This window comes from Actinosynnema sp. NPDC020468, from assembly GCF_040642015.1.
Taxonomy (GTDB): Bacteria; Actinomycetota; Actinomycetes; order Mycobacteriales; family Pseudonocardiaceae; genus Actinosynnema.
Genome location: NZ_JBFAEO010000030.1, coordinates 1 through 101,942 on the forward strand (window position 1 = coordinate 1; position 101,942 = coordinate 101,942).

The 101,942-nt window shown below is 72.4% G+C and carries 94 protein-coding genes and 1 pseudogene; 43 read left to right on the plus strand and 52 right to left on the minus strand.

Translation table 11 applies throughout. The features are described 5' to 3' along the window. Nucleotides 1-522: 522 nt before the first annotated feature. Nucleotides 523-1,797, minus strand: a complete 1,275-nt coding sequence (gene tyrS / locus AB0G50_RS21625) for a tyrosine--tRNA ligase (protein ID WP_360111407.1) — start codon at nucleotides 1,795-1,797, stop codon at nucleotides 523-525. Between the two features lie 90 nt (nucleotides 1,798-1,887). On the opposite strand from tyrS, the gene AB0G50_RS21630 reads away from it, so the two are divergent. The 3 genes from AB0G50_RS21630 (at nucleotide 1,888) to AB0G50_RS21640 (ending at nucleotide 3,689) form a co-directional block, all read left to right on the plus strand. Beyond that, nucleotides 1,888-2,379, plus strand: coding sequence for a hypothetical protein (locus AB0G50_RS21630; RefSeq protein ID WP_360111410.1), 492 nt, complete (start codon nucleotides 1,888-1,890; stop codon nucleotides 2,377-2,379). A 128-nt stretch (nucleotides 2,380-2,507) separates the two neighbouring features. Further along, complete coding sequence (locus AB0G50_RS21635) at nucleotides 2,508-3,038, plus strand: EF-hand domain-containing protein (protein ID WP_360111413.1); 531 nt, start codon at nucleotides 2,508-2,510, stop codon at nucleotides 3,036-3,038. A 129-nt stretch (nucleotides 3,039-3,167) separates the two neighbouring features. Further along, entirely contained in the window at nucleotides 3,168-3,689 is a 522-nt protein-coding gene (locus AB0G50_RS21640) for an EF-hand domain-containing protein (protein ID WP_360111416.1), read from the plus strand. 52 nt (nucleotides 3,690-3,741) lie between these two features. Here AB0G50_RS21640 and AB0G50_RS21645 read toward each other — a convergent pair whose 3' ends face one another. Genes AB0G50_RS21645 through argC form a run of 9 tightly spaced genes read right to left on the minus strand, consistent with a single transcriptional unit; the run spans nucleotide 3,742 to nucleotide 12,572 of the window. Beyond that, the gene (locus tag AB0G50_RS21645; RefSeq protein WP_360111419.1) at nucleotides 3,742-4,362 is read right to left on the minus strand and encodes a DNA-3-methyladenine glycosylase; all 621 of its coding nucleotides are present in this window, start codon (nucleotides 4,360-4,362) and stop codon (nucleotides 3,742-3,744) included. Further along, nucleotides 4,346-5,737, minus strand: a complete 1,392-nt coding sequence (argH, locus tag AB0G50_RS21650) for an argininosuccinate lyase (RefSeq protein ID WP_360111422.1) — start codon at nucleotides 5,735-5,737, stop codon at nucleotides 4,346-4,348. Before argH ends, AB0G50_RS21645 begins: the two co-directional genes overlap by 17 nt. Next, a complete protein-coding gene (locus tag AB0G50_RS21655; RefSeq protein ID WP_360111425.1) occupies nucleotides 5,734-6,930 on the minus strand; it encodes an argininosuccinate synthase in 1,197 nt (398 codons plus the stop codon). Before AB0G50_RS21655 ends, argH begins: the two co-directional genes overlap by 4 nt. Further along, the gene (locus AB0G50_RS21660) at nucleotides 6,923-7,429 is read right to left on the minus strand and encodes an arginine repressor (protein WP_360111428.1); all 507 of its coding nucleotides are present in this window, start codon (nucleotides 7,427-7,429) and stop codon (nucleotides 6,923-6,925) included. The genes AB0G50_RS21655 and AB0G50_RS21660 overlap by 8 nt, the downstream gene beginning before the upstream one ends. Beyond that, the gene (argF, locus tag AB0G50_RS21665) at nucleotides 7,426-8,352 is read right to left on the minus strand and encodes an ornithine carbamoyltransferase (RefSeq protein WP_360111430.1); all 927 of its coding nucleotides are present in this window, start codon (nucleotides 8,350-8,352) and stop codon (nucleotides 7,426-7,428) included. The genes AB0G50_RS21660 and argF overlap by 4 nt, the downstream gene beginning before the upstream one ends. Nucleotides 8,353-8,354: 2 nt before the next feature. Further along, the gene (locus AB0G50_RS21670; protein ID WP_360111433.1) at nucleotides 8,355-9,518 is read right to left on the minus strand and encodes an acetylornithine transaminase; all 1,164 of its coding nucleotides are present in this window, start codon (nucleotides 9,516-9,518) and stop codon (nucleotides 8,355-8,357) included. Next, on the minus strand, nucleotides 9,515-10,390 hold the full coding sequence (gene argB, locus AB0G50_RS21675) for an acetylglutamate kinase (protein ID WP_360111436.1): 876 nt from the start codon (nucleotides 10,388-10,390) through the stop codon (nucleotides 9,515-9,517). The genes AB0G50_RS21670 and argB overlap by 4 nt, the downstream gene beginning before the upstream one ends. After that, nucleotides 10,387-11,559, minus strand: coding sequence for a bifunctional glutamate N-acetyltransferase/amino-acid acetyltransferase ArgJ (argJ, locus tag AB0G50_RS21680; RefSeq protein WP_360111439.1), 1,173 nt, complete (start codon nucleotides 11,557-11,559; stop codon nucleotides 10,387-10,389). Before argJ ends, argB begins: the two co-directional genes overlap by 4 nt. Further along, nucleotides 11,556-12,572: an N-acetyl-gamma-glutamyl-phosphate reductase gene (gene argC / locus AB0G50_RS21685; RefSeq protein WP_360111442.1), complete on the minus strand. Its 1,017-nt coding sequence runs from the start codon at nucleotides 12,570-12,572 to the stop codon at nucleotides 11,556-11,558. The genes argJ and argC overlap by 4 nt, the downstream gene beginning before the upstream one ends. A gap of 182 nt (nucleotides 12,573-12,754) precedes the next feature. Between argC and AB0G50_RS21690 the strand changes: the two genes are divergently transcribed. Genes AB0G50_RS21690 through AB0G50_RS21700 form a run of 3 tightly spaced genes read left to right on the plus strand, consistent with a single transcriptional unit; the run spans nucleotide 12,755 to nucleotide 15,631 of the window. Next, nucleotides 12,755-13,585 carry an LLM class flavin-dependent oxidoreductase gene (locus AB0G50_RS21690; RefSeq protein WP_360111445.1) on the plus strand — a complete coding sequence of 277 codons (831 nt, stop codon included), beginning with the start codon at nucleotides 12,755-12,757 and terminating at the stop codon, nucleotides 13,583-13,585. After that, on the plus strand, nucleotides 13,582-14,856 hold the full coding sequence (locus AB0G50_RS21695; RefSeq protein ID WP_360111448.1) for an LLM class flavin-dependent oxidoreductase: 1,275 nt from the start codon (nucleotides 13,582-13,584) through the stop codon (nucleotides 14,854-14,856). The genes AB0G50_RS21690 and AB0G50_RS21695 overlap by 4 nt, the downstream gene beginning before the upstream one ends. Nucleotides 14,857-14,866: 10 nt before the next feature. Next, nucleotides 14,867-15,631, plus strand: coding sequence for a HEAT repeat domain-containing protein (locus AB0G50_RS21700; protein WP_360111451.1), 765 nt, complete (start codon nucleotides 14,867-14,869; stop codon nucleotides 15,629-15,631). On the opposite strand, the gene sthA is transcribed toward AB0G50_RS21700, so the two are convergent. Then, nucleotides 15,628-17,040, minus strand: coding sequence for a Si-specific NAD(P)(+) transhydrogenase (gene sthA, locus AB0G50_RS21705; RefSeq protein ID WP_360111454.1), 1,413 nt, complete (start codon nucleotides 17,038-17,040; stop codon nucleotides 15,628-15,630). The genes AB0G50_RS21700 and sthA overlap by 4 nt on opposite strands. Before the next feature lie 41 nt (nucleotides 17,041-17,081). Here sthA and AB0G50_RS21710 point away from each other — a divergent pair, with 41 nt between their 5' ends. Then, nucleotides 17,082-17,753, plus strand: a complete 672-nt coding sequence (locus AB0G50_RS21710; protein ID WP_360111457.1) for a DNA alkylation repair protein — start codon at nucleotides 17,082-17,084, stop codon at nucleotides 17,751-17,753. Here AB0G50_RS21710 and AB0G50_RS21715 read toward each other — a convergent pair. The 3 genes from AB0G50_RS21715 to pheS form a co-directional block, all read right to left on the minus strand. Next, nucleotides 17,750-18,226, minus strand: a complete 477-nt coding sequence (locus AB0G50_RS21715) for a hypothetical protein (RefSeq protein ID WP_360111460.1) — start codon at nucleotides 18,224-18,226, stop codon at nucleotides 17,750-17,752. The two genes, AB0G50_RS21710 and AB0G50_RS21715, sit on opposite strands and share 4 nt — an antisense overlap. Before the next feature lie 329 nt (nucleotides 18,227-18,555). After that, the gene (gene pheT / locus AB0G50_RS21720) at nucleotides 18,556-21,033 is read right to left on the minus strand and encodes a phenylalanine--tRNA ligase subunit beta (protein WP_360111463.1); all 2,478 of its coding nucleotides are present in this window, start codon (nucleotides 21,031-21,033) and stop codon (nucleotides 18,556-18,558) included. Between the two features lie 3 nt (nucleotides 21,034-21,036). Then, nucleotides 21,037-22,104 (minus strand): phenylalanine--tRNA ligase subunit alpha, encoded by a 1,068-nt coding sequence (gene pheS, locus AB0G50_RS21725; protein WP_360111466.1) that lies wholly within the window; start codon nucleotides 22,102-22,104, stop codon nucleotides 21,037-21,039. Between the two features lie 372 nt (nucleotides 22,105-22,476). Here pheS and AB0G50_RS21730 point away from each other — a divergent pair, with 372 nt between their 5' ends. Next, entirely contained in the window at nucleotides 22,477-24,234 is a 1,758-nt protein-coding gene (locus AB0G50_RS21730; RefSeq protein WP_360111469.1) for an HSP90 family protein, read from the plus strand. Continuing rightward, nucleotides 24,231-27,017, plus strand: a complete 2,787-nt coding sequence (locus tag AB0G50_RS21735) for a hypothetical protein (RefSeq protein WP_360111472.1) — start codon at nucleotides 24,231-24,233, stop codon at nucleotides 27,015-27,017. Before AB0G50_RS21730 ends, AB0G50_RS21735 begins: the two co-directional genes overlap by 4 nt. Before the next feature lie 33 nt (nucleotides 27,018-27,050). Here the strand turns inward: AB0G50_RS21735 and AB0G50_RS21740 are convergent, their stop codons facing one another. From AB0G50_RS21740 to infC, 4 genes are all read right to left on the minus strand, one after another. After that, the gene (locus tag AB0G50_RS21740; protein ID WP_360111475.1) at nucleotides 27,051-27,815 is read right to left on the minus strand and encodes an RNA methyltransferase; all 765 of its coding nucleotides are present in this window, start codon (nucleotides 27,813-27,815) and stop codon (nucleotides 27,051-27,053) included. 83 nt (nucleotides 27,816-27,898) lie between these two features. Further along, nucleotides 27,899-28,288 (minus strand): 50S ribosomal protein L20, encoded by a 390-nt coding sequence (rplT, locus tag AB0G50_RS21745; RefSeq protein ID WP_360111478.1) that lies wholly within the window; start codon nucleotides 28,286-28,288, stop codon nucleotides 27,899-27,901. A 60-nt stretch (nucleotides 28,289-28,348) separates the two neighbouring features. Then, a complete protein-coding gene (gene rpmI, locus AB0G50_RS21750) occupies nucleotides 28,349-28,543 on the minus strand; it encodes a 50S ribosomal protein L35 (RefSeq protein WP_053722438.1) in 195 nt (64 codons plus the stop codon). 74 nt (nucleotides 28,544-28,617) lie between these two features. After that, a complete protein-coding gene (infC, locus tag AB0G50_RS21755; protein ID WP_360111481.1) occupies nucleotides 28,618-29,223 on the minus strand; it encodes a translation initiation factor IF-3 in 606 nt (201 codons plus the stop codon). 266 nt (nucleotides 29,224-29,489) lie between these two features. On the opposite strand from infC, the gene AB0G50_RS21760 reads away from it, so the two are divergent. Continuing rightward, a complete protein-coding gene (locus tag AB0G50_RS21760) occupies nucleotides 29,490-29,837 on the plus strand; it encodes a DUF1844 domain-containing protein (protein WP_360111484.1) in 348 nt (115 codons plus the stop codon). Between the two features lie 304 nt (nucleotides 29,838-30,141). On the opposite strand, the gene AB0G50_RS21765 is transcribed toward AB0G50_RS21760, so the two are convergent. Further along, complete coding sequence (locus AB0G50_RS21765; protein ID WP_360111487.1) at nucleotides 30,142-30,738, minus strand: hypothetical protein; 597 nt, start codon at nucleotides 30,736-30,738, stop codon at nucleotides 30,142-30,144. Nucleotides 30,739-30,848: 110 nt separating this feature from the next. On the opposite strand from AB0G50_RS21765, the gene AB0G50_RS21770 reads away from it, so the two are divergent. Further along, entirely contained in the window at nucleotides 30,849-33,113 is a 2,265-nt protein-coding gene (locus AB0G50_RS21770) for a helix-turn-helix domain-containing protein (RefSeq protein ID WP_360111490.1), read from the plus strand. A gap of 138 nt (nucleotides 33,114-33,251) precedes the next feature. On the opposite strand, the gene AB0G50_RS21775 is transcribed toward AB0G50_RS21770, so the two are convergent. The 3 genes from AB0G50_RS21775 to AB0G50_RS21785 form a co-directional block, all read right to left on the minus strand. Beyond that, complete coding sequence (locus AB0G50_RS21775) at nucleotides 33,252-33,635, minus strand: RidA family protein (RefSeq protein WP_360111493.1); 384 nt, start codon at nucleotides 33,633-33,635, stop codon at nucleotides 33,252-33,254. Between the two features lie 9 nt (nucleotides 33,636-33,644). Beyond that, entirely contained in the window at nucleotides 33,645-34,394 is a 750-nt protein-coding gene (locus AB0G50_RS21780) for an IclR family transcriptional regulator (protein WP_360111496.1), read from the minus strand. A gap of 112 nt (nucleotides 34,395-34,506) precedes the next feature. Further along, complete coding sequence (locus tag AB0G50_RS21785; protein ID WP_360111499.1) at nucleotides 34,507-35,469, minus strand: sugar kinase; 963 nt, start codon at nucleotides 35,467-35,469, stop codon at nucleotides 34,507-34,509. A 112-nt stretch (nucleotides 35,470-35,581) separates the two neighbouring features. Between AB0G50_RS21785 and AB0G50_RS21790 the strand changes: the two genes are divergently transcribed. The 4 genes from AB0G50_RS21790 to AB0G50_RS21805 all read left to right on the plus strand — a co-directional run bounded on the left by AB0G50_RS21790 (nucleotide 35,582) and on the right by AB0G50_RS21805 (nucleotide 40,534). After that, nucleotides 35,582-36,829: an amino acid deaminase gene (locus tag AB0G50_RS21790; protein ID WP_360111502.1), complete on the plus strand. Its 1,248-nt coding sequence runs from the start codon at nucleotides 35,582-35,584 to the stop codon at nucleotides 36,827-36,829. A 13-nt stretch (nucleotides 36,830-36,842) separates the two neighbouring features. Next, nucleotides 36,843-38,432, plus strand: coding sequence for a D-aminoacylase (locus tag AB0G50_RS21795; RefSeq protein ID WP_360111505.1), 1,590 nt, complete (start codon nucleotides 36,843-36,845; stop codon nucleotides 38,430-38,432). Then, nucleotides 38,429-39,823: a gluconate:H+ symporter gene (locus tag AB0G50_RS21800; RefSeq protein ID WP_360111508.1), complete on the plus strand. Its 1,395-nt coding sequence runs from the start codon at nucleotides 38,429-38,431 to the stop codon at nucleotides 39,821-39,823. The genes AB0G50_RS21795 and AB0G50_RS21800 overlap by 4 nt, the downstream gene beginning before the upstream one ends. A gap of 99 nt (nucleotides 39,824-39,922) precedes the next feature. Beyond that, a complete protein-coding gene (locus AB0G50_RS21805) occupies nucleotides 39,923-40,534 on the plus strand; it encodes a hypothetical protein (RefSeq protein ID WP_360111511.1) in 612 nt (203 codons plus the stop codon). A gap of 64 nt (nucleotides 40,535-40,598) precedes the next feature. Here the strand turns inward: AB0G50_RS21805 and AB0G50_RS21810 are convergent, their stop codons facing one another. The 3 genes from AB0G50_RS21810 to uvrA all read right to left on the minus strand — a co-directional run bounded on the left by AB0G50_RS21810 (nucleotide 40,599) and on the right by uvrA (nucleotide 45,395). Continuing rightward, the gene (locus tag AB0G50_RS21810; RefSeq protein ID WP_360111514.1) at nucleotides 40,599-41,477 is read right to left on the minus strand and encodes a hypothetical protein; all 879 of its coding nucleotides are present in this window, start codon (nucleotides 41,475-41,477) and stop codon (nucleotides 40,599-40,601) included. Nucleotides 41,478-41,604: 127 nt separating this feature from the next. Then, nucleotides 41,605-42,078 carry an SRPBCC family protein gene (locus tag AB0G50_RS21815; RefSeq protein ID WP_360111517.1) on the minus strand — a complete coding sequence of 158 codons (474 nt, stop codon included), beginning with the start codon at nucleotides 42,076-42,078 and terminating at the stop codon, nucleotides 41,605-41,607. A 440-nt stretch (nucleotides 42,079-42,518) separates the two neighbouring features. After that, a complete protein-coding gene (uvrA, locus tag AB0G50_RS21820; RefSeq protein ID WP_360111520.1) occupies nucleotides 42,519-45,395 on the minus strand; it encodes an excinuclease ABC subunit UvrA in 2,877 nt (958 codons plus the stop codon). Between the two features lie 233 nt (nucleotides 45,396-45,628). Between uvrA and AB0G50_RS21825 the strand changes: the two are divergent. Beyond that, a pseudogene (locus AB0G50_RS21825) lies at nucleotides 45,629-46,324 on the plus strand (maleylpyruvate isomerase family mycothiol-dependent enzyme); the annotation flags it as partial. Here the strand turns inward: AB0G50_RS21825 and AB0G50_RS21830 are convergent. Then, nucleotides 46,270-47,448 carry an acyltransferase gene (locus tag AB0G50_RS21830; RefSeq protein ID WP_360111523.1) on the minus strand — a complete coding sequence of 393 codons (1,179 nt, stop codon included), beginning with the start codon at nucleotides 47,446-47,448 and terminating at the stop codon, nucleotides 46,270-46,272. The pseudogene AB0G50_RS21825 and the gene AB0G50_RS21830 overlap by 55 nt on opposite strands. Nucleotides 47,449-47,573: 125 nt before the next feature. Between AB0G50_RS21830 and AB0G50_RS21835 the strand changes: the two genes are divergently transcribed. Beyond that, the gene (locus AB0G50_RS21835) at nucleotides 47,574-48,251 is read left to right on the plus strand and encodes an MBL fold metallo-hydrolase (protein ID WP_360111526.1); all 678 of its coding nucleotides are present in this window, start codon (nucleotides 47,574-47,576) and stop codon (nucleotides 48,249-48,251) included. A 204-nt stretch (nucleotides 48,252-48,455) separates the two neighbouring features. Here AB0G50_RS21835 and AB0G50_RS21840 read toward each other — a convergent pair whose 3' ends face one another. Further along, nucleotides 48,456-48,860, minus strand: a complete 405-nt coding sequence (locus AB0G50_RS21840; RefSeq protein ID WP_360111529.1) for a type II toxin-antitoxin system VapC family toxin — start codon at nucleotides 48,858-48,860, stop codon at nucleotides 48,456-48,458. Nucleotides 48,861-48,977: 117 nt separating this feature from the next. On the opposite strand from AB0G50_RS21840, the gene AB0G50_RS21845 reads away from it, so the two are divergent. After that, nucleotides 48,978-50,915, plus strand: a complete 1,938-nt coding sequence (locus AB0G50_RS21845) for an ATP-binding protein (RefSeq protein ID WP_360111531.1) — start codon at nucleotides 48,978-48,980, stop codon at nucleotides 50,913-50,915. Nucleotides 50,916-51,316: 401 nt separating this feature from the next. Here the strand turns inward: AB0G50_RS21845 and AB0G50_RS21850 are convergent, their stop codons facing one another. Next, on the minus strand, nucleotides 51,317-51,925 hold the full coding sequence (locus AB0G50_RS21850; RefSeq protein WP_360111533.1) for a hypothetical protein: 609 nt from the start codon (nucleotides 51,923-51,925) through the stop codon (nucleotides 51,317-51,319). Nucleotides 51,926-52,102: 177 nt separating this feature from the next. On the opposite strand from AB0G50_RS21850, the gene AB0G50_RS21855 reads away from it, so the two are divergent. Next, the gene (locus AB0G50_RS21855; RefSeq protein WP_360111535.1) at nucleotides 52,103-52,879 is read left to right on the plus strand and encodes a hypothetical protein; all 777 of its coding nucleotides are present in this window, start codon (nucleotides 52,103-52,105) and stop codon (nucleotides 52,877-52,879) included. Here AB0G50_RS21855 and AB0G50_RS21860 read toward each other — a convergent pair. From AB0G50_RS21860 to AB0G50_RS21875, 4 genes are all read right to left on the minus strand, one after another. Continuing rightward, a complete protein-coding gene (locus tag AB0G50_RS21860; protein ID WP_360111537.1) occupies nucleotides 52,876-54,984 on the minus strand; it encodes a hypothetical protein in 2,109 nt (702 codons plus the stop codon). The two genes, AB0G50_RS21855 and AB0G50_RS21860, sit on opposite strands and share 4 nt — an antisense overlap. Next, on the minus strand, nucleotides 54,981-55,787 hold the full coding sequence (locus AB0G50_RS21865; protein WP_360111539.1) for a hypothetical protein: 807 nt from the start codon (nucleotides 55,785-55,787) through the stop codon (nucleotides 54,981-54,983). Before AB0G50_RS21865 ends, AB0G50_RS21860 begins: the two co-directional genes overlap by 4 nt. Nucleotides 55,788-55,792: 5 nt before the next feature. Beyond that, nucleotides 55,793-56,629, minus strand: coding sequence for a vWA domain-containing protein (locus AB0G50_RS21870; RefSeq protein ID WP_360111541.1), 837 nt, complete (start codon nucleotides 56,627-56,629; stop codon nucleotides 55,793-55,795). A 377-nt stretch (nucleotides 56,630-57,006) separates the two neighbouring features. Continuing rightward, nucleotides 57,007-57,879, minus strand: coding sequence for an NAD-dependent epimerase/dehydratase family protein (locus AB0G50_RS21875; protein WP_360111543.1), 873 nt, complete (start codon nucleotides 57,877-57,879; stop codon nucleotides 57,007-57,009). Nucleotides 57,880-57,962: 83 nt separating this feature from the next. On the opposite strand from AB0G50_RS21875, the gene AB0G50_RS21880 reads away from it, so the two are divergent. Then, on the plus strand, nucleotides 57,963-58,871 hold the full coding sequence (locus AB0G50_RS21880) for an AraC family transcriptional regulator (protein WP_360111545.1): 909 nt from the start codon (nucleotides 57,963-57,965) through the stop codon (nucleotides 58,869-58,871). Continuing rightward, nucleotides 58,864-59,373 carry a ribonuclease HI gene (gene rnhA / locus AB0G50_RS21885; protein ID WP_360111547.1) on the plus strand — a complete coding sequence of 170 codons (510 nt, stop codon included), beginning with the start codon at nucleotides 58,864-58,866 and terminating at the stop codon, nucleotides 59,371-59,373. Before AB0G50_RS21880 ends, rnhA begins: the two co-directional genes overlap by 8 nt. 70 nt (nucleotides 59,374-59,443) lie before the next feature. Here the strand turns inward: rnhA and AB0G50_RS21890 are convergent, their stop codons facing one another. The 3 genes from AB0G50_RS21890 to AB0G50_RS21900 form a co-directional block, all read right to left on the minus strand. Continuing rightward, complete coding sequence (locus AB0G50_RS21890) at nucleotides 59,444-60,109, minus strand: hypothetical protein (protein ID WP_360111549.1); 666 nt, start codon at nucleotides 60,107-60,109, stop codon at nucleotides 59,444-59,446. Between the two features lie 36 nt (nucleotides 60,110-60,145). Beyond that, a complete protein-coding gene (locus AB0G50_RS21895; RefSeq protein WP_360111551.1) occupies nucleotides 60,146-60,592 on the minus strand; it encodes a hypothetical protein in 447 nt (148 codons plus the stop codon). A 192-nt stretch (nucleotides 60,593-60,784) separates the two neighbouring features. After that, nucleotides 60,785-61,912, minus strand: a complete 1,128-nt coding sequence (locus AB0G50_RS21900; protein ID WP_360111553.1) for a PLP-dependent aminotransferase family protein — start codon at nucleotides 61,910-61,912, stop codon at nucleotides 60,785-60,787. A 98-nt stretch (nucleotides 61,913-62,010) separates the two neighbouring features. Between AB0G50_RS21900 and AB0G50_RS21905 the strand changes: the two genes are divergently transcribed. From AB0G50_RS21905 to AB0G50_RS21915, 3 genes are read left to right on the plus strand one after another with little or no spacing between them, the layout of a single operon-like run. Further along, complete coding sequence (locus AB0G50_RS21905) at nucleotides 62,011-62,934, plus strand: RNA polymerase subunit sigma-70 (protein ID WP_360111555.1); 924 nt, start codon at nucleotides 62,011-62,013, stop codon at nucleotides 62,932-62,934. A 20-nt stretch (nucleotides 62,935-62,954) separates the two neighbouring features. Next, nucleotides 62,955-63,698: an alpha/beta hydrolase gene (locus tag AB0G50_RS21910; RefSeq protein WP_360111557.1), complete on the plus strand. Its 744-nt coding sequence runs from the start codon at nucleotides 62,955-62,957 to the stop codon at nucleotides 63,696-63,698. Nucleotides 63,699-63,749: 51 nt separating this feature from the next. Continuing rightward, the gene (locus tag AB0G50_RS21915; RefSeq protein WP_360111559.1) at nucleotides 63,750-64,610 is read left to right on the plus strand and encodes an SRPBCC family protein; all 861 of its coding nucleotides are present in this window, start codon (nucleotides 63,750-63,752) and stop codon (nucleotides 64,608-64,610) included. Here the strand turns inward: AB0G50_RS21915 and AB0G50_RS21920 are convergent. After that, a complete protein-coding gene (locus AB0G50_RS21920) occupies nucleotides 64,583-65,410 on the minus strand; it encodes an ADP-ribosylglycohydrolase family protein (protein ID WP_360111561.1) in 828 nt (275 codons plus the stop codon). The two genes, AB0G50_RS21915 and AB0G50_RS21920, sit on opposite strands and share 28 nt — an antisense overlap. Nucleotides 65,411-65,592: 182 nt before the next feature. On the opposite strand from AB0G50_RS21920, the gene AB0G50_RS21925 reads away from it, so the two are divergent. Then, nucleotides 65,593-66,258: a trypsin-like serine protease gene (locus AB0G50_RS21925; protein ID WP_360111627.1), complete on the plus strand. Its 666-nt coding sequence runs from the start codon at nucleotides 65,593-65,595 to the stop codon at nucleotides 66,256-66,258. A gap of 124 nt (nucleotides 66,259-66,382) precedes the next feature. On the opposite strand, the gene AB0G50_RS21930 is transcribed toward AB0G50_RS21925, so the two are convergent. Together AB0G50_RS21930 and AB0G50_RS21935 are read right to left on the minus strand one after the other, a co-directional pair. Continuing rightward, complete coding sequence (locus AB0G50_RS21930) at nucleotides 66,383-68,749, minus strand: choice-of-anchor A family protein (RefSeq protein ID WP_360111563.1); 2,367 nt, start codon at nucleotides 68,747-68,749, stop codon at nucleotides 66,383-66,385. Nucleotides 68,750-68,938: 189 nt separating this feature from the next. Continuing rightward, complete coding sequence (locus tag AB0G50_RS21935; protein WP_360111565.1) at nucleotides 68,939-69,970, minus strand: DNA polymerase IV; 1,032 nt, start codon at nucleotides 69,968-69,970, stop codon at nucleotides 68,939-68,941. A 31-nt stretch (nucleotides 69,971-70,001) separates the two neighbouring features. Between AB0G50_RS21935 and AB0G50_RS21940 the strand changes: the two genes are divergently transcribed. From AB0G50_RS21940 to AB0G50_RS21965, 6 genes are all read left to right on the plus strand, one after another. After that, nucleotides 70,002-70,409, plus strand: coding sequence for a helix-turn-helix transcriptional regulator (locus AB0G50_RS21940; protein ID WP_360111567.1), 408 nt, complete (start codon nucleotides 70,002-70,004; stop codon nucleotides 70,407-70,409). Nucleotides 70,410-70,432: 23 nt separating this feature from the next. Beyond that, nucleotides 70,433-70,843, plus strand: a complete 411-nt coding sequence (locus tag AB0G50_RS21945; protein ID WP_360111569.1) for a VOC family protein — start codon at nucleotides 70,433-70,435, stop codon at nucleotides 70,841-70,843. 30 nt (nucleotides 70,844-70,873) lie between these two features. Continuing rightward, a complete protein-coding gene (locus tag AB0G50_RS21950) occupies nucleotides 70,874-71,485 on the plus strand; it encodes a DUF309 domain-containing protein (protein ID WP_360111571.1) in 612 nt (203 codons plus the stop codon). Between the two features lie 73 nt (nucleotides 71,486-71,558). Next, nucleotides 71,559-71,732: a hypothetical protein gene (locus AB0G50_RS21955; protein WP_360111631.1), complete on the plus strand. Its 174-nt coding sequence runs from the start codon at nucleotides 71,559-71,561 to the stop codon at nucleotides 71,730-71,732. Nucleotides 71,733-71,837: 105 nt separating this feature from the next. Continuing rightward, complete coding sequence (locus tag AB0G50_RS21960; protein ID WP_360111573.1) at nucleotides 71,838-72,461, plus strand: Pr6Pr family membrane protein; 624 nt, start codon at nucleotides 71,838-71,840, stop codon at nucleotides 72,459-72,461. Nucleotides 72,462-72,492: 31 nt separating this feature from the next. After that, nucleotides 72,493-73,254, plus strand: coding sequence for an EI24 domain-containing protein (locus AB0G50_RS21965; RefSeq protein WP_360111575.1), 762 nt, complete (start codon nucleotides 72,493-72,495; stop codon nucleotides 73,252-73,254). 7 nt (nucleotides 73,255-73,261) lie between these two features. Here the strand turns inward: AB0G50_RS21965 and AB0G50_RS21970 are convergent, their stop codons facing one another. Continuing rightward, nucleotides 73,262-75,136, minus strand: a complete 1,875-nt coding sequence (locus AB0G50_RS21970; protein WP_360111577.1) for a beta-propeller domain-containing protein — start codon at nucleotides 75,134-75,136, stop codon at nucleotides 73,262-73,264. A gap of 77 nt (nucleotides 75,137-75,213) precedes the next feature. Further along, nucleotides 75,214-76,008, minus strand: a complete 795-nt coding sequence (locus tag AB0G50_RS21975) for a serine protease (RefSeq protein ID WP_360111579.1) — start codon at nucleotides 76,006-76,008, stop codon at nucleotides 75,214-75,216. Between the two features lie 174 nt (nucleotides 76,009-76,182). Here AB0G50_RS21975 and AB0G50_RS21980 point away from each other — a divergent pair, with 174 nt between their 5' ends. The 3 genes from AB0G50_RS21980 to AB0G50_RS21990 all read left to right on the plus strand — a co-directional run bounded on the left by AB0G50_RS21980 (nucleotide 76,183) and on the right by AB0G50_RS21990 (nucleotide 78,111). Then, nucleotides 76,183-76,557, plus strand: a complete 375-nt coding sequence (locus AB0G50_RS21980) for an FKBP-type peptidyl-prolyl cis-trans isomerase (protein WP_360111581.1) — start codon at nucleotides 76,183-76,185, stop codon at nucleotides 76,555-76,557. A 100-nt stretch (nucleotides 76,558-76,657) separates the two neighbouring features. After that, entirely contained in the window at nucleotides 76,658-77,194 is a 537-nt protein-coding gene (locus AB0G50_RS21985; protein WP_360111583.1) for a YbaB/EbfC family nucleoid-associated protein, read from the plus strand. 95 nt (nucleotides 77,195-77,289) lie between these two features. Then, entirely contained in the window at nucleotides 77,290-78,111 is an 822-nt protein-coding gene (locus tag AB0G50_RS21990) for a hypothetical protein (RefSeq protein WP_360111585.1), read from the plus strand. On the opposite strand, the gene AB0G50_RS21995 is transcribed toward AB0G50_RS21990, so the two are convergent. Further along, on the minus strand, nucleotides 78,098-79,222 hold the full coding sequence (locus AB0G50_RS21995) for a glycosyltransferase 87 family protein (RefSeq protein WP_360111587.1): 1,125 nt from the start codon (nucleotides 79,220-79,222) through the stop codon (nucleotides 78,098-78,100). The genes AB0G50_RS21990 and AB0G50_RS21995 overlap by 14 nt on opposite strands. Nucleotides 79,223-79,418: 196 nt before the next feature. On the opposite strand from AB0G50_RS21995, the gene AB0G50_RS22000 reads away from it, so the two are divergent. Next, on the plus strand, nucleotides 79,419-80,003 hold the full coding sequence (locus tag AB0G50_RS22000) for a DNA-binding protein (RefSeq protein ID WP_360111589.1): 585 nt from the start codon (nucleotides 79,419-79,421) through the stop codon (nucleotides 80,001-80,003). Nucleotides 80,004-80,006: 3 nt separating this feature from the next. Further along, on the plus strand, nucleotides 80,007-80,663 hold the full coding sequence (locus AB0G50_RS22005) for an RES family NAD+ phosphorylase (RefSeq protein ID WP_360111591.1): 657 nt from the start codon (nucleotides 80,007-80,009) through the stop codon (nucleotides 80,661-80,663). 7 nt (nucleotides 80,664-80,670) lie between these two features. Here the strand turns inward: AB0G50_RS22005 and AB0G50_RS22010 are convergent, their stop codons facing one another. From AB0G50_RS22010 to AB0G50_RS22025, 4 genes are all read right to left on the minus strand, one after another. Further along, nucleotides 80,671-81,231, minus strand: coding sequence for a GNAT family N-acetyltransferase (locus AB0G50_RS22010; RefSeq protein WP_360111593.1), 561 nt, complete (start codon nucleotides 81,229-81,231; stop codon nucleotides 80,671-80,673). A gap of 33 nt (nucleotides 81,232-81,264) precedes the next feature. Continuing rightward, nucleotides 81,265-81,456: a hypothetical protein gene (locus AB0G50_RS22015; RefSeq protein WP_360111595.1), complete on the minus strand. Its 192-nt coding sequence runs from the start codon at nucleotides 81,454-81,456 to the stop codon at nucleotides 81,265-81,267. A gap of 224 nt (nucleotides 81,457-81,680) precedes the next feature. Beyond that, entirely contained in the window at nucleotides 81,681-83,570 is a 1,890-nt protein-coding gene (locus AB0G50_RS22020; RefSeq protein ID WP_360111597.1) for a S9 family peptidase, read from the minus strand. 66 nt (nucleotides 83,571-83,636) lie between these two features. After that, complete coding sequence (locus AB0G50_RS22025) at nucleotides 83,637-84,632, minus strand: TerC family protein (protein WP_360111599.1); 996 nt, start codon at nucleotides 84,630-84,632, stop codon at nucleotides 83,637-83,639. Between the two features lie 297 nt (nucleotides 84,633-84,929). Between AB0G50_RS22025 and AB0G50_RS22030 the strand changes: the two genes are divergently transcribed. Both AB0G50_RS22030 and AB0G50_RS22035 read left to right on the plus strand, forming a co-directional pair. Continuing rightward, nucleotides 84,930-87,770 (plus strand): alpha/beta fold hydrolase, encoded by a 2,841-nt coding sequence (locus tag AB0G50_RS22030; RefSeq protein ID WP_360111601.1) that lies wholly within the window; start codon nucleotides 84,930-84,932, stop codon nucleotides 87,768-87,770. Then, the gene (locus tag AB0G50_RS22035; protein WP_360111603.1) at nucleotides 87,767-88,693 is read left to right on the plus strand and encodes an ABC transporter permease subunit; all 927 of its coding nucleotides are present in this window, start codon (nucleotides 87,767-87,769) and stop codon (nucleotides 88,691-88,693) included. Before AB0G50_RS22030 ends, AB0G50_RS22035 begins: the two co-directional genes overlap by 4 nt. 10 nt (nucleotides 88,694-88,703) lie before the next feature. On the opposite strand, the gene AB0G50_RS22040 is transcribed toward AB0G50_RS22035, so the two are convergent. The 4 genes from AB0G50_RS22040 to AB0G50_RS22055 all read right to left on the minus strand — a co-directional run bounded on the left by AB0G50_RS22040 (nucleotide 88,704) and on the right by AB0G50_RS22055 (nucleotide 94,450). Further along, nucleotides 88,704-89,048, minus strand: coding sequence for an MmcQ/YjbR family DNA-binding protein (locus tag AB0G50_RS22040; RefSeq protein ID WP_360111605.1), 345 nt, complete (start codon nucleotides 89,046-89,048; stop codon nucleotides 88,704-88,706). Between the two features lie 8 nt (nucleotides 89,049-89,056). Further along, nucleotides 89,057-90,028, minus strand: a complete 972-nt coding sequence (locus AB0G50_RS22045; RefSeq protein WP_360111607.1) for a hypothetical protein — start codon at nucleotides 90,026-90,028, stop codon at nucleotides 89,057-89,059. 228 nt (nucleotides 90,029-90,256) lie between these two features. Further along, nucleotides 90,257-92,413, minus strand: coding sequence for an excinuclease ABC subunit UvrB (uvrB, locus tag AB0G50_RS22050; RefSeq protein WP_360111609.1), 2,157 nt, complete (start codon nucleotides 92,411-92,413; stop codon nucleotides 90,257-90,259). Between the two features lie 606 nt (nucleotides 92,414-93,019). Further along, nucleotides 93,020-94,450, minus strand: coding sequence for a DUF5685 family protein (locus tag AB0G50_RS22055; protein ID WP_360111611.1), 1,431 nt, complete (start codon nucleotides 94,448-94,450; stop codon nucleotides 93,020-93,022). 111 nt (nucleotides 94,451-94,561) lie between these two features. Between AB0G50_RS22055 and AB0G50_RS22060 the strand changes: the two genes are divergently transcribed. After that, nucleotides 94,562-95,074: a DUF402 domain-containing protein gene (locus tag AB0G50_RS22060; protein ID WP_360111629.1), complete on the plus strand. Its 513-nt coding sequence runs from the start codon at nucleotides 94,562-94,564 to the stop codon at nucleotides 95,072-95,074. Nucleotides 95,075-95,210: 136 nt separating this feature from the next. Next, nucleotides 95,211-95,729 carry a hypothetical protein gene (locus AB0G50_RS22065; RefSeq protein ID WP_360111613.1) on the plus strand — a complete coding sequence of 173 codons (519 nt, stop codon included), beginning with the start codon at nucleotides 95,211-95,213 and terminating at the stop codon, nucleotides 95,727-95,729. A gap of 46 nt (nucleotides 95,730-95,775) precedes the next feature. Here the strand turns inward: AB0G50_RS22065 and coaE are convergent, their stop codons facing one another. The 3 genes from coaE to rpsA all read right to left on the minus strand — a co-directional run bounded on the left by coaE (nucleotide 95,776) and on the right by rpsA (nucleotide 99,266). Continuing rightward, nucleotides 95,776-96,948: a dephospho-CoA kinase gene (gene coaE, locus AB0G50_RS22070; RefSeq protein WP_360111615.1), complete on the minus strand. Its 1,173-nt coding sequence runs from the start codon at nucleotides 96,946-96,948 to the stop codon at nucleotides 95,776-95,778. 49 nt (nucleotides 96,949-96,997) lie between these two features. Next, complete coding sequence (locus AB0G50_RS22075) at nucleotides 96,998-97,609, minus strand: hypothetical protein (RefSeq protein ID WP_360111617.1); 612 nt, start codon at nucleotides 97,607-97,609, stop codon at nucleotides 96,998-97,000. Between the two features lie 163 nt (nucleotides 97,610-97,772). Continuing rightward, nucleotides 97,773-99,266, minus strand: coding sequence for a 30S ribosomal protein S1 (gene rpsA / locus AB0G50_RS22080; RefSeq protein WP_360111619.1), 1,494 nt, complete (start codon nucleotides 99,264-99,266; stop codon nucleotides 97,773-97,775). 193 nt (nucleotides 99,267-99,459) lie between these two features. On the opposite strand from rpsA, the gene AB0G50_RS22085 reads away from it, so the two are divergent. The 3 genes from AB0G50_RS22085 to AB0G50_RS22095 form a co-directional block, all read left to right on the plus strand. Then, on the plus strand, nucleotides 99,460-100,290 hold the full coding sequence (locus tag AB0G50_RS22085; RefSeq protein WP_360111621.1) for a class I SAM-dependent methyltransferase: 831 nt from the start codon (nucleotides 99,460-99,462) through the stop codon (nucleotides 100,288-100,290). 11 nt (nucleotides 100,291-100,301) lie between these two features. Continuing rightward, nucleotides 100,302-101,225, plus strand: coding sequence for a GNAT family N-acetyltransferase (locus AB0G50_RS22090; RefSeq protein WP_360111623.1), 924 nt, complete (start codon nucleotides 100,302-100,304; stop codon nucleotides 101,223-101,225). A 79-nt stretch (nucleotides 101,226-101,304) separates the two neighbouring features. Continuing rightward, nucleotides 101,305-101,942 (plus strand): hypothetical protein (locus tag AB0G50_RS22095; protein ID WP_360111625.1); only part of this gene is annotated, 638 nt, incomplete at its 3' end.

Sequence of the window (101,942 nt, forward strand, 5' to 3'; positions counted from 1 at the left end):
TCCAGTAACAATCTCAAAGGAAAACCTCTTGACGAGGTTCATACAATTTACTGGCTATTCGGCACGCTGTTGAGTTCTCAAAGAACACGCGCTCATCGTCACTCACCGTTTGCACGGCTCGATCGGAGGCTTGTGCATTCATGAAGCTTGTTTGGTGAAACTAGACGCCCTGGTCGTGAAGGCCTTCAAGGCCCCGACTGGGTCTTCCTGTTTCGCAGGTCACCCACTCTACCACACTGGGTGGGAGCTTGGTTCGTGACCCTTGTCGCGTTCCGGCCCGGTTTTCGCGGCCCGTTCTCGCTGACATGGAGAAAGTTACACGCACCCGAACCAGAGGTCAAATCGGGGGCACAGGAACCCGGCACGGGCTGAAACCGCAGGTCAGCCACCCCGTGCCGCTCTCACCGACACGCTATCCGACCCGCCCACGCCACAACAGTGTGACTGCGATCACACCAACGAATGACGAAGGCCGCCGACCCCACCGGGTCGACGGCCTCCTGCACAGGTCGAAAACGCTGGTCAGGGCGTCACGCGCACACCCGCGGTGGTCCGCTTGCCGCGCCGCGTCACGAGCCACCGGCCGTGCAGCAGGTCGGCCTCGGTCGGGACCCACTCCTCGTCGGCGACCTTCACGTTGTTCACGTAGGCGCCGCCCTCCTTGACCGCGCGCCGGGCCGCGCCGCGGCTGTCCGCGAGCCCCGAGGCCACCAGCAGGTCCACGATCGTCGGCGCTTCGGCCAGCCGCACCTCGCCGGTCGGCGCCTCGGCCATCGCGGCCTCCAGGGTCGACAGGTCGAGGTCGCGCAGCTCGCCCCGGCCGAACAGCGCCTGGCTGGCCGCGATCACCTGCCGCGTCTGGTGCTCGCCGTGCACCAGGTCGGTGAACTCCTGGGCCAGCCTCTTCTGCGCGGCGCGCAGGTGCGGCGCGGACTCGGTCTGCGCGGCCAGGTCCTCGATCTCCTCCCGGGAGAGGAAGGTGAACAGCCGCAGGTACCGCAGCACGTCGGCGTCGCCCACGTTCACGAAGTACTGGTACCAGGCGTAGGGCGAGGTCATCGCCGGGTCGAGCCAGACGTTGCCGCCGCCGGTGGACTTGCCGAACTTGCGGCCCTCCGCGTCGGTCACCAGGGGCGCGGTCAGCGCGTGCGCGGAGCCGCCGTCGACCTTCCGGATCAGGTCGACGCCGCCGACGATGTTGCCCCACTGGTCCGAGCCGCCGACCTGGAGCCGGGTGCCGAAGCGGCGGTGCAGCTGGAGGTAGTCGTGCGACTGGAGCAGGAGGTAGCTGAACTCCGTGTAGGACATGCCGTCGCCGTCGAGCCGGCGCTTCACCGTCTCGCGGGCGAGCATGACGTTGATCGAGAAGTGCTTGCCGACGTCCCGGAGGAAGTCGAGCACCGGCACGTTCCCGGTCCAGTCCAGGTTGTTCACCACGACCGCGCCGGTCGGCCCGTCGTCGAACTCCACGAACCGCTCCAGCTGGCCCCGGATGCGCGACGCCCAGTCGGCGACCGTGTCCAGGGAGTTCAGCGAGCGCTCGGCGGTGTCGCGCGGGTCGCCGATCATGCCCGTCGCGCCGCCCGCGAGGACGATCGGCCGGTGCCCGGCGCGTTGGAAGCGGCGCAGCATGAGCAGCGGGACGAGGTTGCCGGCGTGCAGGCTGGGCGCGGTCGGGTCGAAGCCCGCGTAGAGGGTGAGCGGGCCGGAGTCCAGGTCCTCCCGCAGGGCGTCGAGGTCGGTCGACTGCGCGATCAGGCCGCGCCAGGACAGTTCGTCCAGGATGTGCTCGCTCACGTCGCCGATTGTCCCCCACCCGGTCCACCGGGTTTGTCCCGGCACCGGTCGCGGGTAATCCGATCGGGGTCGAGTGAGAGGACAACGCTGATGAGCCATCCCCGTCGCGACCTGCGGCCCACCGAGGTCGTGCGCCCCGTGGAACCGCGGGAAGACGTTGTGGCCCAACCCGTTCGGCCCGTGCCGGTGCGGGAGGAGCTGGTCACCCGCGCGCCGGTGCGCGAGGAGGAGGTGGTCGAGCGCGGCGACTCGCGGGTGCGCGGCGTGCGGATCGCCTGCGTGGTGATCGACGTCGTCTGCTGGCTGTTCGCGGTGGTGCTGGCGATCCACATCTTCCTGGTGGTCGCGGGCGCCAACCCGGCGAACGCGTTCGCGCAGCTGATCGACGGCTGGTCGGCCGGTGTCTCGCTGGGGCTGCGCGACCTGTTCACCCCGGCGAACGAGGGCGCGCGGACGCTGCTGAACGACGGTGTCGCCGCGCTGCTGTGGCTGGCGATCGGCGCGCTGCTGACCACCGTGATCACCCGGGTCGCGCTGCCCTCGGGCGAGCGCCGCGTGTGGTACCGCAGGACGGTGCGCTAGTCGTGTCCGGTGGCCGGGCTCCGCGGAGCCCGGCCACTCTGCGTGATCGACCGGTTCACCCCTGTGGTCGGTCGGATGACTCGTCCGGCCAATTGCCCGCCGTGCCGGGACACGCCAGGTTTGCTCACGTGGCCAGCGAGTTGCAGCGGCGGAAGACCTCGGTCGTGTTCGAGGCGATGGACGTGAACGGGGACGGGTTCCTCGAGCGCGCCGACTTCGAGGCGCTGACCGAGCGGTGGCTGGTGCTGCGCGGCGGGCCCGACCACGAGAACGACCCGCGGCTGGGCGAGATCATGATGTCCTGGTGGGAGGCCCTGCGGGCGGCGTCGGACGAGGACCGGGACGACCGGGTGACCTTCGCCGAGGTGCTGTCCGTGGTGGACCGGCTCGGCACGATGCTGGACCTGGTGGTCGCGACGGCCGAGTCGATGTTCGAGGCGGTGGACGAGGACGGCGACGGCCGGGTCACCGCGGCCGAGTACCACCGGATGATCCGGGCGTGGACCGGGTCGGACGTGCCGACCGACGAGGTGTTCGCGCTGCTCGACCGGGACGGCAGCGGCGCGCTGTCCAAGTCGGAGTTCGCGCGGGCCTGGGTGGAGTTCTGGGCGGGCGACGACGAGGACGCGCCGGGCACGCACGTGTTCGGGAAGGTCTGACCGGGGGTCGGACGAGGACCGGATCGCCCCCGGGTCACGGTCGGTGATCAACAAGTTCACCCCTGTGCGGCGCGCTATGCCCCGTGTGGTCAATTGCACCGGGTGCGGCGGGCGGCCAGGTTTGCTCACGTGGCCAGCGACTTGCAGCGGAAGAAGATCGCGCTCGTGTTCGACGCGATGGACGTGAACGGTGACGGGTTCCTCGAGCGCAAGGACTTCGAGGCGCTCACCGACCGGTGGGTCGCGTTGCGCGGCACCGGGGACGCGAAGGAGTTGCGCGAGGTCCTGACCAGCTGGTGGTACGCGCTCCAGATGGTGTCCGACCAGGACGGCGACCGGCGCGTGACGCGGGACGAGGCGCAGTCCGTCCCGGACCGGCTCGGCGCCAAGGTCGGTCTGGTGATGGCCACCGCCCGGTCGATCTTCGACGCGGTGGACGAGGACGGCGACGGCCAGGTCACCGCGGCCGAGTACAACCGGATGATCCAGGCGTGGACCGGGCGGCGCGCGTTCACCGACGACGTGTTCCGGCTGCTGGACCTGGACGGCAACGGCACCCTGTCGAAGGCCGAGTTCTCCCGGCACTGGGTGGAGTTCTGGACCGGCGACAACCCGGACGCGCCGGGCACGCACGTGTTCGGCCGGATCTAGCGATCGGACCTCGGGCCCGGTCTCGCCGCGCGAGGCCGGGCCTTCGCGCGCGTCAACGCCGGCGGGTGCCCTGGCGGTAGGTGCTGACCGCCGGCGAGGGCAGCCAGAAGCGCCACGGCACGTCGACCGCGACGGCCACGCCCACCCGGGGTCCGGTGTGGATCTCCGGCGGCTCGTCGGCCGGCGGCCCGGCGAGCAGCCGGATCGCGGCGGTGGGGCTGGTCAGGTCGGTGCCGTTGTGCGACCGGTCGAGGCCGAGCACGGTGGTGAGCTTGGCCGGGCCCTTGGCCAGGTCGGCGTCGGAGCGCGCGGCCGGGCGGCGGACGTGGGCCAGGTCGAGGCCCTCGGTGACCTCGCCGGCGCGCAGCAGCACGGCTCCGGGCACGCCGTCGGTGAGCGACACGACGTTGGCGCAGAAGTGCATGCCGTAGACGAAGTACACGTAGAGGCGGCCGGCGGGGCCGAACATGACGTCGTTGCGCGGTGTCCGGCCGCGGTAGCAGTGCGACGCGGGGTCGTCGCCGCCGCGGTAGGCCTCGACCTCGACGATCCGGACCGCGACCACGCCCTCCGGGGTGGTGCTCTCCAAGCTCGCGCCGAGGAGGAGCCTGGCCGCGTCGACGGGGTCGACGGCCAGCTCCTCCTCGGTGAGCTGCCTAGGCGTTGCGGGCAACGGAGATCTTGTCCCGCAGCCTCTTGAGCTGCTCGGCCACCCGGTCGGGCGCCGTGCCGCCGTGCGCGTCGCGCGACGCGATGGAACCTTCCACGGTCAACACGCTACGCACTTCCGGCGTGAGCGACGGCGAGATCGCGGCGAACTCGTCGTCGGTCAGGTCGGCCAGGCCGACGCCGCGCGACTCGGCGGCGCGGACGCACTCCCCCGCCGCCTCGTGCGCGACCCGGAACGGCACGCCCTGGCGGACGAGCCACTCCGCGATGTCGGTCGCCAGGGTGAAGCCCGCGGGCGCCACGGCCGCCATCCGCTCGGTGTCGAACGTCAGCGTGCCGATCATCCCGGCGATCGCGGGCAGCAGGAGCTCCAGCTGCTCGACCGAGTCGAACAGCGGTTCCTTGTCCTCCTGGAGGTCCCGGTTGTAGGCCAGCGGCTGGGCCTTCAGGGTCGCGAGCAGACCCGTCAGGTTGCCGATGAGCCGGCCGGACTTGCCCCGGGTCAGCTCGGCCACGTCCGGGTTCTTCTTCTGCGGCATGATCGAGCTGCCGGTTGCCCAGGCGTCGTCCAGGACGGCGAAGTGGAACTCCGCCGTGGTCCAGATGATGATCTCCTCGGCGATCCGGGACAGGTCGACCCCGATCATGGCCAGCACGAACGCGATCTCGGCCGCGAAGTCGCGGGACGCGGTGCCGTCGATGGAGTTCTCCACCGGCGCGTCGAAGCCGAGGTCGGCCGCCACCGCCGCCGGGTCCAGACCCAGCGACGAGCCGGCCAGCGCGCCCGAGCCGTAGGGCGAGAACGCGGCCCGCTTGTCCCAGTCGTGGATCCGGTCGATGTCGCGCAGCAGCGCCTGGCCGTGCGCCAGGAGGTGGTGGGCGAGCAGGACCGGTTGCGCGGACTGGAGGTGCGTGCGCCCGGGCATGACCGCGGTCGGGTGCGCCGCGGCCTGGTCGGCCAGCGCGTCGACCACGTCGAGCACGCCGGAGGCGACCCGGCGCGCGGCGTCCCGCAGCCACATCCGGAACAGCGTGGCCACCTGGTCGTTGCGGGACCGGCCGGCGCGCAGCCTGCCGCCCAGCTCGGCGCCCGCGCGGTCGATCAGACCCCGCTCGAGCGCGGTGTGCACGTCCTCGTCGGCGAGGGTGGGGGTGAACGCCCCGGAGGCCACGTCGGCCTCCAGGACGTCCAGCGCCTCGTGCATGCGGGTCAGCTCGTCGGCCGACAGCAGGCCCGCGCGGTGCAGCACGCGGGCGTGCGCGCGGGAACCCGCGATGTCGTAGGGGGCCAGTCGCCAGTCGAAGTGCGTGGACGCCGAGAGCAGCGCCATGGCCTCCGCCGGTCCGCCGGCGAACCGCCCGCCCCAGAGGGAACTCACTTGTTCAGGTCCCTCTTCGCGGCGATCTTGCTCGGCAGGCCCCACAGCTGCACGAAGCCCTTGGCCAGGGTCTGGTCGAACGCGTCGCCCTCGTCGTAGGTGGCGAGGTTGAAGTCGTACAGCGACTCGTCGGAGCGCCGGCCGTTGACCACCGCGCGACCGCCGTGCAGGACGATCCGGATCTCGCCGGACACGTGCTTCTGGGTGTCCTCGATGAACGCGTCCAGGGCGTACTTGAGCGGCGAGAACCAGAGGCCGTCGTACACCAGCTCGCCCCAGCGCTGCTCGACCTGCCGCTTGAAGCGGGCCAGGTCGCGCTCCAGGGTGACGTTCTCCAGCTCCTGGTGCGCGGTGATCAGCGCGAGCGCGCCCGGCGCCTCGTAGATCTCGCGGCTCTTGATGCCCACGAGCCGGTCCTCGACCATGTCCAGCCGGCCGACGCCCTGCGCGCCCGCCCGCCGGTTCAGCTCCTGCACGGCCTGGAGCACGGTCACCGTCTCGCCGTCGATGGCGACCGGGACGCCCTTGTCGAAGGTGATGACCAGCTCGTCGGCGTCGCGCGGGACGGCCGGGTCCTCGGTGTAGGAGTAGATGTCCTCGATCGGGGCGTTCCAGATGTCCTCGAGGAAGCCCGTCTCGACGGCGCGGCCCCACACGTTCTGGTCGACCGAGTACGGCGAGCGCTTGCTGACGTCGATGGGCAGGTTGCGGTCCTCCGCCCACGCGATGGCCTTCTCGCGGGTCCACGCGAAGTCGCGGACCGGCGCGAGGACCTTGAGCTCCGGAGCGAGGGCGCCGATGCCGACCTCGAAGCGGACCTGGTCGTTGCCCTTGCCGGTGCAGCCGTGCGCCACGACGGACGCGCCGTGGTACTTGGCGGCCTCGGCGAGGTGCTTGACGATCACCGGCCGGGACAGCGCGGACACCAGCGGGTAGCGGTCCTGGTAGAGCGCGTTCGCCTTGAGCGCCGGGAGGCAGTACTCGTCGGCGAACTCGTCCCGCGCGTCGGCGACGACGGCTTCCACCGCGCCGCATTCGAGCGCCCGCTTGCGGATGGTGTCGAGGTCCTCGCCACCCTGGCCGAGGTCGACCGCGACCGCCACGACCTCCGCGCCGGTCTCCTCGGCGATCCAGCCGATGGCGACCGAGGTGTCCAGCCCGCCGGAGTACGCGAGAACAACCCGCTCACTCATGACCTTCTCCTTGTTGTGCTTGGTTCTGACCCGCGGCGAGCGCGCTGACGCGTGCCGCCAGATCCGCTCCGGAGAGCGGTTCCCTCGCCACGGCGAGGATGGTGTCGTCGCCGGCGATGGTGCCGACGATGTCGTTGAGCGCCGCCCGGTCCAGCGCGCTGGCCAGGAACGAGGCCGCGCCGGGTGGGGTGCGCAGGACCGCCAGGTTGCCCGAGTGGTCCACCGAGACGAGCAGTTCCGCGAGGACCCGGACGAGCCGGGAGGTGCCGCCCTCGATGCCGCGCACCGGGCTGCCGTCCTCGGGGATGACGTAGACCGGCGCGCCGCCGTCCGCACCGCGCAGCTTGACCGCGCCCAACTCGTCCAGGTCGCGGGACAGCGTGGCCTGGGTGACCTCGATGCCCTCGACCGCGAGCGTCTTGGCCAGTTCGGACTGGCTGCGGATCGCGCGCTGGGTGACGAGTTCGACGATGCGGGCCTGCCGCGCGGTGCGACTCACCTCGAGCGCTCCAGCAGCCAGACCAGCAGCGCCTTCTGGGCGTGCAGGCGGTTCTCCGCCTCGTCCCACACGGCGCTGTCCGGGCCGTCCAGGACCTCGTCGGTGATCTCCCAGCCGCGGTGCGCGGGCAGGCAGTGCAGGACGGTGGTCTTGACGCCGGTGGACTCGACGAGGTCGGCGTTGACCTGGTAGGGCCGGAACGGGCCGACCCGGTCGCGGCCGTCGTTCTCCTGGCCCATCGACGTCCACGTGTCGGTGACCAGCACGTCCGCGCCGTCCACCGCCTCCCGCGGGTCGACCACCACGGAGATCGTGCCGCCGGTGTCCGCGGCGCGCTTGCGGGCGTCGTCCAGGATCCACGGCGCCGGCGCGAAGTTCTCCGGCGCGGCGACGCGGACGTTCATGCCCGCCGTGACGCCGCCGAGCAGCAGCGAGTTGGACATGTTGTTCGCGCCGTCGCCGAGGTAGGTGACGGTGAGGCCGGCGAGCTTGCCGTGCACCCGGCGGATGGTCTGGAGGTCCGCCAGCACCTGGCACGGGTGGAACTCGTCGGTCAGCGCGTTGATCACCGGGATGCGGGCGGTGGAGGCCATGGCCTCGATCCGCTTCTGGGCGAACGTGCGCCACACGACCGCGTCGACGTAGCCGGACAGGATGCGCGCGGTGTCCTCGATCGTCTCCTCGCGGCCGAGCTGCATCGAGCGGCCGTCGATGATCACCGGGTTGCCGCCGAGCTGGGCGATGCCCACCTCGAACGACAGGCGCGTGCGGGTGGAGTTCTTCTCGAAGATGACCGCGACGGACTTCGGTCCGGCCAACGGCTTGGTGCCGAGTCGGTCGAACTTGTAGAGGTCGGCGAGGTCGAGGATCTCGGTCTGCTCGGCGGGTGTCAGGTCGTCGTCACGCAGGAAGTGGCGGACCATGGCTAGGGCTCCAAACAGGACGGCAGGTCGGCGATGAGCCGCTGGGCGTCGGCTTCCTCGAGGACCAGCGGCGGGGCGAGCCTGATGACGTCGGGCTGGATCGGGTTGATCAGGTAGCCGGCGCGCTGGGCGGCCGCGGCGACCCGGGCGGAGACCGGTTCGCGCAGGGTGACGCCGATCAGCAGGCCGGCGCCGCGGACACCGGACACGAGCGGGTGGTTCAGCGCCTCCACGCCGGCCGCGATCTCCTTGCCCACCGCGGCGACGTGCTCCAGCAGGCCGTCGGCGGCGATCGTGTCGAGCACCGCGAGCGCGGCGGCGCAGCACACCGCGTTGCCGCCGAACGTGGTGCCGTGGTGGCCGGGCTCGAAGAGGTCCTTGGCCGGGCCGATCGCGATGCACGCGCCCAGCGGCAGGCCGCCGCCGAGGCCCTTGGCCAGCGTGACCACGTCCGGCACCACGCCGACCTGCTGGAAGGCGAACCAGCTGCCGAGCCGGCCGATGCCGGTCTGCACCTCGTCCAGGATCAGCAGGGCACCGTGCTCGGCGGTGATCCGGCGCGCGGCCTGGAGGTAGCCCTCCGGCGCGACGACCACGCCCTGCTCGCCCTGCACCGGCTCCACGATGAACGCGGCGGTCTCGTCGTCGATCGCCGCCTCCAGCGCCGCGACGTCGCCGAACGGGACGTGCACGACGCCGGGCACCAGCGGCTCGAACGGCGCGCGCTTGCCGGGCTGACCGGTCAGCGCGAGCGAACCCATGGTGCGGCCGTGGAAACCGCCGTCGGTGGCGACGACCTTGGTGCGGCCGGTGCGCCTGCTCAGCTTGAACGCGGCCTCGTTGGCCTCGGCGCCGGAGTTGCACAGCAGCACGCGGCCGTCGCCGTCGACGCCCGCCAGGTCGAGCAGCCGCTCGGCCAGCTCCAGCGCGCGCTCGTTGATGTACAGGTTGGACGTGTGCGCGAGCTTGCCGATCTGGTCGGTCACCGCCGCGACGACGGCCGGGTGCGCGTGGCCGAGCGCGTTGACCGCGATGCCGGTCAGCAGGTCCAGGTAGCGGTTGCCCTCGGAGTCCCAGACGTGCGCGCCCTCGCCGCGGACCAGGGTCAGGGAGGGGGTGCCGTAGTTGTTCATCATCGCGGCCTGCCACCGCTGCTGGTCGCTCATGCCTCGTCCTTCAACACCATCGTTCCGACACCTTCGGACGTGAAAACCTCGAGCAGCACCGAGTGCGCGAGGCGGCCGTCGATCACGTGCGCCTCGGGGACACCGCCGCGCACGGCGCGCAGGCACGCCTCCATCTTCGGGACCATGCCCGCGTCCAGCTCCGGCAGCAGCTTCTCCAGCTGCGACTCGCGGACCTGGTGCAACAACGAACCCCGGTCGGGCCAGTCGGCGTAGAGGCCCTCGACGTCGGTGAGGACGACGAGCTTCTCCGCCTTCAGGGCCACCGCCACGGCGCCGGCCGCGGTGTCCGCGTTGACGTTGTGCACCACGCCGTCCGCGTCCGGCGCGACCGTGGACACCACCGGGATGCGACCGGCGCGCACGATGTCCAGCACCGCCTCCGGGCGCACGTTCACGATGTCGCCGACCAGGCCGATGTCGACCGGCTCGCCGTCGACCACGGCCGGGCGGCGGGTCGCGGTCAGCAGGTGGGCGTCCTCGCCGGACAGGCCCACCGCGTACGGGCCGTGCTCGTTGATCAGGCCGACGAGCTCCCGCTGGACCTGGCCGACGAGCACCATCCGGACCACGTCCATCGCCTCGGGCGTGGTGACCCGCAGCCCGCCGCGGAACTCGCTGTGGATGCCGAGCCGGTCGAGCATCGCGGCGATCTGCGGTCCGCCGCCGTGCACCACCACGGGGTGCAGGCCGGCGAGCTTGAGGAACACCATGTCCTGCGCGAAGGCGCGCTTCAGCTCGTCGTCGACCATGGCGTTGCCGCCGTACTTGACCACGATCGTGGCGCCCTTGAAGCGCTGCAACCAGGGCAGTGCCTCGATCAGGATGGCGGCCTTGTCACCCGGTGTGCTCATGAGGAGTACGCGCTGTTCTCTTCGACGTAGTCGTGCGAGAGGTCGGTGGTGAGCACCGTCGCCCCGCCGTCGCCCAGGTTCAAGTCGATCACGATGGCGACGTCCCGGCCGGACAGGTCCGCCTCGCTCCGGTCGGCCGCCTTGTGGCCCTTCTCGAACAGCGTGACGCCGTTGATCGTGATGCCGAGCAGGTCCTGGTCGACCGTCGCCTTCGAGCGGCCGACGGCCATCGCGATGCGGCCCCAGTTGGGGTCCGAGCCGAACAGCGCGGTCTTGACCAGGTTGTCCTCGGCGACGGTTTTGGCCACCACCACGGCCTCGTCCTCGCTGAGCGCGCCGTTGACCGTGATCGAGACCTCCTTGGTCACGCCCTCGGCGTCGCCCTGGAGCTGCTTGACGAGGTCCGCCGCGACCTGCGTGAGCACGGCGCGGAAGTCCTCGTCGGACGGGGTGACGCCGGAGGCGCCGGAGGCCAGCAGCAGCACGGTGTCGTTGGTGGACGTGCCGCCGTCGACGTCGAGCCGGTCGTAGGTGCGGGCGGTGACCGCGCGCAGTGCCGCGTCCAGCGCCGCGCCGTCGACCACCGCGTCGGTGGTGATGACGCTGAGCATCGTGGCCATGTTCGGCGAGAGCATCCCGGCGCCCTTGACGAAACCGCCGACCGACCAGCCGTCGGCGTGCACGGCGTGCGACTGCTTGGGCCGGGTGTCGGTGGTCATCACGGCGGTGGCGGCGTTCAGGCCGGCCTGGTCGCCGGTCGCCAGTTCCGCGACGGCCTTGTCCACGCCCGCCTTGAGGTTGTCCATCGGCAGCCGTTCGCCGATCAGCCCGGTGGAGCACACCGCGACCTCGATCGCGCCGACCGCCAGCACGTCGGCGACCTTCTCCGCGGTGGCGTGGGTGTCCTGGAAGCCCTCGGGACCGGTGCACGCGTTCGCGCCGCCCGAGTTCAGCACGACGGCGCGGAGCCTGCGCTCCTTGACGACCTGCTGCGACCACAGCACGGGCGCGGCCTTGACCTGGTTGGTGGTGAACACGCCCGCGGCGTCCTGGCGCGGGCCCTCGTTGACCACCAGCGCGAGGTCGAGCGCGCCGGACTCCTTGATGCCGGCGGCGACGCCCGCGGCCTGGAAGCCCTTGGGACCGGTGACGCCCTTGTTGCGGTTCACGGTGCTACTCCCACGGTGGACAGGCCGGTGGTCTCCGGCAGGCCGAGTGCCAGGTTCATGCACTGCACCGCGGCGCCCGCGGTGCCCTTCGCCAGGTTGTCGACCGCGGCGACCACCACGAGGCGGTTCAGGTCGCGGTCGACGGTGACCTGGAGCTGGACGGCGTTCGAGCCGAGCACCGCGCCCGTGGTCGGCCAGTGGCCTTCCGGCAGCAGGTGCACGAACGGCTCGTCGGCGTAGGCCTTCTCGTAGACCGCGCGGACGTCGGTGTCCGCGTCGCGCAGGGTGGCCGTGCAGGTGGCGAGGATGCCGCGGGGCAGCGGCGCGAGCACCGGCGTGAACGACACCCCGACCGGCGCGCCGGCCGCCTTGGACAGGTTCTGGGTGATCTCGGGGGTGTGCCGGTGCGCGCCGCCGACGCCGTAGGCGGACAGCGAGCCCATCACCTCGGAGCCGAGCAGGTTCGGCTTGAGCGAGCGGCCCGCGCCGGACGTGCCGGAGACCGCGACCACGGTGACCTCGGGCTCGATCAGGTCGACGGCGGGCGCGAGCGCGAGCGACGACACCGTCGGGTAGCAGCCGGGCACCGCGACCCGCTTCGTGCCGCGCAGCTCGTCGCGCTGCCCCGGCAGCTCGGGCAGGCCGTAGGGCCAGCTGCCCGCGTGCTCGCCGCCGTACCAGCGCTCCCACGCGGCCGCGTCGGTGAGCCGGTGGTCCGCGCCGCAGTCCACGACCAGCACGTCGTCGCCCAGCTGCGCGGCGATCTCGGCGGAGCGGCCGTGCGGGAGGGCGAGGAAGACGACGTCGTGGCCGCGGAGGGTGTCGGCGGTGGTTTCGGCCAGCACCCGGTCGGCCAGCGGCAGCAGGTGCGGCTGGTGCGCGAGCAGCTTCGTGCCGGCGTTGCCACCGGCCGTGAGCGCGCCGATCTCCACCTCGGGGTGCCCCAGCAGGAGCCTCAGCAACTCACCGCCGGCGTACCCGCTCGCCCCGGCCACCGCGATCCGCACCGTCATGCGCATAAGTATGCGTTCGGATGCAAGGTCACTCAACTCGGTTTGCCGAACTGCGGTCCGGGTCACCCGAAGGGGTTGTACTTCGGTGCACAAAACCCGTGGCCCGTCCAGGTCTCCCACATCGTGAGTGGACTTCGACCGTGGTCCTAGTGTCGAGGTCAGGACGGCATTGGGAGGACCGGATGGGGTTGCTCGTCGCGTTGGAGACCGATCGGGCCGGTGCCCGGTTCGGCGAGGTCGTGAAGGCCGCCGAGGAGGTGGGGGTCGCTTTCGTCACGTTCGCCGACTCGCCCCTGCCGCCCGCGGGCGGGTTCAGGTTGGAGGCGGTGGGGCGGGCCGCGTTCCTGGCCACCCGGACCTCGGGCGTCGGGTTGGCGCCCGGCGTGCCGACGGCCACCACCGAGCCGTTCCACCTCGCCGCGCAGATCGCGAGCCTCGACCACGCCACGCACGGTCGCGCCGGGTGGGTCGTGCAGCGGTCCACCGCGGCGGAGCTCGCGACCGTGGGCGGCGGCGACGGGGAAAGCCCGGCCGAGGTCGTGCGGGTGGTGCGGGCGCTGTGGGACTCGTGGGAGGACGACGCGGTGGTCAAGGACGTGGCGACCGGCCGCTACCTCGACCCCGACCGGGTGCACCACGTGGACTTCGTCGGGACCGCGTTCACCGTCAAGGGACCGCTGATCACGCCGCGGCCGCCGCAGGGTCAGCCGGTGGTGATCGCGCCCGCCGACCTCGGCGTGGACGCGGATGTGGTGCTGGTCGACGAGCCGGTCGACCGGGACGGGCCGTTGGTGTTCCTCGAACTGGCCGTGACGCCGGACCTGCCGGCGGTGCTGCGCGACCTCGACGGTCGGGTCGACGGCGTGCGGCTGCACCCGGCCGAGGACGACTTCGGGACGCTGTTCGCCGACGTGCTGCCCGCGCTCGACCTGCCGCCGCGCGGCGCCACGCTGCGCGCCACCCTCGGCCTGACCAGGCCCGCCAACCGCTTCGCCACCGGAGGAGTGCGATGAGCCCGCGGCTGCACCTGGGCGTGTTCTACACCGGCGTCGGCAACAACTACCTCTGGCAGGACCCGTCCGTCACCGACCACACCACCATCGAGGCCTTCGTGCGGATCGCCCGCACCCTCGAGCGCGGCCTGTTCGACGCGTTCTTCCTCGGCGAGGGCCTGCGCGTGCGGGAGAACCGCGGTCGGCCGTTCGCGCTGGACGTCGCCGGGCGGCCGGACGCGATCACCCAGCTGTCCGCGCTCGCGGGTGCCACCACGCACATCGGGCTGGTGGCGACCCAGAACACCACGTACAACTTCCCCGCCGACCTGGCGCGCCGGCTCGCCACCCTGGACTCGCTGTCCGGCGGTCGGGCCGGGTGGAACGTCGTGACCACCGACAACGCGTGGACCGGCGAGAACTTCCGGCACGGCGGGTGGCTCGCGCACGAGCGGCGCTACGAGCGGGCGACCCAGTTCGTGGAGGCGGCCAAGGCGATCTGGGCCGGCGGCGAGGTCGAGCGGCACACCGACCTGGTCGACCTGAGCACGGCCGCGACCGTGCCGCCGTCGCCCCAGGGCCGGCCCGTGGTGTTCCAGGCGGGCGACTCGGCGGGCGGGCGCGACCTGGCCGCGCGGCACGCGGACGTGGTGTTCTCCGCGAACGCCACCTACGACAAGGCCGTGGCGTACGCGGCGGACCTGCGCGAGCGGCTCGCGACCTACGGCCGGTCCCCCGACTCGCTGCGGATCCTGCCCGGCGCGTCGGTCGTCCTCGGCGACACCGACGCGGAGGCGATCGAGAAGGCCGAGCACCACCGGCGGATCCAGATCAACCCGCAGCGGGCGATCGCGTTCCTGGAGCAGTACTGGGGAACGGACCTGTCGGGCTACGACCCGGACGGGCCGCTGCCCGACGTCGAGCCGGTGGACGGCGAGCTCGACCCGTCGCGCGGCACGCTCTCCGTCGCCGACCGCACCGGCAAGCTCGACCGGATCCGGGAGTGGCGGGAACTGGCCCGGGACAAGAACCTCTCGATCCACCAGCTGGTGCTGGAGGTCCAGCCGCGGCACTCGTCGTTCATCGGCACGCCGTCGCGGATCGCCGACGAGTGGGCGCGGTTCGTCCGCGACCGCGCGGTGGACGGGTTCAACCTCTCACCGCAGCTGCTTCCGTCCACTGTGGACGAAGTGGTGGACCGGCTGGTGCCCGAGCTCCAGGAGCGCGGCGTGTACCGGACCTCCTACGAGGGCACCACGTTGCGCGAGCACCTGGAGCTGCCGCCGCTGTAGGGTCGGGCACGTGGCGCTGTTCACCCACCTGACGTCGGAGAAGCTCGCGCGGTCGGTGGTGCGCACCGGGATCCGGTCCACCGCCCGCGGCGTGTTCTGCCTGCCCGTGCTGCCGTCGTACACCCTCTCGCACCAGTGGGCGCGGGAGTTGCGGCGGCGCGGGCAGCGCACGATCGTCGCGGTGGACTTCCGGCTGCCCGACGACGAACCGGTCGAGGTCGGCCACTACGGCGCGCCCCGGGTCGCGCTCACCGCGGCGGGCGCGGTGGCGCTGATCCGCGACCACGAGGACCCGCGCGGGTACGAGGTAGTGCTGGCGCGCGGCGTGTCCCGGCGGGAGATCCACCGGGTGCGACCGGTGAGCCGGGTCGTCGGGTGGCGGTACCGACCGGACGCGCACGGCCGCACACCGTGCCCGTGCCCGGTGTGCTGCTTCGGCGACTACGGCTCGGCCAGGATCCGCGCCCGGCTCGGCGATCCGGACGACACGCGGGTCGAGACGAAACCCGAGCTGATGGCGATGCTCGCGGAGGCGGACTCGGTGTCGGACCTGACGATCGCGCTGTTCCAGCTGGGCACCCGCAGTCGCGGCAACCCCGAGGAGCTGGCCCACCTGCTCGACCACCCGTCCGCCGAGGTGCGCGAGCAGCTGGCGAAAACGCTTGCGGCGTACCGGGGTCCGCGGGCCGCGGCGATGCTGCGGGTGCTCGCCGAGGACCCGGAGGCCGCGGTGCGCGACACCGCGGCCGACCGGCTCGCCGCCCGGCGGACCTAGGCGCCGAAGCGGTCCAGGGCGCGGATCTTGTTCGTGACGTCCAGGGCGGCCACCTTGTACGCCTCGGACAGGGTCGGGTAGTTGAAGACCGTGTCCACCAGGTAGTCCACCGTGCCGCCGCACGCCATGACCGCCTGGCCGATGTGCACCAGGTCCGTCGCGCCGGTGCCGAACAGGTGCACGCCGAGCAGCTTGCGGTCCACAGTGGACACCAGCAGCTTCAGCATGCCGTAGGCGTCGCCGACGATCGCGCCGCGCGCCAGCTCCCGGTACCGCGCGAGCCCCACCTCGTAGGGCACCGCGGACGAGGTCAGCTCGGCCTCCGTGGCGCCGCAGTAGGAGATCTCCGGGATCGTGTAGATCCCGATGGGCTGCAACGCGGACAGCTCGCGCGCCTGCTCGCCGAACGCGTGGTACGCGGCGAGCCGGCCCTGGTCCATCGACGTCGCGGCGAGCGCCGGGAACCCGATCACGTCGCCGACCGCGTAGATGTGCTCCACCGGGGTGCGGTAGTGCTCGTCCACCGACAGCCGGCCGCGCCGGTCCGCCTCCAGGCCCGCGTTCGCGAGCTCCAGCGCCTCGGTCGCGCCCTGCCTGCCCGCCGAGTACATGACCGCGGCGGCCGGGATCCGCTTGCCGCTGGCCAACGTCGTCACGGTGCCCTTCTCGGACACGGCGACGTCGACCACCTTCTCCCCGAACCGGAACGTCACGGCCAGGTCCCGCAGGTGGAACTTGAGCGACTCCACGATCTCCGGGTCGCAGAAGTCGAGCATCCGGTCACGCTGCTCGACCACCGTGACCCGGCTGCCCAGCGCGGCGAACATGGAGGCGTACTCGATGCCGATCACGCCCGCGCCGACGACCACGAGCGAGGACGGGATCTCCTCCAGCGCGAGCACCTCGTCCGAGTCGAGCACCCGCTCCTCGTCGAAGTCGACCTGGTCGGGCCGGGCCGGTCGGGTGCCGACCGCGATCACGATCTTCTCGGCGGTCACCGTGTGGTGCTCGCCGCGGTGCGCGCCCTGCACGGCGATCGTGTGCGGGTCGACGAAACTCGCGGTGCCGGTGAGCAGCTCGACCTGGTTGCGGTGCAGCTGCGCCCGCACGACCTGGACCTCACGCCCGATCACGTGCTGGGTGCGCGCCAGCAGGTCGGTGATGGTGATGTCCTCCTTGACCTGGTAGCTCGCGCCGTAGAGGTCGCGCTGGCTCAGGCCGGTGAGGTACATGACCGCTTCGCGCAGCGTCTTGGACGGGATGGTGCCCGTGTTGACGCAGACACCGCCCACCATGTCCTGCTTGTCCACGACGGCGACCTTCTTGCCCAGCTTGGCGCCCGCGATCGCGGCCTTCTGCCCACCGGGACCCGACCCGATGACGACCAAGTCGTAGTCGTACTCGCTCATGGCCCGAAGCGTGTCACACGAAGGCGACCTACGGTGGTGCCGTGGATGGACTCGTGGTCACGATCCGGCGGGCGCTCGCCGACGCGGCGGACCCCGCCAAGGCGCCGGAGATGCAGCGGTACATGAAGTCGGAGATGCCGTTCCGGGGTGTGCCGAAACCCGAGCGGGCCGCGGTGTTGCGCGCCGTGTTCGCCGCGCACCCGCTCGCCACGCCCGCCGAGGTGGTCGACGTGGTGTCGACGCTGTGGCGCGACGCGGCGTACCGGGAGGAGCGCTACGCGGCGACCGCCCTGCTGGACCGGTACGCGCGGTGGCGGGAACCCGGGCTGGTGCCGCTGCTGGAGGAGCTGATCACGACCGGCGCGTGGTGGGACCACGTGGACGAGTTGGCGTCCCGGCACGTCGGCCCGCTGCTGCGCGGGTGGCCGGACGAACTCGTGCCGGTGGTGCGGGCGTGGTCGCGGCACGAGGACCGGTGGTTGCGGCGCACGTCGGTGATCTGCCAGCTGGGGTCCAAAGGCGACACCGACACCGACCTGCTGGCCGAGTGCGTCGAGGCCAACCAGGACGACCCGGACTTCTTCCTGCGCAAGGGGATCGGCTGGGCGCTGCGCCAACACGCCCGGGTCGACCCGGGCTGGGTGCTGGCGTTCGTCGACGCGCACCCGGGGCTCTCGCCGCTGTCCCGCCGCGAGGCGCTCAAGCACCTCTAGCCGCGGGTGGCCCGACCCGAGTAGGTCAGCGGGAAGACCAGGTCCTTGCACGCCGCCGGCACGTCCGCCGCGATCTGCACGACCATGTCCACCTCGACCGCGCCGTCCGGCGGGATCTCCACCGGCGCCGCCATCGGCGACACGGTGAGCACGCCGGACGGGCAGCCCTCGACCTGGTTGTGCGCCTCGTCCAGCGGGCGGCCGGGCACGGCCTGGAGGGTGATCACGATGATGCCGACGCTGTTCGGGTTCGACAGCCGGACCTTGCGGGCGCCCTCGCTGCCGGGGGTCAGCTCGACCGGCGCGCCGGAGATGTCGTTGATCTCGAACGGCTTCAGGTCGCCGACGCCGGACTCACCGTTGCTGATCGAGTAGGCCATGGCGGGCACTTCGGGTTCGGGCCACGTGAGGTGCATGGCCGCGACCACGGCGGCGCCGACGCCCAGGATCGTCATGGCGACGGCGACTTCCATCCGCGGTCCCAAGCTACGCATGAGGCAACCTCACTGAAGAACTGCTGCTCCAGGCGGTGGGTTCGCCGCTAGCTCCCCGTCGGACCGGCGACCAGACTCGCCCGGCGGTTCATCGCTTCGCCCCTCGGCCCCTCGGGCCGCGCAGCCAATCTTGAAGAAAGTTCAACCTGTGCGCAAGCACCAACCCGGCCCGGAAACACAGGTCCAAAGACCCCTTGACACCTCACTCTGCGTGCCCTGATCTGCGCTTCGACCACATATCGGCCGCGAAAGTTTCACCCTCAGGGGCTAACCCCGAGCCCGCACCAGTGCGGGCTCGGGACACAGCGTCAGCCCCTCAGAACCGCACCGAAGCGGTCGGCGGCGGCGGACACGGCCGCGTCACGCGCGACGGTGGCCTCCTCGACGGTGAGCGTGCGGTCCGGCGCGCGAAAGCGCAACGAGTACGCGAGCGACCGCTTGCCCTCGCCGACCTGCTCGCCGGTGAAGTCGTCGAACAGCCGGATGTCCTCCAGCAGCCCGCCGCCACCGGTCCGCAGCACCCGCGCCACCTGCTCGGCCGGCACGTCCGCGCCGACCACGACGGCCACGTCCAGCAGCACCGGCGGGTACGCCGACACCACGGGCGCCGGCCGGTCGTCGGTCAGCGGCAGCGCGTCCAGGTCGATCTCGAACGCCACCGCGCGCTTGGGCAGACCCAGCGCGTCGACCACCTTCGGGTGCAGCTCGCCCGCGTGGCCGACGGGCCAGTCGCCGACCCGCAGCTGCGCGCACCGGCCCGGGTGCCACGGCGCCAGCTCGGCCTTCACCGCGGTCAGCTCCACGCCGTAGGCCTGGCCGACCAGCCGCGCGGCGTGCACCGCGTCCGCCCAGTCCGCCGCGCGGCCCTTGCCCCACCAGCCGGCCCGCTCGCGCTGACCCACCAGCACGCCGGCCACGTGCTCCGGCTGCTGCGGCAGCGCCGCGAACAGCGACGCCACCTGGGCGTCGTCCGGGCGCACGCCCACGCCGACCTCGGGCACCGGCACCGGCTGCGCGCGCGGCAGCGTCACCTGGGCCACCGCGTAGACCGCGAAGTCCTTCGCGCCGCGGGCCAGGTTGCGCTGCACGGCCTCCAGCAGACCCGGCACGAGCGTGGTGGCCAGCGCGTGCTTGTCCGACTCCAGCGGGTTCAGCACGCTCACGAACTCGCGGCGCACGTCGTCCGCGGGCAGGCCCAGCGTGTCGAACACCTCCGGCGCGACGAACGGGAACGGCTTCACCTCCACGAAGCCGTTCTCGGCCAGCGCGCGGGACACCGTGCGCCGGCGGCGCTGCCGCTCGGTCAGGCCGCGACCGGCGGGCGCGGGCGGCAGCGTGGACGGGATCGTGTCGAACCCCTCCAGCCGCAGCACCTCCTCCACCAGGTCGGCGGGCTGGGTCAGGTCCGAACGCCACGTCGGCGGCACCGCGGTGACGAAGGTCGTGCCGTCGTCACCGGTGGTCACCTCGACCCGGCAGCCGATCTGGCCGAGCCTGCGCGCGGTCGCGCCACGCGCGTAGCGGACACCCGCCACCCGGTCCGGCAGGTCGATCGGCATCGACACCGGCTCGGGCAGCTCCGGCACGCCCACGTCCGTGCGGCCGGGCTTGATGCTGCCCTCGCCGAACATGTGCAGCAGCCGGGCCGCGCGCTCCAGCGCCACCGGGGCGAGCGCCGGGTCCACGGTGCGCTCGAACCGCTTCGCCGCCTCGCTGGGCAGCTTGTGCCTGCGCACCGCGCGGGCGATCGAGGGCGGGTCCCAGTTGGCCGCCTCCAACAGGATGTCCGTGCTGTCGTCGCGGACCTCGGTGGACGCGCCGCCCATCACGCCGGCCAGCGAGATCACGCCGCTGTCGTCGGAGATCACGATGTCGTCCGGGTCCAGCGGGCGGGCCGACCCGTCGAGCGTGGTCAGCTTCTCGCCGGTCCCGGCCCGGCGCACCACCAGCCGGCCCTTGACCGCGGACGCGTCGAAGGCGTGCAGCGGCTGACCCAGTTCCAGCATCACGTAGTTGGTGATGTCGACCGGCAGCGAGATCGAGCGGATGCCCGCGAGCATCAGCCGCCGGCGCATCCACCACGGGGTGGGCGCGGTCGGGTCGACACCGGTGACGCGCCGCGCCACGAACCGCGAGCAGGCGGTGCGGTCCTCGATGTGCACCGGCCAGACCTCGCCCTCGGCCTCCGGCACCTCGGCCAGGCCGGGGTCGCCGAACGGCACGTCGAACGCGCAGGCGATCTCCCGGGCCAGACCGCGCACCGAGAACGCGTACCCGCGGTCCGGCGTCGGCGCGACCTCGATCACCGTGTCGTCCAGGCCGAGCAGCTCGAGCGCGTTGTCACCGGGCCGCGCGGTGCCGCTGGGCAGCACCAGGATGCCGGTGTGGTCCTCGCCGAGGCCCAGCTCCTTGGCCGAGCAGATCATGCCCTCGCTGGTGCGGCCGTAGGTCTTGCGCGCGGCGATGGTGAAGTCGCCGGGCAGCACCGCGCCGGGCAGCGCCACCACGACCGTGTCGCCCTCGCGGAAGTTCCGCGCGCCGCACACGATGCCGTTGACCTGCTCGGGACCGACCTCCACCCGGCAGAACCGGATGGGCTTCTTGAACTCGGTCAGCTCCTCGATCTCGACCACGCGGCCCGCGACGAGCGGACCGGTGACGCCGGCGAGGGGCAGGACCTCCTCCACCTCGATGCCGATCCGCACGAAGGCCTCGGCGAGCTGGTCCGGCGTGGGGGTTTCGGGGAACTCGAGGTTCTCCACCAGCCAGGTAACCGGGATACGCACCGGTCAGGCCTCCGTTCCGAAGGGCAGGGTGAAGCGGACGTCGCCCTCGACCATGTCGCGCATGTCGGGAAGGCCGTTGCGGAACTGGAGCGTGCGCTCCAGGCCCATGCCGAACGCGAAGCCCGAGTAGACCTCGGGGTCCACACCGCAGTTGCGCAGCACGTTGGGGTTGACCATGCCGCAGCCGCCCCACTCGACCCAGCCCGCGCCGCCCTTGCGCTCCGGGAACCACACGTCCACCTCGGCCGACGGCTCGGTGAACGGGAAGAAGCTCGGCCGCAGCCGGGTCGTGGAGTCCTCGCCGAACATCGCGCGGGCGAACGCGTCGAGCGTGCCCTTGAGGTGCCCGAGCGTCAGGCCCTTGTCCACGGCCAGCCCCTCGACCTGGTGGAACACCGGGGTGTGGGTCGCGTCCAGCTCGTCGGTGCGGAACGTCCGGCCGGGGCACACCACGTAGACCGGCGGCTCGCGGTCGAGCAGCGTCCGCGCCTGCACCGGGCTGGTGTGCGTGCGCAGCACCAGGCCCGAGTCGGCGGGCGCCACGTAGAACGTGTCCTGCATGCTGCGCGCCGGGTGGTCCTTGCCGAAGTTCAGCGCGTCGAAGTTGAACCACTCCGTCTCCAGCTCGGGGCCCTCGGCGACCTCGTAGCCCATGGCCACGAACACGTCGGCGATGCGCTCGGCGAGGGTGCTGATGGGGTGGCGCGCGCCGCGCGGCACGCGGTCCCACGGCAGCGTGACGTCGACCGCCTCGTCGCGCAGCACCCGCTCGTCGCGCTCGGCCTGGAGCTCGGTGCGGCGCTCCTCGAACGCGAACTTGACCGCGTTCTGCGCCTCGTTCACCCGCTTGCCGGCCTCCGCCTTCGCGGCGGGCGGCAGCGCGCCGATCTCGCGGCGGGCCAGCGGCACCGGCGCGCGGTCGCCCAGGTGGCTCGGCTTGACGGCGGCCAGCTCGTCGAGGTCGACCGCTTTCGCGAACGCCTCCCGAGCCTGCTCCACCGCCGCCTCCAGCGCCTCCGGGGAGAGCGCCGCGACCTGCTTGGGGTCGTACGGGTCGTTGGCTCCGGACATGGTTGGTGGACAGCTCCCGTCGCGGACACGATGTGGAATACCGCCCCCGTGTGCACGCGGGACGGCGAACCGATCCTAGGTGATCCGCCCGAATCGTTGCCCACCGGCGGCCCGGCGCGCTCTAGGATCGGCGGTTCGGCGTCGGCCGGTGGATCACGCCGCGTGCCCGCCTCGTGCCCCGGTGTCGTCGGGCGGCGGCGAAAACCCCGGTCGGCGGCCCGTTCACGCGGAACTGTCGGTGGACCGTGGCATCGTGGTGTCGGGTGTGCGACACCCGGCGGGCCACTCCGCGCAAAACCGGATCGGCCGCCGGCGCGAAGACCCTAGAATCGACCGTCCTCCAGATCTGACCCCGAGGTGGCTTCCTCTCCCATGGCACACACCTTCGGTGTCGACCTGCGCGGGATCATCGACCTGCTCAGCCACCACCTCTACAGCAGTCCGCGGGTGTACGTGCGGGAGCTGTTGCAGAACGCGGTGGACGCGATCACCGCCCGTCGCGCGCTCCAGCCGGACGCGCCGGGCGAGGTGGTCGTGGAGCCGGTCGGGTCCGGCGGGGTCGGCGCCCTGCGCATCTCCGACACCGGGATCGGGCTCACCGAGCGCGAGGTGCACGACCTGCTGTCCACGCTCGGCCGCACGTCCAAGCGCGACGAGCTCGGCTTCGCCAGGCAGGGCTTCCTCGGCCAGTTCGGCGTCGGCCTGCTGTCCGCGTTCCTGGTCGCCTCGGAGATCAGGCTCACCAGCCGCAGCGCGAAGGGCGGTCCGGCGGTGCGCTGGACCGCGGACGCGGCGGGCAACTACGAGGTCGAGGTCGACGACTCGGCGCGGGCCGAGGTCGGCACCACGATCGAACTGGTGCCGCACCGGGACTCCGAGCACTGGCTCGAGACCGACGTGGTGCGCGCGCTGGTGGTCGAGTACGGCGAGCTGCTGCCGGTGTCCGTGCTGGTCGCGGGCGAGCGGGTGACGGCGGAGGAACTGCCGTGGACCGCCGGCGACGTGCTGGAGTACGGCGAGCGGGTGCTGGGCGTCGAGCCGTTCGACGCGATCCCCGTCGAGGTGCCCGCCGTCGGGCTGACCGGCGTGGCGTACGTGCTGCCGGCGGGTGTGCACCCCGGCGCGCGCCAGTCGCACCGGGTGTACCTCAAGCGGATGCTGGTCGGCGACGCCATCGAGGGCCTGCTGCCCGAGTGGGCGTACTTCGTGCGGTGCGTGGTCGACTCGTCGTCGCTGCGCCCCACCGCGTCCCGCGAGGCGCTCTACCAGGACGAGACGCTGCTCGCGGTGCGCGAGGAGCTCGGCCGCCAGGTGCGGGACTGGCTGGTGCGGCTGGACGCGACCGACCCGGGCCGCACCGCCGCGCTGCTGGACGCGCACCACCTCGGCATCAAGTCGCTGGCCAGGGTGGACGACGAGATGCTGCGGCTGGTCGAGCGGTGGCTGCCGTACGAGACCACCGAGGGCGGCCAGACGCTGCGCCAGTTCAAGCGCAAGCACGGCACCGTGCTGTTCCTGCCGGACGTGGACGAGTTCCGCCAGCTCGCGCCGGTCGCGCACGCCCAGGGCGTCGGCCTGGTCAACGCGGGTTACGCCTACGACCTGGAGATCATGGAGCGGCTGGTGGCGCTGGACGGGCCGTTCGCCGCGCGCCGGGTCGCGCCGACCGAGGTGCTGGCCGCGCTCGGCGACCCCGAGCCGGACGTGGAGCGCGCGCTGCGCGACCGGCTGGCGCTGGCCAAGGACGTGCTGGAGCGGCACGACTGCGAGGCGGTGCCGCGCGATTTCGACCCCGGTTCGCTGCCCGCGCTGCTGATGACCAACGTCGAGGGCGAGCGCAAGCGGGACGCGCAGCAGGCCTCCGAGCACGCGGACCCGCTGTGGGCCGAGCTGCTGGGCAGCCTCGTGGACACCTCCTCGGAGGCGTCCCAGCGGCTGGTGCTCAACTGCCGCAACCCGTTGGTGCGCAAGCTCGCCACGCTCACCGACACGGCGCTGGTCGAGCTGACCGTCGAGTCGCTGTACGTGCACGCGGTGCTCCAGTCGCGGCGACCGATGAGACCGAAGGACACGGCGGCGCTCAACTCGTCGTTCATGGAATTGCTCGACCGGGCGGTGGGTGGCCGATGAGCGAGCAGAAGCAGTTGGCGGAACAGCAGTTCGTGGACGCCTACCACCTGCCGGAGGGCATGCCGAGGCACGAGGCGCTGGAGCGGGCGGCCCGCGCGGCCGACGCGTGCGACCACCTGCCGCTGGCGGTGAGCTGCCGGATCGCGCTGCTGCGGTCGGCCTACGACCTGGCCCGCTACGACCTGATGCTGGCGCCGTTCGCCTGGTTGGGCGCGGCGGAGCGCAAGGACGCCTCCGCGTTCGACGAGTGGGAGACGCACAGCTTCGACTGGGCGCACAAGTGGATCGTGAACGGCCTGATGGCCGACCCGCGGTTCACCCTGGAGCAGGTCGCCTCGGTGGTGGACGCGCTGGAGGCGCGGTACCGGGCGCACGGCTTCTCGCTGCAACCGGTGCACGGCGCGCGCACCGATCTCGCCTACCACGTGGGCGACGAGCGCTCCTACCGCGAGCACTTCGCCCGCTACCTCGCGACCGACCGCGGCCCGATGAGCGACTGCGAGGCGTGCGTGGTCGAGGAGCAGGCCGGGCACCTGATCCGGCAGGGCAGGCACGCCGAGGCGGTCGCGCACGCGGAGCACCAGCTGGACCGGGACACCGGCTGCGCGACCCAGCCGCAGGGCATCCTCACGACGCTCGCGCCGGCGTTCGTCGTGCTGGGCGAGCCGGAGCGGGCCAGGGACGCGCACGTGGTGGCGTACCGGCTGGTCCGCGACGACCTGGTGAGCGGGTACCTGGACGACCACTTGGTGTTCTGCGCGACGTCGGGCAACGTGCGGCGCGGCGTCGAGCTGCTCCAGCGGCACCTGCACCGGGTGCACAACTCGACCAACCCCGCGCAGGCCATGCACTTCTCGGCAGGCGCGGCGCTGCTGCTGAGCCGGGTCGACTTCCCGGTGGAGTTCGCGGTGCCGCGCGACGGCACGACGACGACCCTGTCGGTGACGGCGCTGCGGGCGTTCCTGGAGGCGCAGGCGCTGGAGATCGCGGCCAGGTTCGACCACCGCAACTCCTCGACCGCGGTCGGCGACCGGATCCGCGCCACCCTCGCGTCGGAGGACACCGAGCCGGTGCCGCTGGCCGTGCCGACGCCGTCGCTGGTCGCGCCGGCCGAGGACGAGCCGGTGGTGGCGGACCCGGTGGAGCTGGCCGAGCGGCTGGTGGCGTCGTTCGACGACGGCGACTACTTCACCGGCGTGCGGCTGCTGCGGTCGCTGCCGGTCGAGCTGGAGGCCCTGCTGCCGGAGCGCTTGGCGGCGCTGGTCGGCGCGCGGCGGGTGCTGCTGGGCGACCGGCCGGTGACCGAGGAGGTGCTGGCCGAGGCGGACGCGGCGGTGGCGCGGCTGGTCGCGGCGGGCGAGCCGGACCAGGCGGTGCGGTTCCGGGCGCGGACGGCGCAGCTGCGCGAGGAGTTCCACGGGTACGACGCGTGCGTGGCCGAGATGCGGGTGTGTGTGGCGGAGGCGGACGCCTTCTGCGTGCCGCGGACGCGGGTGTCCACCCGGTTGATGCTGGCGGACGTGCTGGGCGCGGCGAACGACCTCGACGGGCAGGGCGCGCTGGTCGCGGAGGCGGCGGCGCTGGCCGAGGCCTCGGTGCCGGACATGGTGTCTCGCACCCGGTGCGACTCGGCCCAGCACCTGGCCGCGTCCGGCGAGCTGGACGCGGCGTACTCGGTGGTGGTGGAGGTGCTGGCGGGGTCGCCGAACCCGGCCGTGCGGTTCGACGCGCTGCGGTTGAAGGTCAAGATCGAGACGGTGCGCGGCGAGGAGGGCGCGGTCGACACGGCGGCGCTGTTCGTGTCGTCGTTCGCGACGCCGCGCGGCCCGTGGGTCGCCGAGACGCACCGGCAGCGCGCGAGCACGATCAGCCAGCTCGGCGTCGAGCAGGACCACCTGCCGGAGCTGCGCGACGCGGTGGCCGTGGCGCACGACCAGGGCACGCCGGACGACGTGGCCAAGGCCTGCTACACGCTGGCCGGCGGCTACCTGAAGTCGGGCCGCAACGTGGAGGCCGCGGAGGCGCTGGAGGAGGCGGTCCGCGCGGTCGAGTCCGACGAGGTCGACCCGGACGTGGTGGTGCCCGTGCGGTACCGGCTGGGTCAGGTGTGCGCGCGGCTGGGCGAGCTGGACGACGCGCACAAGCACCTGGAGATCGCGCTGGACCTGGTGACGGCGGACGAGCCGTGGCGGCGGGCCATGGTGCTCGACGTGCTGGGCGGCGTGCGCCGGCGGTTGGACCAGCCGGTGGCCGCGGCGGCCGCGTACCGCGAGGCGGCGCTGGCGTGGCACGAGGTGTCGGACCCGGCGGAGTCGGCCGGGTCGTGGGTGGAGGCGGCGTCCGCGCTGCCCGAGGAGGAGGGCGAGGCGTCCCTGGAGGCGCTCGTCGCGGCCGAGGAGCTGCTGCCGGGCGTCGAGGACACCGAGCACCGCACCCACCTGACGGCCCGGATCGCGGCGATCCGCGCGTTCGTGGCGATGCACGCCGGCGACCACGCGACGGCCGTGGAGCAGAACGCCCTGGCCGAGGAGCTGACCGCCCGCCTGGGCGACACCGACTGGCGCACCTTCCTGGTGGCCAGGGGTGCCCGCTTCCTGCTGACCTCGGGCGACGCCGCGGCCGCGGAGTCCGAAGCCCGCCGGGCGGCCACCCTGATCACCGACGACACCCCGCCGCAACTCCTGGGCGACACGGCGTCGGTGCTGGAGGAAGCCCTGCGCGCGCAGAACAAGCCGACGACCGACCCGCTCCTGCGCCTGCTGAACACCCGCCTGGAGTCCTAGCGCGGTCCCCGCCGGAGCCGATCCCCGCGAGGATCAGCTCCGGTGGGCCCGGGCGGAAGCGTAGAGACACACCGCGGCGGCGGTGGCGAGGTTCAAGCTCTCCGCCTCGCCGTAGATCGGCACCTTCACCGCAGCGTCCAACCCGGCGACGACGTCGTCGGGCAACCCGTGCGCCTCGCTGCCGAACACCCACGCCGTGGGCCGGTCCAACTCACCACGTCCCTCGGCCACGACCAGGTCGTCGGTCGCGTACCCGTCGGCCGCGACCAACCGCAACCCGACCTCCCGGCACGCCGAGAACACCGCGTCCGCGTCCCGCTCCCGCACCAGCGGCAGGTGGAACACGCTCCCGGTGGACGCCCGCACGCACTTGCCGTTGTGCGGGTCGACGGCGTCACCGGCGAACACCACGGCGTCCGCACCGGCCGCGTCGGCCACCCGCACCACCGTCCCGGCGTTGCCGGGATCCGCGACCCCGTACAACACCGCGACCAACCGAGCCCGCTCCAGCACACCTTCCAACGGCACGTCCACGAGATCGCACACCGCGACAACCCCTTGCGGCGTCACGGTCTCCGACAACGAGGCGGCAGCGGCGTCGGTCACCGGACTCACCCGCACCCCAGCGGCAGACGCCGCCTGCACCAGCTCGGGATTGCGGTCCACGGCAACAGCCGTCGCGTACAACTCATGAACCCGACCACGCCCCGCACCCGCCCAGGCCAACGCCTCACGCACGGCCTGCGCGCCCTCGGCCAGGAACCGACCGGCCTTGTCCCGCCCGGCACGCCTGGTCAACCGCCGAGCGGCAACGACCCGAGGAGTCCGTTCGGTGAACGGGACGTCCTCGGGTCGTCGTGGTGCGCTGTGCTGCTCGGTGCTCAGGCCTTGTCCCCGGCGGGAGCGTTCACGTCCGCCGGCAGACCGCCACGGGCCACCTCGACCAGGGCGGCGAACGCCACGGCGTCCGTCACGGCCAGGTCGGCGAGGATCTTGCGGTCGACCTCGACACCCGCGAGCCGGAGGCCCTGGATGAAGCGGTTGTAGGTCATCCCGTTGGCACGGACGCCCGCGTTGATGCGCTGGATCCACAGCTTCCGGAAGTCACCCTTGCGGGCACGACGGTCCCGGTAGGCGTAGTTCAGCGAGTGGAGCACCTGCTCCTTCGCCTTGCGGTACAGCCTCGAGCGCTGGCCGCGGTAGCCGCTGGCCAGCTCAAGGGTGGTACGGCGCTTCTTCTGGGCGTTCACAGCCCTTTTGACGCGTGCCACGGGTCCATCCTGTCGATCTCATGGGGCGGTGAGGCCCCGGGTGTTCAAGGGGGTGGGGTCTTAGAGGCCGAGCAGCTTCTTCAGCCGCGGCACGTCGTTCTTGGCGACCTCGGTGGTCCCCGAGAGGCGGCGGGTCAGCTTGCTGGACTTCTTCTCCAGCAGGTGGCGCTTGCCGGCCTTCTCGCGGACGAGCTTGCCGCTGCCGGTGACCTTGACGCGCTTGGAGGTCCCGCTGTGGCTCTTGTTCTTGGGCATTTCCGTCCTCGTCTCGTGCAGCCACCGCGGATGGGGCGGCCGTGCCTGCTCCCGGCCCCAGGGGGACCGGGAGGTCACTCCTCGACAGACTCCGCCGGGGCGTCCTCGCCCGATTCCTGCTTGATCGGTCGGGTCTTCGTGGTCTTGTGCGGCGCCAACACCATGATCATGTTGCGGCCGTCCTGCTTCGGGTTTGACTCGACGAACCCCAGCTCCGCGACGTCCTCGGCGAGCTTCTGGAGCAGCCGGTACCCCAGCTCGGGTCGTGACTGCTCACGACCGCGGAACATGATGGTCACCTTGACCTTGTTCCCGTGCGACAGGAAGCGGGCCACGTGGCCCTTCTTCGTCTGGTAGTCGTGCGGGTCGATCTTCGGGCGGAGCTTCTGCTCCTTGATGACCGTCAGCTGCTGGTTGCGGCGCGACTCACGGGCCTTCTGCGCGCTCTCGTACTTGAACTTGCCGTAGTCCATGAGCTTGCAGACCGGCGGCCGAGCCTGCGCGGCGACCTCGACGAGGTCGAGATCCGCTTCCTGGGCGAGTCGGAGCGCGTCCTCGATGCGAACGATCCCGACCTGCTCGCCGTTCGGCCCGACCAGTCGAACCTCGGGCACGCGGATGCGGTCGTTGATGCGCGGCTCGGTGCTCGCGGGAGCACCTCGGTTCGAGGGACTTGTCATTCACGTCCTTTGTGACTCGTTGTGCGCCAAAGACAAGAGGCCTCACACCTACCTGGTGTGAGGCCCGCTCTTCCGACCGATCGCACAACGAGGGGCGCACGTGCACCCGACGAGGGACCGGACCCGGCCACCTGAAGCGGCGGACGCGGGTGGGAGCGGGGCTCCACTTGCCGTCCCCACTGGTGCGGGGACTGGTCGCGCGGAGAATAGTAGCAGACGGCCTTGTCAACCCCCGAACCGGCGACCCGGAGCCGGGGCTTGCGAGAATGGGTCCCGTGACCGACCCCAGTGACAACGTGCGCGAACTGACCGATGTTCCCAGCGTGGAAGTGATCAGCAAGGCGGCGATCATGCTCCTGTCCGCCTCGGCGGAACGCCTGGGCCTGGCCGACCCGGACCCGGACACCAGCCCCCACCGAGACCTGGACGAGGCCCGCCGCCTGATCACCGCCCTGGCCGGCCTGGTAACCGCAAGCGCCGAATACCTGGGCCCCCACGCAGGCCCCCTACGCGAGGGCCTCCAGTCGGTACAACGAGCCTTCCGAGAAGCCTCGGCCTTCCCGGACGAGCCAGGCCAAGGCCCAGGCGAGAAGTACACCGGCCCGGTCTACTGACCGCTCCCCACCCCACGCACAACGGTCCGCGCCCCCACGCAACGGTCGCGCCGACCAAGCCGGCGGCCTCGTGTTCTCCCCGTATGGCCTGGGCGCAGCCCAACCGCATGTGTCAAGGGGGCACATTCAGCGCTACCGCCGCCCAAACTCGACAACGGCCCCCTTGACGCATGTGGTTGCCTCCGGCAGGCCATACGGGGAGAACACGACGCCCTAACCCCCGGAGGCGCTGCCCGTCCGGCGAGGACGCTCTCAATCCCTCAACAGCACCCACTCACGAGAGCACGCAACACCCACGAGCCCCTCACCCACGCAACCCCACAGCCGCCAACTGCCGCCCGGCCAACGCCTTGACCACCACCGGATCCCCCTCCCGCCACCCCACCACCGGATCCCCGGAAAACCCGCCCAAGGCCCGCAACGACAGGTTGTTCAACGCGTACAACGCCAACAGGTCGTACCGCCCAGCCGCCCGCAACCGGGCCGCCGCCCCGGCCCGCCGCGCATACCGCACCCGCAACGGCAACCAGGTGACCAGCAAAAACGCCACCGGCACCGCGATGAACGCCACCATCAACCACAACGCGGTCGTCTCCACCGCCGAAACCTGAGCCGCCCCGGCGGACACCAACGTCCCCCCGGCGTCACTCCCGTGCCCCAGCGCGTCGGCCAGACTCCCCCCGACCAGCGGCAGTTCCCGCGCCTTCCCGGCCGCGTCGGAGAACGTGTCCCGCAACGAGTTCCCCGCGGACACCAACCCGTCGCCCGGCGCCCGCAACGTCAACACCGCGTCGCGAACCCCCACCGCCAGCGACACCCAAAACCAGGTCCACCCGACCGCGACCAGGTCCGCCACCACCTGCCGCCCGAACCGCCCAGGCCGCTCCGCGTACCACTTCATGGTCAAAGAGGTACACCAAAGGGGGACCCCAGTCCCTCATCTCCACCCACACGCCGCCCCGTGGCGCACCCACCCATTCACCGCCACGGATTAACCTCATCCACGTGGGGATGACGTTCGGTGACTTACTCCGAGAACTCCGACTACACGCCGGTCTCACCCAGGAGGACCTGGCCGACGGTTCGGGCGTGAGCGTACGAGCCATCAGCGACATGGAACGGGGCCGAGCCCGAGGCCCGCAACGACGCACCGTGGAAGCCCTCGCCGGCGTCCTCTCCCTGGAGGACCAGGCACTGCGCGCCCTCCTGGACGCGGCCAAGCAGGGCCGGACCCGCCGCCAACCGGCCGTGGCCCAGTGCGCGCTCCCGCCCGACGTCGAGGACCTGACCGGGCGGGCGGACGAACTGGCCACCCTGGTCACGGCCGCCGACCACGACCGGGCGACCGAGGTCGTCGTGGTGCACGGCCCGCCGGGCGCGGGCAAGACGAGCCTCGCCGTGCGGGCGGGTTACGTGCTGACGCCCCGCTTCCCGGACGGCTGCTTCTTCTTCAACCTCCGGGGCATGGACGCCCGCCCGCTGCACCCCTCCGAGGTGATCCACCGGGTGCTGTCCGCGCTGGGCGTGGAGGACAAGCGGATGCCGGGCAGCGAGGCCGAGCGGTCCGACCTGTACCGCGACCTGCTGCGCACCCGCTCGACCCTGCTCCTGCTGGACAACGCCTCCGACGAGGCCCAGGTCCGCCCGCTGCTCGCGACCGGCGCGGGCTCCCTGGTCATCGTCACGTCCCGCCAGGTGCTCGGCGGTCTGGCGGCCAACACCAGGCTGGGCCTGGACGTGCTGGACCCGACCGAGTCGGTCGCACTGCTGGGCACCATCGCGGGCCGGCACCGGATCGCCGCCGAACCCGCCGCCGCGACCCGCGTGGCGACCCTGTGCGGCCGGCTGCCGCTGGCCCTGCGCATCGCGGGCAACCGCCTCGCCTCCCGTCCTAAATGGACACTGGAGCACTTCGCCAACCGCCTGGTGGACGAACGCCGTCGGCTGTCCGCCCTGACCTCGGGCGACCTCCAGGTCCGCACCGCGTTCGAGATGTCCTACCGCCAGCTCAGCGACAAGGCGGCCGTCCTGTTCCGCAGGCTTTCCCTGGTACCGGGCCGCGACTTCGCGCCGGACCTCGCCGCCGTGCTGGCCGACGTCGACCGCTTCGCCGCCGAGGACACCCTGGAGGAACTGGTCGACATGAGCCTCCTGGACACCGCCGAGGTGCCGGGCCGCTACGTGTTCCACGACCTGATCCGGGTGTTCGCGGGCGAACGCCTGGCCGACGAGGAGCCCGCCGCCGAGGACGTCCGCCGGCACATGGCGCGGTGGCTCCTGGCGACCGCGTCGCGGGCGGCAGGTCTTTACGGCCCGGACGCCCGCGACGGCGACCGGGCGGAGGCCGACGCCTGGCTGGCCGCGGAAACCCCGAACTGGCTGGGCGCGCTGCGCTGGGCGGCGACGGCGGGCCTGCACGACGAGGTCCTCGCGCTGGCCACGTCGATGCACTGGTACTCCGACCAACGGGGCCGCGGCGAGACGTGGACCGAGGTGTTCTCCGCCGGCGCGGCGGCCGCCCGCGCCCTGGGCAGCGTCCGGGACGTGGCCGTGCAGCTGAACTTCCTGACCTGGACCCTCGGCGTGCTGCTCCGCCGGTACGACGAGGCGCTGGCCCTGCACGACGAGGCGATGGCCGCGGCCGTCGCGGCGGGCGACCTGAGGGAACAGGCCTGGGCCACCCACTACCGGTCCGCCGCCGAACTGCGCTCGGGCCGGCTGGAGGAGTCCCGGGTCCACTCCGAGCGCGCCCAGGAGCTGTTCCGCGCGGCGGGCTACGTGCTGGGCGAGCAGATCGCGCTGTCCTGCCTGGCCCTGGTGCTGCACGAACTGCGCCGCTACGAGGAGTCCGTGGCGGCGAACGGCCGGCTGTTGGCGATCGTCGAGTCCGGCGAGCTCGACCTCGCCCCCGTGATGCGCCAGGACATGGTCGCGAGTCTCCTGATCCGCACCGCGGACAGCCTGTCGGAGCTCGGCCGCTGGCCGGACGTGCTGGAGAAGGCGGGCGGGGCGTTGACCGCGGCGGATTCGGCCAACGCCCCGAGCAGTCGGTGCGCCGCGCACTACCTCAAGGGCGTCGCGCTGCACCGCCTGGGCGACCCCGGTGCCGCCAGGACCGAACTCGAGCGGGCGTTGTCGGTGGCCGAGGAAACCGACCACCACCGGCTGGTCGACGTCCTGGACGCGCTGGCCCAGGTGTCGGACGAACTGGGCGACCCGGAGGCGGGTGGTCGGTTCCGCCGCCGGGTCACCGAGGCGCGATCATCCGATCGGTGACGCGTTCCGGCCCATCGCCGCTCGGTCCTTCCGGTCTGTGTGGGGGGTGCTTCCAGTCAACAGCCCGACACCCTCCGACACCACGCAGAACGACCGGCAGAAGTACGCCGGGTCACTCGAACGAGAGGACCGGACGCGTCAGTCCAGCACCGCGAGGGCGTCGATCTCGACCAGGAGACCCTCGGGCAGCCCCACGTAGACGGTCGTGCGCGCGGACAGCGGCGGCACGGTCAGGAACTCGCCGTAGGCCTCGTTCATCTCGGCGAAGTGCGCCGTGTCGGTCAGGTAGACGCGCAGCATCACGACGTCCTCCAGCGACGCGCCGCCCGCCTCCAGCACGGCGATGACGTTCTTGAACGCCTGCCGGGTCTGCTCGGCCACGGTCGTGCCGACGACGGCGCCGGTGGCCGCGTCGAACGCGACCTGGCCCGCCACCTGGAGGATGTTGCCCTTCCGCACGCCCTGGGAGAACGCGGCCGGGGGCGGCGGTGCGTCGGGGGTGCGGATCTCGGTCTTGGCCATGGTTTCCTCTCAGTCGCGCGGCGTCCAGCCGCACTCGACGGATGCCGCCCGCGCGGTCGCGAGCAGGTCGGGCAGGCGGGACAGGAGTCCCTCGAAGTCCAGCAGCACCTTGGGCACCGACATGGACACGGCGGCGATCACCTCGCCGCGGGCGCCCCGGATCGGCGCGGCGACGCAGTGGATGAAGTCCTCGTGCTCGGCGTTGTCCACCGCGTACCCGGCCGCGCGCACCCGTTCCAGCTCGGCCAGGTAGCCGGCCGGGGTGGTGATCGTGTTCGCGGTCAGCGGGGTGAACTCGATGGCGCCCACCACGTCCGCGAGCCGGGCCGGCGGCAGGTCCGCCAGCAGCACCTTGGCGACGGCCGTGCAGTGCAGCGGCGCGCGCCTGCCGATCCGGGAGTACATCCGCATCGGGTGCGTGCTGTCGTACTTGTCGATGTAGATCACCTCGCCGTCCTCGTAGGACGCCAGGTGGACGGTGTAGCCGAACTTCGCGTTCAGCTCGCGCAGCGCGGGCTCGGCGGACCGCCGCACGTCGCGCTCCTCCAGCGCGAGGTGCGCGAGGTCGAACAGCCGGGTGCCGAGCCGGTAGTGGTGCACACCGTCGCGCTGCACGAACCGGTGCGACTCGAGCGTCCGCAGCAGTCGCATCGTGGTCGACTTGTGCACCCCGATCACGCCGGACAGCTCGTCCAACGTCCTGGGCCCACCGGCGAGTTCGCCGACCAGGGTCAACGCCCGGTCGAGGCTCTGGCTCATCGCCGTCCCCTCCCGCGACCCCCGCCGACCGGACCGGCACCGGGTCGGGGCTCGTCGGACCTACCGGGGCGCACCCCACCCACCTGCCTCGGCACTCGATCGCGACTGTGGCTCATGGGTGTCTCCTCAGGTGCGCGCCGGCCCACCGCGCGTCGTCGGCGTCGAGCAACGGCGCCGTCACCTCCGCGGGCAGTGGTTCGCCGACATCCTCCCTGGTGAGCAGCGCGGCGGCGGCCTGGAGGTGCCCGGCGCGCAGCCGGCGGCGCGCGGGCTCGCCCGCGAGGTGCGCGGCGAGGTACCCGGCGGCGAACGCGTCGCCCGCCCCGACCGGCTCCACCACGTCGACCCGCAGCCCCGGCTGGTGGGTGACGACGCCGTCCTCCACCACGGACGCGCCGCTCGCGCCGTGCTTGACCACGAGCGTCGTCGGGTCGGGCAGCAGCCGGCGCAGTTCCAGCGGGTCACCGGTGCCCCACACGGCGGTGGCCTCGTCGGACCCGGCGAGCACCACGTCCGCCCGCGCCGCGAGCTTGAGCAGCACGGACGGGTCGCGGTCGCGCCACAGCGCGGGCCGCCAGTTGAGGTCGAACGACACCGGCACGGGCGAGGCCAGCACGGCGTCGAGCAGTTCCAGGCAGGAGTCGGAGAGCGCGGCGGTGATGCCGGAGACGTGCACCAGCGCCACGTCGTCGAGCCGGACCCGCTCCCAGTCGCCCGGCCCCAGGGCGGAGGCCGCGGAACCGCGCCGGTAGTAGCGGACCGCGCTGCCCGAGGCGTCGGCCTCCTTGACGTACAACCCGGTGGGCCGGTCGGGGTCGACCCGCACGTCCGACACGTCCACCCCGGCGCCGGCCACGAAGTCGAGGACCGCGCCGCCGAACGCGTCGTCGCCCACCGCGGACACCCACCGGCTGCGCACCCCCAGGCGCGCCAGGTACATCGCCACGTTGGACTCGGCGCCGCCGACGGCCCTGGTCCACGTGGTCGCCGCGCGCACGGGCCCGGGCTCGGCGGGCACCAGCACCGCCATCGTCTCGCCCAGGCACACCACGCCGCCCGTGAGGCTGAACCGCATCCGACGTCCTCCGGATTCGCTGCGTTGACGGGCGGCCGGCCGAATGTTACACACGGGGGCATCACATCGCGCAATAGTCGTTGCGAAATATGCAACGTGAGGAGCGAGACACGTGGGAATCGACCGCGCCGCCGTGGCCGCCATCCGCGAGGAGCGGATCGACTGGCGCTTCAAGGGCCTGCCCGCCGACACGTTCGGCGCGACCGTCGGCGACGTGGCGGGCCGCGGGCTCGACCTGTTCGCGCACGGTTTCGTCGGACCGCTGGTGGTGCTGGACGACGAGGCCCTGGCGCACAACCTGACCACCATGTCGCGGTGGTGCGCCGAACACGGCGTGCTGCTCGCGCCGCACGGCAAGACCACCATGGCCCCGCAGCTGTTCGCCCGCCAATTGGACCACGGCGCGTGGGGCATCACCGCGGCCAACGTGAGCCAGCTGCGGGTCTACCGGGCCTTCGGCGTGCGCCGGGTGCTGTTCGCCAACCAGCTGGTCGACCCGGCCGGGCTGCGCTGGCTGCGCGCGGAGCTGGCCGCGCACCCGGAGTTCGAGTTCAGCTGCTGGGTCGACTCGGTCGCCTCCGTCGAGCGGATGACCGAGGCGCTGGGCGAGGTCGTGCGCCCGGTCGAGGTGCTGGTGGAGCTGGGCGCGCCCGGCGGTCGGACCGGCGCGCGGGACCTCGACACCGCGCTGGCGGTGGCCGAGGCGGCGCGGCGCAGTCCGGCGCTGCGGCTGGCGGGCGTCGCCGGGTACGAGGGCGCACTGGCGCACGACGCGTCGGCCGCCGCGCGGTCGGCGGTGGACTCCTACCTCGCCGACCTGCGGAACCTGGTGGCACGACTGGACTTCGAGGTGCCCACGCCGGTGGTCACCGCGGGCGGCAGCGCGTACTTCGACCAGGTGGCCGCCGCGCTGACCGCGCCGTGGCCGTTCCCGGTGTTCCCGGTGCTGCGCAGCGGCGCCTACATCACCCACGACGACGGCTTCTACCGCGGCATCTCGCCGTTGGGCCGCACGCCGGGCGAACGGCCGTTCCGCTCCGCGCTGCGGGCGTGGGCCCAGGTCACCTCGCACCCGCAGCCGGACCTGGCGCTGCTCACGCTGGGCAAACGCGACGCGTCGTTCGACGAGGGCCTGCCCGAGCCGCAGGTGCTCCGGCACGACGGCGTCGAACGGCCGTTCACGGGCGCCGTCACCGCGCTCAACGACCAGCACGCGTTCCTGCGACCCGACGAGCCGGTCGAGGTCGGCGACTGGGTGGGCCTCGGCCTGTCCCACCCCTGCACGGTGTTCGACAAGTGGCCGCTGATCCCGGTGGTCCGCGGCACGACCGTGGTGGACCTGGTGCGCACGTACTTCTAGAGGGGGGACCGGCGTGGACATCGTCTTCAGGGGCGCGCTCGTGGTGGACGGCACGGGCGCGCCCGGCTACCGCGCGGACGTCGGCGTGCGCGCCGGCCGGATAGCGGCGATCGACGCGCGGCTGTCCGGGCGGCGAGAGGTCGACGCCGGCGGACTGGTCCTCGCGCCCGGGTTCGTGGACATGCACTCGCACTCGGACCTCCAGGTGCTCGCGAACCCCGAGCACCTGGCCAAGGTCTCGCAGGGCGTCACGACCGAGGTGCTGGGCCAGGACGGGTTGTCCTACGCGCCGGTGGACGACGCCGTGCTGGCCGCGTTGCGCGGGCAGCTCGCCGGATGGAACGACGACCCGGAGGGCTTCGACTGGGACTGGCGCTCGGTCGGCGAGTACCTGGACCGGCTGGACCGGGGCGTCGCGGTGAACGCGGCGTACCTGGTGCCGCAGGGCACGTTGCGGATGCTGTGCGTGGGCTGGGACGACCGGCCGGCCACCGACGCCGAGCTGGCCGCGATGAAGACCGTGCTGGCGGAGTCGTTGCGGCAGGGCGCGATGGGCCTGTCCTCGGGGCTCACCTACACGCCCGGCATGTACGCGTCCGAGCGCGAACTGGTCGAGCTGTGCCGGGTCACCGGCGAGTGGGGCGGCTACTACAGCCCGCACCACCGCAGCTACGGCGCGGGCGCGCTGGAGGCGTACGCCGAGATGGTGGCGGTGACCCGGGAGGCGGACTGCCCGCTGCACCTCGCGCACGCCACGATGAACTTCGAGGTCAACCGCGGCCGCGCGGGCGAGCTGCTGACCCTGCTGGACGACGCGATCGCGGCCGGCGCCGACATCACCCTGGACACCTACCCGTACCTGCCGGGCGCGACCTACCTGTCCGCGCTGCTGCCCAGCTGGTCCTCGGAGGGCGGTGCGGACGCGACCCTGCGCCGACTGTCCGATGTGGACACCCGGGAGCGGATCCGGCGCGAGGTCGAGGACACCGGGTCCGACGGGTGCCACGGCGTGCCGGTGGACTGGGCGGCGATCGAGATCAACGGGGTGCGCCGGTCCGAGCACGCGCACCTGGTCGGGCTCAGCGTCGCCGAGTCCGCGCGCCGGGCCGGTGTCGCGCCCGCCGAGCTGTTCTTCGACGTGTTGACCGCGGAACGACTGGGTACGTCGTGCCTCATGCACGTGGGCCACGAGGACAACGTCCGGGCGATCATGCGCCACCCGGCGCACACCGGCGGCAGCGACGGGCTGCTGGTCGGCGACCGGCCGCACCCGCGCGCGTGGGGCACGTTCCCCCGCTACCTGGCCCGCTACGTGCGCGAACTCGGCGTGCTGAGCCTCGAGGAGTGCGTCGCGCACCTGACCGGGCGCGCCGCGCGCCGGTTGCGGCTCACCGACCGGGGTCTGGTCCGCGAGGGGTACGCGGCGGACCTCGTGCTGTTCGACCCGGAGACCGTCGCCGACACCGCGACGTTCGACGAACCGCGCCAGGCCGCCGCCGGCATCCCGTACGTGGTGGTCAACGGCGTTCCTGTGATCGACGGCGGGACGCGCACCGACGCGCTTCCCGGCCGTTCCCTGCGCAACACCGGGAGCCACGCGTGATCGACTGGTTGCAGCACTCGACCGGCGGACTGCTGACGTTGTCCGCACTGAGCATCGCCCTGCTGCTCGTGCTCATCATCAGGGTGCGGGTCGAGCCCTTCATCGCCCTGCTGATCGTCGGACTGCTGGTGGCACTGGCCGCCGGCCTGCCCGTCGAGACGCTGGTGGGCTCGGCGCAGAAAGCCTCGGAATCCTTGGTGGAGAAGGGTTTCGGCGGCATCCTCGGGCACGTCGCGGCGATCATCGGGCTGGGCACGCTGCTCGGCTCGATCCTGGAGGCCTCCGGCGGCGCGGAGGTGCTGACCCGGACGCTGCTGCGGGCGTTCGGCGAGAAGCGCGCGCCGCTCGCGATGGGCCTGGCGGGGTTGATCTTCGGCGTGCCGGTGTTCTTCGACATCGGCATCTTCGTGCTGGCGCCGCTGGTGTACGTGGCGGCCAAGCGCGGCGGGCGGTCGATCGTCCTGTACGCGATGCCGTTGCTGGCCGGGCTCTCCGTCATGCACGCGTTCATGCCGCCGCACCCCGGGCCGGTCGCGGCGGCCGGGCTGCTGCACGTGAGCCTGGGGTGGATCATCATCATGGGGTTGGCGTGCGCGGTGCCCGCGTGGTTCATCGGCGGCGTGCTGTACTCGTCGTGGATCGGCAAGCGGATCACCGTGCCGGTGCCCGAGGAGATGCTGGCGGCGGCCGAGAAGGCCCGGGGCGACGAGTCGCGCGGCGAGCCGCCGCTGTCGTTGGTGCTGGGCATCATCGCGGTGCCGCTGGTGCTGATCCTGGCCGGCACGTTCGGGTCGATCCTGCTGCCCAGGGGTTCGGCGGTGCTCGGCGTGTTCACGTTCTTCGGCACGCCCGCCGTGGCGCTGACGATCGCGGTGCTGCTGGCGTTCTGGCTGCTCGGGTTCCGCCGCGGGATGACCCGGGACCAGGTGGGCGAGCTGTCCGCCGCGTCGCTGCGCCCGGTCGCGATGATCCTGCTGGTGGTCGGCGCGGGCGGGTTCTTCGGCGCGGTGCTCGCCGCGACCGGTGTCGGCAAGGTGCTCGCGACCTCGTTGGCGGACCTGGGACTCCCGGTCGTCGCGCTGTCCTACGTGATCAGCTGCGGCCTGCGGATCGCGCAGGGTTCGGCGACGGTGGCCATCGTGACGACGACCGGCATCGTCGCGCCGGTGGTCGCCGACCTCGGCTACTCGCAGCCGCAGCTGGCGCTGGTGGTCATGGCGATCGCGTCCGGCTCGATCATCGCCTCGCACGTCAACGACGGCGGGTTCTGGATCGTGTCGCGGTACTTCGGGCTGTCGGTCAAGGAGACGCTCCAGACGTGGACCGTGCTGGAGACGATCCTGTCGGTGGTCGGCTTCGGGATGGCCGCGCTGCTGAGCGTCTTCGTGTGACGAAACCGTGATGGCGCCCCGGGGCAACCGCTCCGGGGCGTCGGCGTCTTGGTGGTTGTGCTCCAGGGGGGAGCACGGGACCACGGGGGAACTTTTTCCATGCGCACTCGCAATCTGGCCGCCCTGCTCGCGTTCGGCGCGCTCGCTCTCGTCGCCTGCACCGCCCAGGACCAGGCGGCTCCCACCACGACCGCGTCACCGACCACGGTGTCGCTCGGCGTCGAACAGCCGCCGAAGACCACCACGGCCGCCACCGCCACCCCGGTCTCCGCCGCGCCGGCGACCGACAAGGCCGCGGTCACGACCACCACCACCGTCGCCGCGAAACCGAAGTCGGCCGTGGTGCTGGAGCCCACCGGGTACGGCGCGATCAGGCTCGGCATGACCGTCGACCAGGTGCCGGCGGGCGTGCTCGGCGCGAAGGTCGACGAGATCGGGCAGTGCGCGGCCTACCAGCTCACCGACGGCGGGCGGGTCGTGTTCGGGTACCCCGGCGAGGGCGCGTGGCGGATCATCGCGCCCTCCGCGGTGCGCACCGCCGAGGGCATCGGCGAGGGGTCGACCAGGGCCGAGGTGACCTCGACCTACGCCGACGCGCAGGAGTTCCGCGGCGGGTACACCGCGCACGGGCTGGCCCTGTGGTTCGAGGGTGCGGACGGCAACCGGGCCAGCGGCATCGGCGTGGAGAAGGTCAGCGAGTGCTCCAACTGACGCCGACACGTCGCCGCCCGCCGGAAGGGGGACCGGCGGGCGACGACGGTCGGGGAGGCCGGGTTCAGACCCCGGCCTTCTTCCCCTGCGGGTCCGCGACGAACCAGGTGCCGCCGACGCCCTGGCCCTTCGCGTCACCGCAGACCTTGTCGTCGGCGAAGGTGTAGAGCGGCCACCCGGCCGCCGTCACCTGGCGCTTGCCGTCCGGTCGCACGACGGTGCCGACGATCGCCTTGTCCACGCCCTGCGCCTCGAACTTCTCCGAGTCGACCAGCAGCGGCGGCCACTTCACCGCGCACTCGCCGACGCAGTTCGACACCGAGGGGTTCGTGGAGTCCTTGTCGAACCGGTACAGCGTCATGCCGTCCTTGTCGGTCAGCACGGTCCCGAGCGTGCCGACCGCCGACGTGGTGAGCACCAGGCCCGCGCTCACGCCGGCCTTCTTGCCGTCCGGCGCGGCCGCGAACCACGTGCCGCCGACGCCCTGACCCTTGGCCTCACCGGCGGTCTGGTCCTGCGCGAACCGGTAGAGCGGCCAGCCGGACACGGTCAGCTGCTTCGTGCCGTCCTTGCGGTCGACGGTGCCCACGAGCGCCTTGTCCACCCCGGTCACGACGACGTCCGCGGACTCGGCGAGGGCGGGCGGCCACTTCGCGGCGCAGTCACCGTCGCAAGTGGACGTCGACGGCTTGGAGGTGTCCTTGTCGAACCGGTAGAGCGTGAGGCCCCGCGCGTCGGTCAGCACCGTGCCGAGGTCGCCGACGGACTGCGCGACGAGCGCGGGCTTTTCCTCCGGCGCGGCCTGTTCCGGTTGCGCGACAAGGGGTTCCGCCGACTGCGCGGCGGCGGGCTGGACAGCGGGCCGAGCCTGACCGCAGGCACCGAGCAGGGCGACGCCGACGAGGGCCGCGGCACCGAGCAGAACCGCGCGTGAGCGGGCCATGGGTGAACCTCCCTGGGGGTGATCGCGCGCATCCGGTGCGGCAACCGAGTGCCACCAACACGGACGGCGTCGCGATCCGGTTCGACCCGCGGCGCGATGTAGGGGTTCCCGGGCCCCGACCGGTCCGTCAGCCGCGCCGGGCGGCCCGGAACCCCGCGAGGTAGGTGCGCAACCCGCGGTGCCCGCTGCGCATCATCAACTCGTGGTTGGCCTTCAGCAGCGGGCGGCCGACGAGGGCGAGCCGGCGCAGCAGCGGTTTGCCGACGGTGACCTCCTGCTCGTAGACGAGCCTGGTGCCCTCGCCCGCGGGCTCGATGCGCCAACTCGCCGTGCCGAAGAGGTCACCCGCCAACTCGGCCTTGAGGAAGCGGGGTTCGCGGGTGTGGTGCCGCGCCTCGAAAACCAGGTCGTAGGGCAGCACGGACCGACAGCACAACTCGGCCGCGTGCTCGCCGACCTGCCGGGCGCTGCGGACCTCGGGCCACCAGTGCGGGTAGCCGCCGAGGTCGGCCAGCACGTCGAACACGTCGCCGGGCGGACTCTCGACGGGCCACACACTGCGGAAGCGGTAGGAGTTCAGCGGCATACCACCGATGCTCACCCACACCACGCACCCACGCCAAGGCCCCGCCCGGCACGCGTTTCGGTACCGGGCCACGCCAAGCCGTCGACCGACACACCCCGCCGCCATCGCACGCCCTCTGCGGCCGGGTTCAGCACAGCCCTCGCGGCACGCCCTCGGATCCCGGCACGCGGCTGGGCGAAGCAGCGGCACCGCCTGCCCGGCCGTCCACCCCCGTCAGGGCGGGTCAGCCGACGGCCGGCTCCTCCGTGCCGATCGCGGCACGCGGCCGAGCACCGCGCGGCGGCACCACCGGCCCACCACTCCGCCGCGCCCGACCCGGGCGGGTCAGCCGACTGCCATCTCCGGCGCGCCCGACCACGACACGGCCGGCCGAACCCGCACCGCCGCACCCTCCGCGCAGAGCCCCGCCCCGCTCACCGCACCGCCGAGACCTCCGCGGCCGTACTGCGACGCGGTCAGCCGACTGCCGCCTCCTCCGTGCCGAGCACACCGCGCAGGAAGGCCCCGGTGTGGCTGGACTCGTGCTCCGCCACCGCCTCCGGCGTGCCTTCGGCCACCACCACGCCACCGCCCGAACCGCCCTCGGGCCCCAGGTCGACCACCCAGTCCGAGGTCTTGATCACGTCCAGGTTGTGCTCGATCACGATCACCGAGTTGCCCTTGTCGACCAGCCCGTTGATCACGCCCAGCAGCTTGCGGATGTCCTCGAAGTGCAGGCCCGTGGTCGGCTCGTCCAGGATGTACACCGTCTTGCCCGTCGACCGCTTCTGCAACTCCGACGCCAGCTTCACCCGCTGCGCCTCGCCGCCGGACAGGGTCGGCGCGGGCTGGCCGAGCCGCACGTAGCCCAACCCCACGTCCACCAGCGTCTTGAGGTGCCGGTGGATGGCGTTGATCGGCTCGAAGAAGGTCGCGGCCTCCTCGATCGGCATGTCCAGGACTTCGGAGATCGTCTTGCCCTTGTAGTGGACCTCGAGCGTCTCCCGGTTGTACCGCGCGCCCTTGCAGACCTCGCACGGCACGTAGACGTCCGGCAGGAAGTTCATCTCGATCTTGATCGTGCCGTCGCCCGCGCACGCCTCGCAGCGCCCGCCCTTGACGTTGAACGAGAAGCGGCCCGGCTGGTAGCCGCGCACCTTCGCCTCCGTCGTGGCCGCGAACAGCTTGCGGACGTGGTCGAAGACGCCCGTGTACGTCGCCGGGTTGGACCGCGGCGTGCGGCCGATCGGCGACTGGTCGACCTGCACGAGCTTGTCGACCTGCTCCAGGCCCTTGATCCGGGTGTGCCGCCCAGGCACCTGCCGCGCGCCGTTGAGCTTGTTCGCGAGCACCGTCGCCAGGATGTCGTTGACCAGCGTGGACTTGCCCGACCCGGACACGCCCGTCACCGACACCAGGCAGCCGAGCGGGAACGACACGTCGATGCCGCGCAGGTTGTGCTCGCGCGCGCCGACGACCGTCAGCTGCCGCTTCTTGTCGACCTTGCGCCGCGTCTCGGGCATCGGGATCGACCGGCGGCCGGACAGGTACTGCCCGGTGATCGACGTCTTCGACTTCAGCAGCGCCTGGTACGGCCCGCTGTGCACGACCTGACCGCCGTGCTCGCCCGCGCCGGGACCGATGTCGACCACCCAGTCCGACGTGCGGATGGTGTCCTCGTCGTGCTCCACCACGATCAGCGTGTTGCCCAGGTCGCGCAACCTGGTCAAGGTCTCGATCAACCGGTGGTTGTCGCGCTGGTGCAGCCCGATCGACGGCTCGTCCAGCACGTAGAGCACGCCGACCAGCCCGGACCCGATCTGGGTCGCCAGCCGGATGCGCTGCGCCTCGCCGCCGGACAGGGTGCCCGACGCGCGGTCGAGCGAGAGGTAGTTCAGGCCCACGTCGAGCAGGAAGTGCAGCCGCGCCTGGATCTCCTTGAGCACCGCGCCCGCGATCATCGACTCGCGCTTGCCCAGCTTGAGCCCGTCGAGGAACTCCGAGCACTCGGCGACGGACATGTTGCAGACCTCGGCGATGGACTTGTCGCCCTTGCGCGCGTGGTGCAGCGTCACGGCCAGGATCTCGGGTTTGAGGCGGGTGCCCTGGCACACCGGGCAGGGCACCTCCCGCATGTAGCCCTCGTACTTCTCGCGCATGAACTCGGACTCGGTCTGCTCCTGGCGGCGCTCCAGGAACGGGATCACGCCCTCGTAGTTCGCGTAGTACGACCGCTCGCGGCCGTACCGGTTCTTGTAGCGCACGTTGACCTGCTCGGGCACGCCGTGCAGGACCGCCTTCTGCACCTTCGCGGGCAGCCCGCGCCACGGCGTGTCCATCCGGAAGCCGATGGCCGAACCCAGCGACTCGAGCAACCGGGTGAAGTACTCGGAGGTCTGCCCGGACGCCCAGGGCGCGATCGCGCCGTCGGCCAGCGACAGCTCGTCGTCCGGCACGACCAGCTCCGGGTCGACCTCCTTGCGCACGCCGATGCCGGTGCACGTGGGGCACGCGCCGTAGGGCGAGTTGAACGAGAACGACCGCGGCTCCAGGTCCTCGATCGCCAGCGGGTGGCCGTTCGGGCAGGCCAGGTTCTCGGAGAAGCCGCGCACCCGCTTCGGGTCGGACTCCTCCAGGTCGACGAACTCCAGCTCGACCAGGCCGTCGGCCAGCCGCAGCGCCGTCTCCACCGAGTCCGTCAGCCGCTGCTTCGAGCTCGCCTTCACGCTCAACCGGTCGATGACGACCGCGACGTGGTGCTTCTCCTGCTTCTTGAGCTTGGGCACCTCGCCCAGCGCGTACACCACGCCGTCGACCTTGGCCCGGGAGTAGCCCTGGGACTGGAGGTTCTGGAACAGGTCGAGGTACTCGCCCTTGCGGCCGCGGATCACCGGCGCGAGCACCTGGAACTTGGTGCCCGACTCCATCGCCAACACCTGGTCCACGATCTGCTGCGGCGTCTGCTTGCTGATCGCCTCGCCGCACGTCGGGCAGTGCGCCTTGCCCGCGCGGGCGTAGAGCAGCCGCAGGTAGTCGTAGACCTCGGTGATCGTGCCGACCGTCGAGCGCGGGTTGCGGCTGGTCGACTTCTGGTCGATCGACACCGCGGGCGACAGGCCCTCGATGAAGTCCACGTCCGGTTTGTCCATCTGGCCGAGGAACTGCCGGGCGTACGCGGAGAGCGACTCCACGTACCGGCGCTGCCCCTCGGCGAAGATCGTGTCGAACGCCAGGCTCGACTTGCCCGACCCGGACAGGCCGGTGAACACGATGAGGCTGTCCCTCGGCAGGTCGAGGTCCACGCCCCGCAGGTTGTGCTCGCGCGCACCGCGAACGACAAGGCGGTCAGCCACAACGGTTCCCTTCGGTTTTCGACCATGCCCGAACAGACGTTCGAAAAGCGTACTGGACCACTGGTTCGGGTCTGCCGGGGAGGGCACGGACCATGCTAGGCGCGACCACCGACAAAACCGTTCGGGGCACTCTTCGCCCGATCGTGCGCCAACGGCCCTACCGGTCGGTTTCCGACGCCCCTACGCTGGGGTGATAGGCCGTTCGGCCGCAAGTCGTCTGGAATGAGGTGCCCATGAGCTTCGCCGATGCCGCCCAGGTCCGCGCCGCCGCAGCGAGCGTACCCGCGCCGCGGGAGCACCCGTCCGGGGTGCCGGAGGCCAACCTGGAGGAGGTGGCGCGGGCCACCCGCGCGCTGTACGAGGTGGTCGACGGGCTCGACCAGGCCGCGCTGGGCGGACCGAGCCTGCTGCCGGGCTGGAGCCGCGCGCACGTCGTCACCCACCTGGCCCGCAACGCCGACGCCCTGGTGAACCTGCTCACGTGGGCCAAGACCGGCGTCGAGCACCCCATGTACCCCAGCGCCGCGGACCGCGAGGCGGACATCGCCGAGGGCGCGGGCCGGCTCGCCCAGGTGCTGCGGGCCGACCTGGACGCGGCGTGCCAGCGGTTCGCCCAGGCAGCCGCCGAACTGCCCGCGACGGCGTGGGAGGCCGAGGTCGCCGGGCGCTCGGGCGCGCCGCTGCCGGCCAACCGGGTGCCGTTCCTGCGGTTGCGCGAGGTGTGGCTGCACCTGGTCGACCTGGACGCCGGCGTCGGGTTCGGCGACGTGCCGGCGCACCTGCTGGAGGTGTTCCTGGACGACGTGGCCGGCGCGATCGCCGGCCACGCCGACGCTCCCCCCGTCCAGGTGGAGGTGGCGCTGCCGGACGGCCGTCAGCGCGGTTGGGTGTTGGCGGCGGGTACCGAGACGTCACCCACCGTGAGCGGTTCGGCCGCCGACGTTCTCGGATGGCTGACGGGCCGCCAGAGCGGCGCGGAGCTGAAGGGCACCGCGCCGACGCTGCCGAAGTGGCTGTGAGCGCGTAGCCGCGCGGTGAGGACGAGGCCGGCCAGCGCGGGCCGGCCCGCCGTGAGCGCCCGGTACGCGGGCCGTTCCACGAACTTGGTCAGCAGCCAGCCGAGGGTGATCGCGACGCCGAAGAAGGCGGCCAGCTCCACCCAGGGACCCAGGTCGGCGACCTCCGCCATCACCACGTAGCCGATCTCCTGGTGCACCAGGTACACGCCGTAGGAGATGCCCGCGAGCCACTTGACCGGCCTGGCCAGGGCCCGGATCGGCGCGATGTCCCAGTCCGGACCGGCCGCGCAGGCGGCGACGGCGACGAGCATCACGCCCAGGGCGAGCGTGGACTTCACGTCGCCGGAGTGCACGGCCTGCGCCACGAGGGCGGCGGCGAGCAGCGCCACCAGGTGCGAGGTGCCGAGCTTGCCCCTCGACCACAGGAAGATGCCGACACCCGCCGCGAACAGCTGGCCGCGGTGCACGCCGAGACCGTCGTAGACGGTGCGCACGAGCCCGGGCTCGGCCGTCCAGATCCGCATCACCAGCGGGCCGACGACGAGCGTCCACAACATCACCGGCAGGCCGGCGCCGCGCACCCGGGACACCAGGAAGGCGCCCGCGACGAATCCCGTGACCTGGACCGGGAGGGTCCAGTAGGAGAAGTCGACCAGGCGCGCGTCGGGGAACCAGTTCTGCAACATGAAGGCGTTGACCACGAGGTCACGCGGCTCCAACTGGCTCCAGCCCTCCGGCGCCAGGTGTCTCAGCACCGCGTACGTGGTGGTCGCCGCGACCACGTAGGCCGGGAAGAGTCTGGCCAGGCGGTTGCGCAGGAAGCGGGCCGGCTCGCCCTTCGCCAGCGAGGCGCAGGCGAAGAAGGCGGAGATGACGACCAGGGTGCTGGCGCCCATCTCCAGTGAGACGGTGAAGGGTGGTCGGCCGAGTTCGCGGTGCACGGACGGTCCCGCGTGGGTCGCGTGCTGGACGAGCACGGCGCCCACCGCGAGCACGCGCAGGACGTCCCAGTTGATCCGGCGAGTCTTTGGCACGAGTTCCAGATACCCAGTTCGGCTCGGAATTAAGTCATGTCGGTGCGGCGGTCATGATCGTTACCAACGATATGGGATCAACCTGACCGCAGCCTGAAGGGCACCCGTCGGCTACCTTCGCGGCCGTGGACGTACTAGAGGACTACACCGGACACGTCGCCCCAGACGGTCCCGCCGCCAGGCGCACCCTGGACGCCCTGACCATCACCAAGGTGTCGGTCGGCCCCATGGACAACAACGCCTACCTGCTGGTCTGCCGCGCGACGAACGAGGCCCTGCTGATCGACGCCGCCGCCGACCCGCAACGCCTGTCCGACCTGATCGGCCACGCCCGCTCGCGCCCGAGGCTGAAGACGGTCGTGACCACCCACCAGCACGCCGACCACTGGGGCGCCCTGGGCGCGGTCGCGGGCGCGAACGGCTCGAACACCGTCGCCCACCGCGACGACGCGGGCCCCCTCCCGATCCCCCCGGACCAGTTCGTGGAGCACGGCGACACCGTCCACGTCGGCCAGGTACCGCTGGAGGTGATCCACCTGCGCGGCCACACGCCGGGCTCGATCGCGCTGCTCTACCGCGACCCGGCCGGCCCGGCCCACCTGTTCACCGGCGACTCGCTCTTCCCGGGCGGCGTGGGCCGCACCACGTCACCGGAGAACTTCACGTCGTTGATCGAGGACGTGTCGTCGCGGGTGTTCGACGTGCTGCCGGACGACACCTGGTTCTACCCGGGCCACGGCGACGACTCGACCCTGGGCGCACAGCGTCCGCACCTGGCGGAGTGGCGCTCACGCGGCTGGTGACCGCCAACGGGGCCGTCCCCTGGCCGACGGCCCCGCATCGCCGCGGGGAACTAATCGGGGGATGTACCGGGGCGTGGTCTGTCGGATGCCTTCCGGACGGTTCCACGAGTGTCGAGCACCTTCGGCACCAGACCCCTGGACCGTGGTGCGCGGCGCCTGGCCGGATCGTCCGCGACGGGTCGAGGCGGGTCGACGGGCCGATTCTCACACCTCGATGATCTCGACCATGCTGTCGAGCCCGGCGAAGTCCTTGGCGTTGCGCGTGTACAGCGGCAGGCCTCGCGCCGACGCGATGGCGGCGATCATCAGGGCCGGCCGGCGCGGTTTCGGGTCGCGGTTCACGTCCAGGGTCAGCGCCACGAGCGTGCCGAAGCGGGTGGCGGCCTCGCCGTCGAACGGCAGAGGCTCGAACTCCAGGATCGCCGCACCCAGCTTCTCGCTCCGCGCGGCCCGTGCCGCGGCGTCCTTGGCCATCGCCACCCCTTGGTGCAGTTCGGCGAAGGTGATCGCAGTCAACTCGGGCACCTCCGGCAGCAGCGCCGGATCGAGCCGGCCGAGGTCGATGTAGGCGCAGGTGTCCAACACGCCCGACCCGTGCCGCTCAGCCACGCTCCCTCTCCCCTGGGTCGCCGTATCGGCGCGACGGACCGCGAGGCGTTCCGCGCCCTCGGTGCCGAGCCACCCGGGTCCCGGAAGCAAGTCCTGGCCCGGCTCGTCGACCTGCACGTGCCGGCACCCGGTGCCACCAAGGGGTTCCAGGACAACCTGGACGACGGGCTCGCGCACTTCTTCGCCTCCGCCGTCACCCACTTCCTGGACTTCTTCGCTGGTTTCGCCACCTGGCCGGAGATCGGCAAGGACCGGGCGGTGCTCGCGGCGGGCGCGCGGGACAGGTACGTGCACCACTACCTCGGCCTCGCGTCGACGGTGCCGGAGTTCGGGATCTGGGCGTTCCTCGGCGAGCACTCGGCGACGCGCGACGCGATCCGGGAGTCCGACGCCGCGCTGCGCGGGGCGCTCGTGGTGCAGACCGAATCGCTGGAACGCCTCCACCGCCTCCTGGCGCTGGGCACACCCCTCATCCGAGGGCCGGTCAGGTCGTACCGGGAGAAACTGGAGACGATCGCCCGCGCCGCTCTCGACAAACCGCTGCTCCGGTCGAGCCGGGCGACGTCGACCAAGGCGCGGTTCCCCACCGTCGAACGCGGCTTCGTGGCGCCCGCGTACCGCCTCGCCGTGTACCAGGAGAAGTCGGAGCCGTCGTCGGAGACCTGGTGGCAGGAGACCACCGAGGTCGCCGAGGACATCGACACCTTCTTCGCGGCCCACCTGTCGACCACCGACAGCACAGTCCGCCCGCTGCTGGTGCTCGGCCATCCCGGCGCGGGCAAGTCGCTGCTGATGACCGTGCTCGCCGCACGGCTCCCGGGTGCCGGGTACGCGGTGGTCACCGTGCAACTGCGCAAGGTGCACGCCGAGGACGGGGTTCGCCGCCAGATCGAGGCGGCGCTGCACGACGAGTTGTCCGAACGCGTCGACTGGGGTCGCCTCGCCGACGAATGCGCGGACAGCATCCGCGTCGTGCTGCTGGACGGCTTTGACGAACTCGTGCAGGCCAGCGGCGTCACGCAGTCGGCCTACCTCCAGCAGGTGCGCGATTTCCAGGAACGCGAGGCCGACCTGGGCCGACCGGTGGCGGTCGTCATCACCTCGCGAACTCTCGTCGTGGATCGGGCACGCATCCCGGACGGCGTGCCGATCGTGAAGCTGGAGGAATTCGACAACGGCCGGGTCGGCAAGTGGATCGACGCCTGGAACACGGCGAACGCCTCCTCGCCCGAGTTCCGCACCTTCGAGTTCCTGCACGCCACGTTCAGCGAGTACCTGATCGCCGACCTGTCACTCGCACTGCTCCGAGACCTGGTGGCGGAGAAGCGATTCCGCGAGACGCGGGTGTTGGACGACGGCGCGGTCCTGCCGGACGACGCCCTCCTGTTCGCCCTGATCTCGCACCAGCCCTTCACCAAGCGAAACCCAGTACTCGACTTCGCGGCCGGCTTGTTCGCGGGCTACGACCGGGAAACTCAGGCTGGTCTGCTCGAAGTGCTGGGCGACCTGGTCAGGTCATTCCACGAGCGTGCCAAGAGCGACCACTTCCCGGCCTACTCACCGGCGGGCCTGACCTTGGTGTCCCGCGTCGCCACCTACTCGGCGAACCTCGTCTGCCTGCGCGTTGCCCTGGAGAACGGCTCGACCACTGTTGCGGAGTTGCTCGGGACCGAGGAAGGCGACCTGACCGCACGGCGCTCGACCGTTCGACTCCGGCGCGCCGGATTGGACGAGGAGGGGTGGCTCAGCCTTGTCGACGGGCTGACCCTCGTCCAAGGAGATACCTGGCACATCAGCCGGGAGGTTCCCGACGGCACGCCACGCATCAGAGAAGCCAGACTGCTCGGTGATCCGGTTCTCGAAGGCAGCCTCAGAGGAGGAAACGCTCTCGCAGGCACGGACGTGACCTCCGACGCGAACGAGCAGTCGTTGCTCGACAGGGTGGCCCAATGGATCACGTCACCTCTGGCGCGGCCGGATTACCCACATTCATCCAGTTTGACGTCGGCATCCTCAGAAACATACTCTCGGAGTTGGACGACGGAGTGCGATTGAACACCACCTGGCGACCTCATTTTCCCGAGACGCCTGGCGGCTGCCGCAAGACGTGGTGGAACGCGGCCTGCACCATCTACTTCCGAAGACGACAGAAGATGTCGAGGAAGCACCTCGCCTATTTGACTGCATCTCCACAGTATGCTCTCACCCCGAGCTCGCAGAGGCGGGCTTGATCCCCATCATTCTGTTGCCACCATGGTGTCAGTTCCGCAGGCCACCTCCCAGTGGAGGTGTTCGACTACCTGTCGGGCCGGAAGTGTTCGCGCGCACAATGAAGAGGTTCGATCCATCGTTGGTCGAGAATTTCATCACCGACTACCTGGCCGACCGTGGAATCGACCTCGTCCCCGCACCGGTCGAGGCACTTCGGCAACTGGTCGAGGAAACCCGGAACCCGGTCAGGTGACGGACTTCAGGCGGGTCACCGCGTCCAGGACGTCCAGGTAGCCCTCACTGGCACGCCACAGGTCGTCCGCGACCGGCTCCAGTTTGCCCGGCTTCCAACGCTTGTCCTCGTAGGCCAGCGTCCGCGAACGCAACGCGCGCAGGCTCACCGCGAGCTCGGCGTCCAGTCGCTCCCTCAACTCCTCCACCGGAGGCGTACCCAGGCGAACCCGATCGCCTCGGCCCTCCTCCAACGCCGACAGCACCTCCTCGTCCACCCCGACCTCCCGGTCCCACACCAGGGCGGGCCGGTCGACGTGGTGGTTCCAGACCGGCGCGTGCGCGGAACGCCACAGCGGGGTGATCGGGTTGCGGGTCAGGCGGGTCGCGTTGCCCCAGTGCTCCGCGCCCGCCGGTTCGCAGCGCCACGGCACCTCGTCCACCGGCAGGTCGACCTCCAGCGCCACGGTGACCCGCTCGACGTCGCGCACCGGCCCCAGCACCTCACCGACCGCCCACAACCGGACGACCGCCAGCCGGATGATCGGATTCGGTCGCTCGTGGAGGCCGGCGCACGTCGTCGCCAGGTCCCTCAGGTAGTGCACCGCACGCGTCCACTTCACCGGGCCATCCTCGTGCACGCGCCACCCGGCGGCCGACACCGGCCGTTCCAGGCGACGGCGCGCACGCTGGGCGGCAGGTTCAGCAGCTGCCCGGACCGCCGACGACGAGCAGCACGAACGCCAACGCCGCCCGAGCCCGCCTCTGGTAAGCCTCGGTCGACCCGCGACAATCGGCCGGTGGACGACGGCCGGGTGCACGACGCCGCGCGCCGGTACCTCGAAGAGCGGTACCGGGAGCTCCAGCGGGCCTACGCGAAGGTGCCCCGCCGGACCGGCAACGACTACTCCGCCGCGGCCAAGCGGATCTTTCCCCGCTACCGCCTGGTCGAGGCGGTGCTGGTGGAGGTCGAACGGCTCGATCTCGACCACCTGCCCGAACGCGCGGAGTTGCTGGACGAACTCCGGCTCGCCGCCGAGGCGACCCCGGAGCCGACACCGCCCGGCCCGGAAGCCGACGCGGTCGCCGCCGAGCGCGCGCTGTTCCTCGACGTGGTCGAACGGCTCGCCGTCGAGGACGGTCCCCCGAGCGGGCCGCGGTTGCCCTACCGCCGGGTGCTGACCGAAGCCGAGCAGCAGGACTGGCAGACCTGGCTGGCCCGACGCTGGGGCGTGACCGACCTCAGGTGGCACCCGATGATCGACGCGCCGCCGCCCGCCGACGTGCTGGTGGTGCGCGAAACCCTGGTCCGCCGCAAGGAGATCCTCGCCTTCCGCCGGGCGGTGCGCGACCTCGGCGTGCGCCGGGTGGTCGAACTGCGCGAGGGCGGACCCGGGTACCTGCTGGACGTCGACCTCGTCGACCCCGTCTACACCGGTGCCGAGGGGGTGTGGACCTCGGCCGGCGTGGACTGGGTCGGCTACGCCTCGCACGAGGACACGCTCGCGTTCGGCGGTGTGATCACGGCCGGGCTGCGGGCGTGGCGGACCTCCGGGTTGGCGCACCCCAGCTTCTAGAACGTCAGCAAGAAGCGCACGTAGTTGCCGAACGTGACGGCGCGGTAGGAGTCGGCCAGCGCACCCGCCTCCGCGGCCGAGCGGACGGCGCGGTCGGCCACCGCGCGGGCCTCGGAAAGCCTGCGGTTGTGGTCGGCCCGGTCCCGGGCCTGGGTCTCGTTCGCCGTCTTCGCCTCCGCTCCCAGCGCGGTCTGCTCCTTGCGCAGTCGACGCAGCAACGCCTCCCGCTGCGCCTCGCCCGCCGTCACGACCTCCCGGTGGTCCTCCCGGAGCGTCGACGCCCGCGCGTCGAACCGGCTCTTGATGTCGTGCAGCTCGGCCGAGGTCAGCGACGTCGGGCAGTCGGCCGTCGCCTCCGCCGCCAGCGCGGCGCGCCACCCGTCGAGCCGGCCCGCCTTCACCTCGCCGATGCCCGGCACCCGCACGCTGTACCCGTTGACCAGCACGAAGTTCGCGATGCGGCTCTGGTACTGGCCGCTGTTGTTGTAGTGCACGCCGGTGAAGTCGGCCGCGGTGGCGATGCCCGCGTCCCGCAGCTTGGTCACCAGCGTCGCCCCGATCCCGTCGATGCCCGCCGCCTCGATGGTGAACCGCGCGAGCTTGTGCCGCACGTGCTCGCGTTGCCGCTGCGCCAACGAGTCCTGCTCGGCCGCGGCCCGCTCGGTGATCAACGACCGCAGCTCGTTGTCGATCCGCACCAACGCCTGCTGCACGGTCCGCTGCAACGCGGTCAGCTCGTGGTCGTGCCGCTGCTGCGACTCCCGCCGCCTGCGGTCGGCCGCGGCCTTGGTCTCGTCGGCACGCCGGTCGAACTTCTCCGACGTCCGGTCCAGCTCCGCGACCGCCCGCTGCGCCGCCGTGCGACCGCCGTCGGCCCGACCCCGCTCGGCCCGCGCCCGGCGCGCCAACGCGGTTTCCGGTTGGCGCAGGTACGCCGCCGTCGACCAGGCCGCCCAACCGAACCCGGCCAGCAGCACCCCGACCGCGACCGCCGGCACGCCCACCGGCGTCAGGAACGCCAGCGGCGCCGCCACCAGCAGGACCGCGAGCAGCCCCCACGTCGCCACGCTGAGGAACGTCGCGCGCCGGGTGAACACCACCCGCGGCAACGGCGGCGGCGCGACCTCGACCGGCCGGACGCGCTGGGTCAGCCACGACGGCAGCCCGCTCACCGGCGCGGCGGCGGTGATCTCCACCGGCTCCAGCACCGGCGGCGACCCGCCGCGCGCCAGCACGTCGTGGAACCGCCCGGCCAACGCGCGCACCTGGACGTCCGGGTGACCGAGCAAAGTGGACAGTCGGAACGACGTGTCCGGCTCCACGAAGTCCGACTCGGCGAGCAGCAGGTGCTCGGCGTCCTCCTCGCGGAGTTGGCCCCACAGCGCGGGATCCACCGCCAGCGCCACCAGCGACAGGTAGATCACCCACGCCGAGAACCGGTCGACCGTCGGCCCGAAGTCGGTCGCGGACCGGCCGGGCGGCTGGTAGTTGCGGTGCCCGAGCTCGGCCGCGGGCATCCCGGCGAGCGCCGGCACGTACATGCCGTCGTAGTCGACCAGCCGCATGGTGCCGTCCGGCGCGACCAGCAGGTTGCCGTGCTGGAGGTCGCCGTGCCCGATGTCGGCGGCGGCGAGGTCGGCGACCAGGTCGGCGAACGCGCGCGCGGCCCGGGCGAGGACCGCGGGCCGGCCCAGGTTCCGGTCGATCCACCGGGTGAGCCCGACCGCCTCGACCCACTCCATCCGCAGGATCGGGAACCAGTCGCCCTGCACCAGCACGCCGCGCTCGACGTACTCGAAACCCACCGCCCAGTCGTGCGCCAACCCGCCGAGGTGCTCGCCGATCGCCTTGTACCGCGCGGACTGCGCCTGCACCTCGCGGGTGAAGCACTTGATCGCGTACCGCCTGCCGTCCGCGCCGGTCAACGAGAACACGCTGGCGAAGTTGCCGGAGATGGCCCGGGGCCGGCCGAGCGCGTCCACCCGCACGGCCGCGCCCGCCAGGTCCGTGCCGCGGAAGCACAACTCCGTGTTCTGCAACGCCTCCACGTACGTCGCGCCGGTCGGGAACGATCTGACGGGTCGCGGGTCCACGGCCGCGCTCACCCCAGGTCCACGTGCACGACGGTCACGTCGTCGTTGGCCATCGACCCCGCCGAGCGCCGGTCGTCCAACCACGCCTCGAACTCGTCCACCGCGCCCGACCTGGTGAAGTCGCACAGCGCGTTCCACGGCTGCCCGCCGCGCTCGGTCTCGGCCAGGAACCACGCCGCGAGCGCGTCCGTGCACAGGAAGAACTGGTCGCCCTCCTCGGCGCGGCCGGACATCGTGCGCACGTGCCTGGCCACCAACGCGCGGTCCTGGTTGTAGCCGTTGACCAGACCGGGCGAGGACGTGAACTCCCGGTGCGACTCCAGCGGGAACGCGTGCAGCAACCGGCCTCCCCTGGTCTGGAACAGGCACGTGTCGCCGAGCGCCGCGGCACGCCACGCGATCGCGTCGGCCACCGGCTCGAACCGCGCGGCCAGCAGCGTCGCGTACGGGCCGCGGTCGAGCTTCGGCTGCTCGTACCACATGATCGGCCGACCGGTGGCCCGCCGGTTCGCCACGTACTCCCGCACCCAGCCGCGCCACGCCTTGCCCGCGTCGACCAGCACGTCGGCGAACACCCGCCGGTCCCGCAGCGCCCGGCCGTCGTCGCGCAGCGCGCCGACCACCGACTCGGCGAGCAGGCTCGCCCACTCGCCCGCCAGCAGGCTCTCCGACGCGCCGTCCGAGAGCGCGACGGACACCGGGTCGGTCAGCCACACGTCCGACCCGGCGTCCGGGAAGACGCTGCTCGCGTCCTCGCACTCGGCCAGGGTGCTGCCCCGCTTGGGCACGCGCAGCGCCGACACGTACACGCCCACGCCGGTCAGCGCAGGTCTGTGGCGCGGGTGCCGATGTCGAGGAACTGCACGACGGACGCGATGTCCGCGTTGTAGACGAACCCGCGCGTCGCGTCGCCCACCTTGAAACCCTGCTGCAACGCGTAGGACCGCATGTGCGGCGGCAGCGGGCTGGACATGTCGAACAGGGTGCGCGAGTACGCGTCGGGCAGCGCCGCGTCGCTGTCCGGGAACGTGGTCGGCGACGCGCCGGCCGCCGAGACGTGCAGGTTGAACAGCAGCGCCGCGCCGTCCGTGCTCACCTGGGTCGCGATCGCGGACGCCGCCGAGGCCGGGTCGCCGTCGGTGGACTCGCCGTCGGTCAGGTTCAGCACGATGGGCGGGAAGCCCGCCGGGTGCTCGACCAGCCACTGCGACACCAGCGAGTCGGCGTAGGCCAGCGCGCGGCACATCGGGGTCGCGCCGTTGGACACCGGGTCGACCCACACCGGGAAGCTGGTGGTGGTCTCCACCAGGCCGCCGGCGCCGTCGGGCACCTTCTTGAGCCGTTCCTCGACCCGCGCGGGCTTGTCCGCCACCTCGCTCAGCGGCACCAGGTCGCGCCCGGACAGCGCGCCGGTGTAGGCCGAGCCGACCGCGTGGCCGTACCCGATCACCGCGACGTGGAAGTAGTCCCGGACGCCTTCCTCCTTGGCGCACTTCACGCTCAATTCGGTGAGCAGCCGGTTGATCGCGTCGGCCACCACGTCCGCTTTGCGCTGCGGGATTTCCCCGCCGATCGGGTCGTTCATCGAGGCCGACTGGTCGACCAGGAATACGAAACAGGCCGGATTGGCCCGACTGATCTCTGCTGCGTACGACACGTGCTGATCCAGCCTTTCGACAGACAGCCGGCACACTCCGCGCGGGCGCGATTGCGTTGACGCCGCACACACTACGATACGGATCGCCACTGACCAGCCTGGCGTTACCGGTTGCGGCATCCGCCGGAGTCCGGCTGCCCCCTTATAGGGGATTGCCCAGGCCACCCCTAGGTCCGTATAACGGGCCGTTATCCGCGCCGCTCGACCACTACCGGTAATCGTGGTGACACTTTTTCCGCCGTGCCGCACTTCCGGTCGAAAGTCACGGGCACCGCGGATCGGCGGAAAGGCGTTCGGGTAACGCGCCCGCGCGAGGGGATTGCGCGACGGACGACCACCCCGCCGATCGACGGGGTGGTCGTCCGGTTCCGCGGCGGCTAGGCCCGGCGCGCGTAGCCCTGCGCCGGGTTGCCCAGCGCGCCCAGCACGCCGCCCACCGCCGTGCCGAACACCGGCTCCCAGCCGAGCCCCCGCAGCCGTCCCGCGTCCAGCGCCGCGTCGCTCGCCAGGTAGACCGCCGACGGCCCGTGCGTCGCCAACGCCTCCTCCAGCGGCCACGACCGCGCCGGCACCCCGGCCGCCTCGGCGACGCCGCCGGTCAGCGACCGCACCGGCACCGGCTCGGCCTCGGCCGCGTGGAACACGCCCCGCGCCGGGGTTTCCACCAGCAGCGCGTACGCCGCGGCGAGGTCGGCGACGTGCACCACCGACCACACGTTGTCGCCCGCGTCGGCGTACCGCGCCACGCCCTCGGCCGCGGCCAGGTCCACCAACCGGGCCAGCGGACCGCCGCCGTCGCCGTAGACCAGCGGCGGCCGCACGACCGCGCCGCCCGCGTCGAGCACCCGTGCCTCGGCGTCGGCCAGCCACGCCAGCGGCCCGGTCGCCTCGGCGGTGTCGTCCTCGGTGACCGGGGTCCGGGACGAGCGGGCGCGCGGCGCGCCCGTGGTGGTGACGAACGCGCCGGGTCGCGCGGTGAGCATCGCGGTCACCGCGGCCTCGTCCACCAGCGGTCGGTCGGGCGTGGTGGTGGCCGCCGTGTGCACGACGGCGTCGGCGAGCCCGGCCTCGCGGACCAGCACGGGCAGATCGGTGAGCGAGCCCCGGACCGGCAGCCCGCCCGCGGAGCGGACCCCCGCCTCGGCCTCGTCGCTGCGGGCCAGTCCGCGCACCCGGTGGCCGCGCGCGGTGAGCACCCGGGTCAGCGCGCCGCCGAGGTAGCCGCTCGCGCCGGTGATGAAGATGTCCAACGGTGTTCTCTCCCTGCCTAGGACGACGGTGACGACGCTAGGAACCGCCGGTGGCGACCGGAATGTGCGAGAGTCCGGGTTTCATGCGCGATGGTGTGCTCGACGTGCTGCTGCGGCAGGTGCGGGTGGACGCCGGTCGGTTCGGCCGGGTCGAGTTCGGCGCGCCCTGGGGTGCCCGGGTCGGCCCGAGGGACGCCGCGTCGCTGCACCACGTCCTGGCCGGCGGGTTCTGGCTGGACGTCGCGGGCAGGCGCGAGCACGTGACGGCGGGCGAACTGGTCGTGCTGCCGCACGGCGCGGCCCACGAGCTGCGCCACCACCCCGACGCGCCGGTCACGACGTTCGGCGACAAGCCGCCGTCGGAGGCGTTCGCGGTGCGCGGCGCGCACGGGGGTGCCGGCGAGCGGACCGTGCTGCTGTGCGCGGAGTCGACGGTGACCGGCGCGGCGCGGTCCCTGCTGCTGCGCGCGCTGCCGCCGGTGGTGCGCCTGGACACCGCGGAACCGGGCGTGCGCCGCCTGCTGGACGGCATCCGCGACGAGGTCCGCGGCGACCGCCCCGGCGCGCCCCACCTGGCCGCGCGGTTCGTGGAACTCCTGCTGCTGCACGGGATCCGGGCCGAACTGGAACGCCCGGCCGGCACGTCGTGGCGCGCCGCCCTGCACGACGAGCGCGTCGGCCGCGCCCTGGAGGCCCTCTACCGCGACCCGGCCGCACCGTGGACCGTCGCCACCCTGGCCCGCGCCGCCGGCATGAGCCGCACCACCTTCGCCCACCGCTTCCGCGCCCTGGTCGGCGAAAGCCCGGTGGCGCACCTGACGTCGTGGCGGATGGACCTGGCCCGCACCGCCCTGCGCACCGACCCGACCCGCTCCGTCGCCTCGATAGCCACGTCCGTGGGCTACGTGAGCGAGTTCGCCTTCAGCACCGCGTTCCGCCGCGCGACCGGCCTACCCCCGGGCCGCTACCGGTATCTTCACGCGCGTGGGTGACGAACTCGTCGTGGAGATCTACACCGACGGCGCGTGCAGCGGCAATCCCGGGCCGGGCGGTTGGGGCGCCGTGCTGCGCTACGGCAGGCACGAGCGCGAACTGCACGGCGGCGAGCCGGACACGACCACGAACAACCGCATGGAACTGATGGCCCCGATCCGCGCCCTGGAAACCCTGACCAGACCGTCGGTGGTGCGGATTTACACGGACAGTTCCTACGTGAAGGACGGCATCACCTCGTGGGTGCCGAAATGGCGCGCGAACGGCTGGCAGACGGCCGCGAAGAAGCCGGTGAAGAACGTGGACCTGTGGCAACGCCTGACCGAGGCCACCGCCCCCCACACCGTCACGTGGCACTGGGTCAAGGGCCACGCCGGCCACCCGGACAACGAACGAGCCGACCAACTCGCCGTCCAGGGCGTCCGAGAGGCGATGAACCTCTCCCCCGACACCCCGTTCACCCAACCGGGCGGCAAACCCCAGGACAAAAGCCTCTTCTGACCCCGCGAAAGCCGACCGCCCCGACGGCTGCGCACAGCGTCGGGGCGATCCGGTGCACCAGGACGGCCGGTCAGATCTGGGGGCAGATGTCGTACATGATGTTGAACAGGCGGGTGGACTCCGGGGTCACGCCGCGCGGCAGGGCGAGGTAGGCCTTGCTGGCGTCGACGCACTGGGTGAGCAGGTCGTGCTCGTTCTTCAGCGACGACTCCTTGCTCTTGTTGCCCTCCAGCGTCTTCTTCTCCTTGCCCTGATCGTCCTTCACCGACGACAGCTCGCGGTCCTTCTCGGCGCGGTTGGCGGACGTGCGGTCGTACTCGCCGTTCTTCACCAGGTACAGCGCCAGGAACACGCCGGCGACCACCAGGAAGACGCCCGCCAGGACGCCCAGCACCACGATCGGCTTGCGGCCCGCGGGTTTCGCGGCCGGGGCGGGGGGCTGGTGGTAGCCGGTCGACTCGGGCGGCGTGACGGCGGGGGTGCCGTACGCGGGCGAGGGTGGGAACTGGGCGACCGGGACGCCGTACGGGGGTGACGGCGGGACGGGGGTGCCGTACGCCGGGGACTGGGGGAACTGGTCGAGCACCGGCCGGCCGTACGGCGGCGAGGCGGGGAACTGGTCCAGGGTCGGCTGGACCGGCGCGGCGTAGGGGGAGGTCTGCGGTGCGCCGTACTGGTGCTGCTCCGGGATCGGGTGCTGGGGTTGCTGCGGGTTGTGGGGGTCAGGCGTGGTCATCTCGACTCCTGGAGGGGCGGCGGCGGGGTGGGCGAATCAGCAGTTGGCCGTGACCTTCTTGGCCGCGGCGCTCACCTCGGCGTCGGTGCCCGACTTGAGGGCGGCCATCGCGGCCTTGGTCGCGTCCGCGCACTTGTGCAGCTCGCTGTTCTGGCCCTGCAACGTCGAAATGCGCCCGGACACGTCGGAGTTCTCCTTCTTCGTGTCCTCCAGCTCGTCCTTGGCGGACGACAGGCTCGTGGTCGTCTCGTCCAACCGCTTCGCCTCCTGCTCGGCGTCCGTGCGCGCGCCGAGCCACAGCACGATCGTGAGCACCGAGGCGCCCACCAGGAGCACGACCAGCACGCTCAGCAGCACCACCGCGACGCGGCCCTTCGCGGGCACGGGCGCGGGAGCGGGTGCCTGCGGCTGCCCCACCGGTTCCCAGGACTGCTGCCCGAGCGGCTGCGCCGGCGGCCCCACCGGGTAAGGATGTTCGCTCATCTCCCCCTCTTCCACGAGTTTCTCCGGAGCAAAGTTAGGGGCGAAACGAGACGACCGACCACCATTCGGCACAACACCCCCCGAATGACCTGACCGGGCGTCCGTTCGCCCGATCCCCGCTCCGGTCGCGGAACGGGGATCACGGAGCTTGGACGCGGCCGAAGGGGCGAAACCTCGCAATCATGACGAAAATCACCCGTTCAGCACAGTGCCCAACCGCCGCACACCCTCCGCGATCCGCTCGGGGGTGTTGGTGGTGAACGACATCCGCAGCGTCGCGCGATCCGGTTCCGACGCGTAGAACGCCGCTCCGGGCACGAACGCCACGTCCTGGTCGAGAGCGTGCTCCAGCAGCGGTCCGGTGTCCACCACCCCGGGCAGCCGCACCCAGAGGAACATTCCGCCGTCCGGGTCGGTGCACGCGGAACCGGCGGGCAGCACCGACCGCAGCGCGCCGACCATCGCGTCCCGGCGCGCCGCGTACGCCGACCGCAGCACGGCGAGGTGCGCGTCCAGGTCGTTCTCCGCCAGGTACACCGCCGCCGCGGCCTGGTCCACGGTCGACGTGTGCAGGTCCGCCGCCTGCTTCACCACGACCAGGTGCCGCAGCAGGTCGGCGGGCGCGCGCAGCCACCCCAGCCGCAACCCCGGCGCGCCGACCTTGGAGAAGCTGCCCAGGTGCAGCACCCGCTCGCCGAACGACGCGAGCGGCGGCTCGTCGACGCCCCGGTACCGCAGCTCGCCGTACGGGTCGTCCTCCACCACCCACAGCCCGTGCCGGTCGGCCAGCGCCGCGATCTCCGCCCGACGCGCGGCGGGCAGCGTGCGACCGGTCGGGTTGGCGAACGTCGGCACCAGGTACAGCAGCGCGGGCCGCTCCCGCCCGATCACCTCGGCCAGCGCCGCGGGCACCATCCCGTGCTCGTCGCCCGCCACCGGCACGACCCGCGCGCCCGCCAGCCGGAAGCACTGGAGCGCGGCCAGGTACGTCGGCTCCTCGACGGCGACCACCGCGCCCGGTTCCAGCAGCGCCGTCGCCACCAGGGTCAGCGCCTGCTGGGACCCGGTCGTCACCAGCACGTCGGAGGTCGGCAGCCCACGCCGGGTCAGCCGCGCGGACACCAGGGCGCGCAGGTCGGGGTCGCCCTCGGTCGGCGCGTACTGGAGCGTCCGCCGGGTCACCGCCCGGGCGAACGCGGCGCGCAACGCGTCCACGTCGAACAGCTCGGGCGCGGGCAACCCGCCGGCGAACGAGATCACCTCGGGACGGGACGTCAGCGCGAGCAGGTCGCGGACGGGGGAACTGGGCACGGAGCGCACGGGCGGACCACCTCGACGGCGAGAAGGGACAACTCGCGGTCGTGCCGCAGCGGGGAACGCGCAAAGGGTCGAGGCGTCGCGACCCAGCCTAACGGAGAATGCCGTCCATGGACCTGGAGGAGCACCGGCCGCGGCTCACCGGCTACTGCTACCGCCTGCTCGGCGGCGGCGCGGAGACCGAGGACGCGGTGCAGGAGACCTTCGTGCGCGCCTGGCGGACCCACGACCCGGAACGCGGCCCGCTGACACCCTGGCTGTACCGCCTCGCGACCACGATCTGCCTCGACATGCTCCGCGGCGCGCAGCGCCGGGCCACCGCGATGGACCTGTCCGACCCCGCCGCGCCCGGTTCGCCGCTCGGCGCGCCGCTGCCCGGCTCGACCTGGGTGGGCCCGTTCCCGGATGCGCGCCTGGAACCGGCCGCGCAGGCGGAAACCCGCGAGGACGTGCGGCTCGCGTTCGTGGCCGCGCTGCAAACCCTGCCGCCGCGCCAACGCGCCGTGCTGATCCTGCGGGACGTGCTGTGCTGGCGCGCCGCCGAGGTCGCCGACCTCCTCGACACCACGACCGCGTCGGTGAACAGCGCCCTGCAACGCGCCCGCGCGGGCCTGCGCCGACCGGAACCGCTCCGGCCCGCCGACCCGGCCGCCGTCGAGCGGTACACGCGGGCGTTCGTCGAGCACGACGTGGCCACGCTGGTGCGGATGCTGCACGAGGACGCCACGACGACCATGCCGCCGTTCGCCTGGTGGTTGCGCGGCGCGGCGGACATCGCGGCCGTGGTCGCGAACGCGCCGGACAGCGGGTGCGACGACGTGCGGTTGATCCCGACCCGGGCCAACGGGCAGCCGGCGTTCGGCCAGTACCGCCGGATCGGCGACGAGTACCGCCCGTTCGCCCTGGTGGTCGTGGAGTTCTCCGCCGACCGGGTGGTGAGCACGACCACCTGCCTCGACCCGGACCTGTTCGGGTTGTTCGACCTGCCGATGACTTTCCCGACGCCGGCACGTACCAGCGGGTGACCGACCACCGGGAGGAAGACATGCACACCACCGCCAACGGCGTCGTCATGTGGCACGACGCGCACGGCGACGGCGACCCGATCGTGCTGCTGCACGGCGGTTTCAGCGATTCGCGCGAGTTCACCGGCAGCCTGGACCGGCTCCCGTTCCGGGTGCACGTCCTCGACCGCCGCGGGCACGGCCGCACCCCCGACGTGCCGGGTCCGGTGACCGGCGCCGACCTCGCGGACGACGTGGTCGCGTTCCTCGAGGAGGTGGTCGGCGGACCGGCGCACCTGCTCGGCTACAGCGCGGGCGGCGTGGTCGCGCTGGACGTGGCGGCCCGCCGGCCGGACCTGGTGCGCCGGCTCGTGGTGCTCAGCAGTGCGTCCTCCGGCGCCGGCTGGCTGTTCCTGCCCGAGCCGGGCGGCGAGTTGCCCGCCGTGATGGCCGACCGGTACGCCGAGGTGTCGCCGGACGGCCGCGACCACCTCCAGGTCGTGGTGGACAAGTTCGCGCGGGCCGCGCACGAGCCGCGCGAGGTGGACCTCGCCGCGATCACCGCGCGCACGCTCGTGATCGCCGCGGACGACGACATCGTGCACCTGGAGCACCAATTGGCGCTGTACCGGGGCATCGCGGACGCGCAGCTCGCGATCGTGCCCGGCACGTCGCACCTGCTGCTGTTCGAACGCCCGGCGCTGGTCGGGACCCTGGTCGAGGAGTTCCTGACCGCGGACCCGACCCCGCTGATGCCGATCCGCCGGGCGGGCGGCACGCCCTGATCGCGGTATAAAGTCCGGGACCCGCCGGGTTCCCGACGCGCTGGAGGACGGGTGAAGGCCGAACTGCGGAACGTCGACGGCGAGCCGGTGCTGCGGTTCGAGCGGGTGTTCCCGCACCCGCCGGCGAGGGTGTGGCGCGCGGTGTCCGACCCGGAGCGGCTGCGGCAGTGGTTCCCGGCCGCCGTGACGATCGACGGCGACGCGATGGCGTTCACCCTCCCCGGCTCCACGACCGCGGGCGAGGTGCTGGAACTCGACCCGCCGCGGGTGTTCGCGTTCCGCTGGGACACCGAGGTGCTGCGGTTCGAGGTGGGCCCGCACGCCGAGGGCAGCCTGCTGGTGTTCACGAACGTGATCGACAACGAGCCGGCCGCCGGCCGCACCGCCGCGGGCTGGGACTCGTGCCTCGACGCGCTGGCGGCCCGGCTCGACGGCGCGGTCGCGGTGCCGCCGGAGGACTGGCTCGCGCCGATGGAGACCTACGTGCACCGGTTCGGCCTGGACGCGGGCGCGGTGGTCGACGGCGAGGTCCGGTTCACCCGCGACCTGGTGTGGAAGCCGCTGGACACGGTGTGGGCGTTGTTCACCGGCGGCGCGGAGGGCCTGCCGACCCGGGCGTGGAACGCGGTCGTGCCGCCCGGGCCGGTGGTCGAGGCCGGACCGCCGGCGCTCGCGTTCGACTCGCCGACCGGCCGGGTGCGCTGGACGTTCCGGCACGACCCGCGCCGCGGCACGGCGGTCGACCTGGCGCACGCGGTGGTCGACCCGGCGTTCGTGCCGCGCGCCCTGGCCGCGTGGCACGCGCACCTGGACCTGTTCTTCGCGGCGACCTTCGGCGTGGAGCGGCCGTGGCCCGCCGAGCGGGTGGCCGACCTGGTCGAGCGCTACCGGGCGTCCAGCGCGATCAGGTAGTCCCGCCCGTACGGGCCGTTCTCCAGCCCGTCGACGAGCACCGCGGGCAGGTCGGCGGCGATCTCGGCGGAGCACGACCCGGCCGCGAGCGCGATCGTCGCGACCGTGTCCACGTCGCCGGTGAACGCGACCGACGCCCGCAGCACGCCGCTCAACGTGGTGTTCCCGGCCAACGCGGTCAGCGCGGCGCGCACGCTCATCTCGCCCTTCGACCCGACCTTCCCCCGCCACGGCCGGGCCCACACCGGCTGGTCGAGCACGGCGGCGACCCACGACGCGACGTCGGCGACCGGGCCGAGCCCGTGGTGGCAGTAGTGCACGGCGAGCGCGGCGGCCCGCGCGGACGCGACGCCGGCGGGCGTGTCGTGGGTGACCCGGGCCTGCACGAGCGAGTGGTGCAGCACGTCGGCGACGGTCGGCAGCAACCCGACCGGCGCGGACCGCATCGCCGCTCCGCTCTTGTCCGAGTCCGGCCGGATCCGGGCGAGGAATTCCGCGCCGCTGTCGACGGTGTCCAGGAACCCCTGGAATCCGCGCGCGTAACCCACCCGCGGATCACGTCGATACGCGTTCACGAAGCTGTCCGCGATCGCTTCCGGGCACCACGGCCCGCCCGCCGCGAGCAGTTCCGCCAACGCCAGTGTCAACTGCGTGTCGTCGGTGTAGCGACCGGGTTCCAGACCCTCGTGCGAAGGGTGCCGCACGTAGCCGGCCAGCGTGTTCCGCGCCGCGGTGAACGCCGGGTCGGCGTACTCGAAACCCGCTCCGTAGGCGTCGCCGACGGCCAGTTCCAGCAGCACCGGATAAATCCCCCTAACCCGACGTTATGACCTTTTCGGTATGTCCCATTCCACCCCGTAGGATGGTAGATCTTTTCGTGACCAAAGACACCCTGTGCGCGAGAAATCGCGCTGTCTTCGGAAAGTTGGGAACCTTGCGAATCACCAGGCTGATCCCTGCGCTCGCCACCGCCGCGCTCGCCCTGCTCGCGGTCGTGCCGTCCGCCTCGGCCGCACCGGCGACCGGCGGTGGCGTGTCACCGGCCATCATCGGCGGTGGCAACGCGAGCAGCTCACCGGGCGCCGCACGGCTGTTCTCGAACGGCCAGCAGACCTGCACGTCCACGATCATCTCGGCGAACTGGATCCTCACCGCGAAGCACTGCGTGAGCGGTGGCGGCCTCTCGTTCCGCATCGGCAGCCTCGACCAGAGCAGCGGCGGCACGACCGCCAACGGCGTCCAGACCACCACCCACTCGGTGGCCGACCTGGCACTGGTCCGCCTCGACCGCTCGGTCTCGGCGACCTACGCGCGGCTCGGCTCGCCGGGTTCGGTGACCGTCGGCCAGTCCGTCCAGGTCTGGGGCTGGGGCGCGACCTCGCGCTGCGGCTCGGAGATCAACTGCCAGTCCCGCTACCTCAAGGTCGCGAACGTGACCGTGACCGGCGGCTGCACCGACGCCTACGGCGGCTCCGCGATCTGCGCCCGCTACGGCAACGGCATCACCGCCGGCGGTGACTCGGGCGGCCCGATGACCGCGGGCGGCGTCCAGGTCGGCGTGGCGTCGACCAGCGACCGCCAGACCACCACCGCCTACACCAACGTGACGGCGTACCGCTCCTGGATCCAGTCCGTCGCGGGCGTCTGATCCACCGACCGCCCGCCCGCGCCCCTCGGGACGCACCCTCGCAGGCGCGGGCGGGTTTCCACCTCGCACGGCGGCGGCCCCCCGGTCCACTTCGGACCGGGGGGCCGCTGTGCTTTCCCCGTGCCTACGAGGCGCGCCTGCGCGCGATCAGGCCGAGGGTGGCCGAACCGCCGAGCAGGAGCAGGAAGCCGGAGAGCGCGAGCCACCCGACGTCCACACCGGTCTCGGCGAGCCAACCGCCGGCCGGGTGCGGCTTGGGCTGGTGCTGCCAGTCGCCCTGACCGTGCTGCCAGTCGCCGACGCCGTGCGGCTCGCAGTCCACGCCGTGGTGGTGGTCGCCGTAGTCGCCGTGCTCACCGTGCTCACCGTCGTGGCCGTGCTCGCCCTCGTCGCCGTGCTCACCGGGGTGACCCGGCTGACCGTGCACGCCCGAGGGACCGTGGCCGTGGTGGTCGTCGCACTGGTCGTGGTCGCCGCCGACACCGTGGTCGTCGTCGCCGGGGTGCGTCACGCAGTGCTCGTCACCGGGGTGGCCGGGCTGGCCGGGGTGCCCCGGCTGACCACCGGGCTGACCGGGCTGACCCGGATGCCCGGGCTGACCCGGGTGCCCGTCCGGACCCTCGTCGCAGTGCGGGGGCCGCGGGTGGCAGTCGTCCGGTCCACCGGGCTGACCCGGGTGCCCACCGGGCTGACCGGGCTGACCACCCGGCTGACCCGGCTGACCACCGGGCTGGTCGACGCACGGGTCGGTCGGCCGGGTCGTGGTGACCCCGCCGACGTCCGACGTCGTGGTCGTCGTGGTCGCGCCCGGCGTCGTGGTCGTGGTGGTCGGTTGCGTCGTGGTGGTCGTGGTGGTCGTCGGCGCGGTCGTCGTCGTCAACGTCGTCGTCGTCGGCTGCGTCGTCGTGGTGGTGGTGATGGTCGGACCGGTCGTCGTCGGCTCGGTCGTCGTGGTGGTCGTGGTCGGAGCCGTCGTCGTGGTCGTCGGCTCCGTCGTGGTCGTCGTCGGTTCCGTCGTGGTCGTCGTCGGTTCCGTCGTCGTGGTCGTGGGCTCGGTCGTGGTGGTGGTCGGCGTCGTGGTCGTCGTGGTCTCGCACGGCACCGGGTCACCGCCCGGGGTGATCGAGATGCACGTCGGCGGCGTCGTCGTGGTCGTCGGCTGCGTCGTCGTCGTGGTCGGAGCCGTCGTCGTGGTGGTCGTGGTGGTGGTCGTCGTCGGTTCCGTCGTTGTGGTGGTCGGCTCGGTCGTGGTCGTCGTCGGTTCCGTCGTCGTGGTCGTCGGTTCCGTGGTGGTGGTAGTCGGTTCCGTCGTGGTGGTAGTCGGTTCCGTCGTCGTCGTGGTCGGTTCCGTCGTGGTCGTCGTCGGCTCCGTCGTCGTGGTCGTCGGTTCCGTCGTCGTCGTGGTCGGCTCGGTCGTGGTCGTCGTCGGTTCCGTGGTGGTCGTGGTCGGAGCCGTCGTCGTGGTCGTCGGGACCAGACCGCAGTTCGGGAGGTCGCCCGTGAACGGGTACGAGTGGATCTCCTGGCCGACGTTGGTGCTGCCGCCGTGCACCAGCGAGCCCGCGGTGAAGTAGCGGCCGGCGGTGCCGGGCGCGGTCACCGTCAGGGTGCTCGCCGGGTTGCCGACCAGCACGCTGCCCTGGAACTGCGAGAGGCCGCCGATGGTGGCCGAGGTCGCGGTCGGGAAGTTCCACAGGAGCTTCGGGCGCAGCGTGTTGAGCTGGCCGCCCTCGGTCAGCTCGCCCGAGTAGGTGATGATCGAACGCGTCGCGCCGGTCAGGTTCACCAGCACGGTGGCGCCCGCCGGGATGCCGTCGAACGTGATCGCCTGCTGCCCGCCGCCCGAGGCCGCGATGTCGAACGGCACGTTGAACACCTGGAGCGACGAGGTGCCGTCACCCGTCAGCAAGGTCTGGAAGCCCTGGTTGACCGCGGTACCGGTCGCCGCCTGCGTCGAGTAGCACGTGGACGCGGTGGTCAACTGCGCGGCCAGGCCCGCGTACGGGGCGAACGCGGCCGGGTCCTGGCTGTTCGTGCCGGTGATGTTGCCCGACAGCGTGCCCGCGTGGTGCACCACGCCGCCGTCGGCCAGCAGCGTCTGCCCCGCGGCGATCGTGACGTTCCCGCCGGTGACGAGGAAGTCCGAGCCCGCCGGCGGCGGCACCTGCGAGCCGACGCCCACGACGCCGATGTTGTACACCGACCCACCGGTCGTCTTGGCCTGCGAGAAGTTGCCTCCGACGACGACGCGACCCTCGGCCTCGACCGCGCCCGCGGTCACCGAGTAGTTGCCACCGGCGAAGATGTTGATGTTGTCGTCGCGGCCGGCGAACGAGCCGTTGCTCACCGCGGGGTAGGTGGCGGGGCACTGGGGTCCGAGACAGGGGCCGAGGCCCCCCGGCAACGGGTCGGCGGAGCCGCTTCCTTGCAGCACGACGGCGCCGACCAGGACGGCCGCGCCGACGACGCCGAGCAATTGGATTCGGGGCATGCGCTCGATGCTGTGTGCGGTCGCCGTGAGGTGCGCGCGGAAAACGGTGCCGCCACCCCGCCGTGTCGTTAAACCCCACGGCGGAGTGAAACCAAGACCCACTTTCAGGGAATCAAGTCCACTGCGGACTGTCCTTTGCGGACAGCGGAACCGGGGGTGACCGGAAGGTGAACGTCATCCGAATCCGTTTCACTCCACCGCGAAGTCGGCCCGCACGCCCACCAACCGCACCGCGCGCCCGTCGTCGAACCGGGCCAGCGCCACCAGCACGGCGCGCTCCAGCTCCGCCGGGTCCCGCGTCGGCACGGCGAGCGCCACCTGCCTGACCCGAGTCAGGAACGGCGCGAAGCGGACCTTCACCGCGACCCGCACCACGTCCCGCCCGTCGGCCGCCACCTCCCGCGCCACCCGGCGCGCCAGCACCCGCGTCTGCTCCCGGATCTCCTCCGGGTCGGTCAGGTCGACCTGGAACGTGGTCTCCCGGCTGTGCGACCGGGCCACCCACGGGCTCGCCGACACGGTGGTCTCCCCCGCGCCCAACGCGAGCCGCCGGAAGTACGGCCCCATCGCCGGACCGAACCGCGCGGCCAGCACCGCGTCGTCGGCCCGCGCCAACTCGGCCACCGTGCGCACCTCCAGCCCGGCGAGCTTGGCCGCCGTGCGCGGACCTATCCCCCACAGCGCCGACACCGGCCGGTCGGACATCACCGCCACCCAGTTGTCCCTGGTCAAGCGGTACACGCCGGCGGGTTTGGCGAACCCGGTCGCGAGCTTGGCGCGCAGCTTGTTGTCGCCGACGCCCACCGAGCAGGACAACCCCGTCCGCTCCAGCACGGCCTCCCGCACCCGCGCCGCGAACGCCTCCGGGTCGGCGGTGGCCACGCCGAGGAACGCCTCGTCCCACCCGATCACCTCGACCACCGCGGGCAATTCCCGCAGCGCGGCCATCACCTCGTCGGACACCGCCTGGTAGGCGTCCGGGTCGGTGGGCAGGAACACCGCCTCCGGGCACTTGCGCCTGGCCACCCGCAGCGGCATGCCCGAGTGGACCCCGAACGCGCGCGCCTCGTAGGACGCGGTCGCCACCACGGCGCGCCCGTCCGGGTCGCCGGCGCCGCCGACCACCACGGGACGTCCCGCCAACTCCGGCCGGCGCGCCACCTCGACCGCCGCGACGAACTGGTCGAGGTCGACGTGCAGCACCCAGTCCTGTTCGGACACCGGACCAGTATCACCGTGACATGCTGTCCGCGTGGATCCGGCCGAACTCGCCCACCTGCGCCGGGCGCGCGACCTCATGGACCGCGAGTACCGCAGGCCGCTCGACGTGCCCGCGATGGCCCGCGCCGCGCTGATGTCGCCCGCGCACTTCTCCCGCCGGTTCAAGGCCGCCTACGGCGAGACGCCGTACAACTACCTGATGACGCGCCGGATCGAACGGGCCATGGCCCTGCTGCGGCGCGGCGACCTGAACGTCACGGAGGTGTGCGTCGAGGTCGGCGCCACCTCGCTCGGCTCGTTCAGCACCCGGTTCACCGAGCTCGTCGGCGAGACGCCGAGCGCGTACCGGGCGCGCGACCACAGCGCGTCCGCGCCGGTGCCCGCCTGCTACGCCCGGCTCGTGACCAGACCGAGCAGGATTCGAGAAGCGTCCGGCTGACCGGGGGGATTACGTTCTGCGGCATGGACATCACCCTTTCCCACCTCTTCGTCCAGGTGCACGACCAGGACGAGGCGCTGACGTTCTACCGCGACGTGCTGGGCCTCGAGGTCCGCACCGACATGCCGTTCCAGGGCTTCCGCTGGCTCACCGTCGGCCCGCCCGGGCAGCCCGAGGTCGAGATCGTGCTGGAGGACCCGACCATGGGCCGTGCGCCCGACGACGCCGTGGCGCTGAAGTCGTTGCTGGCCAAGGGTTCCCTGGCCGGCGTGATCTTCCGGGTGGACGACTGCGACGCGCTGTTCGAGCGGGTGAGCGCGGCCGGCGCGGAGGTCATGCAGGAGCCGGTCGACCAGCCCTACGGCGTCCGCGACTGCGCGTTCCGCGACCCGTCGGGCAACCACCTGCGGTTCTCCAGCGCGGCGAAGTCCTGAAACCGCGCCCGGTCGTGACACGATCGGGGGGTGGACGGTGACGAGCGTGACCGCGACCAGGACGGCCGGGCGAGGAACGCCCGGCCGCGCGACGACCTCGGCCGTCCGCTGCCCCACGGCCTGCCCGGGGTGGAGCGGCAGCCCGAGGGCGTCGCGCGGACCCCGGACGAGGCGCTGACCGAGGCGCAACGACTGCTGGACGACGGCAAGCCCTTCCACGCGCACGAGGTGCTGGAGGACGCGTGGAAGGCCTCCGCCGAACCGGAGCGCGAGCTGTGGCGCGGGTTGGCGCAACTGGCCGTCGGCCTGACGCACGCGCTGCGCGGCAACCCGAAGGGCGCCCGCGCCCTCCTGGACCGCGCCGCCCGCAACCTCGAGCCGTTCGTGCCCGACCCGCCGCACGGGGTCGACGTGGCCGGCCTGATCGCGTGGACCGACGACCCGACCACCACCCCGCGGCTGACCGGCACCCCGCGCACCGATCCCGGCGGCACGCGGCACACCGACCCGGCAGCCGACGGCACGCGCACCGCCGACCCGGCCACCACCGCATCGCCGACCGACCCGGCACCGACCGGCGCGCCGTCCGCCGGCCCGGTGCCCACAGCACCGCCGACCGACGCCGAACCCGCGGCGAATTAGGCCGAACGCCCGCTTCGGGCGGAGTGGGGCGGGGTAACTGGAGTTCACCATTCCCCCCTAGGAGGCTCCAGTGTTGGCCATCATCGCAGCGGTTCTCTTCGGCCTCGCCCTCCTGCTGGACCTGGCGGGCGCGTCCCTGGGTCCCATCAGCAGCGGCGTCCTCGTGACGGCCGGACTGCTCTGCGTCGCGCTGCACCTCGCCGGCGTGGGCAGCGGTCTGCGCACCTCCTTCCGCCGCCGCCGCTGACCACACCGCACCGCGCACCGGGCCGGACGGGAGCACCTCCCGTCCGGCCCGTCCGCGTTCTCCTCACCCGGCCCACCGCCGTCGCGGCGGGTAGCGTGCCCGGCCATGCGCCGCGCCTGGTTCGCCCTCACCGCACTGGTGGTCCTCGTCGCGCTGGTCGTGCAGGTGTCCTCGACCCTCGCCACGTCCGGCGGCCGGTTCCCGGACCCGGGCGCGCGGCTGGTGAACCTGTTCTGCTTCTTCACGATCCAGTCGAACGTGCTGGTGCTGCTCACCACCGCGGTCCTGGTGTTCCGCGAGCGGCCCCCGGTGTTCTGGCGGGTGCTGCGGCTCGACGGCGTGCTCTCGATCGCGGTGACCGGCGTCGTCTACCACCTGGTGCTCGCGGGCCTGTACGAACTGCACGGCGCGGCGCTGCTCGCGGACGTGCTGCTGCACACCGTGTCGCCGCTGCTGTGCGTCGCGGGGTGGCTGGTGTTCGGCCCGCGCGGCCTCGTGACGCCAAGGATCGTGGCCTGGTCGACGGTGTACCCGTTGGCGTGGCTGGCTTTCACGCTCGTGCGCGGCGCGGTGATCGACTACTACCCGTACCCGTTCGTCGACGTCGCGACGCTCGGCTACGCGCGGGTCGCGCTCAACTGTGCCTTGGTGGCCGTGCTGTTCCTGGGCCTGGGCGCGCTCGCGCTGTGGCTGGACCGGCTGCTGACCAGGGTGCGCGAAGCGGCCTGACGAGTCGGGCGAATCGCCTAAGCTCGACGCCGTGATCAGGGTGCTGCGGGACTTCGCTGCCGGTGTGAGGGTTCTCGGACTCGGCTTCGGGCTGGTGTTCCGCTCGCCCCGACTGCTGGTGATCGGCGCGATACCGGCGGTGATCACCACCGTGCTGATGATCGCCGGGTTCGTCTGGCTGGCCACCTCGGTCGACTCGCTGGCCGCGTGGGCGACCCCGTTCGCCGACGACTGGAACGAGGGCCTGCGCGCGACGGTCCGGTTCGCCGCCGGGTTCGCCGCGATCGGCGGGTTCGTCGCGCTGGGACTGCTGCTGTTCACCGCGATCACGCTGATCGTCGGCGGCCCGTTCTACGAGCACATCGCGGAAACGGTCGAGGACACCGAGTTGGGCGGGGTGCCCGAGGCCGAGCGGGTGTCCTGGGGCCGGTCGGCGTTCATCGGCCTGCGGGACGGGATCCTGCTGGTGGGTCTGGCCGTGCTGTGCGCGATCCCGCTGTTCCTGGCCGGGTTCATCCCGATCGTCGGGCAGACGGTCGTCCCGGTGGTCGCGGTGCTGGTGAACGCGAGCCTGCTGGCGATCGAGCTGACCGCGATCCCGTTCACCCGGCGCGGGATCGACCTGGGCGAGCGGCGGCGCGTGCTGCGGAAGCGGCGTGCCGTCACCCTCGGCTTCGCCGCTCCCGCCTACCTGCTGTGCCTGATCCCGCTCGCCGCGCTGGTCGTGATGCCGGCCGCGATGGCGGGCGGCACGGTGCTCGCCCACCGCCTGCTGCACGACCGGGTCCGCTGAAACCCGGTCAGCCGAACGGGATCCACGCCAGCCGCGCCAACCCGTCCAGCCCGGTGACCTGCGCGCCGCGCGCCGACACCGTCCACAGGTCGCCGCCGATCAGCATCGACCGCCGCACCCCGCCGTCGTAGTCCTCCGACGGCTGCGTCACGGTGCCCAGCGTGGTGAACCCGGAACCGGACACCCTCAGCACCAGCACCCCGCTCGACGGCGCGCGGTCGGTCACCTGGTTCGCCACCGGCAGCACCAGGACCCCGTCGTGGAACAGGAAGGCGTGCGGGTCGAACTCGGCCTCGGAGTACGCGCCGGGCAGGTGCTCGGCCGCGACCCTGGTCGGCGCGGCCGGGTTCGCCACGTCGAACAGCGACACCTGCGTGCCCAGCCGCCGGCCCTGCCCGGTCGCCTCCTGCCCGACCCCGAGCAGCCGGCCGCCGTCGACCGGGTGCAGGTACGCGGAGTACCCGGTGATCTTCAGCTCCCCCACCTTCCGCGGCCGCGCCGGGTCGGACAGGTCGACGGTGTAGAGCGGGTCGGTCTGCCGGAACGTCACCACGTACCCGACGGGGCCCGCGAACCGCACGCTGTAGATCCGTTCCCCCACACCGAGTCCGTCCAACCGGCCGACCTGGACCAGCCGGTTGCACTCCCGCTTCAGCACGGTCACCGCGCTCTGCGTCGAGGGCGCGTTCTCCGGTACGCCCGGCGCGTCGGCGGACGTCGTCGCCACCCGCAGGTGCCCCTGGTACTCCGACAGGGAGTACTGGTTCAGCAGCACCCCGGGCACCTCGCCGGACGCCACGTGCCGCGGTGTGCCCGACCCGGACACGTCGAACTCGTGGATCAGCGTCGGCCCGCCCGCGGTCGGCGCGAACCGGGTGGTGGGCGAGAGGTTGCGGTCGTCGGCCACGTACAGCGAGGTCCCGTTGCCGTACACGGTGTTCCCGTCGGCGAGGATGGACACCGCGTCGCCCTTGCCGAGCTCGCCCGGGAAGTCGAACGTCAGCACGGTCGACAACGACGTGGCGGTGGGCGCCTCCGGGTGGTTGAGCCGGGCGCAGTCGACCAGGGTGCCCTGCGACCGCTGCCCGGACGACGAGGTCAGCTCGTAGCGCGGCAACCACGACGAGATCGGCGCGGTGGCCGCGATCTCCCGGTTGCGGGCCAGCGCCTGGCCCTCGGACTCGCCGTCGACGGGGTGCGCCCACGGCAGCGCGGGTCCACTGTGGACGACCACCCGGACCACGTCGCCGACCTGCCTGGCGTCCACGAACTGCCCGTCCAGCGTCAGCGAACCGACGACCCTCGGCGACCCGGACAGCTCGACCAGCGTCACCGTCGCGCCGGCCACCGTGTAGGTGCCGTCGCCGGACTCGATCCCCTGTCCCGCACCGATCACCAGCGCCCGCGTGCCCTGGAGCAGCACCTGCGAGGCGGGACCGGCCAGCGGCACGGTCGCGGTCACCGCGCGCGTCTTCACGTCCACCACGCGCACCGCGCCGTCGACCACCGACACCACCCGCGTGCCGTCGGTCTTCACCAGGTCCGGCTCGTCGACGCCCGCCTCGTGCACGTTCGTCGTGGAGTGGTCCGGCGCCCGCTCGCCGGCCGTCGGCGCGGACTTGGCCACGCCCGCGTCCTCGGTCGTCGCCAGGTACGGACCGCCCAGACCCCACGCGGTCACGTGCGGCATCACGGCTTTGCGCAACCCGTCCAGCGCCGTGTCGCACGAGTCGTAGGCCACCAGCCGCACCGGACCGGTCAACGCCGGCACCGGTGTCGACGGCACCACGTTCCAGTCGAACGGGGTCGGCACGGTCGACGCCGCGCACACCCCGACCACGAGCACCGCGCCGCCCAGCAGCGCCACCGTCCGAGACCTCATGACCTGGAGGACGGAAGGACCACCGGAAAGCGTTGCGCGCCGGGGGCGGGAAAATCCCCCGGCGCGCGAACGCCCGGTCAGAGCTGCTGCTGCACCAGCGACGCGTAGGTGGCGACGCGGGTGTAGACGCCCGGGTACCCGGCCGACGCGCAACCCTCGCCCCACGACGTGATGCCGATCAGCTTGCCGCCCGCCACCAGCGGACCGCCCGAGTCGCCCTGGCAGGTGTCCGTGCCGCCCTGCGGGTAGCCCGCGCACACCATGGCCGACGGGATGTACTCCCGGGAGTAGGCGGCCGAGCAGGTGGCGTCACTGGTCAGCGGCACGGTCGCCTTGAGCAGGTAGCGCGACGCCGAGCCGCCCGAGGAGGTAGTGCCCCAGCCGAGGATCGTGCTCGACGTGCCCGCCGCGTACAGCGCGGAGTCGGCGGGCGTGGCGAGCGGCAGGGTGGCCTGGGTCAGGGTGCGGTCCAGGGTCAGCACCGACACGTCGGAACCCTGGGCGGCGTCCCGGTAGCTCGGGTGGATCCAGATCTTCGTGACCTTCGCGACGACGCCGGCGGACGAGTTCTTGTCGTCCCGCCCGGCGACCACGCGGACCGCCGACGGCGAGTCGCCGACCGTGCAGTGCGCCGCGGTGACCACCTTGTTCGCCGCGACGAGCGTGCCGCCGCAGTACTGGAACCCGCTCGACGTGGCCAGGTAGACCACCCACGGGTACTGGGTGGTGCTCGCCCGGCTGCCGCCGACGATCATCGGGCCGACGTCGCCGTGCGGTTGCGCGGCGGCCACGCTCGCGCCGAGCACCGGCAGCATCAGTGCCACCAGCGCCGCGCCGAGCCATGACCTGAGGCGGTGCAGGGTTTCCGCCATGATCATCTCCCTGTTCGGTTGTCGCCCTCCTGCGGCCAGGAGGACGTGCACTCAGCGCAACAGAACCGACACGGAGCGCACAAGGTCCACTGGTCGTAGGCCGATCGGTGGACGGAATCCGCGCGTGGTTGACTCGCCGGGACCGAACAACCGCGAGTGCACAGGAGTTCTGACATGGCCCCGAGCAAGCCCGAGGTCGAGCCGTACGAGGGCGCCAAGCCCGCGGACCTGGTGATCGAGGACCTGACCGTCGGCGAGGGCGACGAGGCCGTCGCCGGCAAGCTCGTCCACGTGCACTACGTCGGCGTGTCGCACTCGACCGGCGAGCAGTTCGACGCCTCCTGGGACCGCGGGGAAGTGTTCTCCTTCCCGCTGGGCGGCGGTCGGGTCATCGCCGGCTGGGACCGGGGCGTCCAGGGCATGAAGGTCGGCGGCCGGCGCAAGCTCGTCATCCCTGCCCACCTGGGCTACGGCGACCGCGGCGCGGGCGGCGTGATCAAGCCCGGCGAGACGCTGATCTTCGTGGTGGACCTGATCGGCGTCGGCTGAGCCGTCGTCCGACGAGTCGCGCACCCGGCCCGGTCACCCGTTCGCGGGACCGGGCCGGGTCGTGTCTGCGATGCTGGACGCCGACGCGAGGAGGACAACGGTGCCGGAGGACGTCGGCTCGTCGGAGCGGATGCTCGCCCAGTGGCAGCAGGACATCCAGCGCAAGGCGGAGAGCTACCAGGAGATGGCGACCCGCGTGCAGGCGCTGTCCATCACGGAGCAGTCCCGGGACGGCCTGGTCCGGCTCACCATCGGGTCCAACGGCATCCTGACCCACCTGGAGATCGCCGAGGGCGCCCGCGAGAAGCGGATGGCCGAGGTGTCCGCCGAGGTCATGCGCACCCTCCAAAAAGCACAGTCGCGGATCCCGGAACTGTTGCGGCAGACCATGTCCGAGACCATCGGCACCGCCGACCAGACCGCGAACACGCTCTTCGAGGAGGCCCGGAAGAACTTCCCGGCCGCGCCCGCCGAGGAGCCGCCCGCGCCGCCGGTCCACCGCGAACTGCGGTTCGGCATCGAGGACGACCGGCCGCAGCCGCCGGCACCCGCTCCACCGCCGCCGCCCGCGCGTCGTCCGCACCGCCGTGCCGACGACGAGGACGACGACTTCGGCGGCGGCAGCATCCTGTCCTGATCCGGCGACGATCGGGTGGCTGACGCGGTGCGCCCGCGCGCCCGCCCGTTAAGATCAGCGGACCGTGTGGGGGGAGCCGAAGGGGTGTTCGAGGCATGAGCCAGCCAGCCACAGCAGCGCTGACCGAGCAGGAACAGCAGCAGCTCGTTCGGCAGATCGGCCGGGCGATGCTCCCGGCCGTCGCGCAGGGGTGGCAGCGGGTGCGGGCGGAGTACCGGGCCGCGGGTCGGCACATCGAGGTGGACCTCGCGTTCGCCGGTCCCGACGGGCAGTGGCGCCAGGCCCGTCCGCCGATGGACGTCGTGCAGCTGTTCGGCAGGCTGCGCCAGGGGATGTACTCGACGGACCGGGGCACCTGGCTGAGCGCGATCTACACGATCGAGGCGCCCAGCGCGTTCGAGGTCGAGTTCAACGCCGAGGACGAGCCGCGCTGGCGCAACGCGCCGCCGGTGATCGGGTTCCAGGACGAGCTGCGCACCTACCCGCGCTCCGACGACCGGATCCCGGACTGGCTGCGGCAGCGCGTCGGCCTGCCGCCGCGCCAGGAGCCCGTCGACCTGCGCGTGGCGCACGTGTACGACGGCCGGGACGAGGCGGGCACCCCGCTGGTCAACCGGAACACCGTCGACCCGCGGCTGGTCGAGTCGGTGCTGAGCTACCTCGAGGCCGCGCCGGTGGTGCTGGCCGCGCGCGACCTGGACGTGGACGAGTTCGCGCCGGGCGAGCGGGACGTGCCGCTGAACTTCCGCACCGACGGCGTGTGGGTGTGGGCCGGCGCGGTGCCGCACTACCTGCGCAAGCACGGCCTCCCGCCGGAGCCCGACCTGGTCACGCACATCGTGGGTCGGGACTACCGGCTGCCCGAGGTGGACGAGCAGACCCGGGACCGGGCCGCCGCGCTGATCACCGGCGCCTGACCAGCACCACCAGCGCGGCGAGGCCGAGCAGCACGTAGCTGTTGCCGGCGATCACCTGCCACCACGACCAGTGCAGCTCGCGACCGCCGTCCATGGGCAGGTAGGTCATGGGCCCGATCGCGAAGACGAGCGCGACCGGGATCGCCCACTTCCAGGACCGGTGGGCGAGGTGGATCAAGCCGGGGACGACCCAGACCCAATGGTGCGTCCAGGACACCGGCGACACCAGCAACCCGGCGATCGCGACCGCGACCAGCGCGACCACGTCGTCATGGGTCCGGCGCACGATCAGCCACACCAGCACCAGCACGGCCAGGCACGCGACGCCCCACACGGCCGACTCTGCGAGCCCGGTCAAGCCGGTCCGGTGCACGACGCCGCGCAGCGACTGGTTGGCCGCGAACGCGAGGTCGCCGACCCGGCTCGGGTCGAGCAGCGCGCCGAACCAGTACTCCTTGGTGTCCGTCGGCGCGATCGCCCAGCCCACCAGGCCGAACCCGACGAACGACGCGACCGCCGTGAGCACCGGCTTGAACTGCTTGCGCGGCAGGAAGAACAGCACGAACACCAGCGGGGTCAGCTTGATCGCGGCGGCGAACCCGATCAGCAGGCCGCGCGGCCAGCGCGTCCGCGGCAGCAGGCAGTCCGCCGCCACCAGCCCCATCATCAGCAGGTTGATCTGGCCGAAGCTCAGCGTCGAGTAGACCGGCTGGAGCGCGAGCGACAACGCGGTGGCGCCCAGGCCGACGGCGAGCGCGCGGTCGGCGGTGACGCCCTCGACCCGGCGCGCGGTCAGCACCGACACCAGGGTCAGCAGCGCGAGCCCGACGGCCGTCCAGACCAGCACCGACAGCAGCCACGGCAGCACCGCGACGAGGCTGAACAGCGCCGCCGCGAGCGGCGGGTAGGTGAACGGGAAGCGCGGACCGTCCAGCGGCGACGGGAACTGCGGCGCGTACAGCCGCACGCCCTCCAGCCACGCCCGACCGCCGACGCGGTAGATCCTCAGGTCGAGCAGGCCGTCCGTCCGGGCGCTGAGCCAGACCGCGACGAGCGCCCCGACCACCGCCAGCAGCCACACGACGCCCACGACCCGTGTCCGCGTGCGCATCGGCACGGCCACCTCGGTCCCCCTCCGCTGTGCTTGTGACGGCGGCATCGTATCGAGCGGCCGGGTGAGGCCCAGGTCACCGTGTCCCGCCTCGTTTGTTTACGTACTGTTGTCAGTTGTGCACGCTATGTCGAGGAGTACAGACGTTCGAGTGACACCGGCGCACAGAAGCGCACGCCCGGGATACCCTGTGCGCATGAGCCCCGCCCTGGAGTCGGTCCTGGCGAAGGCTGGCCTACAGGTCACGCCGGACGAGTTCCTGTCGCTCGTCGCTGACGCCGCGAAGCGACTCGCGCCACCGCACCCCGAACCCGCCGACTACTTCCCGCCCGACCAGCGGTCCGCGTTGACCGACGTCGGCCTGGACCTGAGCCCGCGCCGACCGTCCGACGACCAGGCCCGCGCCCGGTCCGTCGTGGCGCACGCCGTGCTGCGCGACTCGGCGCTGACCGTCGCCGAGGCCGCGAGGCAACTCGGCGTCGACACCAGCCGCGTCCGCCACCGCCTGGGCGTGGGTCGCCTGGTCGGGTGGAAGGACCGGGGCTCCTGGCGGCTGCCCGCGTGGCAGTTCTCCGGCGCCGGCGTGCTGCCCGGGCTGGAGGCCGTGCTGGCCGCCGTGCCGACGGACCAGCCGCCGCTGGCGGTCGCCGGGTTCATGACGACCGACCAGGAGGACCTGGTGGTCGCGGGCGTGCCGGTGTCACCGCGGGATTGGCTGCTGGCCGGTGGTGAGCCCTCCCGGGTCACCGCCCTGGCCGCCGAGTTGGGAACCCCGGCCTGATCGATGTCCCGGCTCCCCCTGCCGCCCGACCCGGCGGTGCTCCAGGCATCGCTGCGCCGCACCGAGGACGTCGTCGCGGTGCACCGCGCCACCCGGATGGTCCGCGTCTTCACCGCGAAGGGCCTGCACCCCCAGCGCTGGAACAGCTTCCGCTACACCGGACCGCTGCCCCACGCCCGCTTCGACACCCAGGTCGCCGCGCCGGACGGCTCGTTCGTGCACGACCCCGACCAGGGCGTCCTGTACTTCGGGCTGACCGTGCGCACGTCCGTCGCCGAGGTCTTCCAGGCCACCTCGGTGGTCGACCGCCGCACCCGCGCGCCGTTCATGGTCGTGCTGCGGCCGAGGAGGACCCTGCGGCTGCTCGACCTGTCCGGCCTGTGGCCGACCAGGGTCGGCGCCTCCCAGGAGATCTCGTCCGGTCCCAAGCACCTGACCCAGGCGTGGGCCAGAGCCATCCGCGCGGCCTACCCCGAGCTGGACGGCCTCTGGTACCGCTCCTCGATGGACTCCGGCGCGCCCGCCGTGTGCCTGTGGGACCCGCCGGGCGGCTCCGGCCTGCCCGCCGCGCCGGACGTGCTGCTGCCCCTGGAGCACCCGGGTCTCGACCTCCCGCTGTCCCGGGTGTGCGAGGAGCTGAACTACACCCTGCTCAACTGAACCCGGCTCACGTCCGGGACGACTGCACCCGGCGGCGCGGCGCGGGCAGGAACCGGGCGTAGCGGACCTCGGGCAGCTCCTGGTCGCCCAACTCGTACCGGTGCACGAGCCCGTCGTGCCGCCACCCGTGCGCCTCGTAGAACTCGCGGCTGCGCGCGTTGTCCTGGAACACCCACAGCACCGCGTACCGGAACCCCTGGTCCATCAGGTGCTTCACCCCGGCCTCGTGCACGCTGTGCCCCGCGCCGGTGCCCTGGAACCGGGGATCGGCGTAGATCGCGACCAGCTCGCCGGTGTGCAGGTCGGGATGCGCGTCACCCTCCTCCCGCACCGCGTCCACCGCGCAGTAGGCCCCGATGCGCCCGGCCTCGTCCACCGCCACGAACACCCGGCTCGGCTCGGGCAGCCGCAGCACGCGGGTCAACGCGGGCAGCCTGCTCTCGGGCAGCATGCGGTCCAGCACGGGGTCGTCGACGATCCCCCGGTACGAGTGCTGCCAGGCGTCCACGTTGATCCTGGCGATCTCGGAGGCGTCGTCGGGTCGTCCGGCGCGCACGGTCCACTGCATGGCGGAAGCGTGCCCCACCCGAACGCACCCCCGCTAGGTGTTGGGAAAACCGGGACGGGGAACGCCGGCACACCGGTACGCCGTGCACGTCACGCCCTTGGCCCGGAACGCCTTCCGCTCGAAGCCCGCCGGGTCCACGCCGTCGAACCCCGGACTCACCAGGTCGCGGTACGCGCTTTCGGAGGGCACCGACACCAGGTCGTCATCGACGTCTCGCCCACCCACCCGGACCGCCACCGCGTGAGCGCCCCCAACCGGACGCGCAGGGGTTGCCGGCGCGGCGCAACCCGGCGAGCACCGCGGCCGCCTGCTCGGCGAACCGGCTCACCATCACGGAACCGGCCTCCCACCGCCGTGGCGGCCCCGGGAGCGACCGTCGGGGTCACGTTCCACCGACCCGGGTCGGCACACCGGGACGGCCCGTCGCCCGACAGGCCGTCCGGGGTCGGCTAGCCGAGGTGGCGGGCCCACCACGACAGCACGTGGTCGAAGCGCTGCTTGCGGTGCCGCGGCTTGCCCGAGCGGGTCAGTTCGTGGCCCTCTCCGGGGAAGATCAGCATTTCCGCCTCGACGCCGTTGCGGCGCAGGGCGACGAACATGCGCTGCGCCTGCTCCAGCGGGCACCGCCAGTCGTGCTCGGAGTGCGCGACCATGAACGGGATGGAGATCTTCTCCGCGTAGGTCAACGGGCTCATGGCGCGCTGCGCGTCCGCGCTCGGCCCGCAGTACGCGTCGGCGAAGAACCAGCCGATGTCCGACGACCCGCCGAACGAGTCCCACGCGTTGACCGCGCGCTCGCTCCACGCCGCCCGGAACCGCTCGCCGTGGTGCGCCGCGAGCCACGAGGTCATGAAGCCGCCGTACGAGCCGCCCATCACGCCCACCCGGTCCGCGTCCAGGTCCTCCCGCGCCAGCGCCACGTCGAGCACCGACAGCACGTCGTCCACGTCCACCGTGCCGAACGCGCCGATCACCGCCTGCCCGTGCGCCTGGCCGTACCCGGCCGACCCGCGCGGGTTCGGCAGCACGACCGCGTACCCGGCGCCGGCGTACACGTGGGCCTCGTCGAAGAAGCCCCACCCGTGGTACATGAACGGACCGCCGTGCACGGCCAGCACCACCGGGTGCGGACCCTCGCCCTCGGGCAGCACCAGCCACCCGTGCACCGGGTACCCGTCCGAGGCCGAGCCCTTCAGCTCCACCACCTCGCCCAGCGCCACCGACGAGTACGACGTCAGCACGTCGCCACCCACCAGCACCACCTCGCCGGTGTCGGTCGGCCCGCTCACCACGGCCACGACCCGCGACCCGTCGGCGGCGAACGACTTCACCTGCGCGCCCGCGCCCGCGAGCAGGTCCAGCGTGTCCAGGGTCGCCGACGCCGAGTCCAGCGGCACCCGCCGCAGCTCCAGCGCGCCCCGGTTGCGCACCACGGCCAGCGCGTCCTCGCCCACGACCACCGGCGGACCGGACAACCACTCGCAGTCGACGGTCTCCACGTCGGTGAGCCGGCGCAGGCCCTCGTCGGAGAACAGCCACAACCCGACGTTGCGCGCCACGCCCGCGCCGCCGTGCGTCTCATAGCCGAAGAACAGCACCCGGCCGTCCTCCAGCGGCACCGGCTTGCCCGCCTGCCCGAACGACCGCACCACCAGCGTCGGCTCGCCGCCGGCGGCCGGCACCGAGTACAGGTCGCTCTCCAGCGCCTCGATCGCGCCCAGGTCGCGGTCGGAGGTGAACACGAGCCGGTCGTCCCACGTCCAGGCCGGGTCGTTCACCGAGAACGTGCCGTCGGTCAGCTCGACCGGCTCGGCGGCCGGGTCGAGCGCGTCGACGGTGAACAGCCGGGCGTGCCGGTCGCCGACGAACCCGAGGTCGTCCAGCCGGTAGTCGAGCCGGGTGATGTGCCGCGGCGCCTCGGCGTCCGGCGTGGGCGCCTCCCCGTCGACCTCCGACCCGTACCGACCGGCCTCGGGCACCCGCGAGGTGAACGCGAGCCGCCGCGAGTCGGGCGCCCACGCGTGCGCGCCCGCGCCCGCGACGAGGTCGGTGAGCTTGCGCGGCTCGCCACCCTCCGTGGCCATCACGTACAGCTGCGGCGCCTTGCCCGTCGACCGCAGGAACGCCACCCAGCGCCCGTCGGGGGAGATGCGGGGCGCCAGGTCGCGGTCACCCCACGTGAACGGGGTGGGCGACGAGCCGTCCAACGGGACGCGGTGCAGGCCGCCCCGGTAGCCGTTCGTGGTCAGGTCGGGGGTGCTGACGTTCACCAGCACCAGGTCACCGCGCACCGAGACGAACTCGGGGACGGTGAGCGACTGCAAGTCATCGGGGCGCACGAACAGGCACGTTACCGGACTCTTCGTTAGCAAGGCTCACGAGATTTTGACGCTCACAGGCAACCGTCACGAGCCCACGTGCTTGACCGCCTCGGGGTGCCGGCGGACCTTGATCAGCGAGGCGACGGTGGTGATCGCGAGCACTCCCACGATCACGGAGAGCGACAACCCGATGCCGATCACCGGCACCGGGAGCGGGTCGCCGCCGTTGAGGAACGGCAGCGAGTTGGTGTGCAGCGCCTCCAGGATCAGCTTCACGCCGATGAAGCCGAGGATCACCGAGAGCCCGATCGACAGGTAGACGAGCTTGTTGAGCAGCCCGCCGAGCAGGAAGTACAGCTGGCGCAGGCCCATCAGCGCGAACGCGTTGGCCGTGAACACCAGGAAGGGCTCCTTGGTGAGGCCGAAGATCGCCGGGATCGAGTCGAGCGCGAACAGCAGGTCGGTGGTGCCGATCGCGACCATGACGATGAACATCGGGGTCACGAACCGCCGGCCGTCGATCTTCACGAACGACTTGGCGTCGTGGTACCGGTCGGCCACCGGGAAGACCCGGCGCACGATGCGCAGCGCCGCGTTCTCCTTGAACTCCTCCTCGTCGTCCTCGCCGCCCGTCCGCGCCAGCTTGTAGCCGGTGTAGATCAGGAACGCGCCGAAGAGGTAGAAGACCCAGCTGAACTGCGTGATCACCGCCGCGCCGACCGCGATGAACAGGCCGCGCATGATCAACGCCAGCACGATGCCGACCAGCAGCACCTTGTGCTGGTGGATCGCGGGCACCTTGAAGGTGGTCATGATGATCAGGAAGATGAAGAGGTTGTCGACGCTGAGCGAGTACTCGGTGATGTACCCGGCGAAGAACTCACCCGCGGACGTGCCGTCGGCGAAGTACCAGATGCCGGCGCCGAACGCGACGGCGACCGCCACGTAGAAGACCACCCACCGACCGGCCTCGCCGATCGTGACCTCGTGCGGTTTGCGGTCGACGATGAACAGGTCGATCGCCAGCAGACCCAGGAGTCCGGCGATCGTCGCGATCCACAACCACGCGGGAACCAGCATTATGAGCAACCCTCCGGTATAGCGCGCACGCCAAATACCGGAGGTCTCCTCCATCGCGCCCGGAGGCACGACCGACGGTACCGGGAACCCGACGTTGGATTCCGTGCTGACGGCGCCGCCGCTTTAGGGAGTACTCCCCTCCACGGTCACAGTGTCACGCATCTTTGCGGGAAAGTGCCAGTCGTCGTGACCGGACCCACCCAAATGGGACGCAGCCGACACGGCGAGCTGAGAGCGCCGATGTCCGTTTCTCAGGTAACCGGGCCGCGCCCGGCCGCGCCGCCTAAGGTCGGCGGGGTGACCTCCCTCTCCCGCCTTCGCGGCAGATGGTCGCTCCCCGCGCTGGTCGTGCTCGTCGCCCTGGTGGGCGGCATCGTGGTCTGGACGCGCCAGGGAGACGACCCCGTCCCGGTGAGCACCCGGGACGCGGTGATCGACGTGCCGGAAAGTCCGGGAAGCGACCGGACGATCCAGATCGACACCACCCTCTACCTGCCGCCCGTCACCCCCGCGCCCGCGATCCTGCTCCCGCACGGGTTCGGTGGCAGCAAGGCGAGCGTCGCCCCGCAGGCGACCGAACTGGCCCAGCGCGGCTTCGTCGTGCTGGCCTATTCCGCGCGCGGCTTCGGCCGCAGCACCGGGCAGATCGAGCTGAACTCCCTCGACCACGAGGTGAAGGACGCGCAGAAGCTGCTGGACTGGCTGGCCGGGCGCGAGGAGGTGCTGACCGACGGTCCGGGCGACCCGAAGGTCGGCGTCACCGGCGCGTCCTACGGCGGCGCGCTCGCGCTGTCGCTGGCCGGCGTGGACAAGCGCGTCGACACGATCGCGCCGGTGATCACCTTCAACGACCTGACCCAGGCGCTGCTGCCGAACTCCGCGCGCACCGACGGCGTGCAGACCGAAACCCCGTCGCCCGGCGCGTTCGGCGACGACGGCGTGTTCAAGCGCTCGTGGGCGGGCATCTTCTTCTCCGCGGGCCTGTCCGGCGGCGACCAGTCCGGTCCCGCGCAGGAGGCCGCCGAGCCCGGGCAGACCGACGACCAGGCCACCACCGGCCAGACCTCGCCGCAGCAGGCCTCCGGCGACCGGCAGCAGGCGCCGACGACCGGCACGTGCGGCCGGTTCGCGCCCGACGTGTGCGCCGCCTACACCGAGGTCGCGACCACCGGGAAGGCCTCGCCGAAGACGCTGGAGCTGCTGCGCCGCGCCTCGCCGTCGGCGGTCACCGGGTTGATCAAGCAGCCGACGCTGATCGTGCAGGGCGAGCAGGACACCCTGTTCGGCCTCGACCAGTCCGACGCCAACGCCCGGCAGATCGCGGCGAACGGCGCCGAGGTCAAGACCATCTGGTACGCCGGTGGCCACGACGGCGGCTCGCCCGGTCCCGAGCTGCGCGGCGAGATCGCCGACTGGATGGCGTTTCACCTGTCCGGCAAGGGGACCGACCCCGGCACGGGCTTCGAGTACAGCGTGCAGGGCGCGTTCCGCAGCAGCGGCGCGCCGTCGCTGCGCACCGTGGTCGCGCCCGGCTACCCGGGTCTGGCCGGCGGCACGCCGACCGAGCGCACGCCGATCGCGCTGTCCGGCCGCGAGCAGGTGGTGGTGAACCCGGCGGGCGGCAACCCGGCCGCGGTGAGCAACCTGCCGGGCCTCGGCTCGGCCCTGTCCCGGTCCTCGTCGGTGACCGCGCGGCTCTCGCTCGACCTGCCCGGCCAGGCCGCCACGTTCAGCTCCGAGCCGCTCACCGCGCAGGTCCTGCTGACCGGCGCGGCCACGGTGCGGCTGAAGGTGTCCGCGGTGCCCGGCCAGGCGGCGCCCGCCGACGGCGCGGTGCTGTTCGTGAAGCTGTACGACACCGACGCCAGTGGCGTCCGCACGCTGCCCGGCTCGGCCGTGGCGCCGGTGCGGGTGCGGAACCTGCCCGTCGACGGCACGCCGGTCGACGTGACCGTGACGCTGCCCGGCGCGGTGCGGCCGGTGGAGAGCGACCACCGGCTCCAGGTCGTCGTGTCGACCACCGACCAGGCGTTCGCCAACGCCACCGAGCCCGCCGCGTACCGGATCGCGCTGGCCGCGCCGGACCTGTCGGTGCCGGTGGTGGCGGGCGCGAACGCGACCAGCGACGTGCCGACCGGCGCGCTGTGGGGCATCGCGGCCGTGCTGGCGCTGTGCCTGATCACGGCCGTGGTCGCGTGGTTCCGCCGGCGGCTCACCGCCGACCTCGACCCGGAGCTGGAGTCCGTTCCGCTGGTGATCGAGGGGTTGACCAAGTCCTACCCCGGCGGCCTCACCGCGGTGAAGGACCTGTCGTTCCGGGTCGAGCACGGCCAGGTGCTGGGTCTGCTCGGGCCGAACGGCGCGGGCAAGACGACCACGCTGCGGATGCTGATGGGGTTGATCCAGCCGAGCGAGGGCGGCATCCGGGTGTTCGGCCACCGGGTGCACCCCGGCGCGCCGGTGCTGTCCCGGATCGGCTCGTTCGTGGAGGGTTCGGGCTTCCTGCCGCACCTGTCCGGCGCGGCGAACCTGCGGCTGTACTGGGCGGCCACCGGTCGGCCGACCGACCAGGCGCACATCGAGGAGGCGCTCGAGATCGCGGGCCTGGGCAGCGCGGTGCACCGGCGGGTGAAGACCTACAGCCAGGGCATGCGGCAGCGGCTCGCGATCGCCCAGGCCATGCTCGGCCTGCCGGACCTGCTGGTGCTGGACGAGCCGACCAACGGCCTCGACCCGCCCCAGATCCACCAGATGCGCGAGGTGCTGCGCCGGTACGCGGCCGCGGGTCGCACCGTGCTGGTGTCCTCGCACCTGCTCGCCGAGGTCGAGCAGACGTGCAGCCACGTCGTGGTGATGCACAAGGGCTCCCTGGTCGCGGCGGGTCCGGTCGAGGAGATCGCGACCGGTGGCGGCGAGGCCAGCTTCCGGGTCGACCGACCCGACGAGGCGGCCGACGTGCTGCGGTCGCTGTCCGGCGTGCACGAGGTGCACGTGGACGGCGAGCAGGTGCACGCGAGCCTCAACGGCCTTCCGCGCGCGGAGGCGTTGCAGGCCCTGGTGGCGGCGGGTGTGGCGGTGGACCAGGCCGGTCCGCGGCGCAGGCTGGAAGACGCGTTCCTGGAGTTGGTGGGCGAATGACCTCGAATGGTGTGCACACGGACCCGGCCGCGATCGCCGAGCTGACCGACGCGGCCGAGCACGAAGGCGCCTCCGTCGCGCCGGACGGCTCCAAGGTCGGCTACCGGGCCGGCCGCACGCTGCCGATCCGGGTCGAGTTGATCCGGCAGCTGCGCCGCAGGCGGACCCAGCTGGTGCTGGGTTTCCTGGTGCTGCTGCCGTTCATCCTGGTGGTGGCGTTCGAACTCGGGCAGTCCTCGCCGAACCGGCGCTCCGGCGGGTTCGTGGACCTGGCCACGGCCAGCGGCGTGAACTTCGTGATCCTGACGCTGTTCGTCAGCGGGAGCTTCCTGCTGCCGATGATCGTGGCGCTGTTCTTCGGCGACACGATCGCGTCCGAGGCGTCGTGGTCGTCGTTGAAGTACCTGCTGGCCGCGCCGATCCCGCGGCACCGGCTGCTGCGGCAGAAGGCGGTGGCCTCCGGGCTGCTGTCGGTGTTCGGGCTGGTGCTGCTGCCCGCCGTGGCGCTCGCGGTGGGCGTGGTCTGGTACGGCGCGGGCGAGGCGGTGTCGCCGACCGGCGAGGCCGCGTCGTTCGGGGCCGGGGTGTACGGGGTGGCGCTGGCCGTCGTCTACATCTCGATCCAGCTGTTCTGGGTGGCGGGCCTCGCGCTGTTCCTGTCGGTGTCCACGGACGCGCCGTTGGGCGCGGTGGGCGGCGCGGTGCTGGCGTCGATCCTGTCGCAGATCCTGGACCAGATCACCGCGCTGGAGGACCTGCGCAACTACCTGCCGACGCACTACGCGCTCGCGTGGTCGGACCTGCTGTCCTCCGACGTGGACTACTCGCAGATGGCGAAGGGCGTGTTCTCCGCGCTGGCCTACGGCGCGTTCTTCACGCTGCTCGCGGCACGGCGGTTCGCCCGCAAGGACATCACCTCGTAGTCCGCGCCCGTCAGGGCCGCTTGGCCTTCGGCAGCTTGGCCACGACGGCGTCGTAGGAGAGGTCGATCATCTCCACGACGTCGTCGTCGGCCACGTCCGCGCCGAGGTCGACCCGGTTCCACCCGTAGCGCCCGATGTAGGCGCTGACCTCGATCGCGTCGGGGTAGCGCTCCCGCCACGGCAGCGCCGCCTCCGCGTCCACCCCGCACTTGAGCCCGACCGACGGCGACCCGATCCCGATGAACGCGAACGCCTTCCCGCCGACCTTGGCGACGAGCTCACCCTCGCCCCACGGGTAGGTCTCCTCCGCGCCGGGCTTGGCCAGGCAGTACGCGATCACGTCGTCCAGCGTCATGGCGCGGATTATCCGCCGAACCGCTCCGTCACCACGAAAGCCGTGCCGACGAGCGGCTCCCCCACCGGCGTCCTCGCCCACACCGCGAGCTGCTCGGCGTTGCCGGCACCGAGGTCCAGCACCTCCACCACCTCGTCCACCGCCGGCCGGGTCGTGCGGGCGCACCGCAGGAACACCTCGCCGGTCGCGCCCGCCTCCTCGTCGTCGGGGTCGTCCGGCGTCCACCGACCGAGGCCGACGCTCCAGAAGTCCATGCTGGGCCCGTAGCCGTCGTCCTCCTCCGGCACGTCGACCTGGAGGTAGAGGCGGTGCGGGCCTCCCGGGTCGGCGGTGATCATGAAGTCGGTGGCCGACAGCTCCGCGCCGGGGTCCGCGCACCGCCGGCACACCTCGACCAGCCACCGCAGGTCGGCCACGATCTCCTCCCGCTCCGCGTCGGGGACCCCGCGCTCGGCCCGGTCGAGGAGTTCGCGGGCGCCCTCCTCCGCGGCGCCGGGCACCACGAGCGGCGCGCCGAACTCCAGGTGCCGGCCGGCCGGCTCGACCTCGGGCTCCTCGGCCACCGCGTCGCGGAGTCCGCGCGCCTCCGCTTCGAGCTCGGCCTCGATCGCCGCCCGCACGGGTGCGGGCACGGACTCCACCGCGGCGTCGAGGTCGACCAGCGCGTCGTGCAGGCGCAGCTTGACGTACTCGTACCAGACGCCGTGCGCGCCGACGAGCAGCGCGGGTCGGGCGTTCCGGTCGGTGAGCGCGTCCAGGTGGCCGGTCGGGAAGTGGTCGAGCTCGTCGTGCCGGGTGTCGTGCACGCCGAGCGGCACGGTGGCGCAGGCCGAGATCCGGTTCAGCGCGTCCACGATCGGCTCGGCCGCGGCGGCGGTGTCCACGCTGGTGACGGTCGAGGAGACGACACCTTCGCGGTCGCGCCAGGTGGCGAGGATCTGCGTCTTCCCGCGGTTGGGGTGCCGGGAGTACACGGTCATGGCAGCTCCTCCGGCCGACGGCCGCGGCGCGTCGGCGGGTGTCGGGAAGTCCGGGAGGCGGAGCGGTGGCGCGGGCTCGAACCCGCGCTCCGTGCTCCTCGCGAGGTGGGCGGTGGTCCAGGTCCGAGCCCGGACTCCTTGCCCTGCAAGCAATCTACACGGACGGGTGAGCGCACGGGTGAGGCCGGTCCCGTGACGGGACCGGCCTCGGGTGGTGGGAGCGGGAACCTACTTGACGCCGGCGGCGTCCATGCCCCTCAGTTCCTTCTTCAGGTCCTGGATCTCGTCGCGCAGCCGGCCGGCGAGCTCGAACTTCAGCTCGCGGGCCGCGTTCATCATCTGGTCGGTCAGCTGCTGGACCAGGTCGGCCAGCTCGGAGCGGGCCATGCGGCTGGTGTCGCGGTCGACCAGCACGCCCGAGCTGCGGCCGTTCGCGCCCGGGTCGCCGGTCGGCTTCTTGCCGCGGGAGGCGTTGCGGCCCGAGCCGCCGGGCTCGATCGCGTCCTCGGCCTCGGCGTAGACCTGCTCCAGGATGTCGGTGATCTTCTTGCGCAGCGGCTGCGGGTCGAGACCGCGCTCGGTGTTGTACGCGATCTGCTTCTCGCGCCGCCGGTTCGTCTCTTCGATCGCGTGCCGCATCGAGTCGGTGATCCGGTCCGCGTACATGTGGACCTGACCCGACACGTTGCGCGCCGCGCGGCCGATCGTCTGGATGAGGCTCGTCCCCGACCGCAGGAAGCCCTCCTTGTCCGCGTCCAGGATCGACACCAGCGACACCTCGGGCAGGTCGAGACCCTCGCGCAGCAGGTTGATGCCGATCAGCACGTCGAACTCGCCCAGCCGCAGCTGCCGCAGCAGCTCGACCCGGCGCAACGTGTCGACCTCGGAGTGCAGGTACCGGACCCGGATGCCCAGCTCCAACAGGTAGTCCGTCAGGTCCTCGGACATCTTCTTGGTCAACGTGGTGACCAGCACCCGCTCGTCCCGCTCGGCCCGCGCCCGGATCTCGTGCACCAGGTCGTCGATCTGGCCCTCGGTCGGCTTCACGACCACCTCGGGGTCGATCAGCCCGGTCGGCCGGATGACCTGCTCCACGAACTCGCCGCCCGCCTGACCCATCTCGTACGGGCCCGGCGTCGCGGACAGGTACATCGTCTGGCCGATCCGGTCCGCGAACTCCTCCCAGGTCAGCGGCCGGTTGTCCAGCGCGGACGGCAGCCGGAAGCCGTGCTCGACCAGGTTGCGCTTGCGCGACGCGTCGCCCTCGTACATGCCGCCGATCTGCGGCACCGTCACGTGCGACTCGTCGATGACCAGGAGGAAGTCGTCCGGGAAGTAGTCGATCAACGTCGCGGGCGCGGTGCCGGCGGCCCGGTCGTCAATGTGCCGCGAGTAGTTCTCGATGCCCGAGCAGAACCCGACCTGGCGCATCATCTCGATGTCGTACGAGGTGCGCATGCGCAACCGCTGGGCCTCCAGCAGCTTGCCCTGCCGCTCCATCTTCGCGAGCGACTCGGCCAGCTCCGCCTCGATGCCGCGAATCGCCTTCTCCATCCGCTCCGGACCCGCCACGTAGTGCGTCGCCGGGAAGATGCGCAGCTCCTCGACCTCCTTCACCACGTCGCCGGTCAACGGGTGCAGGTAGTACAGCTTGTCGATCTCGTCGCCGAAGAACTCGACCCGGATCGCCAGCTCCTCGTACGCCGGGATGACCTCGACCGTGTCACCCCGGACCCGGAACGTGCCCCGGTTGAAGGCGATGTCGTTGCGCGAGTACTGCACGTCGACCAGCGCCCGCAGCAGCAGGTCGCGCTCGATCTCGCCGCCGACCTTCAGCTCGATCGACCGGTCGAGGTAGGACTGCGGCGTGCCGAGGCCGTAGATGCACGACACCGACGCCACCACGATCACGTCGCGCCTGGTCAGCAGGCTCATCGTGGCCGAGTGCCGCAACCGCTCGACGTCCTCGTTGATCGAGGAGTCCTTCTCGATGTAGGTGTCCGTCTGCGGGATGTACGCCTCGGGCTGGTAGTAGTCGTAGTAGCTGACGAAGTACTCCACCGCGTTGTCGGGGAAGAACTCCTTCAGCTCGTTCGCCAGCTGCGCGGCCAGCGTCTTGTTCGGCGCCATCACCAACGTCGGCCGCTGGACCTTCTCCACCAGCCACGCCGTCGTCGCCGACTTGCCGGTGCCGGTGGCGCCCAGCAGCACCACGTCCTTCTCCCCACCGCGGATGCGGCGCTCCAGCTCCGCGATGGCGGCGGGCTGGTCGCCCGCGGGCTGGTAGTCGCTGACCACGCGGAACTTCCCGTCGGTGCGCGGGATGTCGCCGACGGGCCGGTGCGCCGAGTGCGCCTTGACCGGGATCTCGGTTGGGAAAGCCACGGGTACGACGGTACGCCCCGGGTACGACAATTTCCGGTTCGCGCAGGTCAGCAGGCCGCGCCGACCGGCAGATCGGGCCGGCCAGGCGGTCGGGCCGGCCAGGCGGTCCGGACCAGGCGGTCGGACCGCCGGGTCGGGCGGCCAGGCGGTCCGGCCGGCAGGTCGGCCAGGCCGGCGAGCCGGGCCGGCCAGGCGGTCGGGCTCGGCAGTCGGGCCGGACCAGGCGGTCCGACCGCCGGGTCGGGGACCGGGCGGTCCGACCAGCAGGTTGGCCTGGCCGGCAGGTTGGCCGGGCCGGGAAGTTCGGGCCGGCGAACCGGCCGGCCAGGCGGTCGGGCTTGGCAGTCGGGCTGCACCAGGCGGTCCGACCGGCGGGTTGGCCGGGCCGGAGAGTCGGGCCGGTGAGCCGAGCCGGCCAGGCGGTCGGGCTTGGCGGTCGGACTGCACCAGGTGGTCCGACCGCCGGATCCCGGGGCCAAGCGGTCCGACCGGCAGGTCGGGCCGGTCAGGTCGGGGCGGTCAGGTCGGGGCGGTCAGGTCGGGGCGGTCGGTCACGCTGGCTCGAGCCGGTCGGTCAGGCGCGGTCGGTCGGGCCGGGAGGCCGGGTCAGCAGTTGCAGTCGCAGCACCCGCAGTCGCAGTCGCAACAGCCGCCACCACCGCCACCGCCGCCGCCGTGGTTCCCGCCGCAGTCGCACCCGCCGCTGCCGCAGTCGCAGTTGCACCACGCCTCGCGCCGCTTGCCCGAGAACGGCCCGGGGTAGGGGTCGCGGCAGCAGTACTGGCACGTGCCGCATTGGTAGAGCACCGCCAGGCAGCCCAGCAGCGCGCCGCGCTCGACGGGAGGGTGGACGTTGCGCGGCCAGCACCACAACCCGCTGCCCGGCTTGGGCTCCTTGGGCACCCGGCCGCGCCGCTTGCCGGGCGGCGGGGGTGGCGGCGGGGTCGAGCCGGGCGCGCCGGGCGGCGGCGTCGGTCCGGGCGGTGGCACGGAGTCGTAGGCGTACGGGTTGTACCCGGGCGGGTAGGCGCTCGCCGGCGGCCGGCCGTGCGGCACGTCGCCGCCGGGCGGGTAGGTCGCGCTCGGCAGGCCGAGGTCGTGCGTCCGCGACGGGCCGTCGCCCGATACCCGGGGCACCGGCCGGGGGTCGGTGAACGGGTCGTCGCCGTGGTCGTGGTGGTGGTGCCGGTGGGGGTCGCCGAACGCGCGGCGGATCGACTCCTCCAGCTCGTGGACCAGCAACGCGTGCACGAGTGTCCGGTCGGTGAACACGACCTCGTCCAGCGCCAGCTTCACGCCCAGCGCGGCGTCGTCGCACAGCCGCCGGGCCTCCTCCAGCGTGGTGCCGGTCGCGGTCAGCGGGTTCCAGGCGCCCGACCCGCGGTCCGCCTCCAGGTCCTCCACCGCGTCCAGCAGGTGCGCCAGCCGCCCGAACAGCCGCCCGACCTCGCGCAGCGGCGCCGCGTTCGCCGGTCGGCCGGTGAGCAGCGCGGTCGCCGCCACCGCCTCGCCCGCCGCGGTCTCGGTCGGCTCGGTGACCAGCAGCACCGAGCTGCCGAGCCCGGCCGCCGCCTCCACCTCCGACTGCCGTTCCACGGCCGCCACCAGCACCGACGTGTCGAACCCGAGGTCGGCGCCGGTGTCCGCGGCCTGCCGGGCCCAGCGCCGGGCGACCTGCCGGCCGATACCCCGCACGGGTGCCTTGCCGAACGCGCCGTCACCGTCCGCGACGTGGTCGCCGACCTTGGCCGAGGCGAGCACCAGCGACACGGACGCGGCCAGTCGAGCGCCCGCGCCCACCGCGACGTCCGCGCCGCGCATGCCGCGCAGCGCGCACGGCCCGGCGGTGCGGCGCGACCGCTCGGACTGGGCCTCGACCAGCGCGGAGATCACCAGGCCGTCGTAGTTGGTGACGACCCGGGCCAGCTGGCCGTGGTCGTCGCGCAGCGCGAGGCACAGCCCGCACAGGTGGGCCAGCCACGACTCCCGCAACTGCGGTCCCAGCCGGTTGCGGCAGGGCCGGATGATGCCGAACATGGCCGGAAGAGTAGGCGATCATCCTGCTTTCGGGTGACTGATTCGGGTGTTCGACTGCTCCGCGTGCCTAAGGTGCGCTTCGTGACCCCGGACGCGGCAGGGACGACGACCATGCACATCCACCCGCCGAAGATCGAGTACTTCGACGTGGACGCCAAGAGCAACACCGACCCCAAGGGCCACCTGCGCGGGGTGGAGGAGTTCCGGGTCACCCGGTCCGGCCTCTACATGTCCCGCCCGGTGCCGGGTCACCCCCAGTTGGCGCACTTCGAGTCGTGGTTGCTGCCCACGCACGGACTACGCGTCACCCGACAGTCGTGGCACCCCGGCTGCGAGCGTGACTACGACCTCTACCTGGACGTGGTGGAGATCAGCTCCAGCGGCTCGGTGTGGAAAACCGTCGACCTCTACCTGGACCTGATCGTGCGCACCGGCCACAGCGTCACCGTGCTGGACACCGACGAACTGCTGACCGCGCTCGGCGCCGGCCTGATCCGGGCCGACCGCGCGCAGTGGGCGTTCGAGACGACGTACCGCGCGGTGGCCGGGATCGCCGCGCACGGCCACGACGCGGTGCGCTGGTTGGCGGCTCAGGGCACGGCCACGACCTGGCGTCGACGTTGATACGAAAACTCACTCTCGCAGGTCAACCGCCGATCGTGTCCGTCACCTGATAGAGACCTCGTGCTCAACAGACCGTGATGTAACGAAATGAACCGGCTGATTACCGCACGCACATCTGCGGCTACCCTCGGGTCGCGTGGGAGCGGTCATCACACCTCAGCTGGTCGACGTGGTCGACACCGTCAGCGCGGTCCGCAGCTACTCGGCGGGCACTTCGAGGGCGTTGTCGACGTGCCGTGCGGAGCACTGGGGCCTGCGGCTGGAGTGCCCCACCCCGGAGGACCCGTTCTCCGACTCCGAGATCACCTGGCTGATGCCCGAACTCGGCCTGCGCCTGTCCCACCTGCGCCCCCGCTCCCGGCACGCCCGGGGCGGCCCGCCCGTGCTGACCGCGGTGCGCGTGGAGCGCGACGGCCGGTCCTGGCGCACCACGGACCTGCTGCTCGGCTTGGCCGTGCCGGGCGGGACGACGGCGCGGATCGTGCGCTCGGAGGAGTTCGCGGCGGCGGTCGCGGGCCGGGTGCTCGGTCCCGGCGACGCCGACCTGGCCCTGCGCACCGTCCACCGCACGCTCGAAGAGGTCAGCCTGCACCGCCACGAACTCGACGTCTGGCTCCGCCACCGCGGCATCTTCGACCAGTGGCCCTACGCCTGAGCACCCCGGCGGACCGGCCACCTCGACGGTCCGCCCGGCCGAGCCGTCAGAACGCCCGGCCGAAGAACGCCTCGATCCGCCGGGTCGCCGCGTGCATCCACGGGTCCTTGGACTCGGAGTAGGCCACCGCGCCGGCGTCGCCCACGTGCCTGGCCGCGACCTCGACCTTGAGCGCGGCGTACTCGTCCCGCGCCTGCGCGTCGGCCCGCAGCCAGTCCCGGAACCGGATCGACCAGCGCCACCCCGGCCCGTCCTGCACCCGCACGTGCAGGTTGACCCGGCGCTTCGGGTCCGCGCCCACGTGCAGCCGCTTGAGCCAGTCGGACTGGTCCCCGCCGTCGCGCGGCTCGTCCTGCGCCGGGCCGGGCGCGTACTCGGGGAACCCGGCCTGCGCCAACGCCTCGACCAGGTTCGCGGCTTCGTCGAGCGACGCCACGCCCAGCTGGAAGTCGAGCACGTCCTTCGCCGCCAACCCCGGCACCGACGTCGACCCGATGTGCTCGACCGTCCGACCACCGGCGGCCAGCGCGATCCGCGCCCCGATCCGCGCGGCCTGCGCCGGCCACGTGTCGTCGTACGGCACGACCTTCGGCGGCACGGGCGTGTAGCGGCGCAGCCGGACGTTCGCCTCGTAGGGCACCAACCGGTCCGCCCACAGCTCGTCCACCGCCGCGAGCACCAGGTCGGGCGTGCCCGTGTTGTCCAACCACACGTCCGCGACCGCGCGGCGCGCCTCGTCGTCGGCCTGCGCCGCGATCCGGTTGCGCGCGTCCTGCTCGGTCAACCCGCGCCCGACCAGCCGGGTCACCCGCTCCTCGACGTCGGCGTGCGCGATCAGCACCAGGTGGTAGGCGGGCGCGTAGCCGTTCTCCACCAGCAGCGGCACGTCGTGCACCACGACCGCGTCGTCCGGCGCGGCCGCGATCAACTCCCCGGTCCGCGCGCCGACCCTCGGGTGCACGATCGCGTTCAACCTCGCGCGTGCGTCCGCGTCGCTGAACACGGTCGCGGCCAGCGCGGGCCGGTTCAGCGCGCCGTGCTCGTCCAGCACCCCGTCGCCGAAGGCCGCGACGATCTCCCGCAGCCCCTCGGTGCCGGGTTCGACCACCTCGCGGGCCAGCTTGTCGGCGTCGATCACCACCGCGCCGTGCTCGGCGAGCCTGCCCGCCACCGTCGACTTCCCCGACCCGATGCCCCCGGAGAGGCCTACGCGCAACATGGCGCCCAGTCTGCCCGTGATCATGGACGGGTCGCACGCCGATTCCGGGTCAGGCGTCCTCGACCGGGGTCATGGACTGCTGCGCCAACCCGGCCATCACCGCGCCGACCTGGTCGTCGGGCAGCGTGCCCGCCTTCATCCGCACCACGAACGTCGTCTTGCCCAGCGACCCGATCAGCAACCGCTCGGCGCTCGTGCCCACCACGGACGCCTTGACCTTGCCGACGTCGACCTCTGCGACGGATCCGCCCTCGCGCCGCTCGGCGTCCACGCTCTCGGTGACGCGGCCCTTCGCGGTGGCCTCGTCGGTGTAGGTGGACAGGCCGATCACCAGCGGCGAGGCGGTCAGCGGCTGGCGGTCGCCGAGGCCGTAGTAGCAGTCGATCTTGCCGGTGCGCCCGAGCGACGGCTCCTTGATCCCGATGATGCCGCGGGTGGCACCGCCGAGTTGACGACCGAGCTTCTGGTCGACCACCTCGACGGGCACGATCGACTCGCAGTCCTGGGGCAGTTCGCGGTCGACCATCACGGGCGTCTTCACCACCGTGGTGGGCGCGAGGATGGTCGGGATCTGCGGCGCCTTCGCGGGCGCGTCGGTCCGGGTGGAGCACGCGGAGCAGAGCACCACCAGCAACAAGGGCCACACCGTTCGCACACCCATAGGGGTCAGAAGATAGCGCACGACAACGTTTCCCCGCCCTCCGCGAGTCCACCGGTCGGCCCTCTCCGGTGGTCCGTTCGCCACCCCCGGGAAACACCCCGCGCACAGGCCGACGGCCCCGCACCGTGAAGGGTGCGGGGCCGTCGGAGGTGGAGCCAAGCGATCAGGCGCCGCCCGACAGCTTCTCGCGGAGCGCGGCCAGCTGCTCGTCGCTGGCCAGCGTGCCACCGGCCTGCGCCGGAGCGCCGCCCGTGGAGGACGCCGCCGCCGGGGCGTCGCCGCCCGACGAGTAGTTGGTCTCGCCGGCAGCCTCTTCCTCGGCCGCGGCGGCCTTGGCGACCTGCTTCATGTGGGCCTCGTAGCGCGTGTGGGCCTCGGCGTACTGCCGCTCCCACTCCTCGCGCTGCTTGTCGAAGCCTTCCTGCCACTCCTGGGTCTCCGGGTCGAAGCCCTCGGGGTAGATGTAGTTCCCCTGGTCGTCGTACTCGGCGGCCATGCCGTACTGGGTCGGGTCGAACTCGGAGTCGACCGTGAAGCCCTCGTTGGCCTGCTTGAGCGACAGCGAGATCCGGCGGCGGTCCAGGTCGATGTCGATGACCTTGACCATGACGTCGTCGCCGACCTGCACGACCTGCTCCGGGATCTCGACGTGGCGCTCGGCCAGCTCGGAGATGTGGACCAGGCCCTCGATGCCCTCGTCCACCCGGACGAACGCGCCGAACGGAACCAGCTTGGTGACCTTGCCCGGCACGATCTGACCGATCGCGTGGGTGCGGGCGAACTGGCGCCACGGGTCTTCCTGCGTCGCCTTGAGCGACAGCGACACGCGCTCGCGCTCCATGTCGACGTCGAGGACCTCGACGGTCACTTCCTGGCCGACCTCGACAACCTCGGACGGGTGGTCGATGTGCTTCCAGGACAGCTCGGAGACGTGCACGAGGCCGTCCACGCCACCCAGGTCCACGAAGGCACCGAAGTTGACGATGGAGGACACGACGCCCTTGCGGACCTGGCCCTTCTGAAGCTGGTTGAGGAACTCGCTGCGGACCTCGGACTGCGTCTGCTCCAGCCACGCGCGGCGGGACAGGACCACGTTGTTGCGGTTCTTGTCCAGCTCGATGATCTTCGCTTCGAGCTCGCGGCCCACGTAGGGCTGGAGGTCGCGGACGCGACGCATCTCCACCAGCGAGGCGGGGAGGAAGCCGCGGAGGCCGATGTCCAGGATGAGACCACCCTTGACCACCTCGATGACGGTGCCCTTGACGGGCTCGTCCTTCTCCTTGAGGGCCTCGATGGTGCCCCAGGCGCGCTCGTACTGGGCGCGCTTCTTGGAGAGGATCAGCCGGCCTTCCTTGTCCTCCTTCTGGAGGACCAGGGCCTCGACCTCGTCACCGACCTTGACGACCTCGTTCGGGTCGACGTCGTGCTTGATCGACAACTCGCGCGAGGGGATGACGCCCTCGGTCTTGTAGCCGATGTCGAGCAGGACCTCGTCCCGGTCGACCTTGACGATGGTGCCTTCGACGATATCGCCATCGTTGAAGTACTTGATCGTCTTGTCGATGGCGGCGAGGAAGTCCTCCTCCGTCCCGATATCGTTGATAGCGACCTGCTTCGGCGCGGAAACAGCCGGGACAGTGGTGGTGTCGGTGGACATCAGGTAGGTGGCTCCGGTACGGATTGGGGTTGTCTGGCCTGCGAGGTTGCGCGCTGCGCGGAGGGCGAGCCGCGCCCAGACGACCGACGTCCGAAGTGTTCACCGATCATGGACAGCGCGAACCCACTACGCACGCGATATCGTACGTGGTCCCCCGACGACCGGGCAAACCGGTCCCCTGGAATGGAGCAGTGTGTCCGACCAGCACGCGAGCGCGGAACTGACCCTCGGCACGACCGGCATCGCGAAACGGGCCTCGGACGCCGCCGAGTCGAGGGTGGCCAACCGGCTCTGGTGGGACGCCGACGCGGACGACTACCACGCCGAGCACGGCGACTTCCTCGGCGCGCTGGACTTCGTGTGGTGCCCGGAGGGCGTCCGCGAGGAGGACGCCCGGCTGCTCGGCGACGTCGCCGGCCTGGACGTGCTCGAGGTCGGCTGCGGCTCGGCGCCCTGCGCGCGGTGGCTGCACGGGCAAGGTGCGCGGCCGGTCGGCCTGGACCTCTCGGCGGGCATGCTCCGGCACGGCCGCGAGGCCAACGCCGCGACCGGCGTCGACGTGCCGCTGGTCCAGGGCAGCGCGGACGAGCTGCCGTTCGCGGCGGGCAGCTTCGACGCGGCGTGCTCGGCGTTCGGCGCGGTGCCGTTCGTGTCCGACGTCGGCGCGGTGTTCCGCGAGGTGGCCCGGGTGCTGCGGCCGGGCGCGCCGTGGGTGTTCGCGGTGAATCACCCGATGAGGTGGATTTTCCCCGACGATCCGGGGCCCGCAGGCCTCACCGTCACCCATCCTTATTTCGACCGCACCCCGTACGTGGAGGTGGACGACACCGGTCGGGCGACCTACGTGGAGCACCACCGGACGCTCGGCGACTACGTCCGAGCGCTGGTCGGAGCGGGTCTGACGGTCGAGGACGTGGTCGAGCCGGAGTGGCCCGCCGGGCACACCAGGACCTGGGGCCAGTGGTCCCCGCTGCGCGGTCGGCTATTCCCGGGCACCGCGATTTTCCGCGCGCGCAAGCCGTAATCTCCGCTCCCATGACCGTCAGTCGGGGGCTGGTGGAGGCGCAGAGCACGAGGTTCGCGGGGCTCGACCCGTTGCTGCCGGCGGTGCCGGAACCGCCGGAGGGCGAGGTGCTCACCGCGGCGCTGCCGGACGGCACGAGGGTCGCCGGCGTGCTCGCCCACCAGGTGCACGAGCGCCGGTCGGCGGCCAGGTTGTGGTCGGCGACCGAGGTGTGGGAGCTGACGCCGCTGCTGGGCGGCGCGGGCGCGGCGGGCATGGACGCGCTGCTGCGCGCGTGGCGGCGGCGGATGGACGCGGCGAACCCGGCGGCGCACGACTCGGCGTGCGTGCTGACCTGGCCGAGCCGCGACGTCGAGGCGACCGGCGTGCTGATGGATCACGGCCTGGTGCCGCTGACCGTGTTCGCGGTGCGCCGCGGGGCCTCGCCGCCGCACCCGGGCACCGTGCAGATCCGCCGCGCCAAGCCGTCGGACCTGGACACCGTGCTCGCGCTCGCGCTGACCGAGCTGCGCTACTCGGCGCTGGTCGGTGCCACGGTGAACCGGCCGGAGGCGGTCGAGCTCAAGCGCCGGACGCTGGCCGAGCGGCTGGCGTCGGGCGGCCCGGCGTGGCTCGCGGAACGGGACGGCGTCGCGGTCGGGCTGGCCGAGTGCGCGCTGGTCACCGCGGAGCCGGGCAACTGGGCGGGTCACCGGCTGCCCGCCGGCCGCTGGGGGTACGTGAACTGCGTGTCGGTGTTGCCCGGCGCGCGCGGCGCGGGCGTCGGGCGGCAGCTGATGGCGCACGCGCACCGCGAGCTGTCCCGGCTCGGCACGGTCGGCACCTACCTCTACTACAACCCGCCCAACCCGCTGTCCTCGGTGTTCTGGCCCCGACAGGGCTATCGTCCACTGTGGACGGTGTGGGAGGTGCGCCCGGCGGGCGCGTTGCGCTAGGTCACAGCGACCCCGAGTTGCGTGCGGCACGCATCCGCGCGACTATTTGAACTGACCGGTCAGTTCAAAGGAGGTCGCGGTGGACATCGAGGCACGGCGCGTCGGCGTCACCGGGCCGCACGGCCCGCTGTTGGAGCCGACCAGCCTGCGCGTTCCGGCGGGCGCGGCGGTGCTGGTCGCCGGCGATCCCGGAACGGGGCACACGGCGCTGGCCCTGGTGCTGTCCGGCCGGCTCGCGCCGAGCACCGGCGAGGTCTCCCCCGCGGCCGCCGAGCTGCGCAAGCGCGTCGTGCCGGTGGACCTGCCGGACGTGAACGAACCCGAGGCGTCGCTGCCGCTCGCGGGCGTGGTCGGCGAGGAGCTGGCCATGAACCGGCGGCGCAGCGGGCGCAAGGCGGTCGCGGACTGGCTGGTCGAGCGCGGCGCCCACCAGCACCTGAGGTCGCGGTTCGACCAGGTGCCGGCGCAGCTGCGGTGCGAGCTGATGCTGGAGCTGGCCGCCGGCCGACCGGGCGCGGAGGTGCTCGTCCTCGACTCGCCCGACCGCTACCACGGTGACCCGACCGGGTGGTGGGCCGCGGCGCGCGGGCACGTCACCGACACCCGCTCCGTGGGGGGGGGGGGGGCGCCCCCCGACCCCCCCCCCCCGGGGGGGGGCGCGGCCCCGGCCGGCCGGGGCGAACAACGCCCCCCACCCCCCCCCCGGGGCCCCGGCCG

Bases quoted from the DNA above. Each gene is read 5' to 3' on its own strand.
- AB0G50_RS21630 (WP_360111410.1), top strand. From the start codon at position 1,888: ATGAGCCATCCCCGTCGCGACCTGCGGCCCACCGAGGTCGTGCGCCCC.
- AB0G50_RS21655 (WP_360111425.1), bottom strand. From the start codon at position 6,930: ATGAGTGAGCGGGTTGTTCTCGCGTACTCCGGCGGGCTGGACACCTCG.
- argF (WP_360111430.1), bottom strand. From the start codon at position 8,352: ATGGTCCGCCACTTCCTGCGTGACGACGACCTGACACCCGCCGAGCAG.
- AB0G50_RS21670 (WP_360111433.1), bottom strand. From the start codon at position 9,518: ATGAGCGACCAGCAGCGGTGGCAGGCCGCGATGATGAACAACTACGGC.
- argB (WP_360111436.1), bottom strand. From the start codon at position 10,390: ATGAGCACACCGGGTGACAAGGCCGCCATCCTGATCGAGGCACTGCCC.
- argC (WP_360111442.1), bottom strand. From the start codon at position 12,572: ATGACGGTGCGGATCGCGGTGGCCGGGGCGAGCGGGTACGCCGGCGGT.
- AB0G50_RS21690 (WP_360111445.1), top strand. From the start codon at position 12,755: ATGGGGTTGCTCGTCGCGTTGGAGACCGATCGGGCCGGTGCCCGGTTC.
- AB0G50_RS21695 (WP_360111448.1), top strand. From the start codon at position 13,582: ATGAGCCCGCGGCTGCACCTGGGCGTGTTCTACACCGGCGTCGGCAAC.
- sthA (WP_360111454.1), bottom strand. From the start codon at position 17,040: ATGAGCGAGTACGACTACGACTTGGTCGTCATCGGGTCGGGTCCCGGT.
- AB0G50_RS21715 (WP_360111460.1), bottom strand. From the start codon at position 18,226: ATGGAAGTCGCCGTCGCCATGACGATCCTGGGCGTCGGCGCCGCCGTG.
- pheS (WP_360111466.1), bottom strand. From the start codon at position 22,104: ATGTCCGGAGCCAACGACCCGTACGACCCCAAGCAGGTCGCGGCGCTC.
- AB0G50_RS21730 (WP_360111469.1), top strand. From the start codon at position 22,477: ATGGCACACACCTTCGGTGTCGACCTGCGCGGGATCATCGACCTGCTC.
- AB0G50_RS21735 (WP_360111472.1), top strand. From the start codon at position 24,231: ATGAGCGAGCAGAAGCAGTTGGCGGAACAGCAGTTCGTGGACGCCTAC.
- rpmI (WP_053722438.1), bottom strand. From the start codon at position 28,543: ATGCCCAAGAACAAGAGCCACAGCGGGACCTCCAAGCGCGTCAAGGTC.
- infC (WP_360111481.1), bottom strand. From the start codon at position 29,223: ATGACAAGTCCCTCGAACCGAGGTGCTCCCGCGAGCACCGAGCCGCGC.
- AB0G50_RS21760 (WP_360111484.1), top strand. From the start codon at position 29,490: ATGGGTCCCGTGACCGACCCCAGTGACAACGTGCGCGAACTGACCGAT.
- AB0G50_RS21765 (WP_360111487.1), bottom strand. From the start codon at position 30,738: ATGAAGTGGTACGCGGAGCGGCCTGGGCGGTTCGGGCGGCAGGTGGTG.
- AB0G50_RS21770 (WP_360111490.1), top strand. From the start codon at position 30,849: ATGACGTTCGGTGACTTACTCCGAGAACTCCGACTACACGCCGGTCTC.
- AB0G50_RS21775 (WP_360111493.1), bottom strand. From the start codon at position 33,635: ATGGCCAAGACCGAGATCCGCACCCCCGACGCACCGCCGCCCCCGGCC.
- AB0G50_RS21780 (WP_360111496.1), bottom strand. From the start codon at position 34,394: ATGAGCCAGAGCCTCGACCGGGCGTTGACCCTGGTCGGCGAACTCGCC.
- AB0G50_RS21785 (WP_360111499.1), bottom strand. From the start codon at position 35,469: ATGCGGTTCAGCCTCACGGGCGGCGTGGTGTGCCTGGGCGAGACGATG.
- AB0G50_RS21805 (WP_360111511.1), top strand. From the start codon at position 39,923: ATGCGCACTCGCAATCTGGCCGCCCTGCTCGCGTTCGGCGCGCTCGCT.
- AB0G50_RS21810 (WP_360111514.1), bottom strand. From the start codon at position 41,477: ATGGCCCGCTCACGCGCGGTTCTGCTCGGTGCCGCGGCCCTCGTCGGC.
- AB0G50_RS21880 (WP_360111545.1), top strand. From the start codon at position 57,963: ATGCGCGATGGTGTGCTCGACGTGCTGCTGCGGCAGGTGCGGGTGGAC.
- AB0G50_RS21890 (WP_360111549.1), bottom strand. From the start codon at position 60,109: ATGACCACGCCTGACCCCCACAACCCGCAGCAACCCCAGCACCCGATC.
- AB0G50_RS21895 (WP_360111551.1), bottom strand. From the start codon at position 60,592: ATGAGCGAACATCCTTACCCGGTGGGGCCGCCGGCGCAGCCGCTCGGG.
- AB0G50_RS21905 (WP_360111555.1), top strand. From the start codon at position 62,011: ATGCCGTCCATGGACCTGGAGGAGCACCGGCCGCGGCTCACCGGCTAC.
- AB0G50_RS21910 (WP_360111557.1), top strand. From the start codon at position 62,955: ATGCACACCACCGCCAACGGCGTCGTCATGTGGCACGACGCGCACGGC.
- AB0G50_RS21930 (WP_360111563.1), bottom strand. From the start codon at position 68,749: ATGCCCCGAATCCAATTGCTCGGCGTCGTCGGCGCGGCCGTCCTGGTC.
- AB0G50_RS21945 (WP_360111569.1), top strand. From the start codon at position 70,433: ATGGACATCACCCTTTCCCACCTCTTCGTCCAGGTGCACGACCAGGAC.
- AB0G50_RS21960 (WP_360111573.1), top strand. From the start codon at position 71,838: ATGCGCCGCGCCTGGTTCGCCCTCACCGCACTGGTGGTCCTCGTCGCG.
- AB0G50_RS21970 (WP_360111577.1), bottom strand. From the start codon at position 75,136: ATGAGGTCTCGGACGGTGGCGCTGCTGGGCGGCGCGGTGCTCGTGGTC.
- AB0G50_RS21975 (WP_360111579.1), bottom strand. From the start codon at position 76,008: ATGGCGGAAACCCTGCACCGCCTCAGGTCATGGCTCGGCGCGGCGCTG.
- AB0G50_RS21980 (WP_360111581.1), top strand. From the start codon at position 76,183: ATGGCCCCGAGCAAGCCCGAGGTCGAGCCGTACGAGGGCGCCAAGCCC.
- AB0G50_RS21990 (WP_360111585.1), top strand. From the start codon at position 77,290: ATGAGCCAGCCAGCCACAGCAGCGCTGACCGAGCAGGAACAGCAGCAG.
- AB0G50_RS21995 (WP_360111587.1), bottom strand. From the start codon at position 79,222: ATGCGCACGCGGACACGGGTCGTGGGCGTCGTGTGGCTGCTGGCGGTG.
- AB0G50_RS22000 (WP_360111589.1), top strand. From the start codon at position 79,419: ATGAGCCCCGCCCTGGAGTCGGTCCTGGCGAAGGCTGGCCTACAGGTC.
- AB0G50_RS22005 (WP_360111591.1), top strand. From the start codon at position 80,007: ATGTCCCGGCTCCCCCTGCCGCCCGACCCGGCGGTGCTCCAGGCATCG.
- AB0G50_RS22010 (WP_360111593.1), bottom strand. From the start codon at position 81,231: ATGCAGTGGACCGTGCGCGCCGGACGACCCGACGACGCCTCCGAGATC.
- AB0G50_RS22025 (WP_360111599.1), bottom strand. From the start codon at position 84,632: ATGCTGGTTCCCGCGTGGTTGTGGATCGCGACGATCGCCGGACTCCTG.
- AB0G50_RS22035 (WP_360111603.1), top strand. From the start codon at position 87,767: ATGACCTCGAATGGTGTGCACACGGACCCGGCCGCGATCGCCGAGCTG.
- AB0G50_RS22040 (WP_360111605.1), bottom strand. From the start codon at position 89,048: ATGACGCTGGACGACGTGATCGCGTACTGCCTGGCCAAGCCCGGCGCG.
- AB0G50_RS22045 (WP_360111607.1), bottom strand. From the start codon at position 90,028: ATGACCGTGTACTCCCGGCACCCCAACCGCGGGAAGACGCAGATCCTC.
- AB0G50_RS22055 (WP_360111611.1), bottom strand. From the start codon at position 94,450: ATGTTCGGCATCATCCGGCCCTGCCGCAACCGGCTGGGACCGCAGTTG.
- AB0G50_RS22060 (WP_360111629.1), top strand. From the start codon at position 94,562: ATGCACATCCACCCGCCGAAGATCGAGTACTTCGACGTGGACGCCAAG.
- coaE (WP_360111615.1), bottom strand. From the start codon at position 96,948: ATGTTGCGCGTAGGCCTCTCCGGGGGCATCGGGTCGGGGAAGTCGACG.
- AB0G50_RS22075 (WP_360111617.1), bottom strand. From the start codon at position 97,609: ATGGGTGTGCGAACGGTGTGGCCCTTGTTGCTGGTGGTGCTCTGCTCC.
- rpsA (WP_360111619.1), bottom strand. From the start codon at position 99,266: ATGTCCACCGACACCACCACTGTCCCGGCTGTTTCCGCGCCGAAGCAG.
- AB0G50_RS22090 (WP_360111623.1), top strand. From the start codon at position 100,302: ATGACCGTCAGTCGGGGGCTGGTGGAGGCGCAGAGCACGAGGTTCGCG.